At 72.2% G+C, this 115,055-nt stretch carries 101 protein-coding genes (1 of these 101 running past the window's edge); 63 read left to right on the top strand and 38 right to left on the bottom strand.

What is annotated here, in order from left to right; genetic code table 11:
- The 3 genes in view from HCK04_RS08250 to eccCa are tightly spaced (at most 20 nt apart) and all read right to left on the bottom strand, a layout consistent with a single transcriptional unit that may run on beyond the window.
- A protein-coding gene (locus HCK04_RS08250) for a WXG100 family type VII secretion target (RefSeq protein WP_142646517.1) crosses the window boundary here: on the bottom strand, positions 1-649 show its 5' portion. Its footprint begins 470 nt before the window's first position; 649 of the gene's 1,119 nt are visible here — the first part of the coding sequence; its start codon is at positions 647-649; its stop codon lies off the left edge, out of view.
- Complete coding sequence (locus HCK04_RS08245) at positions 646-951, bottom strand: hypothetical protein (protein WP_142646515.1); 306 nt, start codon at positions 949-951, stop codon at positions 646-648. Before HCK04_RS08245 ends, HCK04_RS08250 begins: the two co-directional genes overlap by 4 nt.
- A 20-nt stretch (positions 952-971) precedes the next feature.
- Entirely contained in the window at positions 972-4,952 is a 3,981-nt protein-coding gene (eccCa, locus tag HCK04_RS08240) for a type VII secretion protein EccCa (RefSeq protein WP_142646514.1), read from the bottom strand.
- A 73-nt stretch (positions 4,953-5,025) separates the two neighbouring features.
- On the opposite strand from eccCa, the gene eccD reads away from it, so the two are divergent.
- The gene (gene eccD, locus HCK04_RS08235) at positions 5,026-6,519 is read left to right on the top strand and encodes a type VII secretion integral membrane protein EccD (RefSeq protein ID WP_260617167.1); all 1,494 of its coding nucleotides are present in this window, start codon (positions 5,026-5,028) and stop codon (positions 6,517-6,519) included.
- A gap of 69 nt (positions 6,520-6,588) precedes the next feature.
- Here eccD and HCK04_RS08230 read toward each other — a convergent pair whose 3' ends face one another.
- The 6 genes from HCK04_RS08230 to HCK04_RS08205 all read right to left on the bottom strand — a co-directional run bounded on the left by HCK04_RS08230 (position 6,589) and on the right by HCK04_RS08205 (position 10,435).
- Positions 6,589-7,368: an SGNH/GDSL hydrolase family protein gene (locus HCK04_RS08230; protein WP_142646512.1), complete on the bottom strand. Its 780-nt coding sequence runs from the start codon at positions 7,366-7,368 to the stop codon at positions 6,589-6,591.
- Complete coding sequence (locus HCK04_RS08225) at positions 7,355-7,996, bottom strand: PadR family transcriptional regulator (protein WP_142646510.1); 642 nt, start codon at positions 7,994-7,996, stop codon at positions 7,355-7,357. Before HCK04_RS08225 ends, HCK04_RS08230 begins: the two co-directional genes overlap by 14 nt.
- 281 nt (positions 7,997-8,277) lie before the next feature.
- Positions 8,278-8,655 (bottom strand): YbaB/EbfC family nucleoid-associated protein, encoded by a 378-nt coding sequence (locus HCK04_RS08220; RefSeq protein ID WP_240971198.1) that lies wholly within the window; start codon positions 8,653-8,655, stop codon positions 8,278-8,280.
- 11 nt (positions 8,656-8,666) lie between these two features.
- Positions 8,667-9,056, bottom strand: coding sequence for a YbaB/EbfC family nucleoid-associated protein (locus HCK04_RS08215; protein ID WP_142646506.1), 390 nt, complete (start codon positions 9,054-9,056; stop codon positions 8,667-8,669).
- Positions 9,053-9,934, bottom strand: coding sequence for a hypothetical protein (locus tag HCK04_RS08210; RefSeq protein ID WP_142646504.1), 882 nt, complete (start codon positions 9,932-9,934; stop codon positions 9,053-9,055). The genes HCK04_RS08215 and HCK04_RS08210 overlap by 4 nt, the downstream gene beginning before the upstream one ends.
- A gap of 183 nt (positions 9,935-10,117) precedes the next feature.
- The gene (locus HCK04_RS08205; protein ID WP_142646502.1) at positions 10,118-10,435 is read right to left on the bottom strand and encodes a hypothetical protein; all 318 of its coding nucleotides are present in this window, start codon (positions 10,433-10,435) and stop codon (positions 10,118-10,120) included.
- On the opposite strand from HCK04_RS08205, the gene HCK04_RS08200 reads away from it, so the two are divergent.
- The gene (locus HCK04_RS08200; protein ID WP_142646500.1) at positions 10,434-10,844 is read left to right on the top strand and encodes a hypothetical protein; all 411 of its coding nucleotides are present in this window, start codon (positions 10,434-10,436) and stop codon (positions 10,842-10,844) included. The genes HCK04_RS08205 and HCK04_RS08200 overlap by 2 nt on opposite strands.
- A 212-nt stretch (positions 10,845-11,056) precedes the next feature.
- Positions 11,057-11,497 (top strand): YbaB/EbfC family nucleoid-associated protein, encoded by a 441-nt coding sequence (locus HCK04_RS08195; protein ID WP_142646498.1) that lies wholly within the window; start codon positions 11,057-11,059, stop codon positions 11,495-11,497.
- A 181-nt stretch (positions 11,498-11,678) separates the two neighbouring features.
- Here HCK04_RS08195 and HCK04_RS08190 read toward each other — a convergent pair whose 3' ends face one another.
- From HCK04_RS08190 to HCK04_RS08165, 6 genes are all read right to left on the bottom strand, one after another.
- A complete protein-coding gene (locus HCK04_RS08190) occupies positions 11,679-13,079 on the bottom strand; it encodes a hypothetical protein (RefSeq protein ID WP_142646496.1) in 1,401 nt (466 codons plus the stop codon).
- A gap of 26 nt (positions 13,080-13,105) precedes the next feature.
- Positions 13,106-13,531, bottom strand: coding sequence for a hypothetical protein (locus HCK04_RS08185; protein WP_142646494.1), 426 nt, complete (start codon positions 13,529-13,531; stop codon positions 13,106-13,108).
- A gap of 16 nt (positions 13,532-13,547) precedes the next feature.
- Entirely contained in the window at positions 13,548-15,020 is a 1,473-nt protein-coding gene (locus HCK04_RS08180) for a hypothetical protein (RefSeq protein ID WP_142646492.1), read from the bottom strand.
- Between the two features lie 30 nt (positions 15,021-15,050).
- Positions 15,051-15,407: a hypothetical protein gene (locus HCK04_RS08175; RefSeq protein WP_142646490.1), complete on the bottom strand. Its 357-nt coding sequence runs from the start codon at positions 15,405-15,407 to the stop codon at positions 15,051-15,053.
- 92 nt (positions 15,408-15,499) lie between these two features.
- A complete protein-coding gene (locus HCK04_RS08170; protein ID WP_142646488.1) occupies positions 15,500-15,799 on the bottom strand; it encodes a WXG100 family type VII secretion target in 300 nt (99 codons plus the stop codon).
- Between the two features lie 39 nt (positions 15,800-15,838).
- Positions 15,839-16,189 carry a WXG100 family type VII secretion target gene (locus HCK04_RS08165; protein ID WP_142646486.1) on the bottom strand — a complete coding sequence of 117 codons (351 nt, stop codon included), beginning with the start codon at positions 16,187-16,189 and terminating at the stop codon, positions 15,839-15,841.
- Positions 16,190-16,428: 239 nt separating this feature from the next.
- On the opposite strand from HCK04_RS08165, the gene HCK04_RS08160 reads away from it, so the two are divergent.
- The 3 genes from HCK04_RS08160 to HCK04_RS42100 are packed head-to-tail and all read left to right on the top strand — an operon-like array spanning position 16,429 to position 19,694.
- On the top strand, positions 16,429-17,589 hold the full coding sequence (locus HCK04_RS08160) for a hypothetical protein (protein ID WP_142646484.1): 1,161 nt from the start codon (positions 16,429-16,431) through the stop codon (positions 17,587-17,589).
- A gap of 3 nt (positions 17,590-17,592) precedes the next feature.
- Positions 17,593-18,378, top strand: coding sequence for a hypothetical protein (locus HCK04_RS08155; RefSeq protein WP_142646480.1), 786 nt, complete (start codon positions 17,593-17,595; stop codon positions 18,376-18,378).
- A complete protein-coding gene (locus HCK04_RS42100; protein WP_240971175.1) occupies positions 18,378-19,694 on the top strand; it encodes an SseB family protein in 1,317 nt (438 codons plus the stop codon). The genes HCK04_RS08155 and HCK04_RS42100 overlap by 1 nt, the downstream gene beginning before the upstream one ends.
- A gap of 139 nt (positions 19,695-19,833) precedes the next feature.
- Here the strand turns inward: HCK04_RS42100 and HCK04_RS08140 are convergent, their stop codons facing one another.
- Positions 19,834-20,214 carry a cupin domain-containing protein gene (locus HCK04_RS08140; protein WP_142646478.1) on the bottom strand — a complete coding sequence of 127 codons (381 nt, stop codon included), beginning with the start codon at positions 20,212-20,214 and terminating at the stop codon, positions 19,834-19,836.
- 100 nt (positions 20,215-20,314) lie between these two features.
- On the opposite strand from HCK04_RS08140, the gene HCK04_RS08135 reads away from it, so the two are divergent.
- From HCK04_RS08135 to HCK04_RS08110, 6 genes are all read left to right on the top strand, one after another.
- Positions 20,315-21,169 carry an AraC family transcriptional regulator gene (locus HCK04_RS08135; RefSeq protein ID WP_142646476.1) on the top strand — a complete coding sequence of 285 codons (855 nt, stop codon included), beginning with the start codon at positions 20,315-20,317 and terminating at the stop codon, positions 21,167-21,169.
- Positions 21,170-21,254: 85 nt separating this feature from the next.
- A complete protein-coding gene (locus HCK04_RS08130) occupies positions 21,255-21,671 on the top strand; it encodes a YbaB/EbfC family nucleoid-associated protein (protein ID WP_142646474.1) in 417 nt (138 codons plus the stop codon).
- The gene (locus HCK04_RS08125; RefSeq protein ID WP_142646472.1) at positions 21,668-22,018 is read left to right on the top strand and encodes a hypothetical protein; all 351 of its coding nucleotides are present in this window, start codon (positions 21,668-21,670) and stop codon (positions 22,016-22,018) included. The genes HCK04_RS08130 and HCK04_RS08125 overlap by 4 nt, the downstream gene beginning before the upstream one ends.
- A gap of 2 nt (positions 22,019-22,020) precedes the next feature.
- On the top strand, positions 22,021-32,079 hold the full coding sequence (locus tag HCK04_RS08120; protein ID WP_168065734.1) for a hypothetical protein: 10,059 nt from the start codon (positions 22,021-22,023) through the stop codon (positions 32,077-32,079).
- Positions 32,079-32,591 (top strand): hypothetical protein, encoded by a 513-nt coding sequence (locus HCK04_RS08115; RefSeq protein ID WP_142646470.1) that lies wholly within the window; start codon positions 32,079-32,081, stop codon positions 32,589-32,591. The genes HCK04_RS08120 and HCK04_RS08115 overlap by 1 nt, the downstream gene beginning before the upstream one ends.
- Before the next feature lie 10 nt (positions 32,592-32,601).
- Positions 32,602-33,141: a hypothetical protein gene (locus tag HCK04_RS08110; RefSeq protein WP_205830002.1), complete on the top strand. Its 540-nt coding sequence runs from the start codon at positions 32,602-32,604 to the stop codon at positions 33,139-33,141.
- Between the two features lies 1 nt (position 33,142).
- On the opposite strand, the gene eccB is transcribed toward HCK04_RS08110, so the two are convergent.
- The gene (gene eccB, locus HCK04_RS08105; protein ID WP_142646743.1) at positions 33,143-34,558 is read right to left on the bottom strand and encodes a type VII secretion protein EccB; all 1,416 of its coding nucleotides are present in this window, start codon (positions 34,556-34,558) and stop codon (positions 33,143-33,145) included.
- Positions 34,559-35,033: 475 nt separating this feature from the next.
- On the opposite strand from eccB, the gene HCK04_RS08100 reads away from it, so the two are divergent.
- The gene (locus HCK04_RS08100; protein WP_030508536.1) at positions 35,034-35,306 is read left to right on the top strand and encodes a WXG100 family type VII secretion target; all 273 of its coding nucleotides are present in this window, start codon (positions 35,034-35,036) and stop codon (positions 35,304-35,306) included.
- A gap of 143 nt (positions 35,307-35,449) precedes the next feature.
- On the opposite strand, the gene HCK04_RS08095 is transcribed toward HCK04_RS08100, so the two are convergent.
- Entirely contained in the window at positions 35,450-40,207 is a 4,758-nt protein-coding gene (locus tag HCK04_RS08095) for an FtsK/SpoIIIE domain-containing protein (protein WP_142646469.1), read from the bottom strand.
- Between the two features lie 476 nt (positions 40,208-40,683).
- Between HCK04_RS08095 and HCK04_RS08090 the strand changes: the two genes are divergently transcribed.
- From HCK04_RS08090 to HCK04_RS08030, 12 genes are all read left to right on the top strand, one after another.
- Entirely contained in the window at positions 40,684-41,367 is a 684-nt protein-coding gene (locus HCK04_RS08090; protein WP_142646467.1) for a hypothetical protein, read from the top strand.
- A 1-nt stretch (position 41,368) separates the two neighbouring features.
- Positions 41,369-42,160, top strand: a complete 792-nt coding sequence (locus HCK04_RS08085) for a hypothetical protein (RefSeq protein ID WP_142646465.1) — start codon at positions 41,369-41,371, stop codon at positions 42,158-42,160.
- Positions 42,157-43,476, top strand: coding sequence for an ATPase, T2SS/T4P/T4SS family (locus HCK04_RS08080; protein ID WP_142646462.1), 1,320 nt, complete (start codon positions 42,157-42,159; stop codon positions 43,474-43,476). Before HCK04_RS08085 ends, HCK04_RS08080 begins: the two co-directional genes overlap by 4 nt.
- Positions 43,473-44,399 (top strand): type II secretion system F family protein, encoded by a 927-nt coding sequence (locus tag HCK04_RS08075; protein WP_142646460.1) that lies wholly within the window; start codon positions 43,473-43,475, stop codon positions 44,397-44,399. The genes HCK04_RS08080 and HCK04_RS08075 overlap by 4 nt, the downstream gene beginning before the upstream one ends.
- Positions 44,396-45,457: a type II secretion system protein gene (locus HCK04_RS42095; RefSeq protein WP_260617165.1), complete on the top strand. Its 1,062-nt coding sequence runs from the start codon at positions 44,396-44,398 to the stop codon at positions 45,455-45,457. The genes HCK04_RS08075 and HCK04_RS42095 overlap by 4 nt, the downstream gene beginning before the upstream one ends.
- Positions 45,457-45,678 carry a hypothetical protein gene (locus tag HCK04_RS08060; RefSeq protein WP_142646458.1) on the top strand — a complete coding sequence of 74 codons (222 nt, stop codon included), beginning with the start codon at positions 45,457-45,459 and terminating at the stop codon, positions 45,676-45,678. The genes HCK04_RS42095 and HCK04_RS08060 overlap by 1 nt, the downstream gene beginning before the upstream one ends.
- An 11-nt stretch (positions 45,679-45,689) precedes the next feature.
- On the top strand, positions 45,690-46,232 hold the full coding sequence (locus HCK04_RS08055) for a TadE family protein (protein ID WP_260617164.1): 543 nt from the start codon (positions 45,690-45,692) through the stop codon (positions 46,230-46,232).
- Positions 46,233-46,252: 20 nt separating this feature from the next.
- Complete coding sequence (locus tag HCK04_RS08050) at positions 46,253-46,618, top strand: TadE/TadG family type IV pilus assembly protein (protein WP_167530251.1); 366 nt, start codon at positions 46,253-46,255, stop codon at positions 46,616-46,618.
- Positions 46,619-46,686: 68 nt separating this feature from the next.
- Complete coding sequence (locus HCK04_RS08045) at positions 46,687-47,088, top strand: pilus assembly protein TadG-related protein (RefSeq protein WP_142646456.1); 402 nt, start codon at positions 46,687-46,689, stop codon at positions 47,086-47,088.
- A gap of 137 nt (positions 47,089-47,225) precedes the next feature.
- On the top strand, positions 47,226-50,672 hold the full coding sequence (locus HCK04_RS40955; RefSeq protein ID WP_185948941.1) for a bacterial transcriptional activator domain-containing protein: 3,447 nt from the start codon (positions 47,226-47,228) through the stop codon (positions 50,670-50,672).
- A 139-nt stretch (positions 50,673-50,811) separates the two neighbouring features.
- Positions 50,812-51,516 (top strand): hypothetical protein, encoded by a 705-nt coding sequence (locus tag HCK04_RS08035; RefSeq protein WP_142646454.1) that lies wholly within the window; start codon positions 50,812-50,814, stop codon positions 51,514-51,516.
- Positions 51,513-52,478, top strand: coding sequence for a hypothetical protein (locus HCK04_RS08030; RefSeq protein WP_142646453.1), 966 nt, complete (start codon positions 51,513-51,515; stop codon positions 52,476-52,478). The genes HCK04_RS08035 and HCK04_RS08030 overlap by 4 nt, the downstream gene beginning before the upstream one ends.
- Positions 52,479-52,827: 349 nt before the next feature.
- Here HCK04_RS08030 and HCK04_RS08025 read toward each other — a convergent pair whose 3' ends face one another.
- The 5 genes from HCK04_RS08025 to HCK04_RS08005 all read right to left on the bottom strand — a co-directional run bounded on the left by HCK04_RS08025 (position 52,828) and on the right by HCK04_RS08005 (position 58,097).
- On the bottom strand, positions 52,828-53,322 hold the full coding sequence (locus tag HCK04_RS08025; RefSeq protein WP_142646451.1) for a methylated-DNA--[protein]-cysteine S-methyltransferase: 495 nt from the start codon (positions 53,320-53,322) through the stop codon (positions 52,828-52,830).
- A gap of 106 nt (positions 53,323-53,428) precedes the next feature.
- Entirely contained in the window at positions 53,429-55,024 is a 1,596-nt protein-coding gene (locus tag HCK04_RS08020) for an Ada metal-binding domain-containing protein (RefSeq protein WP_142646449.1), read from the bottom strand.
- A gap of 171 nt (positions 55,025-55,195) precedes the next feature.
- Positions 55,196-56,134 (bottom strand): NYN domain-containing protein, encoded by a 939-nt coding sequence (locus HCK04_RS08015; RefSeq protein ID WP_142616576.1) that lies wholly within the window; start codon positions 56,132-56,134, stop codon positions 55,196-55,198.
- Between the two features lie 143 nt (positions 56,135-56,277).
- The gene (locus tag HCK04_RS08010) at positions 56,278-56,511 is read right to left on the bottom strand and encodes an acyl-CoA carboxylase epsilon subunit (RefSeq protein WP_142646447.1); all 234 of its coding nucleotides are present in this window, start codon (positions 56,509-56,511) and stop codon (positions 56,278-56,280) included.
- Complete coding sequence (locus HCK04_RS08005; protein ID WP_142646445.1) at positions 56,508-58,097, bottom strand: acyl-CoA carboxylase subunit beta; 1,590 nt, start codon at positions 58,095-58,097, stop codon at positions 56,508-56,510. Before HCK04_RS08005 ends, HCK04_RS08010 begins: the two co-directional genes overlap by 4 nt.
- A 210-nt stretch (positions 58,098-58,307) precedes the next feature.
- Between HCK04_RS08005 and HCK04_RS08000 the strand changes: the two genes are divergently transcribed.
- The 3 genes from HCK04_RS08000 to HCK04_RS07990 all read left to right on the top strand — a co-directional run bounded on the left by HCK04_RS08000 (position 58,308) and on the right by HCK04_RS07990 (position 63,402).
- Positions 58,308-59,069 (top strand): ABC transporter ATP-binding protein, encoded by a 762-nt coding sequence (locus HCK04_RS08000; RefSeq protein WP_142646443.1) that lies wholly within the window; start codon positions 58,308-58,310, stop codon positions 59,067-59,069.
- Positions 59,048-60,634, top strand: a complete 1,587-nt coding sequence (locus HCK04_RS07995; protein ID WP_168065732.1) for a hypothetical protein — start codon at positions 59,048-59,050, stop codon at positions 60,632-60,634. Before HCK04_RS08000 ends, HCK04_RS07995 begins: the two co-directional genes overlap by 22 nt.
- A gap of 131 nt (positions 60,635-60,765) precedes the next feature.
- Positions 60,766-63,402, top strand: a complete 2,637-nt coding sequence (locus HCK04_RS07990) for a phosphoenolpyruvate carboxylase (protein WP_142646441.1) — start codon at positions 60,766-60,768, stop codon at positions 63,400-63,402.
- 62 nt (positions 63,403-63,464) lie between these two features.
- Here HCK04_RS07990 and fdhD read toward each other — a convergent pair whose 3' ends face one another.
- Positions 63,465-64,364 carry a formate dehydrogenase accessory sulfurtransferase FdhD gene (gene fdhD / locus HCK04_RS07985; protein WP_205830000.1) on the bottom strand — a complete coding sequence of 300 codons (900 nt, stop codon included), beginning with the start codon at positions 64,362-64,364 and terminating at the stop codon, positions 63,465-63,467.
- Positions 64,365-64,529: 165 nt separating this feature from the next.
- Between fdhD and HCK04_RS07980 the strand changes: the two genes are divergently transcribed.
- From HCK04_RS07980 to HCK04_RS07945, 8 genes are all read left to right on the top strand, one after another.
- A complete protein-coding gene (locus HCK04_RS07980) occupies positions 64,530-65,375 on the top strand; it encodes a biotin--[acetyl-CoA-carboxylase] ligase (RefSeq protein ID WP_142646437.1) in 846 nt (281 codons plus the stop codon).
- A gap of 65 nt (positions 65,376-65,440) precedes the next feature.
- The gene (locus HCK04_RS07975; RefSeq protein WP_142646435.1) at positions 65,441-65,953 is read left to right on the top strand and encodes a PH domain-containing protein; all 513 of its coding nucleotides are present in this window, start codon (positions 65,441-65,443) and stop codon (positions 65,951-65,953) included.
- Positions 65,954-65,991: 38 nt separating this feature from the next.
- Complete coding sequence (locus HCK04_RS07970; protein ID WP_260617163.1) at positions 65,992-66,993, top strand: adenylate/guanylate cyclase domain-containing protein; 1,002 nt, start codon at positions 65,992-65,994, stop codon at positions 66,991-66,993.
- A gap of 10 nt (positions 66,994-67,003) precedes the next feature.
- On the top strand, positions 67,004-68,089 hold the full coding sequence (locus HCK04_RS07965) for an S-(hydroxymethyl)mycothiol dehydrogenase (RefSeq protein WP_142646433.1): 1,086 nt from the start codon (positions 67,004-67,006) through the stop codon (positions 68,087-68,089).
- Positions 68,090-68,225: 136 nt separating this feature from the next.
- Positions 68,226-68,405 (top strand): (2Fe-2S)-binding protein, encoded by a 180-nt coding sequence (locus tag HCK04_RS07960; protein ID WP_142616586.1) that lies wholly within the window; start codon positions 68,226-68,228, stop codon positions 68,403-68,405.
- A 13-nt stretch (positions 68,406-68,418) separates the two neighbouring features.
- Positions 68,419-68,898 carry a bacterioferritin gene (gene bfr, locus HCK04_RS07955; protein WP_142646431.1) on the top strand — a complete coding sequence of 160 codons (480 nt, stop codon included), beginning with the start codon at positions 68,419-68,421 and terminating at the stop codon, positions 68,896-68,898.
- 351 nt (positions 68,899-69,249) lie between these two features.
- Positions 69,250-69,918 carry a response regulator transcription factor gene (locus HCK04_RS07950; RefSeq protein WP_030451323.1) on the top strand — a complete coding sequence of 223 codons (669 nt, stop codon included), beginning with the start codon at positions 69,250-69,252 and terminating at the stop codon, positions 69,916-69,918.
- Between the two features lie 35 nt (positions 69,919-69,953).
- Positions 69,954-71,222 carry an ATP-binding protein gene (locus tag HCK04_RS07945; RefSeq protein ID WP_168065730.1) on the top strand — a complete coding sequence of 423 codons (1,269 nt, stop codon included), beginning with the start codon at positions 69,954-69,956 and terminating at the stop codon, positions 71,220-71,222.
- A 4-nt stretch (positions 71,223-71,226) separates the two neighbouring features.
- Here HCK04_RS07945 and HCK04_RS07940 read toward each other — a convergent pair whose 3' ends face one another.
- On the bottom strand, positions 71,227-71,841 hold the full coding sequence (locus tag HCK04_RS07940; protein ID WP_221889887.1) for a GtrA family protein: 615 nt from the start codon (positions 71,839-71,841) through the stop codon (positions 71,227-71,229).
- Between the two features lie 242 nt (positions 71,842-72,083).
- On the opposite strand from HCK04_RS07940, the gene HCK04_RS07935 reads away from it, so the two are divergent.
- The 3 genes from HCK04_RS07935 to purE are packed head-to-tail and all read left to right on the top strand — an operon-like array spanning position 72,084 to position 74,745.
- A complete protein-coding gene (locus tag HCK04_RS07935; RefSeq protein ID WP_142646429.1) occupies positions 72,084-73,046 on the top strand; it encodes a hypothetical protein in 963 nt (320 codons plus the stop codon).
- Positions 73,047-73,082: 36 nt separating this feature from the next.
- A complete protein-coding gene (locus tag HCK04_RS07930; RefSeq protein ID WP_142646427.1) occupies positions 73,083-74,249 on the top strand; it encodes a 5-(carboxyamino)imidazole ribonucleotide synthase in 1,167 nt (388 codons plus the stop codon).
- Positions 74,242-74,745: a 5-(carboxyamino)imidazole ribonucleotide mutase gene (purE, locus tag HCK04_RS07925; protein ID WP_142646425.1), complete on the top strand. Its 504-nt coding sequence runs from the start codon at positions 74,242-74,244 to the stop codon at positions 74,743-74,745. The genes HCK04_RS07930 and purE overlap by 8 nt, the downstream gene beginning before the upstream one ends.
- Before the next feature lie 22 nt (positions 74,746-74,767).
- Here purE and HCK04_RS07920 read toward each other — a convergent pair whose 3' ends face one another.
- Positions 74,768-76,195: an MDR family MFS transporter gene (locus HCK04_RS07920; protein ID WP_142646423.1), complete on the bottom strand. Its 1,428-nt coding sequence runs from the start codon at positions 76,193-76,195 to the stop codon at positions 74,768-74,770.
- A 96-nt stretch (positions 76,196-76,291) separates the two neighbouring features.
- On the opposite strand from HCK04_RS07920, the gene HCK04_RS07915 reads away from it, so the two are divergent.
- On the top strand, positions 76,292-76,891 hold the full coding sequence (locus HCK04_RS07915; RefSeq protein ID WP_221889886.1) for a TetR/AcrR family transcriptional regulator: 600 nt from the start codon (positions 76,292-76,294) through the stop codon (positions 76,889-76,891).
- A gap of 57 nt (positions 76,892-76,948) precedes the next feature.
- Here HCK04_RS07915 and HCK04_RS07910 read toward each other — a convergent pair whose 3' ends face one another.
- Positions 76,949-78,301, bottom strand: a complete 1,353-nt coding sequence (locus tag HCK04_RS07910) for a UDP-glucose/GDP-mannose dehydrogenase family protein (RefSeq protein ID WP_205829999.1) — start codon at positions 78,299-78,301, stop codon at positions 76,949-76,951.
- A gap of 187 nt (positions 78,302-78,488) precedes the next feature.
- Between HCK04_RS07910 and HCK04_RS07905 the strand changes: the two genes are divergently transcribed.
- Entirely contained in the window at positions 78,489-79,652 is a 1,164-nt protein-coding gene (locus HCK04_RS07905) for an acyl-CoA dehydrogenase family protein (protein ID WP_142646417.1), read from the top strand.
- Positions 79,653-79,708: 56 nt separating this feature from the next.
- Here the strand turns inward: HCK04_RS07905 and HCK04_RS07900 are convergent, their stop codons facing one another.
- On the bottom strand, positions 79,709-80,551 hold the full coding sequence (locus tag HCK04_RS07900) for an SDR family NAD(P)-dependent oxidoreductase (RefSeq protein WP_142646415.1): 843 nt from the start codon (positions 80,549-80,551) through the stop codon (positions 79,709-79,711).
- Positions 80,552-80,627: 76 nt separating this feature from the next.
- On the opposite strand from HCK04_RS07900, the gene HCK04_RS07895 reads away from it, so the two are divergent.
- From HCK04_RS07895 to HCK04_RS07855, 9 genes are all read left to right on the top strand, one after another.
- Positions 80,628-81,035, top strand: coding sequence for a helix-turn-helix domain-containing protein (locus HCK04_RS07895; RefSeq protein WP_142646413.1), 408 nt, complete (start codon positions 80,628-80,630; stop codon positions 81,033-81,035).
- A 207-nt stretch (positions 81,036-81,242) separates the two neighbouring features.
- A complete protein-coding gene (locus HCK04_RS07890; RefSeq protein WP_142646411.1) occupies positions 81,243-81,677 on the top strand; it encodes a nitroreductase family deazaflavin-dependent oxidoreductase in 435 nt (144 codons plus the stop codon).
- 108 nt (positions 81,678-81,785) lie between these two features.
- Positions 81,786-82,871: an FUSC family protein gene (locus HCK04_RS07885; protein ID WP_142646409.1), complete on the top strand. Its 1,086-nt coding sequence runs from the start codon at positions 81,786-81,788 to the stop codon at positions 82,869-82,871.
- A 137-nt stretch (positions 82,872-83,008) separates the two neighbouring features.
- The gene (locus HCK04_RS07880) at positions 83,009-83,566 is read left to right on the top strand and encodes a hypothetical protein (protein WP_142646407.1); all 558 of its coding nucleotides are present in this window, start codon (positions 83,009-83,011) and stop codon (positions 83,564-83,566) included.
- A 99-nt stretch (positions 83,567-83,665) separates the two neighbouring features.
- Positions 83,666-84,211: a MauE/DoxX family redox-associated membrane protein gene (locus HCK04_RS07875; protein WP_205829998.1), complete on the top strand. Its 546-nt coding sequence runs from the start codon at positions 83,666-83,668 to the stop codon at positions 84,209-84,211.
- A 15-nt stretch (positions 84,212-84,226) separates the two neighbouring features.
- Positions 84,227-84,769 carry a redoxin domain-containing protein gene (locus HCK04_RS07870; protein WP_142646403.1) on the top strand — a complete coding sequence of 181 codons (543 nt, stop codon included), beginning with the start codon at positions 84,227-84,229 and terminating at the stop codon, positions 84,767-84,769.
- Positions 84,766-86,631 (top strand): ABC transporter ATP-binding protein, encoded by a 1,866-nt coding sequence (locus tag HCK04_RS07865; RefSeq protein ID WP_260617162.1) that lies wholly within the window; start codon positions 84,766-84,768, stop codon positions 86,629-86,631. Before HCK04_RS07870 ends, HCK04_RS07865 begins: the two co-directional genes overlap by 4 nt.
- Positions 86,632-86,639: 8 nt before the next feature.
- Positions 86,640-87,077 carry a S26 family signal peptidase gene (locus tag HCK04_RS07860; RefSeq protein ID WP_142646401.1) on the top strand — a complete coding sequence of 146 codons (438 nt, stop codon included), beginning with the start codon at positions 86,640-86,642 and terminating at the stop codon, positions 87,075-87,077.
- Positions 87,078-87,179: 102 nt separating this feature from the next.
- Entirely contained in the window at positions 87,180-87,356 is a 177-nt protein-coding gene (locus HCK04_RS07855) for a hypothetical protein (protein WP_168065728.1), read from the top strand.
- Positions 87,357-87,427: 71 nt separating this feature from the next.
- Here HCK04_RS07855 and HCK04_RS07850 read toward each other — a convergent pair whose 3' ends face one another.
- Positions 87,428-89,266, bottom strand: coding sequence for a BTAD domain-containing putative transcriptional regulator (locus HCK04_RS07850; RefSeq protein WP_168065726.1), 1,839 nt, complete (start codon positions 89,264-89,266; stop codon positions 87,428-87,430).
- A 163-nt stretch (positions 89,267-89,429) separates the two neighbouring features.
- On the opposite strand from HCK04_RS07850, the gene HCK04_RS07845 reads away from it, so the two are divergent.
- Positions 89,430-90,083: a TetR/AcrR family transcriptional regulator gene (locus HCK04_RS07845; RefSeq protein WP_142646397.1), complete on the top strand. Its 654-nt coding sequence runs from the start codon at positions 89,430-89,432 to the stop codon at positions 90,081-90,083.
- Between the two features lie 451 nt (positions 90,084-90,534).
- On the opposite strand, the gene HCK04_RS07840 is transcribed toward HCK04_RS07845, so the two are convergent.
- Positions 90,535-92,241 (bottom strand): ATP-binding protein, encoded by a 1,707-nt coding sequence (locus HCK04_RS07840; RefSeq protein ID WP_142646395.1) that lies wholly within the window; start codon positions 92,239-92,241, stop codon positions 90,535-90,537.
- Positions 92,242-92,377: 136 nt separating this feature from the next.
- Positions 92,378-93,892: an LCP family protein gene (locus tag HCK04_RS07835; protein ID WP_142646393.1), complete on the bottom strand. Its 1,515-nt coding sequence runs from the start codon at positions 93,890-93,892 to the stop codon at positions 92,378-92,380.
- Between the two features lie 54 nt (positions 93,893-93,946).
- Here HCK04_RS07835 and HCK04_RS07830 point away from each other — a divergent pair, with 54 nt between their 5' ends.
- Complete coding sequence (locus HCK04_RS07830; RefSeq protein ID WP_142646391.1) at positions 93,947-95,005, top strand: glycosyltransferase family 2 protein; 1,059 nt, start codon at positions 93,947-93,949, stop codon at positions 95,003-95,005.
- A gap of 114 nt (positions 95,006-95,119) precedes the next feature.
- On the opposite strand, the gene HCK04_RS07825 is transcribed toward HCK04_RS07830, so the two are convergent.
- Positions 95,120-96,970, bottom strand: a complete 1,851-nt coding sequence (locus tag HCK04_RS07825; protein ID WP_142646389.1) for a CDP-glycerol glycerophosphotransferase family protein — start codon at positions 96,968-96,970, stop codon at positions 95,120-95,122.
- 34 nt (positions 96,971-97,004) lie between these two features.
- Entirely contained in the window at positions 97,005-98,411 is a 1,407-nt protein-coding gene (locus tag HCK04_RS07820) for a bifunctional cytidylyltransferase/SDR family oxidoreductase (RefSeq protein WP_185948938.1), read from the bottom strand.
- A 168-nt stretch (positions 98,412-98,579) separates the two neighbouring features.
- Here HCK04_RS07820 and HCK04_RS07815 point away from each other — a divergent pair, with 168 nt between their 5' ends.
- From HCK04_RS07815 to HCK04_RS07790, 6 genes are all read left to right on the top strand, one after another.
- Positions 98,580-100,088, top strand: a complete 1,509-nt coding sequence (locus HCK04_RS07815; RefSeq protein WP_260617161.1) for a CDP-alcohol phosphatidyltransferase family protein — start codon at positions 98,580-98,582, stop codon at positions 100,086-100,088.
- Positions 100,085-100,750 carry a DUF5941 domain-containing protein gene (locus HCK04_RS43435; RefSeq protein WP_142646385.1) on the top strand — a complete coding sequence of 222 codons (666 nt, stop codon included), beginning with the start codon at positions 100,085-100,087 and terminating at the stop codon, positions 100,748-100,750. Before HCK04_RS07815 ends, HCK04_RS43435 begins: the two co-directional genes overlap by 4 nt.
- Before the next feature lie 93 nt (positions 100,751-100,843).
- Positions 100,844-101,575, top strand: coding sequence for a phosphocholine cytidylyltransferase family protein (locus HCK04_RS07805; RefSeq protein ID WP_142622796.1), 732 nt, complete (start codon positions 100,844-100,846; stop codon positions 101,573-101,575).
- A 44-nt stretch (positions 101,576-101,619) separates the two neighbouring features.
- On the top strand, positions 101,620-102,660 hold the full coding sequence (locus tag HCK04_RS07800) for an iron-containing alcohol dehydrogenase family protein (protein WP_168065758.1): 1,041 nt from the start codon (positions 101,620-101,622) through the stop codon (positions 102,658-102,660).
- Entirely contained in the window at positions 102,638-103,396 is a 759-nt protein-coding gene (locus HCK04_RS07795; protein WP_142646381.1) for a CDP-alcohol phosphatidyltransferase family protein, read from the top strand. Before HCK04_RS07800 ends, HCK04_RS07795 begins: the two co-directional genes overlap by 23 nt.
- 180 nt (positions 103,397-103,576) lie before the next feature.
- Positions 103,577-104,458, top strand: a complete 882-nt coding sequence (locus tag HCK04_RS07790; RefSeq protein ID WP_142646379.1) for a glycosyltransferase family A protein — start codon at positions 103,577-103,579, stop codon at positions 104,456-104,458.
- 93 nt (positions 104,459-104,551) lie between these two features.
- Here the strand turns inward: HCK04_RS07790 and HCK04_RS07785 are convergent, their stop codons facing one another.
- Positions 104,552-105,430: a GNAT family N-acetyltransferase gene (locus HCK04_RS07785; protein ID WP_142646377.1), complete on the bottom strand. Its 879-nt coding sequence runs from the start codon at positions 105,428-105,430 to the stop codon at positions 104,552-104,554.
- A 176-nt stretch (positions 105,431-105,606) separates the two neighbouring features.
- Here HCK04_RS07785 and HCK04_RS07780 point away from each other — a divergent pair, with 176 nt between their 5' ends.
- Complete coding sequence (locus HCK04_RS07780; protein ID WP_205829996.1) at positions 105,607-106,572, top strand: ion transporter; 966 nt, start codon at positions 105,607-105,609, stop codon at positions 106,570-106,572.
- 10 nt (positions 106,573-106,582) lie between these two features.
- Here the strand turns inward: HCK04_RS07780 and HCK04_RS07775 are convergent, their stop codons facing one another.
- Positions 106,583-107,332: an acetoacetate decarboxylase family protein gene (locus HCK04_RS07775; protein ID WP_142646375.1), complete on the bottom strand. Its 750-nt coding sequence runs from the start codon at positions 107,330-107,332 to the stop codon at positions 106,583-106,585.
- 149 nt (positions 107,333-107,481) lie between these two features.
- Here HCK04_RS07775 and HCK04_RS07770 point away from each other — a divergent pair, with 149 nt between their 5' ends.
- From HCK04_RS07770 to HCK04_RS07755, 4 genes are all read left to right on the top strand, one after another.
- Positions 107,482-107,850: a YciI family protein gene (locus tag HCK04_RS07770; protein WP_142646735.1), complete on the top strand. Its 369-nt coding sequence runs from the start codon at positions 107,482-107,484 to the stop codon at positions 107,848-107,850.
- The gene (locus HCK04_RS07765) at positions 107,834-109,081 is read left to right on the top strand and encodes an RNA polymerase sigma factor (RefSeq protein ID WP_142646373.1); all 1,248 of its coding nucleotides are present in this window, start codon (positions 107,834-107,836) and stop codon (positions 109,079-109,081) included. The genes HCK04_RS07770 and HCK04_RS07765 overlap by 17 nt, the downstream gene beginning before the upstream one ends.
- A 282-nt stretch (positions 109,082-109,363) precedes the next feature.
- Complete coding sequence (locus HCK04_RS07760; RefSeq protein WP_142646371.1) at positions 109,364-109,717, top strand: hypothetical protein; 354 nt, start codon at positions 109,364-109,366, stop codon at positions 109,715-109,717.
- Positions 109,714-110,388, top strand: a complete 675-nt coding sequence (locus tag HCK04_RS07755) for a hypothetical protein (protein WP_142646369.1) — start codon at positions 109,714-109,716, stop codon at positions 110,386-110,388. Before HCK04_RS07760 ends, HCK04_RS07755 begins: the two co-directional genes overlap by 4 nt.
- A gap of 7 nt (positions 110,389-110,395) precedes the next feature.
- On the opposite strand, the gene HCK04_RS07750 is transcribed toward HCK04_RS07755, so the two are convergent.
- The 3 genes from HCK04_RS07750 to HCK04_RS07740 all read right to left on the bottom strand — a co-directional run.
- Complete coding sequence (locus tag HCK04_RS07750; protein ID WP_142646367.1) at positions 110,396-111,532, bottom strand: glycosyltransferase; 1,137 nt, start codon at positions 111,530-111,532, stop codon at positions 110,396-110,398.
- A 67-nt stretch (positions 111,533-111,599) separates the two neighbouring features.
- Positions 111,600-113,936 (bottom strand): acyltransferase family protein, encoded by a 2,337-nt coding sequence (locus HCK04_RS07745; protein ID WP_142646365.1) that lies wholly within the window; start codon positions 113,934-113,936, stop codon positions 111,600-111,602.
- Between the two features lie 317 nt (positions 113,937-114,253).
- The coding region (locus HCK04_RS07740) for a LytR C-terminal domain-containing protein (protein WP_142646363.1) at positions 114,254-115,055 on the bottom strand (802 nt) is incomplete at its 5' end.

Genomic DNA, 115,055 nt, shown 5'->3' with positions numbered 1-115,055 from the left:
TCGGGCGCGGGTCACCGGAGGCGCCCGTGTAGCCGGGGGTGCGCTGCCAGTCGACGGTGTGCCCGTGCCGGGGCACGAACTCCTGCTTGCCCGGGTCGGGGATCTTGGCGAAGGTGAGCGCGCCGTCCCGGTAGTCGCCGCCGAGGCGGTCGCCCAGCGTCTTGGTGGCGTCGCCGACGGCCGTGTTCACCTGCTCCAGATGGGGCCGGGCGTCCTCGACGCCCCGGGAGACGATGGCCCGCAGCCCGCTGTCCAGCTCCTCGTCGGTGGCGTCCTGGTGCCGGCTGCGGTAGGTGGCCGCCTCGGCGACCACGTCACCACAGATGCCGTCGATCTTCGACTTGGCGCTCTCCAGGGCGGTGGCGACCTTCTCCAGCGCGCCCGCGCACGCGACCAGGGCGTCGTGGAGGCCGTCGGCCGCCTTGCCGTACCTGTTCATGTACGTGACGAAGGCGTCGGCGGAGCGGCCCTGCCACGCGGCGTCGACGGTGCGTACGGCGCGGCTCACCCCGCCCGCGTAGTCCTGCGCGTTGCCGGCCGCGCCGCGCCACTTCCCGGCGATGTCGCGGATCGCGCCGGGATCGCCGCTCACCTTCCGCAACATGGAGGCCAGCTCCGCACCCCCCGGCAGGTCGGCGACGCCACTCATGCCCGCATCGAGGTGGACGTGGCCTTGTTGGCCGTACGGACGTTGTCCTGCACGGTCTCCAGCGCCCGCTCGACGCCTTTCAGCTTGGTCCTCGCGTCGGCCGCCTCGGAGGTCAGCGCGGAGTAGGCCGTGTCGACGGCCGCGGCCAGCGCCGCCGCGCCGTCCACGTGCCCGAAGTCGGCCGCGCGGGCGCCGGGCGTCTCGGGCAGGCCGCCGTGCAGGCTCTCGTACTGGCCCCAGGCCTTGCGGACCGCCGTACGGCAGCTTTCGAGCGCCTGGAAGTGGATGTCGAAACCGGTCACGTGCTGCTCCTTTCCGTCCGTCACTCACCGTCCGGAGGAGGCAGGAACGCGGTCTGGGCGAGCCGCGCCCCGAACCTCCTGTCCACGTGGTAGCCCCGGCCGGGTGGCAGCGGATGCGCCCGGACGTTGCCGAACAGGTAGCCCTCGTCCTTGTTGCCGGAGAGGATGACGGCGGGGCTGGCCATGTCCTTCAGCTTCTGGATGACCGGGTCGTACATGGCCCGGCCGGCGCCGCCCATCTGGCGCGACAACACCAGGTGGAGCCCGATGTCCCGCGCCTGCGGCAGCAGGTCCACCAGAGGCAGCAGCGGGTTGGACGAGGTGGCGACCAGGTCGTAGTCGTCCACCACGATGTAGACGTCCGAGCCCTGCCACCAGCTCCGCGTCCGGAGCTGCTCGGGCGTGAGGTCGGCCGGAGGAAGCCGCTTGAGCAGGGCGCCGCGTACGTCGTTGACCAGCTCGGCGGCGGCGGTGCTCGACGCCGCGTAGCCGATGCGGTGGGCGGTCGCGGCCGAGTCGAGCAGCGACCTGCGGTAGTCGACGACGATCATCATCGCCTCGTGCGGCTCCCGCCTGGCCACCAGGCCCTCGGCGATCAGCCGCAGCAGGTTCGACTTGCCGCTCTCGGTGTCGCCCAGGACGACGAAGTGCGGGTCGGCGTCGAAGTCGAGCAGCACGGGCGAGAGTGTCGCCTCGTCGATGCCGATGGGGATCTTCGGGCCGGTCTCCTCGGGGCTCGGCAACGACGCCGCGGGCAGCACCGGAGGCAGCAGCCGGATCGGCTGCGCGGGCGGCCCCTGCCACGCCTCCCTGATCGCGTGCACGAGCCCGCGGACGCCCGCCGCGAGGTCTTCGGAGCTCTGCACGCCGTCGATGCGCGGCAGCGCGGACAGGAAGTGCAGCCCCTCCTTGGTGAGGCCGCGTCCCGGCACGCCCTCGGGGACCGCCAGCGACGCCTTCCTGTTCACCTCGGACTCGTACGCGTCGCCGAGCTTGAGCTCGACCCTCGTGCCGAACAGGTCGCGGATGCTCGACCGGAACTCCGACCACTTGTTGGTGGCCGCCACCACGTGGATGCCGTAGCCGAGGCCACGTGCGGCGATGTCGGTGATGACCGGTTCGAGCGACTCGAACTCCTGCCTGAGCGTCAGCCAGCCGTCCACGACCAGGAACACGTCGCCCCAGCCGTCGCCGTCGCGGCCGGACTCGGCCCGCATCCGCCGGTAGGCCGCGATCGACTCGATGCCGTGCTCGGCGAAGTCCGCCTCGCGCCGCTCCAGGATCGTGGAGATCTCGGCGACCGTACGGCGCACGCGGTCGGCGTCGAGGCGGCTCGCGACGCCGCCCACGTGGGGCAGCCCCTCCAGTGAGGCCAGGGAGCCGCCGCCGAAGTCGAGGCAGTAGAACTGCACCTCGCGCGGCGTGTGCATCAGGGCCATGCTCGTGATCAGCGTGCGCAGCACGGTGCTCTTGCCGCTCTGCGTGCCGCCCGCGACGCCGACGTGGCCCGCGCCGCCCGACAGGTCCAGCCAGTAGGGGTCGCGGCGCTGCTCGAACGGCCGGTCGACGATGCCGACGACCGCGTGGAGCATCCCCCGGCCGCCCCAGGTCGCGGTGGTCAGGCCGTGTTGCGGGGTGACGGACAGCGGCGGCAGCAGGTGGGCCAGCGTCGGCGGCTCGGCCAGCGGGGGCAGCCAGATCCGGTGCGCTGGGGGGCCGTGGCCGGTGAGGCGGCCGACGACGACGTCGAGCAGGCTGTGCCGCGGGCCGGCCTGCTCATCGGCGGGTGCCAGCTCCTTGGGCGTCTCGGTCACCTCGACGGGCGCGAAGGCGGTGCCGTACTCGACCACGTCGCGCATCGGACGGCCCGGCTCGCCGGACGCGGACCGCGTGGGGTCGGCGTGGTGCGGCCCGGACACGTAGGCGGCCTTGAACCGGGTCATGCCCGTCGTGTCGTACTTCAGGTAGCCGTTGCCCGGCGCGGGCGGCAGCTCGTACGCGTCGGCGACACCGAGCACGACCCGGCTCTCCATGGCGGAGAACGTGCGCAGACCGATCCGGTACGACAGGTGGGTGTCGAGGCCGCGCAGCCTGCCCTCCTCAAGGCGCTGGGAGGCCAGGAGGAGGTGCACGCCGAGCGAGCGGCCGAGCCGTCCGATCATCACGAACAGGTCGATGAACTCCGGTTTGGCCGTCAGCAGCTCGCTGAACTCGTCGATCACGACGAACAGGGTCGGCATCGGCTTGAGATCGGCGCCCTGCTCCCTGGCCCGCTCGTAGTCGCGCAGCGAGGCGTAGTTGCCCGCGGCCCGCAGCAGCTCCTGGCGACGCACCATCTCGCCGTGCAGCGCGTCGTGCATGCGGTCGACGAGCGGCAGCTCGTCCTCCAGGTTGGTGATGACCGCCGACACGTGCGAGAGGGACTCCAGGCCGAGGAACGTCGCGCCGCCCTTGAAGTCGACCAGCACGAAGTTGAGGATCTCGGAGGAGTGCGTGATGGCCAGGCCGAGGACGAGCGTGCGCAGCAGCTCGCTCTTGCCGGAGCCGGTCGCCCCGATGACCAGGCCGTGCGGGCCCATGCCGCCCTGCGCCGACTCCTTGATGTCGAGCTCGACGATCCGCCCGTCGGCGCCCAGGCCGATCGGCACCCGCAGCCGGTTGCGCCCGGCGCGGGGCTGCCAGATCACCGCGGGATCGAGCCGTACGGGGTCGCCCACGCCGAGCAGGTCGGTGAGCGAGGTGTTGACGCCGAGCACGTCCTGCGCCTCGCCCTGGGCGCCCGCGGAGGCGCGCAGCGGCGCGAGCTGCCGGGCCAGGCCCTCCGCCTGGGGATAACCGAGCCGGTCGGGGTCGCCGAGCCGGTTGCTCGACCGCCGTCCCGTGTGGTCGATCTTGACCATGTGGAAGCCGTCGGGCTGGACGTCCAGCCGGAGCGTGATCGCCTCGGGCACCGGCCCGGTCACCGCGGACAGGTCGATCACGGTCACGCCCTGGATGGCGTCGGAGCCGAGCTGGCTGTCGTGTGGCACGTGCCCGCCGTCCACGATCACCACGTGGTACGGCAGGGCATCCGCGGAGGCGCCGGGACGGAACCTGGCCCGCTCCCTGAGCTCCTCCCCGACCAGCGCGTCGAGGTGGCCGAGGTTCTCCGCCATGAGCCTGACCTGGCCCGCGGCGTCGTTCTGCTCCGGGTGCAGGGCGTGCGGCAGCCACTTCACCCACTCCCAGTGGGGCATCCACTCCTTGCTCGCGCAGATCATGATCCGCATGTCGTCGGGGGAGTGGAAGACGACGAGCTGCGCGATCATGGCACGCACCAGCTCGCGCATCGCGGTGGGGTCGCCGGTGAGGTGGATGCGCGCGAAGGAGTGCAGGGCGACCGCGACGGGCAGCCCCGAGACCGTGGCGTGCGCCCGGACGAACCGGCGCAGCGCCCCGGCCGACAGGGCGTCGAGGTCCTCCACCGGCTTGGTGTCCGGCGGGACGAGCTGGATGGCCAGCTTCTGCACGCCGGTGCCGAGCCGTACGGTCGCGAAGTCGTCGTCGCGCGGCCTGCGCTCCCACAGGCGCGGCCCCATCGCGAGCCACCACAGCGAGTCGGGCGGCGGCCCGCTCCACTCCAGCGCCTCCCGCTGCTGCACGGCGGCCCTGCGGACCTTCCTGCGGATCTGCGACAGATAGCGGAAGTAGTCGCGGCGCAGCCCGTTGAGCCGGTTCCTGCGCTCACCGGAGTTGCGGCCGAGCTGGCCGACGCTCATGCCGACCATGGAGACGGCGAACAGTCCGCTGGCCACGTACATGAGGGGGTTGCCGTTGCCGCCCGCCGTGAACATCAGCGCCATCGCGGCGCCGCCGGCCAGCATCGGCACGTACGTGAGCATGGACATCAGGCCCTGCGGCTGGACCTCGGGAATCTCCGGCGGGGATTCCAGGAGGATCTCGCCACGGGGCGGCTTGGGGCCCGGGCGGCGCTCGGGACGCGAGACCACGACAATGCTCATCTGACTGACTTTTCTACCAGGTTTGCCGATATTTTCGGGCTGTCAGAGAGATCTCCGGGAGAGGATTCCCGCTGTGTCATCGCCGGTCCCCCTCCACGTCCAGCAAGGTGTGGTCCAGCAGGGCATGGTTCAGCCCGGCCCGGGCCCGCACGGCCCGGCCCAGCAGGGCGCGTTGCCGCAGGCGACCGTGCCGCTGCCGCCCCTGTGCCACGTCACGGTGGTCGCCCCGCGCAAGAAGGCGGACCTCGCGCTGCCGTCGGACATCCCGCTGCCGCACGTCATGCCCGGACTGCTCCGGGCGGTCGGCGAGGTCGGCGGCGAGGCCGCCGCGGCCCCCGGCTGGGTGCTCCAGCGTCTCGGCGGGCCGCCGCTCGACCTCGGCCAGAGTCTGGGGGCGCTGGGCGTCCTCGACGGCGAGGTCCTCTACCTGCGCCCGCGCGACGCGGTCATGCCGCCCGCGGTGTTCGACGACGTGGCCGACGTCGTCGCCACCGGCACCAAGGAGGGCGGCGGCAGGTGGGAGCCGCGGCACACGCGGCTGCTCGGCATGGGCGTGGCCGCCGCGCTGCTCGCGCTCGGCGCCGTCGTCCTCGCCCTCGCGGCGGCCCCGCCGCGGCTCACCGCGGGGGTGGCCGGAGCAGTCGCGGTGCTCCTCGTCGCCGCCGGGGCCGTGGTGTCGAGGGCCGTCGGCCAGCCCACCGCAGGCGCGCTCGTCGGTTACGCGGCGCTGCCGCACGCCTTCCTCGCCGGTCTGTTCACGCCCGGGGCCTCGGGCGCCGTGCTGATCCTCGGGGCGCCGAACCTGCTGGCCGGGCTCGCGTACACCGCGCTGGTGGCGACGGTCGGCGGCGTGCTGATCGCCGACGGCGTGGCCGGCTTCCTCGGCGTCGCGGTGGCGTCCGTCGCCGGGGCCGTGGGCGCCGCGTGCGTGATGGTCTTCGGGGGACCGGGCGCCGGGGCGGCGGCCGTGGTCGCCACGGCCCTGCTGGCGCTGAGCCCCCTCATCCCCACGCTGTCGTTCCGGATGGCCAGAGTGCCGCTGCCGCCGCTGCCCACCAGCGCCGAGGAGCTGCGCAGCGACAACCAGCGGATCGACGGCCCGCTGGTGCTCCAGCGGACCGCGCAGGCTCACCGGTACGCCACCGGCATGGTCATCGCGATCGCGCTCGCCGGCGTGGCGGCCGAGCTGCTGCTCGTACGGCACGGCGGCTGGGTCGCCGACACCACGGCGGCGACGCTGGCGCTGGCGCTGGCCATGCGGGCGCGGGTCTTCGCGGGGGTCGCCCAGCGGCTGTGGATGGTCCTCACGGCGGTGGCCGGGGCCGCCACCCTGGCGTTCGCGGTGGGCACCGGCGCCGACGCCGTCGGCGAGGTGGCCGTGACGATCGGGGTGCTGTGGACGGCCCTGCTCGCGCTCGGTCTCGGCCTCTGGCTGCCCGCGGGCAGGCCCTCGCCGTTCTGGGGGCGGGCGGCCGACATCCTCGACGCGCTGCTCATCGTCGCGCTGGTGCCGCTCACGCTGGGCGTGCTCGACCTGTACTCCTGGGTGCGCGGCCTGTCGGGCTGACCGTCCCTGTCGTGGGCCGCCCCTGTCGTGGGCCGTCTCGGTCGTGGGCCGTCTCGCGGGGCGTGTGGGTCACGCCGTCGGCCGTACGGGCAGCAGGGCGGGGCGCTTGGCGGTCCGGCCGTCGCCGGACGACCTGCCGAGGAGGCGCCGCACCAGCCACGGGCCGAGGAACGTGCCCGCCCAGCGCACCTCGGCGCCCACGGCCCGCCAGCCGGCCGGATCGATCGGGGGATACAGAGGCAGCGTCCAGCCGTCGTCGCTGCCGGGCAGGCCGAGGGCGTGGGCCACGGCCGCGGCGATGCGCTCGTGGCCGAGCGGACTCGCGTGGAGCCGGTCGGCGCTCCAGAGCCGGGGGTCGGTGGAGACGGCGTGGTCCGCCGTTTCGGCGACCACGACCCCGTGCCGCGCCGCCGCCACCCGGATGCGGTCGTTGAGGTCGAACACCCGCGAGCGGAGCGGCCGGGCGATAGGTGCGATCTTCCCGACGTCCGGGAACGTGAGGGTCGCGACGCGGGCGCCCGCCGTCGTGAGAGCGGCGAACATCGCCTCCAGGTGCCCGGCCACCTCGGCGGCGTCGAAGCGGGGCCTGATCAGGTCGTTGACGCCCGCGACGACGGTGACCAGATGGGGGCGCAGGGCCAGGGCCGGCGCGAGCTGCTCCGCCCGCACCTCCCCGGCGAGCCGCCCGCGCACCGCGAGATTGGCATAGGTGACCTCCGGGTCGACGGCCGTGAGCCGCTCGGCGAGCCGGTCGGCCCAGCCCCGCGGGTGGGCGGGATCGCCGTCGCCGAGCCCTTCGGTCTGGCTGTCGCCGAGGGCGACGTAACGCAGGCGCTCATCGGTCGGCACGGGCCACCTCCGGACGGCGAGAAGCCGGTGCGGCCCCTTCGCCTGCCACGGCCGGGGTGTCTTCGCCCGCGACGGCCGCGTTCCTGGCCCGGAGGATCGCGGCGGTTCGCCGGCACCAGTCGCGGTTTCCCTCCTCGAAGGCCAGGCCGCGCAGGCAGGTCAGGTATGGCCCTATGCGCCGGCCCACGCGAAGGAACTCCTCCTCGCCCAGGTCGCCGCGCATCTTCCGCAGGATCCGCCGGAACAGGTCGATCTTGGCCTCAGCCATGGCGGCCCGCTCCTCGACCTGCCGGATCAGCGCTTCGGCGTCGACGTGGTCGGCCGCCTGCACCTTGACGAGCAGATCGTCGCGGATGAACGACGGCTTCGACGTGTCGGCCGCGAACCGCTCCAGCTCGGCGAGCCCGGCGTCGGTGACGTGGAAGAGGCGCTTGGCAGGCCGGGTCTCCTGGACCACCCGCCGCCCCGCGACCAGCCCCTCCTTCTCCAGCCTGGCCAGCTCGGCGTACAGCTGCTGGGGCAGGGCGTGCCAGAAGTTCGCCACGCCGACATCGAACGCCTTGGCCAGCTGATAACCGCTGAGCTCCCCGTCGAGCAATGCCGCGAGGACGGCGTGCCGCAAGGCCATGAACCGCTCCCTTCTCTCCGTTAGTCAAGGATATGACTATTCAACGATCTGACTATCAGGAGATTGACGAGGCCCTGGGGAGGGGGTTCGAGCGGCGGCGACTTCGGCTGGAAGCGGAGTGACACCCGCTCGTCGAAGACGCGGCGGGTGTCCTGGGCCAGGGCTGGTAGGTGCCGTGGGATGGCTCCCGTTCTCCGGAGGCGCGTGGGGTGTCTTGGGTTAGGGCCGGTGGGTGCCGTGAGGTGGCTCCCGTTCTCCGGAGGCGCGTGGGGTGTCTTGGGTTAGGGCCGGTGGGTGCCGTGAGGTGACGCCCGTTCGTCGAAGGCGCGGCGGGCGTCGCCGAGGAGATCGGCCACATGGGGCAGGCCCGCCGCCTCCAGCCCGCCGCGCATCAGCTCCTCCTTGGCCGCCTCCGCCGCCGCCTCGGCCCGCCGTACGGCCTTGAGGACGGCTTCGGCGAGTCCGCGGCCGTCGAGCCTGCGCATGCTGAGCGGGTAGATGTCGAGGGCGAGCAGCGTGCCCACGGCATCGACGGTCGCGGTGATCCTGCCCTCGTCGGCCCTGCCGATGTGCTTCCGCGTGCTCCACTCGGCGGCGAGCTCGTCCATCAGGGCGGCCGCGGCCGTCAGCCGCTCAATGCGCGCCCGGAGCTCACGCATCTCGTTCACCGTCACTCCTCGCGAAGCAGGGCCTGGACGTAGGGCGCGAGCGGGTCGCCGGACGGGGGCGCGTCGCCGAAGTCCGCCGTGAACTCCTCCATGGCCTTGGTCAGCCGCTCGCCGGTCGCGCCGCGCGCGGCGCCGATCGCGCCCTGGATCGCGGCTGACATCGCGACGTGGTCGAGGTCGCGCATCGCCCGCGGGTCGATGCTCAGCCCGAGCAGGTGACCCGCGCCGGTGACCCGGGCCGTCACGGCGCCCGTGGCGTCGGTGCCCTCGATCACCTCCTCGCTCAGGGTGTGGAGCAGGTCGGCGAGCGCGCCGACGCGGCCCTGCACCTCCCGCACCAGGCCGGCGACGTCGCCCTCCCTGCCCTCGTTGAACGCGGCCGTGTTCCTCATCGCAGGTCCCTGTTCGCCGGCTGCCAGTAGTCGTGGATGTTCGCCCGCTCCGCCACGGCGGGGGTGAGCGTGAGGTCACGGCGGCCCCGCGCCGGGTCGCCCTGGTGGTAGAAGGCGGCCCGCACGTCGTTGAGCTTCTGCTCCATCTTGTTGAGGTCGCTCTCGTACGCCATGTAGATGTCGGCGAACTGCTTGACGAGGTTGCCCAGCGCGCTGACGAACGCACCGGCCTGCGAGATCAGCGCGACCCGGCCGACCGGGTGCGCGCTCATCGCCGCCAGCGAACGGAGGACCGGCGCCGAGGTCGCGTAGAGGCCGAACACCGACAGGTCGTACTCAAGGACCTCCTTGAACTGGCTGTGCATCGCACCGCTCATCTCACCGGTGATCCCGTGGAGCTTCTCGTACAGGACCGTGGTGTTGAAGCGCACCCGCCGCCCGAGCAGGTCCGCCGCCTGGCCCTTCCAGTTGGGGCTGACGTCCTGGAAGTAGGAGAACCAGATGTCCGACCTGCCGCTCTCCAGCCGGCCTCCCATCTCCTTCCAGGTCTCCCGCCTGTCGTAGAAGAGGAAGGGGTTGCCGAGGTTCAGCGTGGCGGCCACGTCCAGGGCGAGTGCCGCGACTCCCAGACCGGACATGGCCGAGGCCGCACGCGTCTGCTGCCGCAGCGGGTTCAACCCCTTGACCAGGCTCTTGAAGAAGCCGGGGTCGGTGCGGGTGGCGGCGGAGGCGGCGGCCGTGTCGGCGGAGCCGGCCGGTGCCACGGAGACGGTCCGCTGGACGTTGCCACTCGAATCGGTGATGTAGAGCTCCTTGGGGCCCGAAGTGGGCCGGCCGGGAACGAACAGCGTGCCCGGCTCGCTGGGCGGAGTCGACATGCGGGTCCTAATCGGTTCTTGGAGTGAGCCGTGCGGCAGACTCCTGGTGGCAGCCGCCGGCAGGTGAGCACTTGTGGTTCCTGGACGTTGAGCCCTGCTGAAAGACCGTGCCCCTGCCGGTCGGCCGGGAGAGTCGATCGCTGATGGGATGTCGCGCCCGCTGGGCCGGCGTGAGCACGGCTTTCAGGGGCGCGGCTGCTGGATCGTGGCCTTGCTCGCCTTCTCCGCCGCGACGTAATTGTCGGCCGCCCTGACCAGCGTCTCGCCGTCCGTGTGCAGGGCGTCGCCGAGGATGGCCGCGGCGCCCGACCAGGTGTCGGAGATCGTGTTGAACCGGTGGACGACGGTGAGCCCGACGATGGGGATCCCGGCGAGCGGGGCGAGGTTCCAGCCCTGGAAGCGGGGCGTCGCGTCCCCCAGCCGCCGGACACCGTCGGCGGAGCCGCTCACCGTGCCGGCGAACTTCCTGATGAAGCTCGCGGCCACCTCGTAGCCGGGCATGGCGCCTGAGCCGCCAGAGGGTGCGGCCGGGGCCGCCGGCGACCGCGGGGCCCGCTGTGGGGCCTGCTGCGTCCCCGGCGGTGTCCCCGGCTGCCGTACACGCAGCGAGTCGGGCAGGCAGGGGCCCGGCGGCGGGCAGGGCGGCGTGTGCGGGCACGGGCTGACCATCGACGGCACGGACGGAGCCGGGGAAGCGGGGGACGTCGGTGTCGCCGCCGCCGTGGGCGCGCCGGTCGGCGGTGCTGCCGATGATGCGGTGGACGGTGTGGCGGGCGGCGTGGTGGACGGTGTAGCGGACGGCCCCGGCGAGGGCGGTGCCGTGGACGCCGGTGGGGTCGTCGGCGGTGTGGCCGAGGTGGGCGGAGCCGGGGAAGCGGTGGGCGACGCCGTGGCGGGGACCGGTGGCTGACTTGACGAGGGTGCACCATAGGACACGTGATCTTGCCTATCACCGGGTTTCGGGTCCCTGCCATGCGTCGGGGATACGTTTCCGCAGGTAGAAAGCGGAAATTCGGCGGATGTTCACTGATGCGTAACGGGTGAGCCGATAAAACCCGTACGCCTCGGTTTGAATGCGTTAACTTGCCGATGTTCCGAATATCGCGGGGAAAAGGGGCTCAGATGGCCGACGGCGGGTTCGACGACTTCGACGTGGAGCGTTTCCAGCAGCGAGTGGACGCCAGGATCACGGCCGTCGAACGGCTCCAGACCACCCTGTCCTCGCTGGTCGGCCGGGCCCGCGACGAGGACGGCCTGGTCAGCGTGGAGGTCTCCGCCCGAGGGCTGAGCGAGCTGGAGCTGCATCCCAAGGCCATGCGGCTGAGCTCGGGGGAGCTGGCCGAGCGGATCAAGGAGACGATGCGGGCCGCGTCCGACGACCTGTATCGGCAGATGAACCGGGCCATGGCCGACGCGCTCGGGCCGGAGGGCGACCAGTCGAAGTTCCTGGACGACCCGGAGGCCGTGCTCGCCCAGGTCAGAGAGGCGGAGTCCGCCTTCGACCGGACAGCGAAGGACGTGCTGGGCGAGCTCGACCGCATCAGCCGCAGCCTGGGCCTGTAACCCGCCGCCCGCTCCACAGCGGGCGGGCCCTGGGCCGGGCATGACCACGCGCGCCGCGACCACCGGCGCCATGCTGTCTGTGCGGCCCGGCCCCGCGCCCGCTGCGACCACCGGCACCGTGGCGCTCGTCGTGGTGGCGAGCGCCGCGAAGCCCGATGCGGCTGATGTGGTCGCGGCGGGGTCAGCCGATGCGGTCGGGGCTGGTGGTGCCGGTCACGCGCCAGACGTCCGGCTCGGGGTCGTAGATCTCCCGCTGGCGCTCCTCCCGGCCCTCCGATCCGGCCGCGCCTGCCGGGCCGTAGGGCATGAAGGAGGAACCTCCGCCGGCCTGGCCCGGCCGCAGGGCGCCGAGGACGGACTCGCCCGCCTGCACGCCGCCGACGCCGAAGCCGGTCCCGAAGCCGCCGCGCTGCCCGCCGTACGTGCCGATCACCCCGCCGGGCGGGAGCGTGCCGGTGGGGCCGGTCGTCGTGACGGGAAGGTGCGTGTCCGGATAGCCGGTGAGCCCGTTGGGGATGGTGCCCGCGGGGTTCGTGCCGGTGGGCAGGGGATGGGCGTTGGCCAGGTCGGTCCTGTCGGAGCCGCCGATCACGGGCGGAGCGGTGCCCGACCCGTCGCCGGAACCACCCGGCTGCCCCGCGTTCTGCCCGGAACCGTTCTGCCCGGAACCGTTCTGCCCGGAACCGTTCTGCCCGGAACCGTTCTGCCCTGTGCCGTTTTGTCCTGTGCCGTCCTGGCCAGGGCCGTTCTGCCCGGGGTCCGACGAGCCGGAGTCGCCCGACCCGTCCGTGCCGCCGCCGCCCGAGCCGCTGCCGTCGGAGCCGGGGCCGCCCGTGCCGCCGCCCCCGCCGGAGCCCGAACCGCTCGACCCGGAACCCGAGCCCCCCGAGCCGGACGTGCCATAACCGGACGTGCCGTCACCGGTGGAGCCGCCGTGCCACGTGTCGGTGGTCGTGACGGGCGCCCCCGTCCCGCCCACCTGGATGCGCGGCGACCGGGTGAGGTCGATGCTCGTCGGCTCGATGGCGGGCAGCTCGAAGGCCAGCCCCTCGGCGAAGGCGTTGTTCGCCTGCTGGATGTCCTCGTTGAGCTTGCGGAAGTGTCTGCGCGCGGCCTCGTCCGCGTCGGTGGGCGGGCTGCCCGTGGTGCCGCCCCCGGCGCCCTCGTTGCTGGTGTCCGTGGCGGCGGGGAAGTTGGCCTGCGCGTTCTTCACCACGGTCGCGTACCAGGACATGGCGGCTCCGCTGGACGCCATGGCGTCACCCAGCGCGCCCGCCGTGGCGTACAGCGCGCGGAGCGCCGACTGCACCTGGACCGCGGCCGGGCCGCGCCACACCTGGGCGAGCTCCTTGGCCGTCCTGCTGAGCGCGGCCTGGATGCCGCTCTCGGACGGGCCGTTCCCGCCGATCGTCCCGCCCATGAGGTCGGCGGCGTCGAGGAACGCCTGGCCGGCCCTGCCCATGTCGTCCGGCTTGGCGGCGTCGAGCTTCTGCTTGATCTGTTCCCGGGTCAGATTGCCCTGGTCGAGACCGTAGAGGGTCTCGTAGATCTTGATCAGCTCCCAGCCGGAGTCGGATCCCATCGAGGTCTATCTCCCTGCCCTCTGGCTCACGCGCTGCTGCTCTCGTGGCCCTTTTGGTAGTTGGCGACCGCCTGCTCGACGGCCGTGACCAGCGCCTCGACCCGGTCGATCAGCAGTTGGTACTTGCCGCTGAGCACCTCGTGGGCCTGCTCGGCGTTCAGTCCGAAATATCGGGCCGTGTCCCACGGACCGGCCTCGGCCGGGCCGACGTTGGTCAGGCCCTGGACCTCGCCCGCGGTGCCCGGGCCGCTCCAGGTGGCGCTCATGCTCGCCGGAGCGCGACCGCGCAGTGTCCCGAGCTCCTCCCGCAGCCCCTTGAGGACCTGGAGGACCCGGGTGTGCTCGATGTACGGCCCGCCCGCCGCGCCGTCCGGGCTCCCGTCGAGACCCGGCCAGTCCGCGGGTAGGCGCAGCTTCGGTGGCGGCGAACCGCCGCCGGAGTCAAGGGACACGTCACACCTTTCTCGATCATGCCCTGTCGATGCGGGGGGAGGTGGTCGGCTGGTCGCTCATGAAGAAGTCCTCGTCCTCCAGCAACCAGGTGGTCCGCTCGCGTTCCTCGCGCTCCTCGCCGTTGCCCGTGCCGTGCGGCGCGATCGGGAGCATCGAGCCTCCGGCGGAGGATCGCAGACCCGCCGCGTTCACGCCGGTCACGCCGCCGGTCCCGGCTCCGGCACCTGCGCCGCCGCCCGCTCCGGCTCCGCCGTAGCCGCTGCCGCCGAAGCCCGTGCCGTACCCCGCGCCCGCGCCACCGCCGGAGCCGCCCGATGCGCCGAACGCGTCGAGCCCCGGCGTGTGGCCGGCCAGGCTGGTGCCCGGACCCGCGCCGTACTGTCCGTTGCCGGCGCCGTTGCCGCCCGCGCCGTTGAGACCGCTCCCGTCCAGCCCGCTCCCGTTCAAGCCGCCGTTCAGTCCGGCGCCGTTCAGGCCCGAGCCGTCGAGCCCGTCGAGGCCCGTCCCGTTCGGTCCGCCGTCGAGCCCGTTCCCGAACCGCCCGTCGCCGCCCGCCGCCGATCCGGGCCCGCCCCCGAGCCCGTACGGCGGGTAGCCGGTGTCGAAGCCGAGCCCGTCGCCGGAAGGGTCGTTTCCGAGGTCGCCGAGCGACCCGAGATCGCCCAGGCCGTTCACGTTCGTGCGGACGTTCCCGTTCGGGAGGCTCCCGCCGGGCCCGGTGACGGGGTTGAAAGGGGGAGGCGTCATGTCGAACTTCGGCACGTCGGTGTCGAGTGAGGCGGGGAACATGTCGTTGGCGGCCTTCGTCGCCTGGGTGAGCTTCTTGAGGTGCTCCTCGGCCGCCTTCATGTCCTTCTCTTCCTTCGACTCCCCGAAGATGTTGAGGAAGGGGCCGTCGCCGAAGATCGAGCCGATGGCGCCGCCGATGCCGCCGACGATGAACCCGCCGACGCCGCCGATGACGGCTCCGGGGATGGCTCCGACACCCGCGAAGGGGGAGCCGGCGATGGCGCCGCCCGCGGCGCCGACCGCCCCGGCCTCCAGGGCGGCGTCATACCAGTCGATGTCGCTCTTGGTGGGCTTCGGGACGTTCTCGCCCCGGAACTGGTTGAGCGAGCTGGCGTACACGTCCAGCGCGGGGACCACGCCGCGCGGTGTGGAGGGCGGTCCGGAGCGGCCGTCGGGCAGGGAGGTCTCCACGATCGCGTTCATCACGGCGAGCGTGGAGGTCCTGAGCCGGTGGAGCTGCTCCTTCACCTGCTTGGCGTCGTCGCCCGTGGTCCAGTGCTTGTCGAGGGCGTCCAGGTGCTTGTCGAGGGTGTCGACCACGGTCTTCAGCTTGTCGTGCACACCCTTGAACTCGCCCGAGGCCGCCCTGATCAGCTCGGGGTCGGTCTTCCCGAGCGCGTCGCGCAGGGTGTCGAGCATGACGACGCCCGGGTCGGACGCGTCGATCGCCGCCCTGATCGGCATCTTTCTCTCGGCCAAGACGCCTCCTTAACCGTTCCCCGTGTACGGCTAGACCTGCGCCGTGCCCGCCTGCTGCACGCCCGCCTGCTCGCCGGCGTCGAGATTCCTGATCGCCAGCTCCAGACGCTCGGCGGCGATGCCCAGGGTCGCGGCGATCTCCGCGTAGATGGCGGTGACCGCACTCTCCGCGCTGGTCACGCTCGTGTGGAAGCCCATGGCCGCGGGCCAGAACCCGCCGATGGCGTCACGCTGCGCGATCAGCTTCTTCACCGCGCCGCCCTCGGCGAAGGCGACCGGAGTCACCTCGCGCTTGGACGCCCCGGGCGCCAGCAGTTCGAGCGCCTCCTCGAAGTCCTTGCGGGCGTTCCTGAGGGCCGTACGGCTGACCTCCACGCCTCGGGACATGCGTCACCCTCCCGTTCACGGCCGAAGACGGCGCCGACGAGGGATCGCCGGTGCCGCCGGCCGTACGTCGGACGTTCGCTCTGCCTGCCGTCCTACTTGCCGTCGAACATGGCGGCGTTGATGCGCTCGACGTCCTTCATGTTCATGTTCGTGATGTTGATGTTCTTGGCCAGCAGGGACACGATGTCCGCCAGGCCCTTGGCCTCCTGCTGCCAGATCCGCCGGGTCTGGTCGTAGGCGTCCTTGGCGCTGCCCTGCCAGATCGCGGTCTTGGTGTTGAGCTTGTTCTCCAGGTTCTCCAGCTCCGTGACCAGCCTGTTGAAGGCGTTCTGGAACTCGGTCTCGCCCGTGTCGAGACCGCTGAAGTTGACCTTTGTGATGTCGAAGTCCACCGTCGCGCTCTCCGTCCGTTGCTGGTGGTCGTCTCGGGCTCAGCGGCTGTACGAGGCGGGCGGGGCCTGGTTGATGAGCGCCTCGATCTTGTTGATCTCGGCGGTCACCTGCGTGTTGAACTCGGCGTAGTTCTTGTTGTTCGCCCGGATGCTCTCCGCGAGGGTCTGCAGGCTGCCCAGGATGACGTCCATGCGCTCGTGCCACAGCAGGTGCACCTTGTTGAACGCGTGGTGCGACTCACCCTGCCAGTGCACCTTGAGGTTCTCACCGGCGCTGTCCAGGTAACGCTGGATGCCGCGGATGTTCTCGGCCGCGTCGCCGATCCAGGTGATCGCCTCCTCCAGGTCGTGCCGGCTTACTTGGGCCTGGCTTGCGCCAGAGTGCGACATGGTCACCTCCACTGATCCTGTCGAATTCCCCCGACCAGGAGGGTCGGGTGATGACCCAAAAGTCACAGTAATGGATCAGAAGGGGGCTTGCCGGGACTGTCCCAGATTAAGATTTTGTCACGTCGCTTACGCATTTGTCAGACGGCAGGTTAGGGGTTTCATACGATTTGCGAGCTTTGTGGTGACTCGGCCGTAAGTAGTTGAAAACGCAATCTGTCGGCAACCGGCTGGAGGGTGCTGTGACCGATACGAGCGGCGGCGGGAATCCTTTCGCCGGCCTGGCGAACACGATGAACACGGGCGGCGTGGTGGACCCCCGCCTGGTGGACCCCGAGTTCAAGATGGACTACCCCGAGGTCACGAAGTTCGGCAACGACGTGGCCGGCCGGGGACAGGTCCTGGGGGCCACGAGCGGGCGGATCAAGAACATTCACCTTCCGATGCTGACCTTCGGCGTGATCGGCGGCAGCCTGAACGGCGTGCACAGCCGGGTGCGGGACCAGACGGCCGAGGCCGTGGCGAAGGGCCAGGAGGTCCTGGAGTCCTACCGGCCGGCCATCGACCAGGCGGTCGAGAACGCCAAGGAAGCCGAGAAGCAGAGCTCCGGCGGCCCCGGGGACCCCCATCAGCCCGGCCTGCCGGGCGGCCCGAAGGCCCCCGGGTTCGACCCCAAGAAGCTCGGGCTCGACGGTGGCGGGCTGCCGAAGACCGACCCCGGCGCCGACCTCGGCAAGGACCTCACGCTGCCCAAGGACAAGCTCGGCAACGGCCTCGACGACGACCTGCCGCGCCCGGACGTGCCGGACGGCAGCTCGCTGCCCGATCCAGGCGACATCGGCGACGGCCTGCCCGGCCCCGGTGACCCGGACGGCAACGGCCCCGGCGGCAGCGGCCTCGACCCGAACGGCGGTCTCGGTCAGAACGGCCTCGGCTCCACGGGCCTCGACGGGCTCGGCCAGAACGGTGCGAACGCCCTGGAGACCCCCAAGCTGAACAACCCGGGCGACACCTCCCTCTCCTCGTACAACCCGAACCCGTTGCAGACGCCGACGCCGCCGTCGGTCCCCGACCTCGGCACGACCGGCTACGGGCCGGGCGACTACTCCCTGAACCGGCCGGGGAGCGGCGGCTACGGCTCGGGCGGCTACGGCTCCGGGGGTGCGTCGTACGGCTCCGGAGCGAGCGGCGCGGGCGGCGGGCTGGGCTCCGGCGCCGGGCGGGCCGGCGGCGGGTCCGGGGGGATCCCCGCCATGCCGTACGCCCCGATGGGCATGGGCGCGGGAAGCAACGACGACGGCAAGGAGCGGACGCGGGGCCCGGCGGTGCCGGAAGACGAGAGCACCTGGTTCGGCGACGAGGACGTGGCGCCTCCCGTCCTCGGGATGCAGGAGGACATCTAGGCCATGGTGAGCATCGGCAACGTCGAGATCTGGAACGCGCAGAACAACTTCATCACCGGCGCCGGGCTGGCCGGCACGGCCTCCCTTCTGGAGCCGGCCGCCCGGCCGCTGGCGGCGGTGCTGCTCGCGATGGTCGCCGACCCCGACGCGATGGCGCGGGGCGCGCGCGAGTGGCGCAACGAGGGAGGCGACGACGCCAACGCGTCACCCGACATCGGGCAGCTGCGCACTGATCTCCGCGGGCAGATCACCGCGCTCGAGTCGAACGGGCATCTGAAGGGGCAGATGCTGGCCACGATGAAGCAGAAGTTCGCCGAGCTGGACACGCAGCTCGACTCGCTGGACAGGGGAATGAAAGGCGTCGGCGACAGCCTCGACTCCGCGGCCCAGATCTACACCGCGGCCAGTTACATCTCGCTGTCGCTCGGCGGGGCGGCGATGACGCTGGCGTACGCCGGCGCCGCCGCCAAGGGCAACCCGATGACGCTGGCCGTAGTCGAGCCCATGGTGGTAGCGGTGATCGCCTCCCTGTCGAGGATCGCGGAGCGGGTGTTCGCGATCCTGGGGAGGGTGAGCTTCAAGGTCGCCGCGATCTTCATGGGAGTCTCCTATCTCACCGCCGGCGTCCAGCAGAAGTTCCCCGGCATGCAGGCCATCACCATGGAGGCGCCCGACTTCGCCAAGGCCAAGGTGGCCTTCGACCCGTCCACCGGAGGCCTCGCCGAGCCCCTCCCCGACCCCGACGACATGCCGAAGACGCCGTCCTTCATGCCTCCGTTCAGCCTCTGATGGAGTGGGCGGCCAGCGCGTTCGAGCGGCGGCTCGGGGCGGCGTACGACGCGGGGGACCTGGCGGTCTGCCTGAGCATGCTCAGGGACACCGAGCTGGCGCTGCCCGCGCCCCCGGAGGGAGACGCCGCCTGGCCGACGATCACCGCGCCCGACCGGGTGTGGCTGCCCGCGTACACCTCGGTCGAGGCGATGCGGGCGGCCACCGGGTTGTCGCGGGTCAGGATCACCTCGCTGGTCGAGCTGGCCGCGGGCTGGCCCGACCCGCGGTGGGGCCTGGCCGTCAACCCCGGCCTGCCGGTGCGCTTCCTGCTCGAACCGGGCACCGTGGCCAGGCTCGCGGTCCCCACCCTCGCGCAGGACCGCAGGGCGGAGCCCGAGCCCGCGCTGCCGGTCGTGCAGAAGCCGCTCACGCCCCACGACCTGCGGTCATATCTCGGCGAGGGGGAGTCGCGCGTCTCGGGCTACTGCCACCACGCGCTCGACGTCGCACACCTGGCGACGCCGGCCGTGCTCGCCGACGCCATCGGCCGGGGCGACGACGACGGTCTGCTCAGCCGCGAGGGCTCGCTGTTCCTGCTGCGGTGGCGCACGGTGGGGCTGAACCTCTACCGCACGCCGTACGGCGGGACCGACGAGGCTGGCATGGCGGCGGTCGCCGGGTGGGTCATCGAGGAGCCGCCGTTCGCCGGAATGGGCCTCGCGCCCAACGCGGACTCCCTTGTCCGTGAATACAAGGTGGACGCCGTACGGCTGCCGCACGCCTCTGAGATAGTCGAGCTGACCCTGGCCGGCAGCGAGGTCGTACGCGCGGTCTACGACGGCGACCTCGGCCGCTGGCTGCCGCCCGGCCCGGAACAGCCCCCGGAACAGCCCCCAGAACAGGCCCTCGCACCGGCACCGGCGTCGGCGAGCTCCTATCGGGCGCGCCGGCGCGGAGCCGAGTTCACGGCGAATCCGGACGCGGGACACGACGGGCTGCTGATCCGGCTGCTGAGCGACGGGCCTGCCGACGGGTTCGAGGAGCGGGCCCCGGGCCGCTTCGTCCGGCCGGTGCCCGCCGAGGAGTGCGAGGCGGTCTTCCACGTCACGCGGGTGTGCGAGTGGCGCGGCGCCCCCTGCCTCGTACGCGACGAACGCCCGGGCGAGCTGCTGCTCGAATACACCGGCGGGCGGCTGCCGGTCGCGCGGGCGCTCGGCATGGAGCGGATCGAGCGGGGCGTCCACCGGCGGTGGGTGGCCCACGCCGAGGTCAGCGGCCTACGCGAGCACGCCGAGCCTCTCGACCTGGGCTCGGACAAAGGGAGCGGACGTTGACGAGCGAGACCGATCCGCACATCCACGTCGCGCAGCGGTTCGCCGGCGGACGACCCGGCCGGGCCGGCTTTTGAAGCACGCCGCGGAGACTCCTCGCCGCGCCGTCGCCCCAGCGGTCCCCGCCCTCGCCCGCGATCTCCTACAGGGGTTCGGCGGCCCTGGTCATCGGGCCGCCCGCGTCACCGGTGTTGAGCGTGCCGACCGGCTCCACCAGCATCACGGCCGTCTCCTCCTCGGCCACGGGGCAGTGCTCGACGCCGCGGGGCACCACGTAGAGCTCGCCGGGCCCGAGGACGACGTCCCCCTCGCGATCCTCCTCGCGCAGCCGGATGGTGAGCCTGCCGCTGACGACCACGAACAGCTCGTCGGTCTCCGGGTGGGTGTGCCAGACGGACTCTCCCTTCAGCTTGGCGAGCTTGATCTCGTAGTCGTTGAGCCCGGCGATCGTTTTCTGCGTCCACAACTCGTCGATCCGGGAGAGCTTGTCGGCGATGTTGACGGGGTCGAGGGAAACGGACATCGTGTGTGCCTCTCACTTCGGATGCACCGCCCGGAGCGGGCGATGACGCACGTGATGAGCGTGGCCCGGCCCGCTGTCGTCCGTCTTGTACGTTTCTAGCGTGACGGCTCACCATCGTCCGCCGACGGTCAGTGCCTGGCGGCCGCCGGTGCCCGGCATCGCCGAGGTCTTCCACGCGCACTTCACCGACCATGCCTATCCGGCCCACACTCACGACACGTGGGACCTGATGATCCTCGACGACGGCGCGGTCGACTTCGGACTGGACCGTCGCCGGCACGCCGCCGCCGACCTGTCCGCCGTACTGCTCCTGCCTCCCGGTGTCCGGCATGACGGCAGGACCGTCACCGCCGCGGGCTTCCGCAAGCGCGTGCTCTACCTGGACACCACCGTGCTGCCGGAACGTCTCATCGGCAAGGCGGCGGACGCCCCGATCCTGGCCGACCCACTCCTGCGTGACCGGATCCACCGCCTGCATGCCGCTCTCGGGCATCCGGGAGAGGTGGTCGAGGGCGAATCACGCCTGTTCTTCGTCGCGGAGAGGCTGCGCTTCCACCTTGAGGCGTTCCGGCATCGGGAGCCCGGCCGGGAGGCGCACCGGCTGGCCGTCGAGCTGCGTGAACTGCTGGACGCCCGGGTCCGGGTGGGGCTGTCGCTGCGGGAGGCGGCCGCCGTCCTCCACTCTCATCCGACACACCTGATCCGCTGCTTCACGCGGACGTACGGCCTGCCGCCGCACACCTATCTCACGGGCAAGCGCATAGACCTGGCCCGCAGGCTCCTGCTGAGCGGTCAGCGGCCGGCCGATGTGGCGACGAGCGTGGGATTCCATGACCAGGCGCACCTGAACCGGCACTTCACCCGGCATGTCGGCATCACACCCGCGCGCTATGCGTCCGGTGGGCACGTGTCGCGTAGGGATGCCCGTCAGGCGTCCCGAGGGAATCGACACTAACCGGATGCCAAACGAAGATGTGATAATCCCCGATATTGGACGTTGATCGGCATTGGGGTGAACGCGGGCGATCGGGGTGATGAACATGGCCGGGGGACAGACGCCGGATGCCGCCGGAATGCGGGCGTACGCCGAGGAACTGCGGGCCACGTTCATGCGCCTGCAGGAGGAGGCGCCCGTGCTGCACGAGAAGGCGCGCGCCGTACAGGTGACGGAGAAGTCGCGTGACGGGCTCGTGGCGGCCACGGTCGGGGCGAACGGCGACCTGATCAGGCTCGACCTCGACCCACGCATCTATCGGCGGCAGGACGCGCGCGGCCTGGCCGACGCCATCACGCGGACCATCCACGCCGCCGTGGCCAAGGCCCAGGACCGGGTCGTCGAGATCTTCGCGCCACTCGTTCCCCCTGAGCAGATGAGGGCGCACATCGAGGGTGACCTCGATGCGGTGCTCGAACAGATGTCGAGGCAGATGCCGAAGCGGACACCGGAGAGCCCATGAGCGAGCTGTTCGAGGTGAACTACGTCGACATCCGCCCGCAGCAGCTCGCGAAGGGCCTGTCGCAGTGGCACGCCACGGCGACCGACGTGGAGAGCGGCTACGGCGCCGCACTGCGGGAGATCCAGCGGCTCAACGCCGCCGAGCCGTGGGGACACGACACGGCCGGCGCCGCCTTCCGCTCCGCGTACATGGAGGGCGGCGGGCCCGACACGCTGATGAAGAAGGGCGAGGAACTCGCCGCGAAGGTGGTCGAGCTCGGCCCGACCGTACGGCGCAGTGCCGAGAACGCCCGCGGCATGGACGGAGAACGGGCCAGAGAGGTGCGCGAGATCCTGAAGCGGGTCTGACGATGACGCACTCCTCCACCACCGGCACGGGCTCCGGTGCCAAGCCGGCCACGACGAACGGCGACGTCACCTCGAACGGCGACGGGCTGCCCGCGTTCGCCGACGGCGGCGGCTCGGTCGTCGACGTCACCCCCGCCTGGGGCGAGTCGCTGCCCGCCTGGGCCGACGACCTCATCGCCCTGCTCACGGCGGGCCAGACCTGGCCGGAGGCGAGCGAGAGCCAGTTGTGGCAGCTCGCCCGCGCCCACCGGTCCGCGACCGTGAACGTCGTGCAGTCCGTCGATCCCGTGGGAGCCGCCGCCGTCGCCGTGCTCAGCGGGATGCAGGGCCCGTCGATGCAGGCGTTCCTGAACCGGCTCGGCGAGCACTACTCGGAGGACACCGGCCTGCTCAAGGTGGCGAACAACCACTTCGCCTACGGTGCGCAGGCCGACAACTTCGCCCGGGAGACGCAGTATTCGAAGCTGTCGGTCAACGTGGTGTTCTGGATCGCGCTGATCGCCACGTTCATCGCGCTCGTCGCCGCCTTCTACTCCGCCGGGGCCTCCACCCGGGTCATCGGGCCGATCGCCGCCCGCGCCAGGGCCGAGACACAGAAGATCCTCGAACGGCTCGCCCTCATGGCCGGCCGCCCCGCCGCGGCCCAGGCGATCGCCAAGGGGACCATGCTGGCCTCGGTCCGGACCGGCCTGCTCGGCCGCATCCTCGCCAGCCCCCTGGGCAGAGAGCTCGTCGAGGAGATCGGCGAGGAGGTCGCCGGCGACGCACTCGCCCAGTCCGAGCAGCGGAAGTCGGGCACCCGCAACGGCTGGGACTGGAAGATGACGAGCGCCACCGCCCTGGGCGCGGCGGGCGGCGCGGGCGTCGGCATGCGGGTCGCGCACCCGGTCAGCAAGCTGGTCAACAGGACGCCCCTGCTCAGAAGGCTGAACACCGACGCCCCCGGGTTCGGCAACGCGTTCAAGCGCTTCCCCGGCAGGGCGTTGACGACCGGCCTCACCAACGTGATCGCCTCCCCGGCCGGGAGCATGCTGGCCAACGGGCTCGTGTACGGCCAGTGGGAGCTGCCCGACGGGGAGTCGCTGGTCGGGGCCGCACTGTCCGGCGCCGGCCGTACGAACACGATCAGCCCGTTCAACCCTGACGTGATCCAGGCGGTCGCCAGTCCGCGTACGGCCCTGGCCTCGGCGTACGACACCAGCGTCCACACCGATCTGACCCGGGCCCTGTCCACTCCGTCTCCCAATCCCACGGCCGGGCAGCCTTCGGGTGGCGATCCCGGCTCGGCGAACACGAACACGGCGGGCGGCGGCCAGACCGCGACCGGCGGTGGAACCGCGGGCTCGGGCAGCACGACCACCGCGTCCGTCGCGGGGCACCCCTCCGGCGGCCCGGCCACCCCGTCCGGCTCCGGCCAGGCGGCCGCCACGACACCGAGCGGATCCGCCCAGTCGTCCGGCACCGCGCCGTCCAGCTCCGCGCCGTCCGGCCAGGTGACGGCCGCACCCCCCAGCGGCTCCAACCAGCCCTCCACCACCGGCCAGCCCGCCACCGCAGGGTCCTCCGCACAATCCGGGGCGAGCCCGACGAACCCCGGCACAGCCACCACCGCCAACGCGGGCGCCACCACCTCTGGCACCTCGGGCTCCAGCACCGCCACGAACGTCACCAACGCGAACGCGACCGGCGCCACGAGCGCGACCAGCGCCACGAACGCAGGCAACGCGACGAACGCAGGTCAGGGCGCCTCGCCAAGCGCGTCCGGCCCGCAGACCACCGCCAGTTCTGCCCCGGGTGCGAGTGGCACCACCGGTGCGGCGGGCTCGAACACCCCGGCCTCCGCAGCGACCCCGAGTACGAGTACGTCCGGCCCGGCCAACACGGCAAACACGGCGAACGCGGGCAGCGCGAACCCGGGGCAGGCGTCGGCGGCTGCTTCCGCTGCCTCCCCATCGGCCGGCTCTGTGAGCACGCCCGCCGCGGCCATGCCCGCAGCCCCTGCGGCGACGCAGGCGTCCGCTTCGCCGTCGGCTGCTGCCTCCGGTGGCACCACGTCATCCAGCACTTCGTCCGCCACTTCGTCGGCCACATCGTCCGCTGCGGCGTCACCGGCCGCCCCGGCCTCCCCGGCGGCGTCCTCGGGAACGAACAGCGGCAGCGCTTCGGGAAGCACCTCCGCAGCACAGACGGCCGCACAGACGGCCGCACAGACGGCGGCGCAGGCGGCGGCTCGTACGGCGGTCTCCGACGTGCTGCTCACGATCGCGCCCGACACGCTCTTCCTGCGCGACGGTCGGGGCGCGAGGCTGACCGGCCCCGACGGCAGGCCGATGCAACTGTCGGGCGAGGACATCAAGACCGTTACGGAGCGGCTGGCGGCGCGTGCCGCCGAGGGCGTGGACACGCCTCGGCTCCATGCGGAGGCGGCCGCCCTGCTGGGGGCGAGGATCGCCGAGGAGAGCCTGGGACTCCCTGCCGAGGGGGCACTCGACGCGCTCGCCCGGCTCGCCGACGCGACGCCGGACAACCGGGGCGCCGCTGCCGAGGTGGCCGGTGAGGTGCTGGAGGACAACCCGCGCGGCTGGCGGCCCGACCGGCTGAGCGACGCGGGGGCCAGGCTGGTGGAGGAGGCGACGGTCCCGCCGCACGGACCCGAGCACGCTCTGCGCGTCGGCCGCTCCTCCGACACCGCCTCCGACATCGTCCGCCGCGCCGAGGCTCTCGCCGGGATCACGTCCGCGACCGGCGCGAACGGAACGGCCAACCCGGCGAGCGGAGGCCAAACCGCCGCGCCCGCCTCCAGCACCACGCCCGCCTCCAACACCGCCCCCGGAACCACTGCGCCCGGAACCACCGCGTCCGGAGCCACCGCGCCCGGAACCACGGCGTCCCCGACCGCGGGGACCGCTCCGGCGACGAACTCCGCCCAGGCGGCCAACCCCCAAGGCCCCAGGCGGTCCGGACCGCGTACGACCCGGGGGAACGGCCGGGTGACCGCCCGGCCGATCGCGCGGAGCCTGTTCGTCGCCGACGGCAGGGCGTCGCATCTGGCCGACCTGTCGTCGAGTGAGGCGGAGCAGGGCTTCCTGGCGCTCCAGCCGTCCGACGTGGGCCCGGACGTGACGGCGCTGGGCCTGACCGGCGAGCGGACGGTCGTCGTGGACACGGGCCGGCTCGGCGGGCAGCACTTCCGGTACGAGATCGGCCGGGTTCGCGGCGGTCGTCTCGCCGAGACCAGGGTCAGGTCGGGCACGGCCGAGGACCCCCACGTCGTACGGCTGTCGCCGCGCCTGGCGAACGACATCCTGCCCCGGGTGTGGCTGCACGAGATCAGCGACGTCTTCCAGCGGATGTCCGGCCCACGGCAGGGCATGGTCCGCTCGTTCCTGAGCCGTACGGCCGAGCCGGACCCCACGGCCTGCGTGACCGCGCGCTACCGCGAGCACGCGCTCCTGGACAGGCTGTGGCGGGAAGCCCCGGAATCGGAGCGTCCCGCCATCGCGCACGAGATCGAGCAGATCGGACGGGAGATCGAGAGGCTCGGGCACACCGCCCCCGAGCCCCCCTGGTCGGCGCCCCGGCCACCCACCGCATCCCAGCAGGCCCCCGGCCCCGCGACGCAGACCGCGAACGCACCAAGCACCACCGGACAAGGCGCGACATCGTCCGATCCGGTGGCGGAGCTGCGCGGGCTGGCCCGCTCCCAGCGGGAGACGCTGACGGACGCCGCCGGTGAACTGCTCATGGCGGTCAAGGAGAAGATCCGCAGCACCAGGGCGGCCGCGGCCGATGCGAAGAAGGCCGAGGATGCCGCGGAGAAGGCGTCGCGGGAAGAGGACCTCGGCGCCGGGGAACGCCGCCGCAAGGCGCTGACGGACCGCGACGTCCACCGGGCGAGCGCCGAACGCGCCCGCCACAGCAAGGAGGCGTACGCGCGGGCGTTGCGGCGGGCGGTCGAGGCGCGCACGAAGTACGAGGCGCTGGAGAACGCCCTCGACGCCCTCCCCGCCAACCGTACGGGCCCGCTGCCGGCGGATGTCGCCCGGCTGGCCCGGGAGGCGGAGGAGGCCCACACCGCGTACAAGGAGGCGCACGCGGACGCCCTGCCGCTGCCCGAGGTCCTGTCGGAGGCGACGCCGGCGGGCCGGCTGCCCCATCTCGAACGGCTCACACGGGTCGTCAACGAGATGCTCGAACGTGCCGGGGTCGACCACCGCTACGCGCCCGACGAGCTGTCGCACGTGTTGCGGTCGAACTTCAGGTGGCTGGTGTCGGAGGACGGCGCGCTGCTGCGGGTGGGCCGCGGCACGCGGGGCGAGCTGCGGCTGCGGCTGAAGGTCACGGACCTGGTCGAGGTCTTCGGCCATCCGGTGCGGCACTCGCAGTCGATGCTCGGCCAGTTGCCGCAGGGCGGACGCTCGGCCTCCGTCACCGCGAACCGTTCGCTGCGCCTGGCGCCGAGCTTCGACCTCAACACCTTGAGCAAGCCGTTGCAGTACGTGCACTGGGTCGGGCTGCTGATGAAGTTCGGCGTGCTCAGGGCCGGCGTCACGTTCGGCAGGAGCGAGTCGTTCAACGGCAACGCCTCCGAGTTCGCACTGGCCGGCGCGGTGCAGGACAACGCGGGCGAGGCGCTGGTGCTCGACGGGCTCGCCTCGGCCGAGGTCGAGCTGCGCACCGCGAACGGCACCGAGCGGGCGCAGGTGGACAGCGGCGCCCCCGGTGACGCCCGGAGCCTGCAGGTGTATCTGCCGCACACCCACGCGCAGCGGGGGCCGGCCGAGGTCACCCGGCTCCCCAGGGGCCAGTGGCAGCGGACGCCGCTCCCCGAGCACGCGGTCACCGGGCTGACCGGGCTGCAGGACCTCGCCGACCGCACCGCCGAGCGGATCGGCCGCCCGGAGATCGGCAGGATGACCCGCGACCAGATCGTCACGATCATGACGAAGGAACTGCCCGCCCGGCTCGGCGAGGCGGTCAACGATCCCGAGGGGCTGCACCGTCCGATCACCGTCAACGGCCGGGTGGTCGGCTACGTGCGGATCAAGAGCGAGGTCGTGATGGACACGGCGCGGCCGGTCGGCACGCCGAGCATCAAGCACCGCCTGGAACGGCTGCGCGTGGGGTTCTCGGGCGCGTCGGGTTCGCGCTCGGCGGGCCGGTCGGTCGACGTCAAGGGCACCGCGGGAGCCCAGCTTCCCATCGGCGGCCCGCGTCTGCTCGGCCGTCTCCACCTCGGCGGATTCAAGGCCGCCGCACCGCGGATCACGGCGGGGCTCGGCCGTTCCTGGTCGCGGTCGCGGTCGATGAGCGCGGGCGGCACCGCCATCCGGCCGAGCGTGCAGCGCTGGGCCGGCCACACCCAGGCGTACGCGCTGGAGCTGAAGCACACGGTGACGGTGCAGCTCAACACCGACGAGACGCCGCTTCCCGCCGTGCACGGCGAGAGCACGGGCCTGTTCCGCATGCCCGAGCCGCACGCGTACCGGTACGGCCTGCCGGTCGACCGGGCGGCCGTGGTGAACGCGGAGGAGGGCAGGCTCAGGGACGACCCGAAACCCGGCGTGCCGAAGGGCCGCCTGGCCCGGCTGCCCGGCTGGGCCCGCGGCACCGGGGCCGGGCCGGGGCTCGTGCAGGCGAGCGACCGCCCCGAAAGCGTCGAGAACTTCAACGAGGTGCGGGCGAAGGTCGTGGCGCAACTGCGTGCGCGCGGCCTGCTGCCGGGCGAGGACGGCTGGCTGTCCCGCGACCCGCTGACCCGGGCGAGCCAGATCGCCAACATGATCGAGGTGGCCGAGCAGCTCTCTCCGGCCCGCCTGCAGACCGGCTATGACCAGGCCATGCAGGACGGCATCATCCTCGACCTGGTGAGCCAGGGCATCGGCCGGGCCAGCCGGCATCTCACGGTGCGCATCCGGCTGGAGCAGTCGGGCCGGGAGGATTTCGTCGGCACCAGCGCCGCCGAGGTCGCGGCCGACCTCGACATCTCGTCGGAGACCTCCGGCCGCACGGTCAGCCGGTCGAGCGGCCGGTCCGTGGACGTCGGCCCCGCCCTCGGCCTTGAGCCGGGCGGGGTCGGCTCGACCGGCGCGGACGCGGGCGTCCACTGGAACAAGGGCAGCGCGGCCGGCCTGACCGTCAACGACACGGGCAACCTGGTCACGCTGATAGAGGGCACCGCTCCGGCGGCGATCTTCGAGGTTCCGCACACGCTCACCGTGGACCTGATCGAGGACGGGAAGATCACGCCGCTGGCCCAGAGCGACGACGTGTGGATGCGGGTGCTGCTGCCCTCCGATCTCCTGCCCGAGGACCGGACCGGGGTCTCGCCCCGCCACCCGACGTCCCCGGAGGCGCTGAGCCTGGCCACTCTCCTGCACGTGGACGGGACCGGCGTGCTCGACGCCCTGCGATCGGTGCTGCCGAGGGCGATGCAGCCGGGCTCGGTGTCGTTCCACCACCTCGCCGAGGCGTTCAACACCCGCAGCCTCATCTCCCACCCGGAGTGGCTGCTCGCCGACCCCGCCAACCCCGCCACGACGTACGGCACCGCCTTGGCGGTGCGCCCGCGCCGCCTGCGTACGCACCGGGCGTCGGCATGGGTCACGGCCAGGCCGGGCGAGTCGGAGTTCGTGACCGCGGCCGACCTGGTGATCGGCGACATCAACTTCACGATGGGCGCCTACACCGCACGGACGGAGGCGCGCGGCGGGCGGTCCATGGACGCCTCGACCGGCGTGAGCGGGGCGCTGCCCCGGGCGCTCGGCGGCAGGGCGGGGCTCGGCGGGTCCGCGGCGGGGAGCACGTCGTCATCGATCGCCGACACGGCGATCTGGGGCAGGGAACGGCTGGCCATCGACACCGGCAAGCACTACGTGTTCGCGATGAAGGCGGACATCACGGTCTCCGGCGACGAGGCGGGCAACCGGCGGGCCGACGCCGAGCCGCTGCGGGACAGGACGGTCGTCTACTCCCTCCCCGAGCGCGACGCCCTCGACCTCTACGGCAGGGGCGAGCTCAAGCTGCCCCTCGACCAGGTGGCCGACGCGGTGACGCGGCTGCTCGACGGCAACCTCCAGCTCGACCCGCGTACGGCCGTGCCGCTGGTGCGCAGATATCTGGCCGACCGGGCGCTGGCGCGAAGGGAGGGCAACCCCCGGCCCGACCTGGAGCAGAGGCACCCTCGCGACGTGCTCGCCGATCGGCTCGCCAAGGACTTCCCGATGCGCCTGGCCGCCGAGGGAAACCGGCTCAAGCGGATGCACGACAGGCTGCCGGACCTCGCCAGCCCCGTGGACGTCCCCGACCTCTATCGGGACTCCCTCGGCGAGAGCACCGTGAAGAAGACCGCCCTCAAGGCCCCGGACGGCACGCCGACCCACGTGCTCGACCAGGTGCTCGGCCAGATCGGCAAGGTCGCGCCCGGTGCGCTGAAGCGTGACCCCGTCCTGCTGCGCAGCCTGTTCGGCGACTTCGCCGGCAAACGCTGGTGGGGCAAGATCGACGCGATGAGCGGCGAGGAGGGCTTCGTCAAGACGTACTCGCTCAAGATCGGCCCCCACCTCACCGAGGAGGTCACGGTCAGGATCAGGGCGGTGCTCCACGGCGACGAGGCGAGCTACGGCGGGAACGTCCACAACTTCGGCCAGATCCTCCAGGACTACACGTACACGCAGGAGGACCGCACCGAGTCGTCGGGCAAGACGTTCGGCGGCAGCGCGAACGCCGGGGCGGGCCAGGCCGCAGGCAGCGGCGGCAGGGCGGCCGCCACCGACCGCTCGCACACCGGCACGGCCTCCACCGGCACCCAGCGGACCCGCATCCAGCGCGCGGCGGCGTTCCGCGGCGGGCAGCTCGTCGAGCACCCGGTGACCGTCATGATCGAGGTCGAACGCACGTCGGGCTCCCTGCGCGGCGCCGTGGCCGCGACCACCCGCGTCCCCCGGACCAGCCATGTCACGCTGGACGGCACGATGGCCCGGGTGCTGCCGGACGGCATGGTGGCCAAGAAGGGCACGGTCGCCGAGCGGCCGCCCGCCCCGCCCGACGTGCGGCGGGTCGCGCCGCCCGAGGTCTTCGTGACCGAGCGGCTCAAGGCCGACGGGCTGCTGCGCGCCGTGTTCGACCGGCTCTCCCGGCAGGACCTGATCGGCGGGGCCGCCGCCATGGAGCACTACGCGGCGCTGGCCAAGACGCTCACCGGTCCCGGGCTCACGACCCGGCTTGAGCGGATGACCGGCCCCGACGGGCACCGGCTCCTCCGGCTGCCCATGCCGGGCCGGCCGGGCCAGATGGTTGACGTGCGCATCCACGCCGACCTGTCCGAGCCCGACCCGGTGGCGCTGGGCCTGCAGGACACCGAGCTGGGGCAGGTGGACCGCGAGCAGAACACGGCAGGCACGGCCACCGACCGGGGGCAGATGACGCCGCTCGGCCGCACGTACAGCGGGGGGAGCGCCGTGGGCGCCGGTGCCGACCTCGGTGCCGGGGACCAGACCGCGCAGTCGAGCTCGGGCAGCGGCGGCAACCGCGACGAGACCAGCGTCTTCGAGAAGGGCACCGGGGCCAAGGTGCGGTTCCGGGTCGACTTCGACCTCCGGTTCGAGGTGCGCCAGGTGGCGCGCGACGGAGCGGAGACGGTGGTGCGGACCGTGGCCGTCCCCCGCGGCGCGACCGGCACGGCCCACCTGATCATGTTCCAGCACGCGCTGGAGGAGATGCTGGCGAACCGCGAGGCCGGCGCCGCCCGGCCCCTGTGGGACTTCAACCGGCAGCACGCCACGACACCCGGCGTCTTCTTCTCCCACGACCGCGTGCGCGAGATGGCCACGAGACATCCGTCGTACGACCCGGCGGTGCCCGCCACGCTCACCAAGGCGATGGCCGAGGCGCTCAGAGGGCGCACCGGGACGCGTCCCGTGGGCATCGTCGCCGACACCGGCCAGACGGGTTCGACGGCTCTGGTGGAGGAGGCCAGGCTGCTCGCCCGCGACCTCGGCGCCGACGTCCACCTCCATCTCACGCTGCCCGACGGCACCGTCGAGCGCCACCGCGCCACGCCCGTGGGCGAGCTGTCCGGCAACCCCTTCGCCGAGGCGCTCGGCACGGTGCCGCCCGATCTGGTGGCGCTGGCCGAGCGGCACGGCCTCGACCTGCGCGACCTGTACGGCGGGCGGCCGAGCGGGTTCGCCGACCGGATCGCCGAACGGCTCGACGCCCTCGGCGTCGCCCGGCCCGCGCAGGCCGACCCGGGATGGCCGGTGCCCGAGACGGCCGCGGACGGCACCTGGGGCGGCAACCCCTCCATCACCTCGCCCGGCTCCGTGACGGCCCAGCCCATCCCGAAGACCGCGTTCGTGGCCGACGGCCGGGCCCCGCACCTGCCCGACCTGTCGCACGCCGAGATCCCCGCGGCCGTCGCCGACCTGCGCCCGGCGGACTTCGGCCGGGGCCTGCACGCCCTGGGCGCGACGCCGGACGGCAAGGTCATCACCGCGGAGACCGTCAGGTCCGGCGCGGAAGGCTTCCTCGTGCTGATCGAGGACCCCGGCGGCGGCCGCCCCGCCCGTACGGAACTCGGGTCGGGCGGGCGTCCGAACGTGATCCGGCTGTCGCCGAGGCTGTCCCCCGACGTGGTGGCCCGGGTGCTGCTCCACGAGATCAGCGACACCCTGCAGAAGCGGGCCGCGCTGGAGCAGGGAGTGGTGCGCCGGTTCCTGAACACCGTCGATCCGGGCTACGACGCCTGCGCCACCGCTCGCCGCAACGAGCACGCCTACCTGTCCCGCAAGTGGCTGGCGGCCACCTCCGCCGAGGAACGGGCGCGGTTGCGGCACGAGATCGAGGCGGTCGCCCGCGACCTCGGCGCGCGGGGCCAGGCGGCGCCTCCACCGCCGTGGATCACCGTGCCGCCCCAGGCGCCGGTGCCCGACCTGTGGGAGCGGATGCGCAGGCTCAGCAACATCTCCGGCTGGGAGCCGCCCGACGATGAGGACGACGACAAGGACGAGACCGTCCCCCGGCAGGAGGACGCCGGACGGCCACAGGTGAGGAACGTGTGATGCCCTACTCGATCGCCAGAAGCAGGGACGAGGCGCAGCTCTATCTCGACCTGCACCCCTGCGCCTGCGGTTCCGTTGACACCGACTGGGACAGCGGCCTGGCGAGCGTCGAAGGGGAGCTGGTCACCTCATACGAGGGGCGCTGCGCGGCGTGCGGCGCCGAGCGGGAGCACCTGTTCGGGCTCCCGGCGCGGGAGGTGACGCCCACCGGTTTCCCGACGTTCGGCGGCGCGGAGCCGTCCGAGCTGCTCGACCCCGGCGAGTGGCTGTGGGTGGCCGACCTGACGGCGGGCAACGCCCCGATGGAGGGCGATCGGCGGCAGGCGCTGTCGATCGCGCGGGCCGCGGTCGAAGAGGTGATCAAGTTCGTCCCGCCCGGGCAGGACGAGGTGCCCGAGGACGCGTTCTGGTCGGAGCGGGGACGCGCCGTGCGGGCCGCCGAGCCGGGTCGGTTCCGTCTCGACCGGCTGCTCGTCGTACGCGACACCTACCGGGAGCTCGCCGGAGCATAGGGTTGCCGGCATGGAACAGGTGCCCATCCCCCACGCGCGGACGCTCGCGGAGGCCCGGCTGTATCTCGCGCTGACCGTCGAGGAGGCCACGCCGGAGGAGCCGCCGGTGGAGGGGCCCGAGGCGTGGACGGTCCGGTCCGGCGGCGTCGAGGTGCTCGTGCCGTACGCGAGCGAGGCGGAGGCCGGGGACGAGGGGGAGCGGTTCGGCGTCGGCCTGTCCGAGCTGATCGACCCCGGTCAGTGGCGGCTCGCCGGCGCCGGGTACGCGCGCCGCGCGCTCGCCGACGACCTCGAATACACCGAGGAGCCGGGGGACGAGCGGCTCTTCCAGCGGGTGGTGAGCGGCTGGGAGACGGCCAGGGACGCGCTGAAGGAGGCGCTCAAGTTCATCCCGCCCGGCGAGGACGAGGTGCCCGCCGAGGCGTTCTGGACCGAGGCGGGGCTGGCCGCCCGCGAGGCGGAGCCCGACTGCTTCCTGCGTGACCGGCTGGCCGAGGACATCGCGTTCTACCAGCAGAACCTGGACGACTTCCGCCGCCTCAACGGCTGACCTACTTGCCGAGGGGCACCGGCGCGCGGGCGGCGGCCGGGTCGAGCGCCGGGCCCTCCGGGATGAGGTGCAGCAGTTGCGCGGGCACCGGTGTGGTGTCGGCGGCGTCGTAGCCGAGCTTCGGCAGCAGGTCGGGCGAGGCGATGGCGAACCTGCGGCCCTGGTCGGTCACCAGGAAGTAGTTCGTGATCGACCCGAGCTGTCCCTCGCCCGGCAGCAGCCCCGCGACCGCCGCCGATCCCGGCGGGAGCAGCACCTGGTCGAAGGTGTCCTGGGTGCCCGGAGCGCGGGGCGTGGGGATCGTGATCGAGGCGCCGACGGTCAGGGTCGCCCGGGTCGAGCCGCCGGCGGTGCCGGCGAAGACCGCGCACAGTGGCGTGGTGGAGGCGGGGGAGACGACCGTGGGCATCGTCTCGGGCATCCCGCCGCCCATGACGCTCGGCTGCTTCGACAACGCGGCCCCGGCCGTGGCCGCGTCGATCGGGATCGGCTGCAGCGGGCGCCTGCCGTACGCCGCCTTGGTGGCCGGGTCCGACAGCAGGAGCGTGGCCTGGGCGAGGGAGATCGGCGCGAGGCCGTCGGACAGCAGGACATACCAGCGGGCGGGGGCGCCCCCGATGCCGGGCACCGTGAAGACCTGCCCGACCGCCGCCGTCACCTTGCCGTCGGGCCCCCGGACCTTCCTGCCCAGATTCGGCACCTTCGGCCCGCTGAACGCGGGGCCTTCGGGCAGGGCGTTGAGCCAGCTCGCGGGCACCTTCCTGGGCTGGGCGTTGAGGGCGTTGACCGCGCTGGTGCTCGCTCGCATCCGCCGGTCGGCCCAGACGACCCACTTCTGCCTGCCGTCGTCCACGACCATGGCGCCGCCGCCGAGGGGCCTGCCGCCGACGTCCATCCCGCCCACCAGCGTGACGTACGGCCTGGGCGTCCCCGAGGCGTCCGGGCCGTCCACGACGCACACCGACCACGGCCCGTGGACCAGTTTGTCCTTGGGCGGCAGCGAGTCGGGCGCGCCGGGGATGCCCACGAGCGGCCCGCGCGGCAGCTCGGCCAGCGAGGCGGCGGAGACGTCGCGCACCGTCACGTCGGCGGTGTCGAGCAGCAGCCGGGCGGAGACGTAGTTCGCCGTGGGCAGCAGCACGCGCTCCTGCTGGCTGTAGACGTAGGTCGCGCCGGTGTCCTGCTCGACGAGGAGCTGGCCGGGCTCGGTGAGCCTGGTCGCGCCGCCCGGCTTGATCACACCCCAGATGCCGAAGCCGGCGAGCAGGAGCACCGACAGCAGGATCCCGCAGAACGTCGCGATGTTGTGCCGCCGCATCGGCGACTCCGCGACGTCCGGCTCGCCCTGCAGCAAGGCCTGGCCCAGACGCTGCTGCATCAGCCGGTACGCCTGGTAGAGGTCCTTCCGGGTCTGCACGGTCACCTCTCCCTGTCAAAGGGCATGGATGTCAGCATATTGACCCGCGGCCATCGTCGTGATCTCCGCCGTCGCCCTCGCCCGTCCGGTTCGCCGTCAGGGCCCGCGCGACCTGCCGGATCTCCCGTCGCGGCTTCGATGAGCTTCGTCTCCACCGGTGTGCCGTCGTCGCCGACGGGCCCGGCCCGTTCCGCGCCGTCGTCGCGGCCGGAACCACCCTGATCGCCGCCGGCCTGTGGCCGCTCTCGTACGCCGACGCGGCCACGCCGTACGGGGTCTACGCTGTCGTGCTCGTCGTCGTCCTGCTTTATCCCGCCAGACGACGCATTTCCGGACGTTAGAAAAAGGGGGAATAGAACAACAGGAAAAGCGTATTCTTCCGGCACTCGATATAGCCGCTCGGCATAAGGGGTTCACAAGATTGACAAACGATTTACGGTGGGGGCGGCCCCTTTGTCGATGAAGGAGTGACTGGATGAGTAACAGCTTGCTCGGCGGCGACCCCGCGGAGATGCAGAGCATGGCCGCGCAGTTCAGCCAGCAGGCGGACCAGGTTCGCACCACGATGGCCAACCTCGACCGCGAGGCGGCCAAGGTCGGCACCGCCTGGACCGGCCCCGGCGCGCAGCGCTTCCACGACGCCTGGCAGAGCTACCGGGCGGCGTTCCAGCGCATGGCGGAAGAGCTCAACGAAGCCTCCCGGGTCATCACGACCTACCGCGGCAACATCGAGTCCGCGACTCGCTGACCACCGCAGACCGCAGGCCGCCGGGCCGCCGGGCCGCCGTGGAACCCCCACGGCGGCCCGGCGTTTTCGTGTCCCGGCGTTTTCGTGTCCCGGGGGTCTCGTGTCCCGGCGGGTTGTGTGTCACAGCCCGGCGGTTTCGTGTTTCAGTCCGGCACCGCGGCCTGGATGGGGGTCGCGACGCCCGAGACGACCAGCAGGCCCCGCCCGGGAGGCCCGCCGACCGCGCCGCGCGGCAGCCGTACGGCGAACAGGTCGCCGTCTGCGGGGCTCTGCACGTTGAGCAGCAGGCCGGTCCTGCCCTTGCGGGCCTCGGCCGCGAACCCCCGGTAGGCCGTCGCCAGGTCGCCGGTCGCTCCGGCGATGAGCAGGCCGTGCTCGCCGTCCCGCCCGGTGCGCAGCATCTCGTCCAGGGCCAGGCCGAGCGGGGAGTCGGGGGAGATGAGCTCCGCGTCGTCCACGGCCACCACGTAGCGCTCGTGCCCGGCGACCAGGGCGAGCGGGTCGAGCGCGCCCGGCAGGCCGCCGAAGTCGTCCGCGCCGCCTCCGGTCACGCTCCTGGCGTTGCCGTCCAGCACGGCCAGCACCCCCGGCGTCCCTGCGAGGTCGCGCAGCGGGCTGCGGCGGGGGGTCACGACCAGCACCGGCGTTCCCCGGCCGAGCAGCGAGCGCGCCGCCGTGACCAGCGCGGACGACCGTCCCGAGCGCGGCGGCCCGGCGATCACCGCGGCAGGTCCCTGGCCCTGGAGGTCCACGCCCATCGGGACGAGGGCGTCGCCGCCCGCGCCGAGCAGCGCCCACAGGGCCGACGGCGGCTCGTACGCCGGCTCCAGGTCGAGCGCCTGGCTCGCCGTGATCCGCATCGGCAGCGCGTCCACCCGCAGCGGCGGCTCCGACGGCCAGGCCCACTTCGCCGGGGTGTCCGAGCCGCCGAACCGCGCCGCCGCCGTACGGGCGAGCTCCTGCACGACGGCCACCTGCGCCGGGCCGGAGGGGTCGTCGCACAGCAGCGCGATCTGGCTCTCGACCAGGCCGTGCTCGCCCACGGCCAGGGCCCGGCCCGGGGGCATGGCGCTCGGCAGGTCGCGCACCGGCAACCCGGCGAGCCCATAGTCGGCGGGGTCGGCGAGCCGCAGCACGAGCCGGTCGTCGAAGACGGTGGAGATCTGCCCGAGCAGGCCCGACCGGTCAGAGGTGACGACGGCCCGCAGCCCCACGGCCGGGCCCTCCCGCAGCAGTTGCAGCATGGCGTCGACCAGCCGCCCGTAGTCGTAGTTCTCGAACGCGGCGACGTACCCCTCCCAGCGGTCCACGAGCAGCACCAGCCAGGGCAGCGCGCCCACGCCGGAACGGTCGCGGGCGGCCCGGGACTTGGCGGCGGAGCGCGCCTCGGCCAGCGAGGCATAGCCGGCCTCGGCCAGCAGTTGCTGGCGGCGTCCGACCTCCGCGCGCAGGCGGGTCAGCAGGCGCTCCACCCGGTCGAGCTGGTCCCGGGTGACGACCGCCCCGCAGTGCGGCAGCGCGACCAGCGGCAGCAGCGCGCCCGACCCGCAGTCGACGGCGTGGACGTGCACGTCCTCGGGGGAGGCGCCGGCCGCGATCGAGCCCGCGATCGTCCGCAGCGCGCTCGACCGCCCGCTGCGCGCGCCGCCCGCGATCAGCAGGTGGCCGCCGTGCCGCATGTCCAGCGTGAGCGGGCGGCGGCCCTGCTCCCACGGCAGGTCGGTCATGCCGAACGGCAGCGGCGGCACCTCCTCGGCTCCCGGCCGGTACGGCGCGGCCCCAGCGAGCAGGCCGCCGGAGGAGCCCGCGGGCCCGACGTCGAGGACGACCTGGTCGGGCAGCGGAGGCAGCCACGGGCTCGGCTGCCGGGGCAGCTCGCGCCCGGCGTCGCGCAGCGCGTCGACGAGCAGGGCCAGGTCGGTGCCGCTCGCCGCCTGGGCGGCGGGCGGGGCGGGCAACGGGTGGCCGAGCGCCTGCCAGGGCAGGTCGAGCACCCGCAGATCGTCCCCCGCGTCGGCCGCACCCGCACCACGCGGATGCGGTGTGCGACCGCCGATCCTGGCCGTCTGCACGGCCACGGGCGCTCCCGAGCCGGCCCGCACATAGCAGCGGCCGGGCGTCGTACGGGAGATGTGGGCGGCGTCGGGCACGTCGATGACGTCGGTGGACTCGGCGGCGTCGGTGACCCGCAGCGCGATCCTGAGCGAGGTGTTGGCCTGGATGTCGGCGGTCACCACGCCGCCGGGCCGCTGGGTGGCGAGGATCAGGTGGATGCCGAGCGAGCGGCCCCTGCGCGCGATGTCGACCAGCCCCTCGACGAAGTCGGGCAGCTCCGTGACCAGGGCGGCGAACTCGTCGATGATCAGCACGAGCCGGGGCAGCGGCGGCAGGTCCTTCCTGCTCCCGGCGGCCTCCGGCACCGGCGCGGCGAAGATGCCGCCGCCGCGCGCCCGCCGCACGCCGCCCGCGCCGAGCACCCAGGTGGCGCCCCGTGCCCGCTGGTAGTCCTCGATGTCCTTGGCCCCCGCGTCGAGCAGCAGCCGCTCCCTGCGCCGGATCTCGGCGGCCAGCGACGACAGCGCCCGCTGGGTGAGGTGGCCGTCGAGGTCGCTCACCATGCCGACCGTGTGCGGGAGCCGTACGCACTCCTTGAAGGCCGCGCCGCCCTTGTAGTCGATGAGCACGAACGTCATCTCGTCGGGCCGGTTGGCCACCGCGAGCGAGCAGATCAGCGTCTGGAGCAGCTCCGACTTGCCCGCACCGGTCGTGCCCGCGACCAGGGCGTGCGGCCCGTCCCGGCTCAGGTCGACCTCGAACGGGCCGTCCGGTCCCACGCCGATCAAAGCCCGGGTCGTACGGCCCTGCCGCTCGGCGAGCGCGGCCGGGTCGAGCGAGACCTCCAGCAGGTCGAGCAGACGGACCGCGTCGGGGAGGGCGGCCGAGGGGTCGTCGCGGCTGACGTCGCGCAGCGGGGCCAGCGCGCGGGCCAGGCGTTCGGCCCAGGACGGCGAGACCAGGTCGGCGCGGATGCCGGTGATCGGGTCGAGCCCGCCGCCGTGGAGGCGCACCCCGCCCTCCCGGTCGCAGGACACGACCGTGGCGCACTCCTCGGGCAGCAGCCGCTCGTCGTCGTCGATGGCGATCGTGTAGACCCCCGCGCGCGGGCCCTGCCGCAGCACCTGCGGCATGCCGGGCAGGCCGCGCAGCACCTGCGCGCCGTCGAGCACGACGAGCACGTCGAACGGCCGCTCGTCGTAGGTCGCGAACGCGGGCTCGGCGGGCCGGTTGCCGCCGCCGCGCCCCAGGTCGTCCCAGCCGGCCGGGCCGCCGGACAGGCGGACGCCGCGCGGCAGCCCCGGCCCGGAGCCGTTCTCGGCGTCGAGCCGTTCGGTCACCAGGGCGGCGAGCTCGGCGACCCGGCGGGCGGCGGCCTCGGGGTCGGCGCCGACGAGCGCGGCGCAGTCGGACGACAGTGCGCCGCCGCGGGCGGCGGCGTCGGGCGCGCAGTGCGGCAGCCAGCGCACCCAGCCCCACTGCGCGGCGCCGTCGGCGTTGGCCGACAGCACCACGATGGCCAGGTCGCGCGGGCTGTGCAGGGCGGCGGCCTGGCCGACGAGCCAGCGGGCGCAGCCGAGCGCCACGTCTCTCGGGCCGGTGAGCCCGGCCACGCCGAGACGCCGCATGACCAGGGCGACGGGGACGTCGTGGCAGGTGGGCGGCTCCCGGCGGGGCGCGTCCTGGGGTGTGCCGCTCTCGGGCTCGAACTCCAGGTCGGCGGGCAGGTCGGCCAGGCCCACGCGCAGCCGCAGCGCGTCGCGGTCGTGCACGCGGCGCTCCCACAGCCGGCGGCGCGGGCCGGTCGCGGTGAGCAGCACCTCGGCCGGGTCGGGCGCGCCGCCGCGCCTGGCCTCCTCGTCCTGCCGCACCGCGCGGGCCACCTCCTCCTCGAAGGCGGCCATCCGCTCGCGGTAGGCCTTGACCGCCCGGCGGTGCTTCTTCCTGCCGTGCCTGCGGTCGCTCACCCACTGGCCGATCATGATCAGCGGCGTCATGAACGCGATCAGCAGGTAGTACCACGTGCGGGTGACCACGGCCATGACCACGCCGAGCACGGCGGGCAGCAGCGCGGCCAGCAACTGCAGCCGCATGCCCTCGCCCCGCTTGGGCTCGGCGGGCACCGTGAACCGCCGCTGCCGCTCGGGCCGCTGGAGGCGCGGCGGGCGGTTGTAGGCGAGCCCGCCGTCCGGCAGCGCGTCGAGGTGGGCGTCCGGCGGCACGACCGGCCCCAGGGCGAACACCGAGCCGCCGCAGGCGAGCATGCCCCCGGGCGGCCACGCCACGGCCTCCGTGAGCGGCTCGCCCTCAAGCCGGGCCACCGGGCCGCCCCCGGAGACGGCGGGCTCCACGGTGGCCGTGCCGGGGGCCAGCCGCACCACCAGCGCGACCGGCGGCATCCTCGGGTCGGGCACGGAGATCGCGCAGGCGGGATCGGAGCCGATCGTGTGGGCGCCGAGGCCGATCCGGTGGACGACCCCCGCCCCTGGGCCGCCCACGACGCGCAGCTCCGCCGGCCCGCCGGGCTCCTCGGTCACCGTCGCCGCAGCGGCCTGGCCGTCCAGGGCCACCACGTCGCCATCCCTCAGCAGGCCGAATACGGACGCGTCCGGGCCGACGGGCCGGCCGTCGACCCACAGCTTCACCTCGCCGGACGGCCGGGCGTGCCGGTCGCCCCGGTCCAGGTCGTACGGCGCGCGGGCGTGCGGGAGCCGTACGACGTTGGCCGGGCGGGCGGCCCCGCCGTCGAGCGCGGCGGCGAGGGCGGCGACCGTGGCGCTCTCGTCGCCTTCGACCAGCACGTCGCGGCGGCCGTCCTCGCTGACCACGGTGAGCGTTATCCGCATGCGCGAACTCCCAGAAGGCGGTTGTGCGGCGGCCTCGCGGAAAGCGTTTCATCCCGGGGCGTCCCCGTGAAGATCTCCTGGCGTACGGGCCATGCGGCCCGCGGGGTCACGGTAGCCGTGTCACCCCCGCTCATCGGGGCGTTTCCCCGGAATGGGTAAGGCGCGCGGTCATCACGCCCCTCCGGTCGCTTTGTACGGCGGTACGAAGAGTGTGAATGGTGTGACAGTTGGGAAACAAGTGCAAACGTACTATCACGAAATATCGGGCCGGTAAAGCCGTGTGTCGATATGGCGATAGATCGACTCCCGTTGACAGGCGTATTCCTAACGGATAAGCATGGGTCGCCGCATCAGGCCACTTATGGCGGCGCAAGCTGGCCATAATGGAGTGAATTAGCAACAAACGGCTAGACCATAAACACATTCGTGCGGCCCGAAAACAGAAGGGCGCCCTCATCCCTGGGAGTCCCCCACCCATGAGGATCAGCGAGAAGACGTCGCAGGACGGCCGGGCACCCGCACGGCCGGGCCTGTCCGGGCCCGCCGCACGCCGGCTGCCCGTCCCGCCGAGGGAGCGCAAGCCCGCGCTCGCCGCGCTCGCCGTCCTCCTCATCCTGGGCGGCGCGCTCGCCACCACGCTGCTGGTCATGCGCAGCGGCGACCGCGTCTCGGCCGTGCAGATCACCCAGCAGGTGGGGGCCGGGCAGCTCATCCCGATCTCCGCCATGCAGGAGGTGCAGATCGCCGACACCGGCGTCCAATACGTTCCCTGGCGGTTCAGGAACGAGGTGGCCAAGACGTACGCCCGCGTGACGCTGCTGCCGGGCACGCTGCTCACCGAGCCGATGACCGCCAGGACGACCGACCAGGTCGGGCCGGGCAAGGCCAAGGTGGGCCTGTCGCTCAAGGCCGGCCAGATGCCCGCCGACCTCAAGTGGAGCGACATCGTCCAGGTGATCTACGTGCCGTCGGCGGGCAAGGGGTCGGGCACCGCCCAGCAGAAGGTGCTGGCGACCGCCGCCCGCGTCGAGAGCCTGTCCATCGGACGGTCCGGGGGCGGCCTGGTCACGATCGTCGTCGACACGTCGATCGCGCCTGCCATCGCCCAGTACGCCTCCAGCGGGGAGATCGCCATCGTCACGCTCCCGGGGGTCAAGTGACGTGGCGCTGATCGTGCTCGCCGCCGACAAGGGGGCGCCCGGCGTGACCACCGCGGCGACCGCCCTCGGCGCCGTGTGGCCCCGGGCGGTGCTGCTGGCCGAGTGCGACCCCTCCGGCGGCGATCTCGCCTACCGCCTGCCCGGCGAAGACGGGAGCGTGCTGAACCCCGGGCGCGGCCTGCTCAGCCTCGGCGCGGTCGCGCGGCGCGGGCTCCACGCCGAGCTGATCTACGAGCACACGCAGCGGCTCGTCGGCGGCCTCGACGTGCTGGCCGGCCTGACCAACGGCGAGCAGGCGGCCGGCCTCACCTGGCTGTGGGGCCCGCTCGGCCGGGCGTTCGCCGCCCTGCCGCAGGCCGACGTGCTCGCCGACTGCGGCAGGCTCGGGTTGCACCCCCAGATCGGCGACCTGGTGGCCGAGGCCGACCAGGTGGTGCTGTTCACCAGGGCCAGCCTCGACCACGTCGCCCACCTGCGCGAACGGCTGTCGCTGATCGGGCGGAAGGTCGGGATCGTGGTCATCGCCGACCCCCGGTCATACCGGTCGTCGCTTGAGGAGATCCGGCGCATCGTCTCCGGCTGGGACGTCGCCTTCGTCGGCGGGCTCGCGTACGACCCGAAGGGCGCCGAACTCCTGCGCGGCCAGTGGGGCGGGCGGCTCGACCGCAGCCTCCTCATCCGTACGGCCAGGGAGCTGGCCACGCGCCTGGCCGCGCAGCTCGCCGAGGGCGGCGAGACGGCGGCGCCGCCGGCCGCGGGGCGGGCGAAGCGGCGGCCGGAGGTGCGGTCGTGAACTCCCAGCGGCGGCCGGTCGACCACAGCCTGGTCAAGCGCTTCCGGCAGGAGGTCGGCGACCGGCTGGCGCACCAGCGGCGGCTCGACCAGGCGAGCGGCGTGCCGCCGATGTCGGGGGAGGACGAGCGGCAGTTCGCCCGGGCGCTGATCGCGCAGGTGCTGGAGGAGCACGCGCGCAACGAGATCGGCGTGGGGCGCACCCCGCCCACGGCCGAGGAGGAGGAGGCGCTGGCGGCCGGCATCCACGCCGCGCTGTTCGGCGTCGGCCGCCTCCAGCCGCTGCTCGACGACCCCGACGTCGAGAACATCGACATCAACGGCTGCGACCGGGTCTTCGTCGGCTACGCCGACGGCCAGGAGATCATGCACGACCCCGTCGCGGACTCCGACGAGGAGCTCATCGAGCTGATCCAGATCCTGGCCGCCTACTCGGGCCTGTCGTCGCGGCCGTTCGACACCGCCAACCCGCAGCTCGACCTGCGCCTGCCGGACGGCTCCCGGCTGTCGGCCGTCATGGACGTCACCGTACGGCCCGCGCTGTCGATCCGCCGAGCCCGGCTCGGCAAGGTGTTCCTCAGCGACCTCGTCGGGAACGGCACGCTCACCCCCGAGCTGGGCCGCTTCCTCACCGCCGCCGTGGCCGCGCGGAAGAACATCATGATCGCGGGGTCCACGAACGCCGGGAAGACCACGCTGCTGCGGGCGCTGGCCAACGAGATCCCGCCGCACGAGCGGCTGATCACGGTGGAGCGGGCGCTGGAGCTCGGGCTCGACCAGTTCCCCGAGCTGCATCCCAACGCGGTGGCATTCGAGCACCGCCTGCCCAACGCCGAGGGGCAGGGCGAGATCACGATGGCCGAGCTGGTGCGGCGGTCGCTGCGTATGAACCCCTCGCGGGTGATCGTCGGCGAGGTGCTGGGCGACGAGATCGTCACGATGCTCAACGCGATGACCCAGGGCAACGACGGATCGCTGTCGACGATCCACGCCAACTCCAGCATGGAGGTGTTCAACCGCATCGCGACCTACGCGCTGCAGGCCGAGGAGCGGCTGCCGATCGAGGCCACCCACATGCTCATCGCCGGGGCCATCGACTTCGTCGTCTTCATCGAGAAGCGCAACGACTATCACCGCGGCGGCACCCTGCGGCGCTACGTGTCCAGCGTGCGGGAGGTCACCGGCTGCGACGGGCGCGTGCTGTCCTCTGAGGTGTTCGCCATGGCCGGCGACTACCTGGTGCCGCACGCCCCGATCTCCTGCGCCGACGAGCTGGCCGCCCACGGATACGACCCGGCGCGGGGAGCGTGGCGATGAACGGCCTGCTGCCGGCCGGCGTCCTCGACCCCCTGGTGCTGCTCGCCGGGGCCGCGGCGGGCGGCGGGCTCTTCCTGCTCGCCCTGGCCGTGTACGGCCTGCGCCCCCGCCCCGCCACCCCGGACGGCCGGGCCGAGCGGATGCGCCTGCTGCGCACGCTGTCCACGAGGTCGGCGATCGCGGTGGTGACGGGTGTCGTGGTGCTCGTGGTGACCGGCTGGCCGGTCATCGCGGCGGGCGCCGTGCTGCTGGTCCTCGCCTGGCGCGGCTTCACCGGCGGCGCGGCCGAGGAGCGGGCCGCCATGCGACGCCTGGAGGGCCTGGCGGCGTGGACGGAGTCGCTGCGCGACACGATCGCGGGCGCGGCCGGCCTCGAACAGGCCATCCCCTCCTCGATCAGGGCCGCGGCCCCCATGCTGCAGCCCCACCTGCGGGCCCTGGTCGACCGTCTCCACACCCGGATGCCGCTCGCCGACGCGCTGCGGATGTTCGCCGACGAGCTCGACGACCCCTCGGCCGATCTCGTCGTGGCGGCGCTGATCCTCAACTCGCGGCTGCGCGGGCCGGGCCTGCGCGACGTGCTCTCGGCCCTGGCGGTCTCGGCCCGCGAGGAGCTCGACATGCGCCGGCGCGTGGAGGCCGAGCGCAGGTCCACCCGCAAGAGCGTGCAGATCGTGGTCGGCACCGCGCTCGCCTTCGCCGCCATGCTCGTCGTCTTCAACCGCTCGTACGTCGAGGAGTACGACTCCGTGCTCGGCCAGGCCGTACTGGTCGTGGTGGCGGGCCTGTTCGGCGCGGGGTTCGCCTGGATGCGGCGGCTCGCCCGCTTCGACAAGCCGGCCAGGATCCTCGCCCCCTACCACCGCCCGCGGTCCGCGGTGGCCGCGCAGGCGCAGCCGCCTGCGGCGGAGGTGACCAGGTGATCACGACGGTGCTCTGCGGAGCCGTGCTCGGCCTCGGGCTCTTCCTGCTGGTGCGGGCACTCTTCCCGCCCCGGCCCGGCCTGACCGCCCGGCTCGCCGCGCTCGACCAGGCCCGCGACGGCAAGGGCGTGCCGCGGGCGCCGCTGATCGCACCCGAGGAGGACGTCAGCGAGTTTCGCCGCATGCTCGGCGTGCGGCTGGCCCGGTTCTACGCGGCGCGAGGATGGGAGGCACGCTCGACCAAGGCCGATCTCGCGCTGCTCGGCAAGTCGTTCGAGGGTTTCCTCGCGACCAAGCTGCTGCTCGGGGTCTCGGGCCTGCTGGCGTTCCCGATCCTCGTCGGCTGGCTCGCGCTGATGGGATGGGGCGTCTCGGTGCAGGTGCCGCTCTGGTCTGCCCTCGTCGTCTGCGTGATCTTCTTCCTGCTGCCGGACGCGCAGATCCGGCGGGACGCCGCCGTACGCCGCCGGGACTTCCGGCACGCCGTGGGCGCCTTCCTCGACCTCGTGTCGATGAACCTCGCGGGCGGCAGGGGCGTGCCCGAGGCGCTGATGATGGCGGTCGCCGTGGGCAGCCCCGTCACCACCCCCGGGGCGCTGAACGGCACGCTGAGCGGCACTGCGAGCGGTTCTGTGAGCAGCACCGCGAACGGTTCTTCCGCGAGCGGTGCGGTGAACGGCGCGTCGGGCGCTGCCACGAACGGCGCCGGTCCCGCCCCCGGCTCCAACTGGGCGATGGAACGCATCCGCGAGGCGCTGGCCAACGCCCGGATCGTCGGCATCACCCCCTGGCAGGCCCTCGGCCAGCTCGGCGACGAGATCAACGTGGACGAGCTGCGGGACCTGTCGGCCGCGCTCGGGCTCGTGGCCGACGACGGCGCCAAGGTCCGCGCCTCCCTCACGGCCCGTGCCGCCACCCTCCGCCGCCGCGAACTCGCGGAGGTCGAGGGCAAGGCGGGTGAGCGGTCCCAGTCGATGCTCGTCGCCCAGCTCCTGCTGTGTGCGGGCTTCGTGATCTTTCTCAGTTTTCCCGCAGCCATGAAGATGTTGGGGGCCTGATGCTCTGGTTCCACTATTTGATCGCCGTGCTCCATGTGCGGCTGGACCGCGCCAGGAACGCCCCGTCCAGGGGCGCCTCCGCGGTCGAATGGGTGATCATCACCGCCATCATCGCCGGAGTCGCGCTCGGCCTCGCCACGCTGATCAAGCAACTGGTCGAGCAGAAGCAGTCGGACATCCAGAACAGCTTCAGCGGAGGCGGCGGGGGTAACGGGGAGTGATCGTGCAGGGCGTGACCGGCCCCCGCGCCCCGGCCACCGCACGCCACGAAGGTGGCGAGCAGGCCGAGCGCCGCCACCGGGGCGGACGGCCCGGGCACCGCGAGCCGAGCGGGCCGGTCGCGCGCGGCCGGTGGGCTCGGCGAATGCGGAGCCGCGAGCGGGGCGCGACGGTGATCGAGCTCGCCATGCTCATGCCGATCGTGCTCGCCGTCGTGCTGCTGATCGTTCAGGTCACGCTCTGGTTCCACGGCCGCCAGGTCGCCGACGCCGCCGCGCGGGAGGGCGCGCGGATCGCCCGTGCGGGCGGCTCCGACGGCTGGCAGGAGGCGGCCGAGGGCAAGGCGCGGCAGATCGTGCAGGCGATCGGGCCGCAGTTGCTGAAGAACGCCCAGGCGCAGGCGTGGGAACAGGGCGACCAGCGCGGCGTCGAGGTGACCGGCAGCGCCGTCCAGGTGGTGCCGCTGCTGCCCGAGATGACCTTCACGATCACGTCACGGTTCGGCGGGCCCATTGAGTGCTTCCGTCCCGACGACGGCTCGGAGGGCTGCGAATGACCCGGCCGGAGCGTGGATCGATGACGGCCGAGACGGTGATGCTGGCCCCGCTGTTCCTGCTCTTCCTGCTGTTCCTCGTCGGCGCGGGCCGGATCGTGGAGGCCCAGGGCGAGGTCAACGGGGCCGCGCGGGACGCCGCCCGGGCCGCCTCCGTACAGCGCACCGAGGCGGAGGCCGAGTCGGCCGCGAAGGAGGCCGCCGAGGCCGCGCTCTCCGGAGACTGCTCGCCTCAGGTGGACATGTCCGGCAGCGATTGGACGATGGACGGCACCGTCCGGGTGACCGTGACCTGCGAACTGAACCTCGACTTCCTCGGGTTCGGCGCGGCGAAGCAGATGTCGGGCACCTCGGTCGTGCCGCTCGAACGGTATCGGAGGGTGGAATGACCCCGCCGCGTCCGCGCGCTCTCAGACGGGCACCGTTCCCGGTCGGATGCGGGCGGGAGCGGGGCTCCATGTCGGTGTTCGTGGTCCTCTTCTCGGGGGTGGTGTTCCTGCTGGCCGGTTTGCTGGTGGACGGCGGGGCCGCCATGAACGCCCGCCTCAAGGCCGCCGACATCGCCGAGCAGGCCGCCCGCGCCGCCGCCGACCAGATCGACGTCGAGACCCTGCGGGCCACCGGCGAGGTGCGGCTGCTCGCCGATGAGGGCGCGGTGTGCGGCGAGGCCGAGAAGATCACGGCGGACCAGGGAGCCGACGGCGTACGCATGACCGAGTGCACCGTGGGCGGCGGCCAGGCGGACGTCACGGTGACGGTGTCGGTCCACTGGGACGCCTTCTTCCTGTCCGCGCTGGGCTTCGCCGGCTCCGACATGGAGGCCGAGGCCACGGCCGCTCCCGATGCGGGGGAGGCGTGACCGGGACACGGCCGCCAGGCGGCCGGTGGGAGGAGTTCGACCGGGAGGCCCGGCGAGGGCGGGGGTTCCCGCGCGGCGTTACGGCGGGCACATCCGGCCGGGACGCACGGGCCGATCGCGAGGCCGCCCGAGGAGGCGTGCCCGACCGGGGTCCGCGAGCCGACCGCGAGGCCGCAGGCGGCGGCACGCTCGGCGGGAGCCTGTGGGCCGATCCCGAGGCCGCAGGCGGCGCGCCCGGCCGGGGTCCGCGGCCACGCCCGGATGGCATGCCGTCGGTGCTGGGGCCGCAGCAGGCGCCCGAGCACTGGCACGACGACCGGCGACGGCCCGTACAACTGCGGACCCGGCGCACGGCCGGGGACGTCCTCGCCGGGCTCGGGGCGCTGCTCGCGCTGGTGGGCCTGGTGGGCGGCGTGCCGTACGCGCTGCTCCGGCTGGCCGGTCCGCCGATCACCGGCGACCTGCTGAACGCGGACCTGTTCACGAGCCAGGTCGGCCCCGAGACGATCACCGCGATCCTGATCCTCCTGGTGTGGCTGGCCTGGCTGCAACTGTTCCTGTGCGTCGTCGTCGAGGTCTACGCGGCGTTGCGGCGGGTCGGCATGCCGGCCCGGGTGCCGCTGTCGGGCGGCACCCAGGCGCTCGCGAACCGCCTGGTCTCCGCCGTGCTGCTGCTGTTCACCGCGACCGCCGTGGCGGTGCCCATCGCCCGCGCGGGCGCCCCCGCCGCGATCCGGCCCGACGTCGCGGCGCTGTCGGCGCCGGTGCCGCAGGCCGAGGCGGAGCGACCGGCCCTGCACGCCAGGGAGGTCAAGAAGGTCTACGTGGTCCAGCCGCCGCACGGGCGCCACCACGAGAGCCTGTGGGAGATCGCGGAGAAGTGCCTGGGAGACGGGCGCCGCTATCCGGAGATCTACCGGCTCAACCAGCACAAGGAGCAGCCCGACGGCAGCCGGCTGCACATGGCCGACCTCATCCGTCCCGGCTGGGTGCTCGACATGCCGGACGACGCCAGGAACGTCCACATCGTGCCGGTGGACGACGACCGGCCGGAGATCCTGAAGGAGCACCGCCAGGCGCCCGCCGAGCTCGACGGCGACACCCGCTATGCCAAGGGAGGCGCGACCGGCGGCGACGTCCACGCCGACCCGCGTACGACGGTGGACCGGCGCGCGACAGAAGACCGGCACACGACGCCTCACCCGCGCCCCACCACCGGGTCCCACACCGGGTCCCACACCGGGTCCCACACCGGGTCCCACACCGGGTCCCACACCGGGTCCGACACCGCAGGTGCGACGGAAGGCGAGCGGGACACCACCCGGCCCGACAACGCCGGCGACCAGGGCGACACCGGCCACGTCGGGGGCAGGGCGACGCCCGAGCCGAGCAAGCCGGGCATCGTGCTGCCGCCGCCCGCGATGCCGCAGGACAAGCCGTCCGAGCCCAAGGGCCGCACCGGCGACGCGAAGGACACGCCCGCCACCGCCCGCCCGACGCCCACCCCGCGTCCGATTATCACCACGACCGTCAAACCGGCGGTCGCGCCCGCGGAGGAGGAGCCGCAGGGCGGGCCGGTCCTCGCCGACTACCTGGCGGCCTCGTCCTTGGCGGCGGCCGGGCTGCTGGCGCTGCTCGGCCGCAGGCGGCGGGAGCAACTGTGGCACCGGGCCTTCGGACGCCGCATCACCCGGCCGCGCGGAGACGCCGCCGAGGCCGAGGTCGCCATCCGCCTCGGCGCCGACGCCCCCGGCAGCCGCATGCTCGACATCGGCCTGCGCCTGCTCGGCCGCCTGCTGGCCGACGCCGACCGGCGCCCGCCGACGATTTACGCCGTCCACCTTTCCAACCGGGGCCTCGACCTGTGGATCCACCCGGCCGAACAGGACGCGCCGGAGCCGTGGGAGACCTGCGACGACGGGCAGGTGTGGCGACTTCCGGCCCACGAGGGACGGCGCATCGACGAGCACGTCCTCGCCGGGGTGCCCGCGCCGTACCCCGGGCTGGTCTCGCTCGGCACCGGGCAGGGCGGCCGGGTCCTGGTCGACCTGGAGGCCGCCCACGGCGTGATCGCGATCACCGGGGCGCACACCGTCGCCGCGCTGTCGGCGCTCGCCGTCGAGCTGGCCACCAACCGGTGGTCCGACCGGATGCGCATCACGCTCGTCGGCTTCGGGGAGGAGCTGACCCTGCTCGCGCCCGACCGGATCAGGACGGCGGGCAGCCTGGCCGAGGTGCTGCCGGAGTTCGAGGAGCGGGCCCGCCATGACGGCGACGTGCTGACCGGCCGGGTCCACAGCCGCGTGGACGACCCTGCCTACACCCCGCACTATCTCCTGTCGGCCATCCGCCCCGACGAGGACGAGGCGCGCCGCCTGGCACTGCTCGGCAAGGGCAGGCGTACGGCGAGCGGCTTCGTGATCGCGGGCGAGCTGCCGCACGCCACCTGGACGTGGGAGGTCACCGACGACGGCCGGGCCCGCGTGGACGCCCTGGGTCTGGACATCGAGGCCCACCTGCTGCCGCGCCGGCACTACGACGCCGTGATCGGCCTGTTCCGTACGGCCCGGCAGCAGGAGGGCGAGCCGCTCACCCCGGTCATGGAGCGGCTGAGCGAGGAGCCACCCTCCATCGAGGTGCGCATCCTCGGCCCGATCGAGATCAGCCCGGTGAACCCGCTCGAAGAGGGCAGGGCGGCGCTCGCCCACGAGCTCGTCGTCTATCTGGCCACCCATCCGGACGGCGTGCACCCGGCCGTGCTGACCGGCGTGCTGTGGCCGCGCGGCGTGCAGCTCGCGGTGCGCGACGCCACGATCGCCAGGGTCGCCGAGTGGCTCGGGCGCGACTCCGAGGGACGCCCCCACCTGTTCCTCGACCGGTCCGGGCGCCTGCGGCTCGGGCCGGAGGTCCGTACGGACTGGCGGCTGTTCCAGGACCTCGTACGGCAGGCCGGCGAATGGGCCGACGCCGCCGACCCCACCAATGCCGAATCCGGTGGCGCATCCGGTGGCACAGCCGGGGGCATGGAGGCCGACCTGCTGGAGCGCGCGCTGGCGCTGGTGCGCGGCCCGCTGCTGAACGGCAGGCCGCCCGACCGGTACGCCTGGCTGGCGGCCGACCCCCTGGAGTACGACGTCACGGCCTGGGTGGCGGACGCCGCCCACGCGCTGTGCGAGATCCGCCTGGCCCGCCACGACCCGCACGGCGCGGTGGCGGCGGCCCGGGCCGGGCTGCTGCTCGCCGCCGACGACGAGGGGCTGTGGCGCGATCTGCTCCGGGCGGCGCACGCCACCGGGGAACCGGTCCGGCTGCGGGCGGTCGTCGACGGCCTGCTGCGCCGCGCGACCTCCCATCCGTACGGCGGTGGGATGGCGCCGGAGACGGAGGCGCTCATCGACGAGTTGCTGCCCGACTGGCGCCGCACGGTCTCCCCGGACCTTCGCAACCCCGCCCGCAGGAGTCCTGCCCTCGGTAACCCTGCCCTCGGTAACCCGGCCCTCGGAAAACCGGCCCTCGGAAAACCGGCCCTCGGAAAACCGGGCCCCGGAAGCCCGGCGGATCTCAGAACCTCACGTCTCGCCTGATCGGAGCCCCAATGCCAGGGATTCCCTCCTCCGAATCATGCCGATCCACGCATAGCGCTGGCTCGTCCCCGGCGGCCGTTCCAAGGTTGACAGCGACGGGGACACAGCGGCGGGGGATCGCAGACTGCGGAGGATCCCGGTGACGCGTCCAGCACTCGCCCCGGCGACGGCGGCGCCGCTCGCCTCGGCCCGCACGCTGCCACTGGCGGCTTGCGCGGCGGCCTGCGCGCTGCTGCTCTCGGCGTGCGCCGCTCCGGACGCCGACCGTGGCTTCACCCCGGGCGGCGGCATGGAGCCGGCCGCGGTGGCCGCGTCGGAGACGCCGGCCTCGCAGCCGGGCACCGAGACGATCACGGTGGCGCCGGGACTGACGATCGAGATCGAATGGCCGGACGAGCCCGACCCCAAGCGGTCGGCGGTGATCAAGGCGTTCGCCGACGACTTCACGGCCCAGTGGCGGGCCGTCGGCACCTCCGGCCGGGACCGCTCGTACGCGAAGGGGATCGACCCCAAGTCGTCCGCCTACATGGACGCCCTCACCTGGGTGCAGGGGTTCCTCAAGGACGGGCAGTCGGCCCGGGGTGTGGCCAAGCTCTACGCCCTGCGGGTGCCCGCGGTGATGGGACGCGGGGCGGAGGCCGACGGCTGCGTGGACCTGACCGGCGTGCGGTTGACCGACCAGGAGGGCACCCCGCTGGACCGTCAGCCCGCCTGGCTGAAACGTCCGCGGGCGGTCTTCCTGCAGACCGCCGGTCTGGGGCAGGGCGACGACGGCGCCTGGCTGATCCGGCTCTACCGTCACGCGGCCTATCCGGACGAGCGTGCGAAGGAGTGCGTCAGATGAGGGCCATTGCCGCGGCGCCCCTGCTGGCGGGGGCCCTGATCGCCATGTGTGCGCAGCCCGCCGCCGCGGGCCCGGACGACGGGCCGCATGGCGAGGCGTTCCAGAAGGGCAACACGGCCGGCGTCAGGCTGACCAACTCCAGGATCGGGTTGTCCGGCAACGGGCTCGGCGGCAAGAGCGACGGCTATCGCATGCCCCAGCCCTGCTGGTATGAGCCGAACGCGTCGGCCGACGACATGCGCACCCTCCAGGCGCAGCAGAAGAAGCAGGCGGTGGACGCGGGGCTCGACTACGACGTGGACATGGACGAGTTCGGCGACAAGATCGGCGAGAAGGGGCAGTGGTGGGGCATCGCCTACAACGCCGGAGACCCGGCGGGCCAGGCGTGCGCCGCCCAGCGTGAGACGTACGTCTGGGTGCCCGAGGGCACCGTCCCCGCCGGGGGCATCACGCTGGAGCAGCTCATGCAGATCGCCCGGGCCGCGCTGACCGTGCCGGAGCCGAAGATCAAGCTGAGCCCGGACGCCAAGAGCTACGTCAACCTGGGCACCTGGGTGTGGCTGGAGGGAGCCGAGGCCGAGCCCCGGTCCGTCACCGCCACGCTGCCGGGGGTCATGTCCGCCACCGTCACGGCGACGCCGGCTCGCCTCGAAATCGACCCCGGCACCAAGGACGACAAGCGCGCCGAGGTGTTCACCGCAGGATGCGGCGCGACCGGCAGGCCGTACGAGAAGGGCGCCGACGAGGACGGGACGAAGGAACCCGAGTGCGGCGTGATTTACCGGCATTCCTCCGTCGACCTGCCGAACAAGGTCTACACGCTCACCGTGACGAGCGTCTGGAACGTGCAGGGCAACGGCAACCAGGGCGGCCAGGCTGTCCCGTTCGCGTACGACCCGATCGAGGTCTCGGCGACCAGGGACGTGCCCGTCGGCGAGGTCCAAAGCATCGTCAAGGAGTGACCCCGCCCGGCCCGGTCCGGCCCGTCTCCCGGTCCGGCCCGCCCCGGCCTGGCCCCCCGAATCGGCTCGCTTCCCGGTCCGGCTCGCCCCCCGGATCGGTCCGGCTCGCCCCCCGGATCGGCCCGGCTCGCCCCCCGGATCGGCCCGGCTCGCCCCCTCGGATCGGCCCGGTCGGCGAACAGCCGCACCGCCCTCGCCGACGGGGCGAGGCGGAAGCCGGCGTCGCCGCTCTCGCCCGTCGCGCGCGCCCAAGGTTGGGTCGGATCAGCCCAGGTCGGATCAGGCCAGGTCGGATCAGGCCAGGTCGGATCAGGCCAGGTCAGATAAGCACAGGTCAGATAAGCACAGCTCAGGCGCGGGACTCGTGGGCGACGAGCCACTCCTTGACCGGGGTGCCGTAGTAGTAACTGCCATAACCGCCGGTCGAGGGCAGCACGCGGTGGCACGGCACGAACGGCGCGATCAGGTTCTGCGCGCAGGCCGACCCCGCGGCCCTCGCGGCCGTCCTGGGCAGCCCCGCCTTCTCCGCGAGCTGCGCGTACGACACGGTGGTCCCGGCGGGCACGGCACGCAGCGCCTCGTAAAGGCGCTGCCTCGTGGGGGTGCCGGGCTGCTCGACGGGGATGCGGTCGAGCGCGTCGATCCGCCCGGCGAGGTATTCCCGTACGGCCTCGGCCGCGTCGCCGAGATCGCCCTCCCGCAGCGGCAGCGCCCGCAGGGACGGCGAGAGCCGGGCGAACATCTCCTGGGGTTCGGCGGTGAAACCGGCCGCGACGAGCACGCCGTCGCGGGCGAGCAGAGCGAGTGGGCCCACCGGCGTGGGCACGGTCTGAGTGAGGATCATCGGAAACCTCCGAGGTGACACCCGCCTTCGGGCGGGGGAGGAGCTTGTGCGAAACCGGGGCAGGGCCAGGCGTCCGGCCGCGTTTCAGGCGGCGGAGGCATGGCCTTCAGGCGGTGGAGGCATGGCTCCACAGGTGGAGCGCGGCGTACGCGCGCCAAGGCCGCCATCGCTCGGCCTCGTCCGCGGCGATGCCGAGCCGTTCCATCGTCTTGCGCAGCACCAGGTCGCCCTCGGGCCACGCGTCCGGGTCGCGCAGCGCGCGCAGTGCGATGTACGAGGCCGTCCACGGGCCGATGCCGGGGATCTCCAGCAGCCTGGCGACGGTGTCGGCCGGGTCGTCCGCGCCGTCGAGGTCGATCGCGCCGGAGGCCACCGCCTCGGCGAGCGCCCTGATCGTGGCGACCCTGCGGGTGGTGAGCCCAAGGCCGTCCAGGTCGGCGGCGGCGAGCCGGTCGGCCGTGGGGAAGAGCAATGGCACCTGGCCCGCCGCGAGCGGCTCCGTTTCGTGCGCGCCCACGGCGGCGGCTTCCACGCCGCGCACTTTCACCGTGGCGGCCTCGAGTTCCCGTGCCCCTGACCCGGCCGCGACGGCGAGCACGTCGGTCCCGTCCGCGGCGGCGTCCCCCGTCGCCGGGACGGCGGGCAGCCCGGCCCGGGCGGCGATGCGGCCCAGCAGGGTGCGGGCACCGGCCACCGAGATCTGCTGCCCGACGACCGCCCGCACCGCCGCCTCGAACCCGTCGTACGCTCCCGGAACGCGCAGCCCGGGACGGGCCGCCACCAGCGGCCCGAGCGACGTCCCGCCGAGGATCTCCCGCACCGCGCCGGGGTCGGCGTCGAGGTCGAGCAGGCGGCGGCAGCGGGCCACCAGCCGGGAGAGCCGGTGCGTCTCGGTGGTCCGCACGGTGAGCCGTACATGACCTGCGGCGGGCCGCAGCGTGATCGAGCCGCCCGGCACGGCCCGCGTGTAGGCCGTGACGTCGTCGCCCGACCGGCAGACCGCCTCCACCGAGGGAATCGCGCGGGCGGCCAGGAACCGCAGCACCGACTGCGCGTCGTAGGGCTCCCGGTGGCCGAGCCGAAGGGTCAGCCCGGTCGTGAGGGCGACCGGGCTCCCCTTCTCGTGCATCGGCCCGTTGGTCTTGCGCAGCTCACCCGGCGCGAAGCCGTACGACTCCTTCATGGCCGCGTTGAACTGGCGGACGCTGCCGAACCCGGCGGCGAACGCGACGTCGGCCATCGGCAGGGTGGTCTCGGTGAGCAGTTGCTTGGCGAGCAGCAGCCGCCGGGTGCGGGCGACGGCGAGCGGCCCGGTGCCGAGTTCGGCGGCGAACAGGCGGTGCAGGTGCCGTTCGGTCACGTGCAGGCGGCGGGCCAGCCCGGCGACGCCGGTCTCGTCGGCCACCCCGTCGTCGATCAGCCGCAGCGCGCGTCCGACGAGGTCGGCGCGGACGTCCCAGCCGGGGTCGCCGGGGCTGAGCTCCGGACGGCAGCGGCGGCAGGGCCGGAAACCGGCGGCCTCGGCCGCGGCGGCGTGGCGATAGAAGCGGACGTTTCCCCGGGCGGGGGTGCGGGCGGGGCAGATCGGGCGGCAGTAGATGCCGGTGGTGGTGACAGCCGTGTAGAAACGCCCGTCGAAGCGGGAGTCCCGCGCGGAGACGGCGAGGTAGCACGCGTCGAAGTCGAGCTGTCGTGTGGTCACGTAGAAGACGTTATGCGCTGGCCACCGATGCGGGCTGGCGGAAATCGGACGTGACCGTGCTAACAATGCGGCCGCGCGGAGGGGGCACTCGCGCGAGACCGGGCACGGGAGATCATCCTGTGCCGGGAGTGCTCCCGCGCGAGCTCGGACGCCAGGCCGGTACGCCCGGCGTCACTTGCTGGAGATGCCGACCCCGAGGTCGAACTCACGGTAGACCCGGGCCCAGAAACCGTCGCGCAGCCATACGCGCGCCTCCGGATAGGGCCGCAGGGAGTGGCCGAGTTCCTTCTCGGCCTCGATGAGCAGCTCGGTGTCGATCACCGTGGGCAGCAGCGGTCCCGGCAGCAGATCACGGATGTTGTCCCGCCCGCGGGTCAGTATCCATTTCTGCGCCACATGTTCGCCGACCTCCTCCACACGGGGCCGGCCCGGGCCCAGCTTGGCGACCTGGCCGACGGGCGTCTTCGGCGGCATCGGCTTGACCGTACGGCCCGCGAAGACCTGGGCGGGAGACGGCGTGGGCGGCACGGGCACCGGCACCGGCGCGCGGGTGAAGAACGGACGCAGGAAATCGGCGCTCAATATCTCGACAGTGTCCGACTCCCACACGAGCCGCTCGGCCTGGTTCGTCCCGAACGGCGGCTCGACCCCCCACAAGTGGATGCGCACGCCGTACGCCTGCGCGGCCTCCACGGCGGGCACCATGTCCTCGTCCCCGGCGATCAGCACGGTGTCGCTCACGGCATGGTGGCGGGCGAGCGCCTCGAGATCGCTGCGGATCTGGGCGTCCACCCCTTTCTGCTGGCCACGGGCGTTCAGGTTGCCCAATCTGACCTTGACCCAGGGAAGCTGGGCGATCACACGCTGGTCCACCGTGGGCACACGATCACGGGCGGCGTCGTACCAGTAGACACGCAGCAGCTCACCCGGGATGCGTTCGAGCGCATGCTTCTGGAGCGCCTGGATCAGCTCGTCCGCGGCGACGCGGTACTCCTTACGCTCCTTGGCGCCTAAGAGAACTTCACCGGCGGCCGCGTAAAGGTAACCGACGTCCACGAGAACGGCATACTTTGCGGCAATGCCGTGTGCGCTGAAGTCCGGGATGGCCATGGTGTCCTCCTGGACTCGTCACTAGTTGATCGGCTGACTATATTCCCCCGCTTTCTAGATAGTCCCAACTCTTGAGCCAGTTGACACCCTGTTCCGGCGATGTAATCGGTCCGTAGTCGTCGCCGATCGCGCCGGACGACGTCTCACCCGCCGGGGAAGAAGGCCCGGCGCCAGGCTCCCGGCCCGCGCGGGAGTCCCACCCGCAGGTGATGTGCCGGATTCCTCCAGTTTCGCAGGCTCGTTCGCGGTGCCGCCGACCGGGCGGCGTCCGCCGCCCGCGCCGCCGACTGTGCCGCCAGCGCGGCGACGAGCGCCGCGATCTCCTCGGGGGTGGCGTCCCCCTTGACGATGCTGAGGTAGGGCTCGCGGCTGCTCACAGCGGAATGTTCCCGTGCTTCTTCGGGGGCAGCGAGGCCCGCTTGTTGCGGAGGGCGCGCAGCGCGCGGACGACCTGGGCCCGGGTGTCCGAAGGCCGGATGACCGCGTCCACATAGCCGCGCTCGGCCGCGAGATACGGATTCGCCAGCGTGTCCTCATATTCGCTGATGAAACGGGCCCGCGCGGCGTCCGGGTCGTCGGCCGCGGCCAGCTCGCGCCGATAAAGGATGTTGACCGCGCCCTGGGCTCCCATGACGGCGATCTGGGCGGTGGGCCAGGCCAGGTTGATGTCCGCGCCGAGGTGCTTGGACCCCATGACGTCGTACGCCCCGCCGTACGCCTTGCGGGTGATGACGGTGACCAGCGGGACGGTCGCCTCGGCGTAGGCGTAGAGGAGCTTGGCGCCGCGCCGGATGATGCCGTTCCACTCCTGATCGGTGCCGGGGAGGAAGCCCGGCACGTCGACGAAGGTCAGCACCGGGATGTTGAAGGCGTCGCAGGTGCGCACGAACCGGGCGGCCTTCTCGGAGGCGGCGATGTCGAGCGTGCCGGCGAAGCTCATCGGCTGGTTGGCGACGACGCCCACCGACCGCCCCTCGACCCGGCCGAAGCCGACGATGATGTTCGGCGCGAAGCCCGCGTGGATCTCCAGGAACTCGCCGTCGTCGAGGACGTGCTCGATGACCGTGTGCATGTCGTACGGCTGGTTGGCCGAGTCGGGGACCAGCGTGTCGAGCTCGCGGTCCTCGTCGGTCGTCTCCAGGTCCGCCTCGACGTCGAAGGCGGGCGGGTCGTCCATGTTGTTGGACGGCAGATAGGACAGCAGCGCTTTGGCGAAGTCGAGGCAGTCCTGCTCGTCGGACGCCTCGTAGTGGGCGACGCCGGAGCGGGAGTTGTGCGTGTGCGCGCCGCCCAGCTCCTCGAACGTCACCTCCTCGCCGGTGACGGTCTTGATGACGTCGGGCCCGGTGATGAACATGTGCGACTTCTCCTGCACCATCAGGACGAAGTCGGTCAGTGCGGGGGAATACACGGCGCCGCCCGCGCACGGGCCCATGATCAGCGAGATCTGCGGGACCACGCCGGAGGCGTGCACGTTGCGCTTGAAGATCTCGGCGTACAGGCCGAGGGAGACCACGCCCTCCTGGATGCGCGCCCCGCCCGAGTCGTTGATGCCGATCACCGGGCAGCCGGTCTTGAGCGCGTGGTCCATGACCTTGACGATCTTCTCGCCGAAGACCTCGCCGAGCGACCCGCCGAACACGGTGAAGTCCTGCGCGAACACCGCGACCGGCCGGCCGTCCACCGTGCCGTAGCCGGTCACGACCCCGTCGCCGTACGGGCGCTCGCGGTCGAGGCCGAACGCGGTGGCCCGGTGCCTGGCCAGCTCGTCGAACTCCACGAAGGAGCCCTCGTCGAGGAAGGCCGCCAGCCGCTCGCGGGCCGTCATCTTGCCCTTGGCGTGCTGTTTCTCCACCGCCCGCTGGGAGCCCGCGTGGGCCGCCTCGCTCCGGCGCCGTTCCAGATCGGCGATCTTGCCGGCGGTGGTGTGGATGTCGATCTCGGGGACGCGTTCGGCGCTCATCGCCCGCTCACCGTTCCTCGTGTGCTCAGCGGCCCTCGGGTCCCGAACGCCGCTCCGGGTCGCGTCGAATCCATGCCCGACAGGTTAACCAGAGCGGCATCGCGCGGTCGCTCCGGGTCGCGCGCAATGGGATCTACGGATGCCCCGCAGGAACGCGCCCCGTGCGCCGTTCGTTCGTCTTTACGACGGCTTTATACGACTGGGGGCTCCATGACGGATGCCGTAAGGACGCAGGGATTGTTCAAGCGCTTCGGGCAGCAGGTGGCGGTCGGCGGTGTCGATCTGGTCGTCCCGAGGGGCAGCTTCGCCGGGCTGGTCGGCCCCAACGGCGCGGGCAAGACGACCACGCTGAGCATGGTCACGGGGCTGCTGCGCCCCGATGGCGGGCGGATCGAGATCGACGGCCACGACGTGTGGGCCGACCCGGTCGGCGTCAAGGCGCGCATCGGCGTGCTGCCCGAGGGCCTGCGGCTGTTCGAACGGCTGTCCGGCCGCGAACTGCTGATGTACTGCGGCCAGTTGCGCGGCATCCCCATCGACGAGGTCGGAAAGCGCGCCGACGAGCTGCTCAGGGTCATGGACCTGGTCGAGGCACAGGACAAGCTGGTGGTCGACTACTCCACCGGCATGCGCAAGAAGATCGGCCTCGCGGCGGCGCTGCTGCACAACCCGGGCGTGCTGTTCCTCGACGAGCCGTTCGAGGGCGTCGATCCCGTCTCCGCCAACACGCTGACCGAGGTGCTGCGCAGATATGTCGCCTCGGGCTCCACCGTCGTCTTCTCCAGCCACGTGATGGATCTGGTCGAGCGGCTGTGCGACTGGGTGTCGGTGATGAACCGCGGGTTCGTCGTCGCGCAGGGCCCGCTCGACGACGTACGGCAGGGCCGCACGCTCAACGAGGCCTTCCTCGATCTCGTCGGCGTGCGCGGCAACGGGGAGGAGGGCCTGTCGTGGCTGGGCTCGCCGGCATGACCTGGCTGTTCGTCCGGCTCAAGCTCAGCCTGGTGCGCGGGGGCCTGCGCGGCGACGCCGGCAGGCAGGCCGGCTTCGCCTTCTCCATGGTCGTCGCGCTTGTCGCGGCCGTCGCCGGTTTCGCCCTGGTGTCCCTCATCCGGTCCGCGCCGTCCGACATCGCCCTCGACCTCGTGGCGACGGCGTTCGCGATCTTCGCCATCGGGTGGGTCATCGTGCCGCTGACGGCGTTCGGCCTGGACGAGACGCTCGACCCGGCCCGGCTGGCCCTGTTTCCGCTGACCACCCGGCAGCTCGCGACCGGCATGCTGGCAGCGTCGGCGACCGGGCCGTGGCCGATCGCCTCGCTGATCGCGCTGTCCGGCGGCGTGGTCGCGCTCGCCCACGGTCCTGGCGGGGTGCTGCTCGGGGTGCCCGCGGTGATCCTCGTGTTCGCCTTCTGCCTCACCACGTCGCGCCTGGTGACCACCGGGCTGTCCGGCCTGCTGCGCACCCGCAGGGGACGCGATCTGCTGGCGGTCGCCGCCATCTTCGTGGTGCTGCTCGTCCAGGTGCCGAACCTGCTGGTCAACCGCGGCCTGTCCGGCGACCCCACGCGGATGCTGGCGTCGGTGGGCGACGCCCTGCGCTGGACGCCGCCGGGGCTGGCCGCGCACGCGATCGCCGACGGGGGCCTCATCGGCGTCGCCGAGCTGATCGTCGTCGCGATGTCGGTCGTCGTGCTGGGATGGCTGTGGGTCGCCGCGCTGCGGCACGCGCTGGTGCGGCCCGACGCCTCCAGCCAGGGCGGCGGCTCCGTCCGGAGGTCGGGCCGGATCTCGATCGGCCGGTTCCTGCCCGGCGGCATGCTCGGCGCGGTCGTCCTGAAGGAACTGAAGTACGCCGCGCGGGAGCCCCGGGGCCGGGTGAACTGGATCATGGCGCTGTGCGTCACCGTGATCGTCACGCTCTCCCTGCGCGGTGGGGACGGCGAGGCCGGCCTTGGTTCGGTGATCGGGCCCGCCTGCCTGGCGGCCGTCATGATCGGGTTGCAGGCGGGCAACTCCTTCGGCATCGACGGCAGGTCGCTGTGGATGAACGCCGTGGCGTTCTCCACCCCGCGCGACCTGCGTACCGACCTGGCCGGGCGGCACCTGGCCATGGCGGTCATCGGGGTGCCGCTGCTGCTCGCGGTGTCATTGTTCGCCGGCGTGGTGGGAGGAGGCGACGCCGCCTGGGCTCTCGCCGCCGTTCCTGTCGCCTGGGGCGTGCTCGGCGTCACCATGGGCGTCGGCGCGATCACCAGTGTGACCGCGCCCTACACCTACCCCGACCGCCTGAACGCCTTCAGCGGCGCCGCTCCCGGGCAGGGCGGGCAGGCGTTCGCGGCCTCCTTCGCCACGATGGTCGTCACCGGCGTGCTCACGCTGCCGGTCGTGCTGCCGGTCCTGTTGGGCCTGACCTGGTGGGCCGTGTTCGCCGTGCCGTACGGCGTGGCGGCCGCGTGGGCGGGACGCCGGATCGCCGCCGGTGTCGGCTTCGCCCGCCTCCCCGAGCTCCTCGCCGCCGTCTCCCGCCCCACCTGACCGTGCTCTCTTGCCGCGTCTCCGCGCGGAGGCGTTGTCCTGCTTCCGCGCGGGGGTGCGTTTTGAGTGGTCTAGTCCAATTGGTGAGACCGCCCTCGGGCTGCCGAGCGCGATTCGCTAGCCTTCGAAGCATGGCCGCCATCGCTCCTGCCGAACGTCACAACGCCGTAGCGGAGATGCCGGACGAACTCCGCGCTGACGTGCGCCTATTGGGTGGATTACTGGGACAGGTGATCGCCGAACACGGCGGTCCCGAGCTTCTCGCCGACGTGGAACGGCTCAGGAAGGCCGTGATCGCGGCCCGCCGCCGGGAGACGACGGCGGACGAGGTCGCGGCACTGGTGGCCGAATGGCCGGTAGACCGCGCCGTGCAGATCGCCCGCGCCTTCACCTGCTACTTCCATCTCGCCAACCTCGCCGAGGAGCACTACCGCATCCGCATCCTGCGGCAGCGCGACAGGGACGACGTGCCGCTGCGCGAGTCCCTCGCGGAGGCCGTGCAGCGGCTGCGCGGGGACGACCGGCTCCAGGACCTGATCGACGGGCTGGAGTTCCGGCCCGTGCTGACCGCCCACCCCACGGAGGCGCGGCGGCGGGCGATCGTCACCGCCATCCAGCGGATCAGCGCCCAGCTCGACGCCTACAACGCCCCCGGACGCGGCGCCGCCGAGCGGGAGGAGGCCCACCGGCGGCTGCTCGAGGAGATCGACATCCTGTGGAGGACCGCCCAGCTCCGCCACACCAGGCTCGACCCGCTCGACGAGGTTCGTACGGCGATGGCGGCGTTCGACGAGACGCTGTTCCGCACGGTGCCGCAGATCTACCGCTCGCTCGACGCGGCGCTCGGCCCCGGCACGGGGACGCGGGAGCCGCTGGCCAAGGCGTACATCCGCTATGGAAGCTGGATCGGCGGCGACCGCGACGGCAACCCCAACGTCACCGCCAAGGTGACCAGGGAGGCCATCCAGATCCAGGCCGAGCACGTGCTGATCGCGCTGGAGAACGCCACCACCCGGATCGGCAGGTCGCTCACCCTCGCCAGCGCCTACACGCCGCCGTCCGCCGAGCTGCGGTCCGCGCTCGCGCAGGCCGAGGACGATCACCCCGACCTGGTGTCGGAGATGGCCACCCGGTCGCCGCGCGAGCCGCACCGCCAGTGGCTGATGTTCGTGGCGGCCAGGATCGCCGCGACCCGCCGCCGCGACCTCGACCTCGCCTACCGCGCGCCCGCCGAGCTGCTGGCCGACCTGCGGCTCGCGCAGGACTCCCTGCGCGGGGCCGGCGCGGTACGGCAGGCGTACGGCGAGCTGCAGCACCTGATCTGGCAGGTCGAGACGTTCGGCTTCCACCTGGCCGAGCTGGAGGTGCGCCAGCACTCGGCGGTGCACGCGGCGGCGCTCAAGGAGATCGCCTCCGGCACGCTGTCGGAGCGCACCGAGGAGGTCCTGGCCACGATCCGGGTGATCGGGTGGATCCAGGAGCGCTTCGGCGTGGCCGCCTGCTCCCGCTATGTCGTGTCGTTCACCCGCTCCGCCGACGACATCGCGGCCGTCTACGAGCTGGCCAGGCACGCCCTGGGCGACCGCGCCCCGGTGCTCGACGTGGTCCCGCTGTTCGAGTCGGGTGAGGACCTCGACAACTCCACCGTCGTGCTGGAGGGCATGGTCAAGCTGGAGCCCGTACGCCGGCGGCTCGCCGACAACGGGCGGCGCATGGAGGTCATGCTCGGCTACTCCGACTCGGCCAAGGAGCTCGGCCCGGCGGCGGCCACGCTGCGCCTTTACGACGCGCAGGCGGCGCTGACCGCCTGGGCCGCGGCCAACGACGTCAGGCTCACGCTCTTCCACGGCCGGGGCGGCGCGCTCGGCCGGGGCGGCGGCCCGGCCAACCGGGCGGTGCTCGCCCAGGCCCCGGGATCGGTCGCCGGCCGGTTCAAGGTCACCGAGCAGGGCGAGGTCATCTTCGCGCGCTACGGCCACTCGGCGATCGCCAAGCGGCACATCGAGCAGGTCACCAACGCCGTGCTGCTCGCGTCCACCTCGGCGGTGGAGTCGAGCACGGCCGCGGCGGCGGCGAAGTTCCGCCGGATGGCCGAGACCGTGGCCGGCGCCTCCGAGCGCGCCTATCGGGCGCTGACCGAGGCACCGGGCTTCCCCGAATGGTTCGCGCTGGTCAGCCCGCTTGAGGAGATCGGCTCGCTGCGGCTCGGCTCCCGTCCCGCGCGGCGCGGCCTCGGCGCGCCCCGCTCGCTCGACGACCTGCGGGCCATCCCGTGGGTGTTCGCCTGGGCCCAGACGCGGGTCAACCTCCCCGGCTGGTACGGCCTGGGCAGCGGCCTGGCCGCCGTGGTCACCGACGGCGGGATGGCCGAACTGCGCTCGGCCTACAAGGAGTGGCCGCTGTTCGCCTCGATGCTCGACAACGCGGAGATGTCGCTGGCCAAGACCGACCGCTCGATCGCGTCCCGCTATCTGGCCCTGGGCGGCCGCAGCGACTTCGCCGAGCAGGTCCTGGAGGAGTACGACCTGACGAGGCGGCTGGTGCTCGAAGTGACCGGCCACGCCCGCCTGCTGGAGAACCGGCGCGTGCTGTCGCGGGCCGTGCAGCTCCGCGACCCCTACGTGGACGCGCTCAGCCACCTCCAGCTCCGGGCGCTGTCGGCGCTGCGGGCGCCGGGCGACCTTTCGGAGGAGGAGCGCGAGCGCCTGTCCACGCTGCTGCTGCTCAGCGTGAACGGCGTCGCGGCCGGCCTGCAGAACACGGGCTGACGACGGCCCGCCTGAGCCGGTGGTCGCGCGCGGCGACGCCCGCGACCACCGGCACAGGCGGCTCAGGCGGTCTCGGCCTGCTCGGCCTCGATCCGCCCGACCTCGATCCGATCCGGGCAGGCGTAGATGTTGAAGCGCTCCTCGCGCAGGAAGCCCACGAGCGTGACGCCGAACTCGCGCGCCAGATCGACGGCGAGCGAGGAGGGCGCGGACACGGCGCACACGATCTGGATCCCGGCGCTCGCGGCCTTCTGCATGATCTCGTAGCCGACCCGGCCGCTGACCAGCAGCACGTGCCGGTCGAGCGGGGTCCGGCCGCCGAGCATCGCCCAGCCGACCAGCTTGTCGACGGCGTTGTGCCGTCCCACGTCCTCCCGCACGGCCAGCGGCGTGCCGTCGGGCGTGAACAGCCCGGCGGCGTGCAGCCCGCCCGTCCTGCCGAACACCCCCTGGGCCTCCCGCAGCCGGTCGGGCAGGCCGTACAGGGTCGTGGCGGACACGGCGACCGGCGTGCGCGCGGCAGGCACGGCGCAGCGGTCGCGCAGGGCGTCGAGGCTCGCCGTGCCGCAGACGCCGCACGCGCTCGACGTCAGGAAGTTGCGCGCCGCCGCGCCGAGGTCGGGGAGCCGGGTGGCGGTGAGCCGCACCGTCACGGTGTTGTAGCGCGCCTCGGGGTCCAGGTCCTCGTCGGTGCAGTAGCCGATGGCGGCGATGTCGCCGGGGCCTGCGATGCCCTCGCCGTGCAGGAACCCCGCCGCGAGCTCGAAGTCCGCGCCCGGCGTCCGCATCGTGATCGCCACCGTACGGCTCTCGCCTCCGGCAAGCAGCCGGATCTCCAGCGGTTCCTCCGTGGCCAGGTCGTCACGCCGGTCGCGTACGGCCGATCCGGACACCCTCCGGACGCGTGACCGGGTGACGGGCCCCAGACGGGCAGTGGGCCGCGCCGCGCCGTCCGATTCCATCTGTCTTCCTCCTTGGCGGCATGGCTGCTGATCCATCCCGTACGCAGCCTGCCACGCCGCCGGCCGGCCGTCGCCCGCCGGGTGGGCCCGGGATGCCCGGCAAGCGTGGTTCCAGCGGACGGACGGCGCGGCGGGGGCGGGTCCGCGGGCCGATAGCCTGGGGGCGTGCCCGACTCGCCGTACGCCGATCTCGACCGGCCTCCGCTGTCCGAGACCGCGCTGACCAGGGCGCTGGTGCGCCCGGGCTCGCTGTGGTCGTCCATCCGCGTGGTCGAGCGGACCGGCTCCACCAACGCCGACCTGGCCAGGACCGTGCGCGACGACCCGGCCGAGGGCGCCGTGCTCGTCGCGGAAGTGCAGTCCGCCGGGCGGGGCAGGCTGGGCCGCACGTGGAGCGCGCCGCCGCGCTCCGGGCTGACGTTCTCGATGCTGCTGCGGCCGGAGGTGCCGCTCGCCCGGCAGGGCTGGCTGGCGCTGCTGGTCGGCCTCGCCGCCGCCTCGGCCGTACGGCGGATCGCGGAGATCGACGTGCGGCTCAAGTGGCCCAACGACCTCATGGTGGGAGAGCGCAAGCTCGCCGGGATCCTGGCCGAGCGGGTGGACCGCATGGTGGTCATCGGCATGGGGCTCAACGTCTCGCTGCGGCCGGAGGAGCTGCCCGTGGAGCGGGCCACGTCCCTCGCCGTCGAGAACGCCGTCTGCACCGACCGCGACCCGCTGCTGCGCGCGATCCTGCGGGAGATCGAGTCGCACTACCGGGAGTGGACGGTCGCCGGCGGCGACCCGGACACCTCGGGCCTGCGTGCCGCCTACCTCGCCTGGTCGTCCACCGTGGGCCAGGAGGTCAGGGTCGAGCTGCCCGGCGACCGGGTGCTGACCGGCCTGGCGACCGGCGTCGACGCGTCCGGTCACCTGGTCGTGCGCGCCCAGGACGGAGAGCACACGCTCAGCGCGGGCGACGTCGTCCACGTGCGCCGGTCGCCGGAGACCGGGCCGCCCGTCTCCGAATGATCGGAGCCGCCGGGCGATCGGGCGAACACATGCAATCGACCGGCGATCGTGTCACGATTTGCGCCATGGGTCTCCCCGATCAATATCTGGCCGACGGCGAGCGGGTCGTTCTGTCGTTCCATCCGCACTGGAAGCGGCTGATCCTTCCGTTCCTCGCCCTCATCGTCGTGCTGGCCGCCGCCGTCGCGGCCTTCATCTTCATCCCCGGCGACTACGAATACGCGGGATACGCCCGCGGCGCGGTGGCCGTCGTCGCCTTCGTCGCGCTGGTCCTGTGGACGATCATCCCCTACCTGCGCTGGGTCACGACGTCGTACACGCTGACCTCGCACCGCTTCGCGATCAGCATCGGAGTGCTGAACAAGTCGGAGGACGACATCCCGCTGGCCAAGGTGAGCAGCGTGAGCTCCGACCAGCGGCTCATCGAGCGGATCCTCGGATGCGGCACGCTCCGGGTCGAGTCGGCCTCGGAGAAGGGCGACATCGACTACCGCGACATCCCCCAGATCCAGCGGGTGCGGCACGAGCTGTTCCGGCTGGTGGAGGACGCCGCGGACGGGAACATCGACGGGGAATGAACGCGGCGCGGCCTGCGCGCCGCGCGGGGGAGGGGGACGTGGACACTAGCGGGCGGCCAGGCGCCGACGACATGCGGCGGCTGTTCCTGGGGCAGGCACCGGCCTACACCCGGAGGCAGGTCGCCGAGGCGGCCGGCATCCCGCAGGACCTGGCGGCGCGGATCTGGCGGGCCCTCGGCTTCGCCACGTTCTCCGACGACGCCGTGGCGTTCACCGAGGCCGACCTGGAGTCCCTGCGCCGCATCCGCGACCTGATCGACACGGAGACGCTCGACGAGCGCACCGTCATCCGCATGGCCAGGGCCCTCGGCCGTACGACCGCGCGGCTCGCCCAGTGGCAGGCCGAGATCATGCTGGACGCGCTGATCCAGCCCGGCGCGAAGGCGGGGGAGGACGCGCTGCGGCAGGTGGTGGACACGGTCAGCCGCCTGCTGCCGGACTTCGAGCAGACGCTGGTGCACGTCTGGCGCTCCCAGCTCGCCGCGACCGCGAGCCGGCTGGTCTCCCTCGCCGAGCCCGGCGAGGACGTCTCGCCGACCCGGCCGAGGCTCGGGGTCGGGTTCGCCGACCTCGTCGCCTTCACCCGCGTGTCGCGGGAGCTGGACGAGCTGGCGCTGGCCGACCTGGTCGAGGGGTTCGAGTCGCGGGCCTCCGACGTGATCGCGGCGCACGACGGCCGGCTGGTCAAGACGCTCGGCGACGAGGTGCTCTTCACCGCCGCCGACCCGAGGACCGCCGCCCTCATCGCCCTCGATTTGATCGACGAGCTCAAACGCGACGCCGAGGGGCCCGACGTGCGGGTCGGGCTGGCGTACGGCCCGGTGCTCCCGGCGATGGGCGACGTCTTCGGCACGACGGTCAACCTGGCGGCCCGGCTGACGGCCATCGCCAGGCCCGGCACGATCCTGGCCGACAGCGAGCTGGCCGCAGGCCTCACCGGTGCTCCCGGCGTCGACCTGGTCAAACTCCGCCGCCGTCCCGCCCGCGGGCTCGGCGTGGTGGAGCCGTATGTTCTGAGGAGATCCACCCGAGAAAGTTGAGGTGCAGCACATGCCGTACGAAGTCCAGGGCGTGGTGGCGCGCGGCAAGGGTGAGGCGGTGACGCTGGAGACGGTCGTCGTGCCCGACCCGGGGCCCGGCGAGGCGGTCGTGAACGTGCAGGCCTGCGGGGTCTGCCACACCGACCTCCACTATCGCGAGGGCGGCATCAACGACGACTTCCCGTTCCTCCTGGGCCACGAGGCCGCGGGCGTCGTCGAGGCGGTCGGCCCTGGCGTGACCGACGTAGAGCCCGGCGACTACGTGATCCTCAACTGGCGGGCGGTGTGCGGGCAGTGCCGCGCGTGCCTGCGGGGCAGGCCGTGGTACTGCTTCGCCACCCACAACGCGGCGCAGAAGATGACGCTGGCCGACGGCACCGTGCTCAGCCCGGCGCTCGGCATCGGGGCCTTCCTGGAGAAGACCCTGGTGGCGGCCGGGCAGTGCACGAAGGTCAACCCGGCGGCCAAGCCGGCCGTCGCCGGGCTGCTCGGCTGCGGCGTGATGGCCGGTCTCGGGGCCGCGATCAACACCGGCGGCGTGACCCGGGGCGACTCGGTCGCGGTGATCGGCTGCGGCGGCGTGGGCAACGCGGCCATCGCGGGCGCCCAGCTCGCCGGCGCGACCACGATCATCGCGGTGGACGTGGACGACCGCAAGCTCGACTGGGCTCGCGGCTTCGGCGCCACGCACACGGTCAACTCCCGGGAGACCGACCCGGTGGAGGCGATCCGCGAGCTGACCGGCGGGTTCGGCGCCGACGTCGTGATCGAGGCGGTGGGCCGTCCCGAGACGTACAAGCAGGCGTTCTACGCCCGCGACCTGGCCGGGACCGTCGTGCTGGTCGGCGTGCCGACGCCGGAGATGCAGATCGAACTGCCGCTGCTCGACGTCTTCGGCCGCGGCGGCGCGCTCAAGTCCTCCTGGTATGGCGACTGCCTGCCCAGCCGTGACTTCCCCATGCTGATCGACCTCTACCTGCAGGGACGGCTCGACCTCGAGGGGTTCGTCACCGAGACCATCGGCCTCGACCAGGTCGAGGAGGCGTTCGGCAAGATGCACCGCGGGGAGGTGCTGCGCTCCGTCGTGGTGCTCTGACGCGCGCGTGAAGGGCGGCGCTTCCGCTTTGCGGAGTGCCGCCCTTTCTGTGCCATGGAACACATAGGCAAGCCTTACCAAAGTAGGTTATCTTAGGTATGCCTAACCTTCCTCAAGATCCCTGAGAGGCCGCTTCATGTACGTCTGCATCTGCCGCGCCGTCACCGAGAGCGAGGTGCACGACTGCATCGCCGACGGGGCGAGGACGGCTCGCCAGGTGCGGGACGCGACCGGTGCAGGGGGGGACTGCGCGTCCTGCGTCCGGAAGATCTGTGCGATCCTGAAACGGTCAGAGGACCTGGTCACCAGCGCATAGATCGAGGAAGCTTATGCAGGGCGACAAAGAGATCATCGCGCTGCTCAACGAGCAGCTCACCTCCGAGCTGACCGCCATCAACCAGTACTTCCTGCACGCGAAGCTACAGGAGAACTGGGGATATACGAAGCTCGCCGCGACCACGCGGGCGGAGTCCATCGACGAGATGCGGCACGCGGAGGAACTCACCGACCGGATCCTGTTCCTGGAGGGTCTGCCGAACTACCAGAAGCTGAACACCCTGCATATCGGCCAGACCGTCAGGGAGCAGCTTCAGGCCGACCTGGAGCTGGAGCTGGGCGTGGTCAAGCGCCTGCGGCCCGGCATCGCGCTCATGCGGGAGCGGGGGGACATCACCTCGGCCACGCTCTTCGAGCGCATCCTGGCCGACGAGGAGCACCACATCGACTATCTGGAAACCGAGCTGGGCCTCCTGGAGAGCCTGGGCGAACAGCTGTACCTTCAGCGGTACGCGGAACCGCCGTCCGCCTGAGCCGTGCGCTCCCGAGCCGGGCTCCCGAGCCGGGCTCCCGAGCCGGGCTCCCGAGCCGGGCTCCCGAGCCGGGCTCCCGTGGCCCGGCGCACCCCCGGCCGTCGCTCGCACGGACGGGAAATCAGATGCACAACGCCCGTCGTCATCGCTTCGACGGGCGTTTTTCACGCCATTATGCGGTTTCCAGCGACGAAGTTCGAAATGGTCGAGAATAGGATAGAAGATCGCGTCGCTTCCGTGCTGACTATCCCGGATTTATCAGTGTTTGCCCAGGTCAATTGATGGGTCAACGACAAGTCAAAAGGCGCGCTGTAGCCGGGAAACGATCGCACAAGGTCCTACGATCGCACCATGACCTGCGTACTTCTCGCCGAGGATGACACCTCGATTTCCGAGCCGCTGGCGCGAGCCCTGCGCCGGGAGGGCTATCAGGTGGAGGTGAGCCCCGATGGCCCGCAGGCCCTGGAGAGGGCCTTGTCGGGGGGCGTCGACCTGATTGTTCTCGACCTCGGCCTTCCAGAGATGGACGGGCTGGAGGTCGCGCGCCGCATTCGCGCGGAGGGACACGGGACTCCGGTCCTGATCCTCACCGCCCGTGTCGACGAAGTCGACACCGTCGTCGGTCTCGACGCCGGGGCCGATGACTACGTCACCAAGCCGTTCCGCCTGGCAGAACTGCTCGCCCGGGTGCGAGCCCTGCTCCGGCGCGGAACATCGGAGACCCCGGTGGTGCAAGGCGTCCGCATCGACGCCGACTCACGCCGGGCCTGGATGGGAGACAAGGAACTGCACCTGACCACCAAGGAGTTCGACCTGCTCCGCGTGCTCGTACGGGACGCCGGCAAGGTCGTCACCCGCGAGCAGATCATGCGCGAGGTGTGGGACACGAACTGGTGGGGGTCGACGAAGACACTGGACATGCACATCTCGTGGCTGCGCCGCAAGCTCGGAGACGACGCGGCCAAGCCGCGCTACATCACGACAGTCCGAGGGGTCGGCTTCCGTTTCGAGCGCGAGTAGCCGCCGTGGGGCGGTTGCGGGGGAGGGGCTAGCACGTGCGCCGGCGCCTGCTTTCCTCCATGCTGCTCGTCGCGGTCATCGCGGTACTGCTGTTAGGCGTGCCCCTGGGTGTCGTCGTCGTGCGCTTGATCAGCGACGAGGTCGCCCAGGAGCTCAGAACGGACGCGAGCCGGCTGCTGCTCGGAGTGGAGTACTCCCTCAGCCAGGGCCTGGAGATCAGTCCGGACCAGCTCGCGCGGAACTACCCGGACCGGTACCTCCAGGTGTACGTCCGCGGGAAACCGCCGATCGTCGTGGGCTCGCCTCCACCGGCGGGCCGCGATCTGACCGAGGAGGCGCGCTCCGAGAACGGATACGTACGCGTCAGCCGTGACGCGGCCCAGGTCCAACAGGACACCCATGCGCGGCTGGTGCTCATCATCGCGCTGGCCGTCGTGGCCCTCGGGGCCGCGATCGGACTGGCGACCGTCACCTCGCGTCGCCTGAACCTGCCGCTTCAGGATCTCACCAGGATCGCGGAGCGGCTGGGCTCGGGCGACGCGAGGCCGAGCAGGCACCGCTACGGCATCCCCGAGCTGGATCTCGTGGCCGAGGTGCTGGACCGCAGCGCGCTGCGGATCTCCGACCTGCTCGCGCGGGAGCGCGAGTTCGCGACCGACGCCTCCCACCAACTCCGTACGCCGCTGACCGGGCTGAGCATGCGCCTGGAGGAGATCGTCGCGGCGGCCGATCAGCCCGACGTGGTGCGCGAGGAGGGCGAGGCCGCGGTCGTGCAGGTCGAGCGGCTGACCGCCGTGATCGACGAGCTGCTGGCCGCCGCCCGCCGCCAGCGCCACGCCCAGGCTGCGCCGATCGACGTGGACGACGTGGTGGGCCAGCAGATCACCGAATGGGAGCCGGCGTTCCGCCGGGCCCACCGCTCGCTGGTGCTCGCGGGCGACCGCGGCCTCAGCGCGCTCGGCACGACCGGCGGGCTCAGCCAGGTGCTGTCCACCCTGCTGGAGAACTCCCTCAAGCACGGCGACGGCGTGCTGACGATCAACACATCGAGTACGGGCAGGTCTGTGGTGATCGAGGTGGCCGACGAGGGCCCGGGCATTCCGGACGCCCTCGGCCACCGGGTGTTCGAGCGGAGCGTCAGTGGGGGAGGCGGCACGGGCCTGGGGCTCACCCTCGCCCGCGCCCTGGTGGCGGCCGACGGCGGGCGGCTTGAGCTGGTCAAACGCCGCCCGGCGACGTTCGCCATCTTCTTACGCCACACCCGCGACAGCGGGCGTCATCGCGTGGTGAGCGGCCCCGCCTGACGGATCAACTGGTGGCGAGGGGGTCGGGCTGCGCCTTCACGTCCGGGTGGGGGCGCGCGTCCGAGTGGGACCGTACGTCGGGGTGGGACCGTACGTCGGGGTGGGACCGTACGTCGGGGTGGGGCAGCGCGCCCACCTTCTCGACGGCCCCCTCGGCGGGCTCCTCGGACTTCTCCGGGGCCAGCTCCGGAACGGCCAGGAACACCCACTTCTTGTAGGACCAGAAGCGGAACAGCGTGCCCAGCCCCACGCCGACGAACTGGGCGATGTTGTAGCTCACCGCGTCGTGCAGGCCCAGCGAGTAGCTCACGAAACCGATCGTGAGCAGCGGGGGCAGCAGCCCGATGCCGTTCAGCAGGAAGAACAGGACGTACTCACGCGCCAGGCCGCTCTGCTCCCGGTGACGGTAGGTCCAGAAGCGGTTGCCCGCGTACGCGAACGTGGCGGCGACGATCGTGGCCACGACCTTGGAGGACAGCGGGCCCATGCCGATGCCGAACCGCAGCAGGTTGGTGCCGCCGAAGTCGATGACGAACGCGATCGCGCCCACCAGGCCAAACTTGATCAACTCATGGATGAGCGCGGCGAACCGCTCGTAGGCGCGTCGTAGCAACTGCACGTCCCGCACGGTCCTTCCTGATCGGCGGCCACGGTCGGCGGCGAGGTCTTCTCAGGCTACCGTTCACAAGCACAAATCGGGGTCTTGCCGCAACCTTCGCCCGCTTCGTCCCAGGTCATCAAAGAACATTTCAAGAAAAATCCCGCTATCTGGGATGAGTGGCCGGTCTTCGCACTACGCTCTCGCCCGACCAGGATCACTTCGTTCGGGGACGTACGCGTTCTGGAGAGGTGGCCTCACTCGTGTTCCGCAGACTCACGGCCCTCGGTCTCGGCCTCGTCCTGCTCGCGGGGTGTGGGACCGAGGGCCTCCGCGAGACCCCCGCCGATCCGGGCGAGACGCCCCTGGCGACGGTCGAGATCACCATGGCCGACGCGCAGGAGGCCTTCGACGGCCTCGGCGACCTGGCGGACGCCTGGAAGGACCGCGACTGCGCCCAGATCCAGCAGCTCACGACCGGTGCGGAGGGCGCCATCGCGAGCGGGGTCTGCGCGGCCGCTCGGGACGGCTACGCCGCGCCCGCCTTCCAGGCCTACCACGATCCGGAGTTCCTGCTGCCCCGCCGCGAGGACGGCGAGAACGGCGCCTGGTTCGCCGTGCTGGCCCGCAAGCCCCAGCCGGCCTACTTCGTCTTCGTATGGGAGGACGGCCGATGGCGGCTCGGCGCGGGGCCGATCCTGCTCGTCGGCAAGGCGCCCGTGATGGACGGCGCGGTGCTCGACGCGGAGGCCGTTCCGGACGCGGCCGTCGCGGCGCGGCTCGCGCCCACCCGGCACGTCGCGTTCCTGACCGATCCCTCCGGGGTGGACGGCGCCGGGGTCAGCGGGGTGCGCCTCGCCTCCGGCGACCCCATGCGCCGCCTCCTCGTGGAGCTGGTCCGCGCCCCCGGCAGGGCCCGCCCCGATCGCCTGACCACCGACGTGCGCATCGAGGGACCGGCCCGCGCGCTCGCGCTGCCCGCCGGCGGGGCGCTGGTGTTCCACGCGCTGCGCGTCGTCTTCACCCAGAAGCCGGGCTCGGGCCGTTCCTCCCTCGCGCACCCCCGCTATCGGGCCGCCGACGTACGCGCCTTCACGGGCGGCGCGGCCACGACCGTCACCGGCGGCGAGATCGTGGTGCTGGCGACCAAGGTGGCGAAGGACACCACGATGACGACGATCGGCATGCGCCGGGTCCTCGCCGACATCCGCAAGGGATCCGGCTGACGGGGTTTCGCCGGGCAATAGGTAGGCTGACGTGTCGTGAACAGCCCGAACGTTCCCCCTACCGCACCCGTGACCCCGCCCGTGGTGGGCATGGTCGGCGCGGGTCAGCTGGCGAGGATGACGCAGCAGGCCGCGATCGCGCTCGGCATCGACCTGCGCGTGCTCGCGAACGACCGTGACGAGAGCGCCGCCAAGGTGATCGTGGACACCCGGCTCGGTGACTACCGCGACCTTGACGATCTCCGGGAGTTCGCGAAGGGGTGCGACGCCGTCACCTTCGACCACGAGCATGTGCCGACCGAGCACATCCGGGCCCTGGCCGCCGACGGCCTCGCCGTACACCCCGGGGCGGACGCCCTGGTCCACGCGCAGGACAAGGCGGTCATGCGGGAGCGGCTCACCGCCATCGGCGCGCCCTGCCCCGCCTGGGCCCGCGTCGACGACCTGGCCGGTGTGGAGGCGTTCGCCGAGGAGCACGGCTGGCCCGTGGTGCTGAAGGCCGTACGCGGCGGCTATGACGGCCGGGGCGTGTGGATGTGCGAGTCGCCCGACGAGGCGCGCGAGGTGCTCGCCACCGGCGTGGCCCTGATGGCCGAGGCGTTCGTCCCGTTCGAGCGTGAGGTCGCCGTGCTGGTCGCCCGGTCCTCGCACGGCCAGGGTGTCAGCTATCCCGTGGTCGAGACCGTGCAGCAGGACGGCATCTGCGTCGAGGTCATCGCGCCCGCGCCGAACCTGGGCGAGGAGGAGGCGGCGCACGCCCAGCGGATCGCGCTCACGATCGCCCGCGACCTCGGCGTGACCGGGCTCCTCGCGGTCGAGATGTTCGTCACGAAGTCGGGGCTCGTGGTCAACGAGCTGGCCATGCGCCCGCACAACAGCGGCCACTGGACGATCGAGGGCGCCCGCACCTCGCAGTTCGAGCAGCACCTGCGGGCCGTGCTCAACCTGCCGCTCGGGTCGCCGTCGATGACCGCGCCGGTCGTCGTCATGGCCAACCTGCTCGGCGGGCCCGACCCCGACGTCTACTCGCGCTATGAGCACGTGATGGCCAACGACCCGGGCATCAAGATCCATTTCTATGGCAAGGACGTCCGGCCCGGCCGCAAGATCGGGCACGTCACCGCCCTCGGCACCGACCTCGACGAGGTGCGGGCCCGCGCCCACCACGCCGTCACCTGCCTGAAGGGACCTGTGGATGCCTGACGTCGGAATCGTCATGGGCAGCGACTCGGACTGGCCGGTGATGCACCAGGCCGCCGAGGCCGTCGCCGAGTTCGGCGTGTCCTTCGAGGCCGACGTGGTGTCGGCGCACCGCATGCCCGCGGAGATGATCGAGTATGGTTCCCGCGCCGCCGGGCGCGGGCTGAAGGTGATCATCGCGGGCGCGGGCGGCGCGGCTCACCTGCCGGGCATGCTGGCCTCGGTCACCCCGCTGCCCGTGATCGGCGTTCCGGTGCCGCTCAAATATCTGGACGGCATGGACTCGCTGCTGTCGATCGTCCAGATGCCGGCCGGGGTGCCGGTGGCGACCGTCGCCGTCGGCGGTGCCCGCAACGCGGGGCTGCTCGCCGTACGGATCCTCGCGGCGTCCGACGAGGACCTGCGGCGGCGGATGGAGGAGTTCCAGGCCGCCCTGCGGGACCAGGCGCACGCCAAGGGGGAGCGGCTGCGTGCCGAGGCGGCCCAGCTCGGCCGGTAGCCCCGGCATCGGTGAGCCCGGCTCATCCGGCTGCCGTGGGGCGGCGGGTGAGCCGGGAAGGCAGCCACGCGGACACGACCAGTGCGAGCACGGTGAAGGCGAGCGACCACCAGAACGTGTGCTCGAAGGCCGCCGCGGCGTCCGAAGGGCCGCCGGGATGACGGGCGAGTGCGCTGTCGAGGACCACGGCCAGCACGGCGGTGCCGAACGAGCCGCCGACCTGCTGCGCGGTCCTCGTGATCACGCTCGCGTGCGGCACCTCGTCGCGGGTGAGTCCCTCGTACGCGCTGCTGATGACGGGGATCGTCACGGCGCCGAGGCCGACGCCGCGTACGACGAGCGCGGAGACGAGCCACCACGTCGCGGTGTCCGGCCCGGCCCAGGCGAACGGCAGCGTCCCGAGCGCGGTGATCACCAGGCCGACGGCGGTGACCGGGCGCGCGCCCACGCGGTCGGTGAGCGTGCCGGCCAGGCCCCTGCTCAGCATCACGCCGATGCCCTGCGGGGCGAGCAGGAGACCGGCCGTGAACGCGTCCCTGCCGCCCACCTGCTGATAGAAGAGCGGGATCAGCAGCATCGCGCCGTAGAGGACGAAGCCCGACAGGAACATCAGCGCGTTCGCCGCACTGAACGAGGGGCTGCGCAGCAGTCGCAGGTCGACGAGCGGCGTGTCCGTCCCGAGCGCGCGTACGGCGAAGGCGGCGATGAGCGCGGCGCCCGCGATGAGCGGCAGCAGCACGTCGGCGTGGCCGAAGCCGCCGCCGACCCCGACCCGGGAGAGGCCGAAGATGATCCCGGCGATGCCGGGGCACAGCAGGACCAGGCCGATCCAGTCGAGCGGCGCTTCGCGGTCGCGTTCGCCCGCGGGCATGAAGCGCCAGGCCAGCGCGAGCCCGGCCAGGCAGAACGGCACATTGATCCAGAAGATCCAGCGCCAGGAGAGGTGCTGGACGATCAGGCCGCCGAGGACCGGGCCGAGCACCGGGCCCAGCAGGGCGGGCAGCCCGATGATCGCCGTGGCGCGGCCGAGCGACCGTCCGCCCGTGGCCTGGACCAGGATCGTCTGCATGACGGTCAGCATGAGACCGCCGCCCGCGCCCTGCACCACGCGGAAGGCGATCAGCGTCGCCGCGTCCGGGGCGAGGCTCGCGCCGACGGATCCGGCCAGGAAGATCGTCAATGCGGCCAGCCAGACGTTCTTGCCGCCGAAACGGCCGGTCAGCCAGTTCGTCGTCGGCACCACCATGCCGAGGGCGAGCAGGTAGCCGGTGGTGATCCACTGGATGGTCGAGACCGGCACGTGCAGTTGCCGTCCCAGGGTGTCCAGTGCGATGTTGACGATCGTCGTGTCGAAGACGACGGCGAGGGTGCCGGTCAGCATGACGAGCGAGAGCCGTACGAATGCCGGGTCGAGGCGTTCCCGGGTGGCGGGCGGACTTGCGGTGCTCATGGCGACCTCCGGAGCAAGATTAGATGCACTTGTGTATCTAATCCTCTGGATGTCGTGCCGTCAATAAGATGCGCTTGTGTATCTTGAGGAGAGATCGTGTCGGAGAAGACCGCAACCAGGCGGCGTGGAGCCGAGCTGGAGGAGGCGTTGCTCGACGCCGCATGGGACGAGCTGGTCAGCGGCGGCTATGGCGGCTTCACGTTCGAGGGGGTGGCCGCACGTGCCCAGACCAGCCGGCCGGTGGTCTACCGCCGGTGGGCGAGCCGGGCCGATCTGGCGGTGGCCGCGATCATGCACTACGGCCGGAAGAACCGGCTCACGGTGCCCGACACCGGCTCTCTCCGCGACGACGTCGTGGCCCTGCTGCGGTGGATGTCGGAGCGGCGCGGCGAGCTGGCGGTGGTGATGAGCATGCAGATGAGCGAGTTCTTCGCGGAGACCGGCTCCACGATGGCCGACCTGCGAGAGCGGCTTCTGGCCGAACGCGGGGGGCCCGATCTGATGGACGAGATCCTCGACCGCGCCGCCGCGCGCGGGGAGATCGACCGTCGGCGCCTCACTCCGCGGCTGGCGGCGCTGCCGATCGACCTCGTCCGTCACGAGCTCCTGATGACCGGGCGGCCGGTCTCCGAGGACGTCATCGCCGAGATCGTCGACGACGTCTTCCTGCCCCTCCTCCGCCTGAGGGCGCAGTGAGGGCGGGTTCGCCGGGCTCGGTGCGGTGAGGCCCGGCTCGCCGGGCCGGCGCGAGGATCAGGGGCGGCCGAGGGCGCGGTAGTCCCAGCCGGCCTCGCGCCAGGTGTCCGCGTCGAGCGCGTTGCGGCCGTCGACGATCGTGCGGGCGGCGACGACCGCGCCCAGCTCCTCGGGATCGAGGGTCACGAACTCCTGCCACTCGGTGAGCAGCAGCACGACCTCGGCCTCATGGGCGGCCTCCATGGCCGACTCGGCGTACCCCAGGTGGGGGTGGGCCGCCCGCGCGTTCGACAGGGCGACCGGGTCGTAGACCGTGACCTGCCCGCCCTGCTCGGCGATCTTCAGGGCCACGTCCAGGGCCGGAGAGTCGCGGATGTCGTCGGAGTTGGGTTTGAACGCCGCGCCCAGCACCGCCACCCTGCGGCCGTCGAACGCCCCGCCAAGGATGTCGCGGGTGAGGTCGACCGTACGGGCCCGGCGGCGCAGGTTGATCTGGTCGACCTCGCGGAGGAACGCGAGCGCCTGGGAGGCGCCGAGCTCGTCGGCCCTGGCCGTGAACGCCCTGATGTCCTTCGGCAGGCAGCCGCCGCCGAAGCCGAGGCCGGGGTTGAGGTAGCGGCCGCCGATCCGCTCGTCGTACGACAGCGCCTGCGACAGCTGGGTGACGTCGCCGCCGGCGGCCTCGCAGAGCTCGGCCATGGCGTTGATGAACGAGATCTTCGTGGCCAGGAACGCGTTCGCGGCCGTCTTCACCAGCTCGGCCGTCGGGAAGTCGGTCACCACGATCGGGATCTCGCCCAGCGGCGCGTAGACGTCCCGCAGCACCTTCTCGGCCCGCTCGGAGGTCACACCGAGCACGATCCGGTCGGGGCGGAGCGTGTCCTGGACGGCGAAGCCCTCACGCAGGAACTCGGGGTTCCAGGCCAGCTCGACCTGCATCCCCGCGGGCGAGAGCCGTACGAGCTTGTCGGCGAGGCGCTCGGCGGTGCCGACCGGCACCGTGGACTTGCCCACGACCAGGCACTCGCGGTCGAGGTGCGGGGCCAGCGACTCGACGACCGCGTCCAGGAACGAGACGTCGGCGGCCTGCTCGCCCTTCTTCTGGGGCGTGCCCACGCAGATGAAGTGGACGTCGCCGAACTTCGCCACCTCCTCGTATGAGGTGGTGAAGCGCAGCCTGCCCGAGTCGAGATTGCGGCGGAGGAGCTCCTCCAGACCGGGCTCGTGAATCGGCAGCTCGCCGCGCTGCAGCCGTTCGATCTTGCTCTGGTCCACATCCAGACCGAGCACTTCGAAGCCCAGTTCGGCCATGCACGCCGCGTGCGTTGCACCCAGGTATCCGGTCCCCAGCACAGTGAGGCGGTACGGCACGGCATGCTCCCCTCTTACCGACTCTTTGTGATCTGGCATGGTACCGGGCCAGTCAACTGCCCTGTGAACCACCTGGGCAAACCGGCGCCTTGGCCCCACGGTACGGCCCCCGGTCCGCCCCGGTCGATGCCAGGCAACCGGTTCCTCACCCCTGTCAAGAAGATCAGTCAGGGAGGCTGTCGTACTGACTGGTAACTTTCTAGTCGGACGTCCTAGTATCGGCCTTATGAGCTTCCCTCTCTACGCCCCCGCTGAGGAGCACGAGATGCTCCGCGAGACGGTCCGGGCCATCGCCGACGAGAAGATCGCCCCGCGTGCCGCGGCGGCCGACGAGAACGAGGAGTTCCCTTGGGAGGTCTACAAGGACCTCGTCGCGGCCGACCTGCACGCCGTGCACATCCCCGAGGCGTACGGCGGGGCGGGCGCCGACGCGCTCGCCACCGTGATCGTGATCGAGGAGGTCGCCCGCGCGTGCGCCTCGTCCTCGCTGATCCCGGCCGTCAACAAGCTGGGCACCGTGCCGCTGCTGCTGTCGGCGTCCGAGGAGCTCAAGCAGCGCTACCTCACGCCGGTCGCCCGTGGTGAGGCCATGTTCTCCTACGCCCTGTCGGAGCCGGAGGCCGGCTCCGACGCCGCCTCCATGAAGACCAGGGCCGAGCGCGACGGCGACCACTACGTGCTCAACGGCACCAAGATGTGGATCACCAACGCGGGCGTGTCGGAGTTCTACACGGTCATGGCCGTGACCGACCCCTCGGCCGGCGCCCGCGGCATCTCGGCGTTCGTGGTGGAGAAGGACGACGAGGGCGTCTCGTTCGGGCCCAAGGAGAAGAAGCTCGGCATCAAGGGCTCGCCCACCCGCCAGGTCATCCTGGAGAACGTCCGCATCCCGGCCTCGCGCATGATCGGCGAGCCGGGCACCGGCTTCAAGACCGCCCTGGCCACGCTCGACCACACCCGCGTCACCATCGCCGCCCAGGCGCTCGGCATCGCCCAGGGCGCGCTCGACTACGCCCTCGGGTACGTCAAGGAGCGCAAGCAGTTCGGCAAGCCGATCGCCGACTTCCAGGGCCTGCAGTTCATGCTCGCCGACATGGCGATGAAGCTGGAGGCCGCCCGCCAGCTCACCTACGCCGCCGCCGCGAAGTCGGAGCTGGCCATGAGCGGCACCCCGGTCAAGGACCTCACCTTCTTCTCCAGCGCCGCCAAGTGCGCCGCCTCCGACGCCGCCATGGAGATCACCGTCGACGCCGTCCAGCTCCTCGGCGGGTACGGCTACACGCGCGACTTCCCGGTCGAGCGGATGATGCGCGACGCCAAGATCACCCAGATCTACGAGGGCACCAACCAGATCCAGCGCATGGTCATGGCCCGCCAGCTCCTCAAGTAGTCGTTGGCGTGCGAAACCCCGTCTGCCGTACCGGGCAGGCGGGGTTCGCCGTCGGGTCAGGCGTCCGCCCGGAGGCGGCCGAGCAGGTCCTCGGTGTAGGCGAGCAGGCGCTCGGCGTCGCCGGGATCGAGCGTTTTCAGCGAGTGGTCGACCGGCTTGCCGCGGTCGACCGCGGTGAGCGCGCCGGCCGGCGGGTGGTCGATCCACTCGACGATCGGACGGATCGACTCGGCCACCGGGCGCGCGAGGAACGCCGCGAGCACCCTGATGGCTCCGCGGACCAGTGGGTTCCGGTGGCCGCTCACCCCGCTGCGGGTGAAACCGGGGTGGTAGAGGACGTAGCGCGCCCGGTTCTCGGGCCGGGCGGCGAACGCGACGCCGAGCAGGTCGTTGGCGCGTCCCGCCTGGAGCTGCGCGAGCACCTGGCCGTACCGGCGTGTCAACTGGGGGTCCTCCCACACGATCCGGCCCGCGGTGACGCCGACCCCGGCGACGTTGACGACCACCGGGTCGGGGGCGGCGTTCAGCAGCGGCCGCAGGCGGGTCCCGAGCAGGTATCGGCTCAGGTAGTACAGGGCGAAGGTGTACTCCAGCCCGTCGGCCGTCTCCGTGCGCTTGGAGCTGATCCGGTTGGCGAACAGCGCCAGCGCGTCGACCGAGTCGTGGTGCTCGGCCACGTCGGTGACAATCCGCTCGACCTCCGCGATCGAGGAAAGATCCGCCCGTACGAACCGCAGGTTCGGGCTCGCCGCGTCGGACAGCAGCGCACGGCCCTTGGCCTCGCTGCTGCCGATCACCGTGACGTGATCGCCCCTCGCGAGCCGTTCCAGGGCGGTCGCCCGCCCCATGCCGTCGGTTCCCCCGCTGATGATGACGGTCTTGTGTCGTCGGCCCGGCACGGAATCCTCCATAGGCTGGTGGTCGGCTGGTCCAATCGTCGGGCTGCGACGTCAGAGGCGGAAAGAAGGCAGTTTGATGTCCGGTACGCACACTGGTGTTCCCTCCGTACTCGCCCACGAGCTTCCCCGTCCCGTGCCGATCGACGAGCTCGAAGCCTGCCCGGTGGGGGAGCTGTTCCGGCGGCTGGGCGACAAATGGAGCATGCTGCTGCTGATCCTGCTCGGCGGCCGGCCCCATCGCTACAACGAGCTGCACCGCGCGATCGAGGGCATCAGCCAGCGCATGCTCACCCGTACGCTGCGCGCCCTGGAGACCGACGGCCTGGTGCGCCGCGAGGTGCACCCGACCGTGCCTCCCGGCGTCGAGTACAGCCTGACCCCGCTCGGCCGCACCCTGCTGGAGCCCGTGTCCGCGCTGGCCGACTGGGCGGTGCGGCACGAGGCCGACATCAGGGAGGCCCGCTTCCGGCACACCGGCGCCTAGTCTCCGACGGGCAGCCCACCCTGCCTCCCCAGCAGCCCTGAGCAGCGCAAACCCCGTCTCCCGTGGTTGGAGGCGGGGTTTTCCACGTCTTCGGCGAGATCGGCGTACAAGCTAGAGAGCACCGCTCTTGACTGTGAGCGTATCTCCGGGCATGCTTGCCCTAAAGCGAGAGCAGTGCTCTCGGAGTGAGTCGCCGAGGAGTCGACCATGTCCCGCTACATCGAACCGACCCGCATGGATCACCTCTTCAACCGGACGGTCGCAGGGCTGACCCGGCTCGGGATCAGCCTCTGGGGATCCCGGATCCTGTACGTCCGCGGCCGGTCCAGCGGGGAATGGCGCACCACGCCGGTGAACGTGCTGACCCTGAACGGCACTCGCTATCTGGTCGCACCCCGGGGTATCACTCAGTGGGTCCGCAACCTGCGTGCCGCCGGGAACGGTGAGCTGCGCGTGGGCCGCCGCGTCGAAGCGTTCACCGCCATCGAGCTCTCCGATGAGGAGAAGCCGGCCGTTCTCCGGGCGTACCTGAAGCGCTGGGGCTGGGAGGTCGGAAGGTTCTTCGAGGGACTCAACGCGAACGCGTCCGAGGAACAGGTGCGGGAGATCGCTCCGGGCTTCCCCGTCTTCCGGATCAACTAGAGAGGCCTTGGCGACGCCGCCGCCGGCCTTGTACGGCGAACGGCTCGAACCAGAGGATTTCGGGGCAAATGTGATCCCACTGTCATAAAGATTCGCGATTGTGGAGGGGTGCGCGCGTGGCTCGTTGATCAGTGGAGGAAACGGCTGGGCACGTTCGGTGTGATCGGGCCTTCCATCGCGCAGTGTGCCGTGGGCGCCGCGCTGGCCTGGCTCGTCGCCGTACATCTGCTCGGCCACCCCAACCCCCTCTTCGCGCCCGTCGCCGTGATGATCTGCGTGGGCATCGGGTCCGGCCGGCGGCTGCGCAGGCTGGCCGAGCTGGTGATCGGCGTCAGCCTGGGGGTGGGCGTCGGCGACCTGCTCGTGTCGTGGATCGGCTCGGGCCCTTGGCAGCTCGCGTTCGTGATCGCGCTGGCCATGACCGTCGCGTGGCTGCTGAACAGCAGCGAGTTGTTCGTGTCGCAGGCCGGGTCGTCGGCGGTGCTGGTCGCCATGCTGGTGCCGGGCGCGGACGGCGGCGGGCTGGACCGGATGGTGGACGCGCTCACCGGCGGCGTCGTCGGCATCGCCGCGGTCGCCCTGCTGCCCGCCAGCCCGCTCACCATCGCGGGCAGGCACCTGTCGGGTGTGCTCGACGCGTTCTCCACCATGCTCGAACAGGCGGCGGAGGCGATCGAGAAGGGCGACGCGGACCTGGCCGCCGAGGCCCTGGAATGCGGACGCAGGACCCAGACCGCGGTCGAGGAGTTCACTGCGGCGCTGGACAACAGCAAGGAGATCATCAGGATCTCGCCGCTGCGCCGGCATCACCGGGCCAGGCTGGCCAGGTATCAGACCGCCGCCCTGCCGGTGGACCTGGCGCTGCGCAACGCGCGGGTGCTGGTGCGCCGCACGCTGGCGGCGATGGGGGAGCCCATGCCGCCGCCGGTCGCGCTGGCCGAGCTGCTGCGCGAGGTCTCGGAGGCGGCGCTGCTGCTCCAACTGGAGCTGGGGGCCGGGCGCGAGCCGACGCTGGCCAGGCAGGCGTTGCTCGCCGTCGCCGCGCGGGAGCGGCCCAAGCACCTGGGCTTCTCGGCGAACGTCATCATCGCGCAGTTGCGCTCCATCGCCGTCGATCTGCTCCAGGCGACCGGCATGGAGCACGACGAGGCCTCGGCCACGCTCACCCCGCTCGACGAGAGCATGCGCGGCTGAGAGCGGACGCCCCGCTCACCGTCGCCGATCAACGCGGCGGGCAGGAGTCGCGGCAGCCGCCGAAGCGCTCGGTGTCCGGCCGGGTGAAGCGGGTCTCCTGCGTCCCCCGCACCGCCTCGGTCATCGTCTTCTTCCAGATGGGCCATCTGGATGGTCTCGCACAGGCCCACTTTCCCCTGCAGTTGCATGAAGAAGGTGTTCACGGCGTCCCGGGTGCCCGACCGCAGGGTGACGAACCGGGCTCCGCCCTTCTCGCGGTTGCGGACGCTGTGGGTTGGATCGCCGACGGGCCTGCCCGCGCAGTTCTTGAACGCCGGGTAGCTCGGGGCACGGTACGCGTCCCCGACGAAGAAACCGTCGTCGTATCGCCAGCCGGCGGCGAGCGCGGCGGCCAGGGCGTACGGCATCGCCGTCGTGCCCTGCTGGAGTCCCCGCCCGCCGTCGGGATCACGGCTGGAGACCATCGCCCTTACGGTCCCTTCGCCCGGGACGATCAGGACCTGTGTGGCGATCTGCGCGTCGTCGCGGTGGACGTACGCGTCGACGGCCTGTTGCGCCGTCCGCTGGAGCCGCTGGTCGATGGTCGTCGCGAAGTCGCGTTTCCGGGACGTTTTCACGCTGCTTCGATTCCTCGCCGGCGTGAAACGTCGTCCATTGTGCAGTCCCCGCGTCACATCGGCCAAATGGCCGCATAACGAATACACCGCGGCGTGTAGCCGTCGTATATCCGGTGTCTCGCGGCTGTTCCTAGCGTGGTGGGCGACCCACCCGCCCGACCGGGGATGAGGACGCCCGTGGCCTATCTCTTCGCCTTCTGCCGGCTGCTCACGGGGATCGTCTTCCTCATGTCGGCCGTGAGCAAGCTGCGCGGGCGGACGGCGTACGAGGAGTTCACGGCGGCCATCCGCGCCCTCGTGCCCCTCGTGCGGCTGCCGGCCCGGCCCGTCGCGGCGCTCGTCGTCACCGCCGAGGCCGCCGTCGCGCCGCTGCTTGCCTGGCCGCCCACCGTGCTCGCCGGCTTCTGTCTCGCGCTCGGGCTGCTCGTGGCCTTCACCGTGGCCATCGTCGTCGCCCTGCGGCGCGGCAGGCGGGTCCCCTGCCGCTGCTTCGGCGCCTCCGCCGTTCCCGTGGGCCCCGGTCATCTCGCCCGCAACGCCGTGCTCCTCGCCGCCGCGACGGCGGGAGCCGTACAGGCAGGTGCGGTACAGGCCGGCGCCGGGACCGTCCTCGCGGGTCTCGGGCCGGCCGGGTTCGTCGCGGTCGCCCTGGCGGCCGGGGCCGCGGCCGTCCTGCTGTCCGCGATCGGCGAGATCGCCGGTCTGTTCACCAGTTCACCCTGACGAAGGTGGTTCCTCATGCCGTTCCTGACAGCGCTCGTTCTGGGCGTCGGCGTCCTGTGCCTGATCGACCTGGTGCTGACGGTCGGGGTGATCCGGCGGCTTCGGGCGCACGAGGAGATGCTGTCGGCGCGACCGCCGGGTGCCCCGTTCCTCGTACTGCCTCCTGGGGCGACGATCGGCGGTTTCTCCGCGGTGAGCACCGACGGCGTGCACGTCTCGGATGAGACGCTGACCGGGACGGTCCTCGTCGGCGTCTTCTCGCCCGACTGCCCGGCCTGCCACGAACGCCTGCCGCAGTTCGCCGAGCACGCGCGGTCGTTCCCCGGAGGACGCGGCAACGTGCTGGCCGTGCTCGTCGGTGCGGAGGAGGAGATGGCCGAGGAACGGCGGGCGCTGGAGCCGGTCGCCCTGGTGCTGATCGAGGAGTTCGGCACCGGCCTGACGAAGGCGTTGCAGGTGCGCGGCTTCCCGTCCCTCGCCCTGGTCGACGAGCACGGGAGGGTGGTCGCCAGCGGCACCACCCTGGAGGACCTCGACACGATCCCCGCACACGCGTGACGGCCCGAGCGCGGGCGGTGGTGACCGCCCTCGGCATGGCCTGGCGGGCGGGCAGGGGGCTGACCATCGCCTTCGCCGTCCTCAGCACGCTCATGGCCGTCCTGCCGGTGACGATCGCCTGGTGCACCAAGCTGGTCCTCGACGAGATCGCCGCCGGCCGGCCCGGGGTCGGCGTGACCGCGGGCCTGGGCGCGGTGCTCGCCGGGTGCGGGGTGCTGACGGCGCTCGGGCCGCAGATCGTCCAGTACGTCAGGGACGAGAGCGGACGCAGGATCGGCCTCGCTGCCCAGGACCGCCTTTTCCGGGCCACCGAGCGGTTCGTGGGCCTCGCCAGGTTCGAGGACCCGGCGTTCCACGACCGGATCCGCATGGCCCAGCAGCACGGCGGGGCGACCCCGGGCATGGTGGTCTCCGCCGCCCTGGGCACCGCAAGGACGGCGATGACCGGCGCCGGGTTCCTCGTCTCCCTCGTGACGATCAGCCCGTGGATGGCCGCCCTCGTGCTCGGTGCCGCGGTGCCGTCCCTGGCCGCCGAGCTCTGGCTGTCGCGGCGGCGGGCCGCGATGCTGTGGGGCATCGGCCCGGTCGAGCGCCGCGAGCTCTTCTTCGGCGAGCTTCTCGTCAACGTCCGGGCGGCCAAGGAGCTGAGGCTCTTCGGCACCGGGGCGCACCTGCGCGGGCTCATGAACGCCTACCGGCGGGCCGCGAACGCCGAGCGGAGCCGCACCGACCGGCGCGAGCTGGGCGTGCAGGCCGTCACCGGGACGACGGCCGCGCTCGCGGCCGGGGGCGGCCTGCTGTGGGTTCTCGTGTCCGCGGCGAACGGCACGGGCGCGATCGGCGACGTGGCGCTGTTCGTGGCCGCCGTCGCCGGAGTCCAGGCCGCGGTGAGCGGTCTCGTCGTCGAGCTCGTCACCGTGCACCAGCAGGTGCTGCTGTTCGGCCACTACCTCGCCGTCCTGCACGCCGAGCCGGACCTGCCGGTCCCGGCCAGGCCCCGGCGGACGGGTCCGCTGCGCCGGGGGATCGAGCTGAAGGACGTGTGGTTCCGCTACTCGCCCGGCCACCCCTGGGCCCTGCGCGGCCTGACCCTGACCATCCCGTACGGCACCGCGGTGGCGCTCGTAGGCCGGAACGGCGCGGGCAAGAGCACGGTGGTCAAGCTCCTGTGCCGCATGTACGACCCGGAGCGCGGCTCGATCCTCTGGGACGGGATCGATCTCAGGGAGGTGGACCCGGCGGAGCTGCGGGCGCGGATCGGGGCGGTGTTCCAGGACTACATGGAATATGACATGACCGCGGCCGAGAACATCGGCCTGGGCGACCTCGCCGCGCTGGACGACCGGGGGAGGATCGAGGCGGCGGCGCGGCGGGCGGGGGTGCACGGCGTCGTGAGCCGCCTGCCCCGGGGGTACGACACGATGCTGTCCCGCGTCTTCGGCGGCCTCGTGGACCCCGCGGAGGACGGTCCCACGGATGTGGGGGTCCATCTGTCGGGCGGGCAGTGGCAGCGGGTCGCCCTGGCCCGCGCCTACCTGCGGGGCGAGAGGGACCTGCTGATCCTGGACGAGCCCAGCTCGGGCCTCGACGCCGAGGCGGAGCACGAGATCCATCAAGGCCTGCGCGAGCACCGCCGCGGCCGTACGAGCCTGCTGATCAGCCACCGGCTCGGCGCGGTGCGCGACGCCGACCACATCGTGGTCCTGGACGGCGGGCAGGTCGCCGAGCAGGGCACGCACACCGAGCTGCTCGCGCGCGGCGGGATCTACGCTCGCCTGTTCGCCCTGCAGGCCGAGGGATACCGGCAGCGGGAGGACCACACCGCCGCCGCCCCGCACGACCGGCTCTCGGGGGCACGATGACACGCACGATGACACCCGTCCTGCTCGTCCTGCTCGCGTCGGCGCTCGGCGGCGCCGCCGCGATGGCGGCCAGACGGTCGCTGCGCGTCGTCGAGGTGCACGGGGAGAGCATGGAGCCAAGCCTGCGGTCCGGCGACCGGGTCCTCGTACGCACGCTGCGCACGGGGCGGCGCGTCCGGCGCGGTGACATCGTGGTCATCTCCCGCGTGGGCCCGGGGGAGGGGGTCACGCTCGACGGCGGCACCAACCTGGTGATCAAGCGGGCCGCCGCCGTGGCCGGGGATCCGGTCCCACCGGGATTCGAGGCGCTGGGGGAGACACGAGTGCCGCCGGGGCGGCTGCTCGTGCTCGGGGACGATCCGTCGCGCAGCACCGACTCCCGGCAGTGGGGGCTCCTCCCGGAAAGCCGGATCACCGGTGTCGTGATCCGGCGGTTGAACGCGTGAACCCGGCGATACAGGAATTCGTGTATCGCAGTGGTACGTCCGCGATCGAGGCCGCTCCTAATGTCGGGCTCCGAAAAGGAGTCCCTCACAAGGAGGAACTGAATGACACGGACGATTCAGCGACTGGCGGACCGGATGGTCGCCCGGCTGGTCCCGGCCACCCGCGCGGAGGCGGTCAACTGCTGGTACGAGAGCACAGGCTGCGTCCAGCGCTACTGCTGCACCGGGTCGGGGATCCCCGGCGGCAGTTACTGCACATACTGGCAGTACATCTGCTAGACGGACACGGCGGAGCGTCCTTCGCGCGAATTCTCCTCGCGCGAAGGGCGCCACGCTTTCGAATGGCCACCCTAGACGGCCGAATTCCCGTTCGCGGGTTTTTCTGCTGTTCTGGCGATTTCCATGGCGTACAGGCGGGTGAGGTCGTTCATCCGGTAGTGGTCCGGGGCGATCGGCTTCATCAGGCGGAGATCGGCCAGCCTGCCGAGTGCCGCCCACGCCGTACGCCGGTCACGGCCGAGGAGCCCCGCCGCCGTCGCCGACCCGCAGTCGGCCATGCCACGCTCGCCGAGGCGGTGGAACAGGGCGAGCGCGCTGCCGTTCGCCGTCCCCCCGCACTGCCGCAGGGCCTGGTAGTCGAGGTCGAGGGCGCTGCGTACGGAAAGGTCGCCGCAGGTCAGCAGGTCGAGCCGGTGCTCCTCGCAGGCCAGCATGTCGGCGAACGCCGCCAGCGTCCACTCCCGCCGGACCGCCAGCCGCTTGCCCGCGATCCGCAGTGCGAGCGGCAGGTTGTCGCAGAGCCGGGCCACCCTCCTCACCTGCTCGGGATCGACCCGGTCCCGGCCGCAGAGCCGCACCAGCAGCTCGTACGCCGCGTCGTCGGTCAGGGGAGCGAGCGGCAGATGGTCGACGTCGTCGAGCGCCCCGAGCACCGTCCTGCTGGTGATGACGAACCGGCAGCCGGGACAGGCGCCGATCAGCGGGCGCACCTGCCCCTCGTCGGTCACGTTGTCGAGAAGGACGAGCACCCGCCTGCCGGCCGTGGCGTTCCCGAGCTGGAGCACCGCGTCGTCGAGGTCGGCGGCGATCTCGTCGTCCGCCAGTCCCAGCAGTCCCAGCAGCCGGGCCGGCGTCTCGTACGCGCCGGGCCGGGGAAGGGTCCGCAGGTCGACGTGGAACACGCCGCCGGGGAAGGCCGGCGCCGCCATCCGTACGGCGTGCAGAGCGAGGGCCGACTTGCCCACCCCCGCAGGGCCGTGCACGGCGACCGGCCGGACGGGCCGCGGGGGTGCGGCGGTGATCGCGGCCACGATCTCGTTCAGCTCCGCATCGCGGCCCACGAGACTCACGAGACTTCCGGGGCCCGCGACCGGTGTCGGCCCTGCCTCCGACACGGGGGCCGGACGGGACGGATCGAGGGCGGGGTCCCGCCGGAGGATTCGCCGGTGCAGCTCGGCCAGCTCGGGACCGGGCTCGACGCCCAGCTCCTCCGCCAGGAACGCGCGGGCCTGGCCGTACGCGGCGAGCGCGGCGGCGGAGTCGCCGGTGCGATACAGCGCGAGCATGAGGCTGCCCCACAGCCGCTCCCTGGTGGGATGAGCGGCCACCGTCTCCCGAAGCTCCGGCACGGCGTCGGCGTGCTCGCCCAGCATGAGGCGGGCCTCCGCCTGCGCCTCCAGGGCCAGGCAGCGCTGCTCGGCGAGCGCGTCCAGGCGCGGGCCGAGCGCCGCCGACCTGGGCACGTCCTCGGCCGGCGCGCCGCGCCACCGCGTGAGGGCCGCCGACAGGTGCCGCAACGCCGTCTCCGGCCGCCCGGCCGACAGCGCCTGCCTGCCCTGCCGCAGGGCGTCGGCGAACTCGCTGACGTCGAGCTCGCCGGGGTGCACGGTGAGGACGTAGCCGGGCGGCCGGGCCGTCAGCCGGTCGCCGTCGCCGAGCGTCCCCCGCAGCCGGTTGACGTAGGTGCGGACGTTGGCGACGGCCGAGCGGGGCGGCTCCTCGTCCCACACCGCCATGACCAGCCGGTCGATCGACACGACCCGATTGGGTTCGAGCAGCAGCGCGGTCAGCAGGGCGCGCTGTTTGGGCGAGCCGAGCGGGACCGGCCTGCCGTTCCTCCTGACCTCGACCGGGCCCAGCAAGCCGAACCGAAGGTTCGATCCGCCCTCCGGATCGGATGATCGGTGCACGACGGGACCTCCGTAGGCGTCTCGCGAGGAGCGTCTGAAGAGAACCCCACGAAGATCCCTGCCCGCCGCGAACCCGCACAAGCCCGGCAAGTGTCCGGAACAGTTCCGAACCGGGCCCGCCATACGGTGATTAGGGGGGATCCACGGGGGAACCGACTACCGCATGACGGGTACGGGCAACGGGGACCTGTCCGACCGCGTTCTCCAGGTGGCGACCCGCCTGTTCGCCGGGCTGGGTTACGACGGCACGGACCTCAGGCAGATCGCCGACGCCGCGGGCACTGACGTCGCCTACATCAAACGGCAGTTCGGCGACAAGCGAGAGATCTATCTCGAGGTCATGGACTTCATGAACAGCGCCCACAACGCCGTCCTGGAGAAAGGGATCAAGGACATCGTCGGCGCCCCGCCCGACCAGAAGATCGTCGCCCTGCACCGGCTTCTCGACCGATATATCGACTTCTGCTGCAACCAGCCGGAATATCCGGCGCTCTACACCCACAGGTGGCTCGCCGACGCCACCGACATCCCCGAGCTGGAGCCGATGTACGCCGCTCCGGCGGCGCAGTTCGTGATCGACACCATCTCCCCGATGGTGACCGCCCCGGACGTGGACGTGGACTACACGATCAACGCGGTGATCTGGTGCGTGCACAGCTTCGTGCAGAGCGGCGTGTACGACAGGTCGGGCCAGCGATACGACCACAAGCACCCCGGCGCGCTGTGGCGCTTCCGCACCTTTCTGCACCAGATGGTCCACCGCACGCTCCGCCTGCCGGGGGACCCCCCACCCGTGCCGCGTCCCGCGCGCAGGTGAACCGCTTCCTGCCCGCGGGTTCCCCGGCTACGGCGGCTCGCTCGGCTTCGCCGACCCGGCGACCGGCCTGGCCTTCGGCTACGTCATGAACCACATCCAGGAAGGCGTACCGGACCGGAGAGCCGGCCACCCTCCTCGACGCGGTCCGCAGCGCGCTCGCGAGCGGGGAGATTCACAGAAGTACAGTTCTGTGAACTACACCTCTATGCCGGCCTGCGCCCGCGACCTCCTCGCGGCCCGCCGAGCTGCTGGCCTCGGCCGCCGGGGACCCCGGTATCCGCCTGATCGGCCTCGACGACATCTACGCCCCGAGCGCGTCCGGCTGAGGCCCCTCCGGTCCCGGCCGCCATCGCCAGGGAGGCCGCCGACCGGCACCTGGCCCTGTGGTGCGAGCGCGACGGCGACGAGTCCGTGGACGTACGCCTGACCGCCAGATCACGCCACCGGTCACTCAGCGCGGAAAGGCAGGCCCTGGCCCATACCTGACTCCAGTCCCGCCGCGCGCGTCTCCGATCTTCTCGAGAATCCGGCGTGCACGCAGGTCGTTGAGCATGTCGCGCGCCGCGTACACCTGAATGTCGAAGAGGCGCTGCAGGGTGCGGTTCGTCACGAAGCCGTACTCGCGAACGTGATCGATGATCTTCTGGTCCATCCCGTCCACACCCCGGCGCCGGTAGGTGATTGCCCGGGACATCGCGGCGACCGTCTCGGCCCGCAGGCGATACGTGGGAAACAGTTTTCTGGCGGTGCGTCTGCTCGGCTCCAGCAGACCGTGCTCCTCCGCCATCGACATGAGCACTTCCTGGGCCTCCTCGGGAGGACGCTGGATCACGGCGGCGAGCCGGAGCGCGTCGATCGCGCTGTCGCGGCGGAGATGCGACAGCGTGAGCAGGACGTTGACATCGCGCGCCGCCTTCGCGGGCAACTCGCCGACGAAGCGGACGAAGGCATCGTTGCCGATGCCGCCGGAGAGCGTCGCGCGCACGAGGGTGCCGCTGTCTTCGATTGACGGAGGTTCCTTGCCCACACGAAGCATCTCCCGATAGGCCCGGTCGATGCCCTGCCCCGTGCGCTCAGCCAACTGCAGAGTGGAGATGGCTTCGGTCAAAAGCCGGTTACGCGGCGTCGAAGGGTGCGTGAGGATGTTGTCCGGGGTGACCCCGGCGACAAGCCCTCCAGGACTCGTGATGACCAGCCGTTCGGGGGAGTGCTCTATGTCCACCGTCCCACTGGTCTCGTAGGAACGATGGATGAAGGCGTTGACGATCAGTTCTCGTACGGCGTCCTGCGGATAGTCGGTGAGCTGGAGCTGCACACCGCCGGAAATCGTGAGCGGGTGGATCTCCCGGCGCGTGGCGACCGCGTCCGACATCACTTCGAGCGCCGCCAGCAGGGGCCGGGTCCCTCTGCTCCTGCCCGTCGCCTCGCTGCCCAAGGTGGGGCGGAATTGATAGGAGTATCCGTAGCTGGGGACCACGGTGCGCAGCACCCGCTCGTCGGCGAGCAGGAGGACCCCGGCGTTGGTGACACCGCCGTCCGGAGTGATGAGTCGCAGCGCTTCGAGCATCGCTCGGTCGGACAGCGCTGCGAGGTGATCGCGGCCCGCTGCCACCAGCAGGTCACGAAGCCGGGCGATTTCCACCGCGCTCAGGTCCTCGAGCCCCGCACCGGACGCTTCGGCGGACCAGTCGATCTGACCCCGCGCGATCATGACCTCGCGCTGCTGCGAGGGGGGAAACGCAAGGCACTCCTTGCCGAGGCGACGAGTGGCGAGACCCGCGGCGTTGCTGTGCGGCATGACTCCGCGGGGAACGGACAGGGCGACCAGCCGGACGCCGTCCACGATCCTTTCCACGACGAATGGCGTGATCGGCGGAGACGTCCGGTCGAAGACCCCTTTGCGGAGGCCGTCCAAGGTGTAGGAGGTGGGCACGCCGCGCAAGGCGTCCGCTCTCACCGTCGCCTTGTCGTCCACCCCCAAGACGACGGTGCCGCCTTGGGCGTTGATGAAGCAGACCAGGGTATCGGCGAGCAGAGCGAAGGTCGCCTCGGGAGAGTCGGCGACAAGTTTGAAGTCCAGGGTTTCCGACTCCAGGGCGTCCGCCGGCACGCCTTTGCCGACGGCGTCGAGGACGGCACTGAGTGCCTCCGGTTCCATGTCACTGAAACTAACTGAGAGAGCGTCAAGAATTGACGCTCTCTCAGTTGGACATCAGTTGGCCCTCCAGTGGGTGGGACGGCGTTTGAGGGGGTGTGGCGGTGCCGCCGGTCCGACGCGAATGCTGGCCGGGCGGTTACTTCTTGCAGATGTTCTGCGTGGCGGTGCGGGCGGAGGGGGTCGCCTGCGGCGTGGGCGACGCGGACGCGGCGGCGCCTTCCGGCGCGGTGACCTTCACCTTCTTCACGTCATGGTTCTTCTGGCCGACCACCACCTCGATGCCGGCCACGTCGGGCTGCTCGCGCAGCTCGGCGCCCGGGATGGCGGCGGCCACCGTACGAGCCGAGTCCTCGCGGCCGGGCGGATAGCGGATGACCGTGGTGGCGAAGTCGCGGCGGGTCGTGTCGCCGGGAGGCGACGGCACCATGAACCCGGCATCGACGAGGCGGGCCTTCGTGGTCGCGCCGAGACCGGTGATGAGCGTGCCGTTGAGCACCTTGACCGAGATGCGGCCCGGCGGGATCGTGAGCGCCGTCGGAGAGGGCGTAGGGGAGGCCACAGCACCGGCCGACGCGGCGGGGCTGCCCGAGGGAGATGCCGAGGCCTTCGCCGAGGGCTTGACGAGGGGCTGGTCGGCGGCGATCCGCTGGAACAGGTCGCGGGCCGCCGTCTTGTCCCACAGCACCGCGGACTCGCCCGTGGGCGTGTGGTAGTTCACGTCGGCCAGCGGCACGGTCGCGAACGACACGTCGTCGGTCGAGACGGTCTTGAACTGGTTCACCATGCCGAGCAGGTTCTTCTGCAGGGCCGCGTCCACGGTGAGCGTCTTGAACGTCGAGTCGAGGAACCCGGTGAGCTTGACGGGATTGGCGAGCGTGCCGCCGCTGAGCGCCTTGCCGAGCAGCGCGGAGATGACCTGCTGCTGCCGGTCGATGCGGTCGAGGTCGGAGCGCGCCGTGGCCCTCGTGCGGGCGTACGCGAGCGCGTTGACGCCGTCCAGCGTGTACGTCCCCGGCTGGAGGTGCAGTCTGGTCTTCGGGTCGTCGATGGGCACCGGCGTGCAGACGGTGACGCCGCCCAGCGACTCCACGACATCGATGAACCCGAGCACGTTGACCTCGATGTAGTGGTTGATGCTCAGGCCCGTCGCCTGCTCCACCGTCTTCACGGCCAGCTTGGCTCCGCCGAACTGGTACGCAGAGTTGATCTTGTGCTCGCCCTTGCCGGGGATCGTCGTCCAGGTGTCCCTCGGCAGGCTGACGACGGTCACCCTGCGGTGGTCCTCCGACAGATGGATCACCATCATCGTGTCGGTGCGCTGGCCGACGTCGCGGCCGAGGTGGAGCTGGTTCTGCTGGCGCCTGGTCAGGTTGTCGCGCTTGTCCACGCCCACCAGCAGGATGTTCATCGCGCCCGTGGATTCGGCCTCGCTCGTCCCGGCGTCCACCGAGCGGATGCGGTTGAGCGCGTAGTTCGGCGCGAACCACGCCACGCCCGAGCCGATCAGCACGACTCCCGACAGCGAGCCCGATATGACCAGGGATCGGAGGCTCGTCCTCCGCCGGCGGGCGCGTTGCGCCGTCAGCCTAACCCCGCCGTACCCGTCGCCCCCTACGCGGACGCCGGAGTCCTCCTCATGGTCGCCGGGCATTCCCGTCCTCCGGTTGCCGTCTCCACCCCTCCGTACAGTAGCGTGAGCGCCGCCATGAAGCCCTTTCCCGACTCGCGACAGTCGAGCCAGAATCCCGCGCGGCCCTGGCCGCCGGTGTCGGTGATCATGCCGGTGCTCAACGAGGAACGGCACCTGCGCGACGCCGTACGGCAGGTCCTCGAACAGGACTACGAGGGCCCCCTTGAGGTCGTCATCAGCGTGGGCCCCTCCCATGACCGCACACAGGAGGTCGCCGACGCCATCGCGGCCGAGGACCGCCGTGTCGTCGTCGTGCCGAACCCCACCGGCCGCACTCCCAACGCGCTGAACGCCGCCATCGCGGCGTCCCGCAACCCCATCGTCGCGCGGGTGGACGGACACGCGATCCTGCCCCGCGACTACCTTCGTACGGCAGTGGAGACGCTGGAGCAGACCGGCGCCGACAACGTCGGCGGCATCATGGCCGCCGAGGGGATCACGCCGTTCGAGCAGGCGGTGGCCTGCGCCATGACCTCGAAGATCGGCGTGGGCAACGCGCGGTTCCACACGGGCGGGGAGGCCGGTCCGGCCGACACCGTCTACCTCGGCGTCTTCCGCCGCAGCGCCCTCGACCGGGTGGGCGGCTACGACGAGCACTTCCTGCGCGCGCAGGACTGGGAGATGAACCACCGCATCCGGGAGACCGGCGGGCTCGTGTGGTTCCAGCCGAGGATGCGCGTCACCTACCGTCCCCGGCCCAACGTGCGCGCCCTGGCCAAGCAGTACTTCCACTACGGCCGTTGGCGGCGGGTCGTCTCCCGCACCCACCAGGGCACGATCAACCTGCGCTACCTCGCCCCGCCGGCCGCCGTGGCGGCGATGGCGCTGGGCCTGGTGGTCTCACCCTTCTTCCTGCCCGGCCTGATCATTCCCGGGGGTTATCTCCTCGCGATCCTGGCGGGCTCGGTGCTCACCGGCCGCGGGCTGCCCGGCGCCGCGCTCGTCCGCCTGCCGCTGGTGTACGCCACCATGCACGTCTCGTGGGGGACGGGCTTCCTGACCAGCCCCCCGAAGCTCAGCAAGCCCCGCCCCAAGCCGGAGCGGGCGAGCCTAGAGGACCTCTTCGAAGACTGAGGTGTCGAGCGTGAAGCCGATCGGGTGGGGGACGAAGATCTCCCGCCCGAAGGGCACCGTCGAGGTCACCTGGTATCGCCCTTCCTTGGCATCCATAAGCTCTCCTCGGCGCGTTCACTCGTGTACGACAGGATCGAGGGCGCTCAGTCCGAGGGAGAGGGCGCGGGCCTCGGCCCGGGCGGCGGCACGCCGTACGGCCTCCTCGAAGCGGGCCAGCGGGTCGCGCTGGTCGGCGCCGAGCAGGTAGGCGCGCAGCGCCCGCCGGGCGGCGGCCATGTCGTCCTCTCCGGCCACGTCGAGGCGGCGCAGGATGTCCGGGAGCTCCGCCAGGTCGGGCCCGAGCAGGTAGGCCGCCCCGGCCGCCGGGTAGCGCTCGCGGAACCGGTCCTCCGGCAGGCCCGCCACGTTGGCCACGACGTACGGCTTGCCGCTGGCGACGAAGTCCGACACCACGCTGGAGATGTCCGAGATCAGCACGTCGGCCTCGTTGAAGCATTCGTACAGCGACGGCTCGCGGCCGGTCACGACGAGGTGCGGCATGCCGGTGCTCTCGGACAGCAGCCTGATGATCTTCCGGTGGGCCGTGCGGGCGGCCTGCGAGCGGTGACCGGTCAACGGGTGGGGCTTGTAGATCACCCGCACCGGCTCGTCGAGCAGAGCGCGCACGATCGCGGGGCCCATGGCGACGAGCGAGCTGTGGAACAGGTCGTCGCTCCACCCCTCCCACGTGGGCGCGTACAGGATGGTCCGGTGCGGCGCCGCCCCCTCGGCGTACGGGCTGGTGCGCCGCACCCCGGCGAGCTGGGGGCGGCCGACCTCCTCGATGGCCTCGTCGCGCACGCCCACCTGTGCGCGCAGGTAGCGGTCGCGCCCGGCCGGCCCGGCCACCCAGACCTCGTCGTACACCTTGGTGTACGGGTTGAAGGACGCCTCCTTGTCGCTGTCGCCGTGGCCGATGAACACGCTCCGCACGCCCGGCACCCGGAGCATGTGGATGTTGTTGCCGACGTTGGCGGGGAACAGCGCGACCCGCACGCCGTCGAGCGCGCGGAAGTTCATGAGGTCGACGGAGGAGGGGACGCACACCACCGGCAGCGTCGTCGATCCGATGGCCGTGACCTGGGCCCGCTCACGCAGCACCACGAGCGTCCTCGGGGTGATGCGCTCCAGCGTCCCGAGCCACATCGTGGCCTGGTAGGCCGCCGTGACCGGTCCGGAGAAGTACATGACGACCTCGGGCCGGTAGGCGGCGACCCACTTGTCCACGACCGCGAGCAGGCGGCGCCGGTCGCCCAGGTGCCTGGCCCGCCGCGCGTGCACGAGCAGCAGGGCCACCGCGACGACCTCCAGCGCCAGGGCCGCGGCGGCGCCCGCCGCGCCCGTCCAGCCCAGGCCCGCCGCCGCCCCGGCCGCGGCCGGCACGACCGCGAGCGCGTCGAGGTAGAGCAGCTTGGCGCCCCGGCAGGTGAGCAGCGCGCGCGGCGGCGCGGGCGGGATCCGCAGCGCGGGCAGGTCGATGTTGCGGGTCACCACCGGCATCTGGTTGTGCCGCCGGTCGACGTGCTCGGCGAGCCACGTCTGCACCGCACGCAGGCCGTGGAACAGGAACAGCCCGGCCGCGAACGCCGCGAACCACCACGGCCGTCCCGGGGCCAGCCGCGCCAGCATCACCACGACGGCCGTCTCACGCGACAGGAAGCGGACCGTGGCCCCGAGATGGGCCCGGCTCAGCATCGCCGCCGCCCGGCCGGGCAGCGCGATCTCCGCGGCGTACGACAGCGGCACGAGCAGTGCGAACGTCGCCGGCAGCGGCCACACGGCGGCCGTGAGCAGGGCCGGGTAGGACGCGAGCGTGAGCGCGGTGAACGCGCCCCTGCGCCCACCGGCCAGGCCTCTCAGCGCCGGTCGCCGGGCCAGCCTGACCAGTGCGTGCGGGGCCCTGCGCCCCCTGTTGTTTCCCCCCATGGGCGGGCGCCCGTCCCTCCGTTGATGGTTGTGTTCATCGGTTGAGCCGTACGTCCACGACCTGTCCCGTGAGGCGGGACAGCAGCACGTCGATGCTGGTGCGGGCGACGGCGGCGGGGGAGAGAAGCGTTCCGGCGGGTTCGTCGCCGAACGCGCGCAGCCGCATGGGGGTGGCGGTGCGCTCGGGGTTGACGCAGTTGACGCGGACACCCTGGCAGGCCCACTCGTCGGCGAGCGCCTGGGTGAGGTTGACGACGGCGGCCTTCGTCGAGGAGTAGAGGCTGTAGTCGGCCCGGCCGCGGGTGTAGGACGAGGACGTGTAGAGCAGCAGGTGACCGCGGGTCTCCATCAGGTATTTCACGGAGGCGCGGGCGATGTTGACCGGTCCGAGGTAGTTGATCCCGATGGTCTCCTCGATCGTGTGCTGCCCGGACTCGCCGAGCTTGCCCATGTGCAGCACGCCCGCCGTGTTGACGACGTAGTCGATCCGGCCGGTCTCGGCGTACACGCGGGCGAGCGCGTCCTCCACGGCGGCGACGTCCTCGACGCGCACGCCGTTCTGGCTGCGGGAGAACGAGTGGACGCTCGCGCCGTAGCCCTTGGCCAGCGCGACGATGTCCGCGCCGATGCCGTAGCTGCCGCCGAAGACCACGAGCGTGCGGCCTTCGAGCCCGGCCCGGTACGCGTCCTCGTCCAGCGCGGGTGCGGTGTTCTCGGCGAGCTGGAAGAGCTTGTCGGCGATGAAGACGTCGACCGGATGGGTGACCTTCATGTTGTGCTCGCTGCCGGGCACGATGTAGATCGGCACGTCGGGCAGGTAGCGCAGCACGACGCCGCAGTCGTCCGTCGTGGGCAGCGAGGGGAACTCGGGGTCGGCCAGGGCCCGCTCGTACGCCGCCCGGATCACCGACAGGCGGAAGCACTGCGGGGTCTGCCCCCGGCGCAGCCGGGAGCGGTCGGGGATGTCGCGGATGATGTCGCCGCGCGGGCCTGGGGCGGCCACCACGATCGTGTCGGAAGAGGGGATCGCCACCTCGACCGCCTCGTAGCGTTCGAGGGCCGCCACGCACTCGCTGATGATGCGGGGCTCGATCAGCGGCCGTACGGCGTCGTGCAGCAGCACGTCGCACTCCTGCTCGCCCAGCGCGCACAGCGCCCGCCAGGTCGTCTCGGTGCGGCTCGCACCGCCTTCGAGCACCCGGCCGACCTTGGTGTAACCGTTCCTCCTGACGATCTCCTCGGCCTCGGCGACGAAGCCGGGAGCCATCAGGACGACGACCTCGTCGATCTCCGGGTGGCCGTCGAACACGTCGAGGGTGTGCTCCAGGATCGTCTTCCCGGCGATCTTCAGAAGCTGTTTCGGGGTGTTGAGGCCCACGCGCTGACCGACGCCGCCGGCCAGCACCACCCCCACCCTGCGCAGACGCGATTCGGCGATCATGTTGTCCTCCCCGGAGGAGACCATACCCGTGCCGGAAGCCGGAGAAGGTGATTGCCACCTTGTGATCACTCGGTTACTTTGCGAGGTGAGCACGTGCGGTCAACGTGAAACGGGTTTCATATGGGGGCGGATCCGAGCAAGCCCGGTACGTCACGGGACACAGAAACGGTGGCGGTCGTCCTCGCGACCTCGCCGGCCGCCGGGCTGCCCTGGTCGGACGGCGCCCGATCCGAGGGCAGCCTCCTGGAGCGGCTCATCGCCCAGCTCCTCACGCTGCCGGTCCGCGAGGTGCTGGTCGTGGTCCGGAGCCAGGACGCCCAGGCCGGAGAGTGGGAGAAGAGCGCCGAGGGCGGCCCACGCCACCAGATCTGCGTCAGCGACGGGCTCGCCGAGGACCTGCGGATCGTGGCCAAGACGGCCCGCGCCTCGACCTCCCCGGTCGCCGTGCTGGCCGCCGACCTGGTCGCGCACACCGAGGCGCTGTCGCTGCTGCTCGAACATCCCGCGCGCCCGACCGGCGCGCTCGTCGCCAGTGGCGACCCGGCCCCGCTGCGTCCGCCCGTACGGACCGAGTGGGGCCGCGTCGTGTCGGCGGGCACGTCCTTCCACGAGGTCGAGTGGGCCAACGGCACCTTCCGCGGCGTCCTCCAGGTCGGCGAGGCCCACCTGGCCGGGCTGGCCGACATCGCCGAGGACCTGGCCGACCTGGCCCAGCGCCGCCACCTCGGGCGGGTCGGCGACGGCGAGGTCCCGGAGCTGCTGCTCACGGGCCTGGTGCGGGCGGGCGTGCAGGTGCACGCCGTCACGCTGAACACCCTGCACTGCGGGCGGGTCGGCACACGCCCGGCCGCCGAGCGCGCGGTGCGCGAGCTTGCCGACGTCGACGAGGCGCAGGCCCGGCTCGACGCCGCGGTGAAGAGCGGCGACGGCTTCTTCACCACCTTCTGCGTCAGCTCGTGGTCGCGTCACCTCATCCGCCCGGCCGCCCGTCTCGGCCTGACTCCGAACACGGTCACCGGCATCTCGGTCGCCTTCGCCGCCATCGCCGCGATCTGGTTCTCCGACGGCGGCAGGGCGGGGCTCGTCGTCGGCGCCGTCGCGCTCTACCTGTCGTTCGTGCTCGACTGCCTGGACGGGCAGCTCGCCCGATACACGCGCCGCTTCTCCCCGCTCGGGAGCTGGCTCGACGCGATCAGCGACCGGTTCAAGGAATACCTGGTGTACGTCGGCCTCGCGGCCGGATACGTGTCGGCGTCCCGGGAGCCGTGGGAGATCTGGGCCCTGGCGGTGGGCACGATGATCCTCCAGACGGTCCGCCACATGGTCGACTTCTCCTACGCGGGCGCGGTGGCCGACCGGGCCAGGGCGGCCGGGCTGCGGGCGGCGGCCCCGCGTTCGATGGCGGTGCCCTGGGACGAGGCGCCCGCCGCGGCCGCCGCGAAGGGCACCGGATCGGTGCTGGCGCTGTCGCGGCGGCTCGACGCGCTGAGCGGCGCGCGGGGCGTGGCCTACTGGGCGAAGAAGATGATCGTCCTGCCGATTGGGGAGCGCATGGCGCTGATCTCGGTGACCGCCGCGCTGTTCGACGCGCGGGTGACGTTCCTCGCGCTGCTTGGCTGGGGCGCGGTGGCCCTCGCCTACACGGCCGCCGGGCGGATGGCGAGGTCGTTCGCATGAGCCGTCGGCCCCGGGAGGCGGGCGGGAAGACGCGGGGCGCGATCTCCGTGCACATGACGCCGGTGCCGCGCAGCGTCGTGGTGGCCAACCGTGACGACGGCCCGCTGTCGAAGGCGATGGGGCTGCTCGTGGCCGGGCAGCTCCCGCCGCTGCCGCCCGCGATCGCGGGGGCCTTCGTGACCGCCGTGCTGCTCGTGCTCGGCATCGCCGGGGCCGACGACTTCGCGGTCTTCGCCCCGGCGGTGGCGCTGCTGCTGGCCGGGGCGGGCAGCGCCCACCGGCACGACGGTCGGCTCGACTGGCTGGCGCCCCCGATCCTGCGGCTGACCGAGTATGGCTTCATCGCCTCGGCCGGATTCGCCCGCTCCGTGCCGCCGGTGATCATCGTCGCGCTGCTCGGCGCGCTGGCATTCCATCACTACGACACGGTCTATCGGCTGCGCCAGCACGTGTATCCGCCGCCGTGGCTGGCGACGGCGGGGCTCGGCTGGGACGGCCGGATGCTGGTCGTCGCCCTGGGCGGCCTGCTCGGCCTGGTGCCCGTCGTGTTCGTCCTGCTGGCGCTCTACCTGTGGTGCCTGTTCGCCTGGGAAAGCGTGACCTGCTGGCTCGCCGCACCCCGCACTCCCGACGAGGCGGTGGAACCGGCGGCCCAGGATTAACGTCAGACCAACGGTGGATTACCCAATCGGGGTGCCGAGCCAACTAACCTTTGGGGTTACTGTCTGACGCTCGACCTCAAGGAGTGCGGGAAATTGCTCGGAATGGTGCTGGCCGCCGGGGCCGGACGTCGCCTGCGGCCGTACACCGACACGCTGCCGAAGGCGCTGGTGCCGGTCGACGGTGAGACCACGATCCTCGACATCGCTCTGCGCAACCTGGCGGCCGTGGACCTCCGCGAGGTCGTGGTGATCGTCGGCTACCAGGCCCAGGCCGTACGGGAACGGCAGGCCGACCTGGAGCGGCGCCACGGGGTGAAGCTCACGCTTGTCCACAATGACAAGGCCGAGGAGTGGAACAACGCCTATTCGCTGTGGTGCGCCCGCGACTACTTCTCCCAGGGCGCGCTGCTGGTCAACGGCGACACCGTCCACCCGGTGTCGGTGGAGCGGACCCTGCTGGCCGCAGAGAACACCTCCGACATCCTGCTCGCCGTCGACGATGTGAAGTCGCTGGCGGACGAGGAGATGAAGGTGACCCTGGAGGACGGCCGGCTGAAGCGGATCACCAAGCTCATGGACCCGGCCGACGCGTACGGCGAGTACATCGGCGCCACGCTCATCCGGCCGGGCGCGGCCGAGCGGCTCGCCGACGCGCTGAAGGCCACGTTCGAGCGCGACCCGCAGCTCTATTACGAGGACGGCTACCAGGAGATGGTCGAGCGCGGCGAGAAGATCGCCGTCGCCCCGATCGGCAAGGTCGAGTGGGTCGAGGTGGACAACCACGACGACCTCGCGAAAGCCCGTGAGATCGCGTGCCGTTACTGATTTCCGCGGTCTTGTGAGGAGTTCGCATGCCGATTCTGGCAAGGATGCTTCCCGCTCCCCTCTCGATGGAGGTGCGGCGGGGCGCGATCGCGCAGCTCGGGACCCTGCTGGCCGACAGCCGGGTGGCCACGTCCGGGCAGGTGGCGGTCGCGGTCGGCCCGAACCAGGGGGACCGGATCACCGAGGTCATCGCGCCCTCGCTCGGTGACGCCAAGGTCTTCCGGGTCGCCGACGGCACGGTCGACGCCGCCATCGCACTCGGCGCGGACCTGCGCAAGGGAGCGTTCGAGGCCGTCGTCGGGATCGGCGGTGGCAAGACGATCGACGCCACGAAGTACGCCGCCTCGCTGGCCGGGATCCCGATGGTCGCGGTGGCGACCAACCTCTCGCACGACGGCATCTGCTCGCCGGTGGCCTCCCTCGTCCACGACGGGGGCAAGCCGTCGTTCGGCGTGCCGATGCCGCTGGCGATCATGGTGGACCTCGACTTCGTCCACGACGCGCCGCAGTCCCTCGTACGAGCCGGTGTCGGCGACGTGGTGAGCAACCTGTCGGCGATCGAGGACTGGCAGCTCGGCCGGACCGAGCGCGGCGAGCCCGTCGACGGGGTGGCGATCTCCATGGCCCGTACGGCGGCCGAGGCGGTGCTGGGCCGGGCGGACTCCATCGAGTCGGACGCGTTCCTGACCGTGCTGGCCGAGGCGCTGATCATGTCGGGCATGTCGATGGTCATCGCCGGGTCAAGCCGTCCGGCGAGCGGCGGAGATCATGAGATCATGCATGCCGTGGACCAGCTTTTCCCTGGGACCGCCAACCACGGCGAGCTGGCCGGGATCGGCGCGGCCTTCTGCTTCTTCCTCCGGGAGGACTCCCACCGGCTCGGCCAGGTCGTCGGCTGCCTGCGGCAGCACAACCTGCCCGTCGCCCCCGGCGACGTCGGCCTGACGCACGAACAGTTCACCGAGGCAGTGATGCTCGCCCCGAGCACGCGGCCCGGCCGCTACACCATCCTTGAGCACCTCCGGCTGTCGGAGCACGAGGTCCGGGGGAGAGTTGAGGACTATGTCCGCGCCGTCGGTCGCTGAGCTTCGCGCGGTCGCCCAGCCGCAGACCACCATGGACCGCCGCAGCGGCGAGCACTGGGCCGGCCTGCTGTACATGCGGCGCCTGTCCATCTACGCCACCTGGCTGCTGGCCAAGACCCCCATCTCGCCCAACCAGGTCACCGGCCTGATGATCCTGTGCGGGGTGGCGTCGGGCGCCGTGCTCGCCATCCCGGGCTTCTGGGCGGCACTGGGCGCGGCCCTGCTCATCCAGGTCTACCTGCTGCTCGACTGCTCGGACGGGGAGCTGGCCCGCTGGACCGGCCGCACCTCGATCACCGGGGTCTACCTCGACCGGGTCGGGCACTACTTCGCCGAGGCGGCCCTGCTGATCGGGCTGGGCTTCCGGGCGTCGGAGACCCTGCCCGACTGGTACACGGTGATGGGCGTGGCGGCGGCGCTCGGCGCGATCCTGATCAAGTCGGAGACCGACCTGGTCGACGTCGCCCGCGCCCGGTCGGGCCTGGTGGCGACCACCGAGGCGGCGGCGCAGCAGTTCACCTCGCCCCGGCTCGCGCTGGCCCGCAGGGCCGCGGCGGCGCTGCGGTTCCACCGGGTGATCCAGGCCGTCGAACTGTCGCTGATCGTCGTGGTCGCGGCGGTGCTCGACAACTGGTTCTCCGCCACCCGCATCCTCGTGGTCGCCTGCGTGATCATCGCGGTGGTCCAGCTCGTGCTGCACCTGGTCAGCATCCTCGCCTCCCGGCGGCTCTCATGAGCGCGTCGAGTCCCGCGTGGCGTGCTGTCAGGCCGTACATTCACGGTTGGGTAGGGGTTTGGTGTCAGTTCCGATACCCTTGTCCGAAGGTAAACCAGGCAGATTCCGGATTGCCCGGCCATACAGACTCGGTGATCATGAAGTCGTGTGTAGTGCGCCCCATGTCGAGGCAGTGACGCGGTGAAAATCTCCTGTGTCATCCTCACCATGGGCAACAGGATCGCCGAGCTCGACCGGGCGGTGGAGTCCGCGCTCACCCAGACCGACGGCGACATCGAGGTGGTCATCGTCGGCAACGGCGCGGACGTCCCGCAGCTGACCGCCCGGCCGCTGCCCGGCACCGCCGCGACGATCAAGACCGTACGGCTGGAGCGCAACGCGGGCATCCCCGAGGGGCGCAACCGCGGCGTGCAGGAGTGCTCGGGTGACATCGTCCTGTTCCTGGACGACGACGGCTGGTATGCCAACTCCAAGGTCGCCGCGCACGTCCGCGAGCGGTTCACGCACGAGCCCGACCTCGCCGTGATCAGCTTCCGGGTGATGGACCCCGAGGGCGGCTCCGTGCAGCGTCGGCACGTGCCCCGCCTGCGGGCCGGCGACCCCGAGCGGTCGTCGCCGGTGACGACCTTCCTCGGCGGTGCCTGCGCGATCCGCAAGTCGGCGTTCCTCCAGGTCGGCGGGTTGCCGGAGAAGTTCTTCTACGCCCACGAGGAGACCGACCTCGCCTGGCGCCTGCTGGGCGAGGGCTACCGCATCGAATACGACGCCGAGCCGGTCATGTACCACCCGCTGGTGCTGCCGTCGCGGCACACGGACTTCTACCGGCTGAACGCCCGCAACCGAGTCTGGCTGGCCCGGCGCAACCTGCCGTGGCCGCTGGCGATGTTCTACCTGCTCAACTGGGTCGTGCTCACACTCCTACGCGAGCGCTCGATGCCCGCGATCAAGGCGTGGTTCCGCGGCTTCTTCGAGGGGCTGCGCGAGCCGGCGGGCGAGCGCCGTCCCATGGCCTGGCGCACCGCCTGGCGCATGCTGCGGCTCGGCCGCCCGCCCATCGTCTAGATCCGGACGAGCGGCCGGGTCCTCAACGTCCCGGCTCCCGGCCTCTCGCGCGCGGCCTCTCGCGCCCGGCCTCTCGCGCGCGGCCTCTTGCGCTCAGCCGAGCGCCGACATGAACGAGGCGACGAGACGGGACCGGTCGCCGGGGAGCGGCCGGCCGCCGTGGACCATGAAGGACGTCGTGGAGGACCGCGCCAGGCCGTGCCCGTCGAACCACGAGACCAGCTCTTCGTGACGGCGGTGGAGGTCGAGCCTGATCCGGACGTCCGCGCCCCGGGCCAGGCCGGTGACCAGGGTCCGGACGGTCGCGTCGTCCTCCGCGACGACCGGCCCGACGAACAATCGGTCGCCGCTCCGCCAGGCCGCCCCGTAGCCGGTGATCTCACCGTCCCGCTCGGCGACCCTGACCTGCTCGGCGAAGGCGAACAGGCGGGCCAGCAGGCGCGATCGGTCGGCCCCGAAGACCTCGACGTCCAGAGCGCACAGCGCGGCCAGGTCCCGCCCGGGCTCGGCGAGCCGGGTCGCGTTCCGGCCGGGGTCCGCCTCGCCGTACGGGCCGTCGCCGGCGTGGAAGCGGCCGACCCGGGCCTCGACCACGCCGACCGTCTCGAAGCCCAGCTTCTCGTACAGTGGCCTGCCATACTCCGTCGCGCACAGGAACACGGTCGCGTCGCCGGCCTCCGCCAGGACGTGCTCCAGGAGACGGCGTCCCAGCCCTCGCCCGCCATAGCGGGAGGCCACCAGCATCATGCCGACCGCGGCGGCCGTCGTGCCATACCGGGTGAGGACGGCCGTTCCCGCCAGCCCGCGGCCGTCCGGGGCGTCGATGCCGAAGCCCTCGCCGTTCTCCAGCAGGAGCCGCCACTTGCGCTCCTCCCTCGGCCAGGAGCGGTCCTGCGCCAGGTCGAGGCAGTGCGGCACGTCCGCGAGACCAAGACGGCGGACGGGCGGAACGGACGGGTCTGCGGGCTTCATGGCCACCTTTCCCTCGACTGCTCTCCGACGGTAGCGCCCCCGGCCTCTATGCCCGGAGCACGGCACCGCACAAAGTCGATCAAAGCAGGGTGCATGGCGCTACCGACCCTCCCTGGGAACGGAGGTCAGGGGCAAACTGTAGGATTTCGGGCGGTCACGCTGTCTGATCTTGGAGTGTGGGATTGCCCTTCCAGCGCGAGCGGCTCCGTGTCTTCATCGACTCTCCGGTCTTCCAACGTGCGGTCATCGCCGTCATCGCGCTGAACGGGCTCTCGCTCGGGCTGGAGACCTCGCACGAGCTGGCCGACCGATACGCCACGGCCTTCCTCGTGATCGACCGGGCCATCCTCGCCGTTTTCGTCGTCGAGATCATCCTGCGGATCGCCGTACACGGAAAGGCGTTCTTCCGCGACCCGTGGAACTGGTTCGACCTGGTCATCGTCGGGATGGCCCTCGTGCCGGCCTCGGAGTCGGTGTCGATCCTGCGGCTCTTCCGGTTCCTGCGGGTCCTGCGGCTGATCTCCGTCGTGCCGGGCATGCGGCGGGTCGTCTCGGCGCTGTTCGCGGCGCTGCCGGGGCTGGCCTCCGCCGTGGTCCTCCTGCTGCTGTCGCTCTACACGGCGTCCGTGATCGGTGAGCAGCTCTTCCACGAAGTGGCCCCGCGCTACTTCGGCGACCTCGGGCGGTCGCTGTTCACGATGTTCACGGTGCTCACGGTCGAGGGCTGGCCGGAGGTGGCCGAGGACGTGATGACGAAGGAGCCGCTCGCGTGGATCTTCTTCGCCACGTTCATCGTGATCACGGCGTTCTTCGTGCTCAACCTGCTCATCGGTGTGATCGTCTCCGCGATGGAGGCGGAGGTGAACGCCCAGCGCTGGAAGGATGACCAGGAGCTGGAGCTGCAGCAGCACATCGCGGTCATGAACGAGATCAGGGCGTTGAACGAGAAGGTCGACCGGCTGGCGGCCCAGCTGCCGGCGCTCGCGGACGCCGCCGCCCGGGACCGGCGCTCCTGCGATCATCAGCCGTCACACGGCGAGGCGCCCCAAGCAGAGGGGGGACGGACCGAGGGGGCACAGACCAAGGGGGCACAGACCAAGGGGGCACAGGCCGAGGCGGACGGCCGGCGTCAGGGCGAGTGACCTGGGGGCGTCACGCCGGTCCGGGCTCCTGGAAGGTCATCGACACGTGCTCGGCGGTGGCCGTCATCAGGGCCCGCCGGGGCAGGCCGAGCTCGCTCAGCTCCTTGGCGATGGGGTGGTTGCCCAGGCGGATGAGCGCGCCGCCCGGCCGCCAGCGCACCCCCCGGGCCCGGGCCGTCCAGGGGATGCGGCGGGTGACCCCGTCCAGGTGGGCGTAGGCGTCCGGCACGGGCAGTGCCTCGCCGAGCAGGGGCACGGGCGTCGCCGCGATGCCGGGCCTGAGCAGCAGGTCGACGACCATCCGGCCGTCCCTGCGCAGCAGGCACCGCTTGTACGGCGAGCGGAGTCGCAGGTCCACGTCGGCCAGCTCCTTGGGGAAGCCCCAGATGACCCGTCCGGCCTCCAGCGTGAACGCCTGGTCGACCGGCAGCCAGTGGACGAAGGCGCCCGATCCCGCCCCGCGCAGGTCTTTCAGCCCGGCCAGGAGCCCGGGCCTCGGCGGCGGGCCCGAGCCGTCCGGCCGTACGAGGAAGGTGACCCCGAACTCGTTGTAGGAGCCGAGATCGGAGTCGTGGTAGCGGACGAACACCAGCGAGCACAGGGCCTTGCCCGGCAGGACCTCGGTGACGTCCATCCTGGAGTACGCGAGGACCGCGCGGGCCGCGTCGGCCCGCACGAGGTAGGCGGCGACGCAGACCGACGCGTCGCGGACCTCCACCGGCGTCTCGACCCTGCGACCCTGGACGAGATGGCTTGCCATGCTCCCAGTACAGCAAGCCGGGCGGCCGGGCGACAGCCGTACGGCGGCAAGGTTGTGCCAGTCCTGGTGTCGATTCGGGGGGTGGCCGGTCGTGTAGAAGGTGAACGGGCCCGCATCAGGCGGGCCTCACCGAGGAGGTGGACGAGGCCATGAGGCACTATCTGCTCAGCATCCAGCAGCCCGACGGCGACGCGCCCCCGCCGGAGGTCCTGGAGCCGATCATGCGGGATCTGGCGGTCCTCAATGAGGATCTGCGCGCCGCGGGGGCATGGGTCTTCTCCGGCGGGCTGCACGATCCGGGCACGGCGACGGTGGTGCGGGTGCGCGATGGTGAGGAGCTCGTCACCGACGGCCCGTACGCCGAGGGCAAGGAGCACGTCGGCGGGCTGACGATCATCAAGGCGCCCGACCTCGACGCGGCGCTCGAATGGGGGCGCAGGCTCGCCCGTGCGACCACGCTCCCGGTCGAGGTGCGCCCGTTCGCGGGCATCGTGGAGGGCGATGACGACCGGCGATAGGGACCTCGACATCGAGCGGGTGTTCCGCGAGGAGTACGGCCGGGCCGTCGCGGTCCTGGTCCGCCACTTCGGCGACATCGACGTCGCGGAGGAGGCGGTGCAGGACGCGTTCGCCGAGGCGGTGCGGCGCTGGCCGCGCGACGGGCCGCCGCCCAGCCCGGCCGGCTGGATCATCACGACCGCCCGCAACCGGGTGATCGACCGCCACCGGCGGGAGTCCCGGCGTGCGGACAAGCAGGCGTGGGCGGCCCTGCTGCACGCCCCGGGCGACGCGGGCGGCGAACCGGCCGACGAGGAGGGTCCCGTGCACGACGACCGGCTCCGTCTGATCTTCACCTGCTGCCATCCCGCGCTCGCCCCGGCCGCCCGGGTCGCGCTGACGCTGCGCCTGCTCGGCGGCCTCACCACGGCCGAGATCGCGCGGGCGTTCCTGGTCCCCGAGCCGACCATGGCCCAGCGGCTGGTGCGGGCGAAGGCCAAGATCCGCGACGCGGGGATCCCGTACCGCGTCCCGCGCGAGGCCGACCTGCCCGACCGCCTCCGGGCAGTGCTCGCCGTCGTCTATCTGATCTTCAACGAAGGGCACACGGCGAGCGCGGGCGACCGGCTGGCCCGCGAGGACCTGTGCGCGGAGGCCATCAGGCTCGGCCGCCTGCTGGCCGCGCTGATGCCCGACGAGCCGGAGGTCATGGGGCTGCTCGCGCTCATGCTGCTCGTCCACGCCCGCCGCGACGCCCGCACCACCCCGGCCGGCGACCTGGTGCCGCTGCCGGAGCAGGATCGCGGCCGGTGGGACCACGCGCTCGTCTCCGAGGGCCAGGGCATCGTGCGGGCGTGCCTGCGGCGCGGCAGGCCGGGACACTACCAGATCCAGGCGGCGATCAACGCCGTCCACGCCGACGCGCCGGTCGCCGCCGCCACGGACTGGCGGCAGATCCTGAGCCTGTACGACCACCTGCTCGCCCTCGCCCCCAACCCGGTCGTCGCCCTCAACCGCGCCGTCGCGGTGGCCGAGGTGGACGGGCCGCAGGCCGCGCTCGCCCTCGTGGACGATCTCGACCTGGACGGCTACCACCTGTTCCACGCCGTCAGGGCCGACCTGCTGCGGCGGCTCGGCCGGGCCGGGGAGGCCGCGCGGGCGTACGAGGCGGCGATCACACGCACGCGGAACGCCTCCGAGCGGGCGTTCCTCGACCGGCGCCTGCGGCAGGTGCGGGAACTGCCGAGGTAGAGCAGGACGGCGAGCACGCGGCGGTGGTCGTCCTCCATGCCGGGCAGCCGATCGCAAGCGCCGTGCCGTTCAGCGCCGCCGTTGCGTCGCCTGCGGCAGCGGCAGCACCCGGGGCGTACGTGAGCAGGCGGGGGAGTGCCGCGAGAGCACACCGCAGGCCGCGAGGCGGCCGGAGTGAATGCGTGCCAGCACGGAGATCCGGCCAGGGATAGCCCGGATCCGCCGGCGGGGCCGGTGCGCTCACACTGCGGACATCGGTATCCGATCCGCATCTCAGGAGGCATGGTGAAACGCTCGGTTCTCCTCGTCACAGGCCTGGTCCTGGCCGGCCTGTTCGGTCTCGTCGACGTGGTCTCGCTGCCGCTGGGCGACGGCGAGCACCCGCCGTTCGCGGTGGCGCTCCTCGACGGCGTGCTCGGCCTGATCACCGTGGTCGGCGTCGTGCTGGCCTGGCGCGGCAGCCGCGCCGCGGTAGTGGCCGTGGTCGTCACCAGGCTGCTGTCGGGGCTCACCGCGGTGCCGGCGTTCTTCGTCGACGACGTCCCCACACCGGCGATCGCGACGGCCGCGGTCGGCGTCGTGCTGACCCTCGTCTGCGTCGCGTTCCTCGCCCCGGCTCTGCGGTCCCGCACATGACGCCGCCGCGCACTCGTCATCTGCCGCTCGCCCTGGCGTTGTTCACCGCGCCGTTGGGCTTCGTCGTCGCCAACGCCGCCTACGCCTGGGCCACCCGCGCGGGAGGAGACGACAGCACCGGGGCGAACGCACTGGCCCTGGCGTCGGCCCATCCCGGCCTCTACCGCCTCGGCTCGCTCGCCGCCATGGTGGGAAGCCTGCTCATGGTGCCGGCCATGCTCGGCGCGAGGCGCCTCATCGGCGACCGGAGCCGCAGGCTCGGGTTCCTCGGCACGGTTCTCGTGGCAGCGGGATACATCTGCTACTTCGCGATCGCCTTCAACGGGATCGGCAACGTCGTCATGGCCGAGCGTGGGGATCACGCCGCCGATTACGCGGCGGTCATCGACGGCGTCGAGAGCGAGCCGACGGTCGTCTGGGTGTTTCCGCTCTTCGCGCTCGGCAACCTCGTCGGCACGCTGCTGCTCGGGCTGGCCCTGCTCCGCGCCCGCGTAGTGCCGATCTGGGCCGCCGCGGGGGTCGTCGCGTGGCCGCCGCTGCACGTGATCGGCCTCGTTACCGGCTCCGAGTGGTTCGAGGTCGCGGGCGCGGTCACCCAGGCGGCCGGCCTCGCCGCCGCCGGGCTGCGCCTGCTGTCCGCGCCACCCGGCTCCGGCCGGCCCGCGGCATGAGGGGCGGTCAGGCCGGGACCGTACGGCTCGGGCTCAGGGCCGGGACCGTGTCCGGGGCCTGGGCCCACCGCTCCAGCAGGGCGACGAACTCGCCGGCCACGGCGGGCCAGTGGTAGTGGTTCAGCGCCTCGGCGTGGCCCCGGGCGCCCATCTCGGCACGCCGTTCGGCGTCCTCGCGCAGGCGGAGCACGCTCCGCACGACCGCGTCGGCCACCTCGCCGACCTCGCCGAACGGGACGATCGTCCCGCAGCCGGCCCGCTCCACCAGGGACGCCGCCATCGGCAGCGGGGTCGTCACGACGGGGACGCCGCGGGCCATGTATTCGATGATCTTCGTGGGCATCGAGTGGCGATGGTTCGGCACGTCGTGCAGCAGGGACAGCCCGGCCAGGGCGCCCTCGGCCATCCGCAGCGCGTGGTTGTTGGGGACGTATCCGAACCAGTCGAGCAGCCCCGCGCGCTGCGCGTCGCGCAGCATCGGACGCACCTCGGCGTCGGCCGGCCCGATCAGGTCGAGGCGGATGCCGTACGGCCGGAGCCGCCGGGCGACCTCCACCATCTCGGCCGCGCCGCGCGCGAGGGAGATGTGGCCCACGTGGACGATCCGGTTGTCCCCCGGCGGCGCGGGCGGCGCCGGCGGCACGTACGTGTGGTCGGGCACGACGGGATGCGCGCCGGGGAAGCGCGCACGGTAGGACTCCTCGGCGAGCATGAGATGGACCCGCCGCTCCGCCCGGCTCTCGATCGCGCGGATCAGCGGCGGCAGCACGCTCCGCACCGGCCCCGGCAGATACGTCTTGGCGCCGAGCGCCGCGATCGTGTCCTCGTGGACGTCCCAGACCGTGGGAGGCCGGCGGCGCGGCAGCGCGAGCAGCAGCTCGATGTCGTGCACGAGCAGCAGGTCGGCGTCTCGGGCCGCCGTGCGCAGGGCGGAGGCGGCGGCCCGCAGCGCCTTGCCGCGGCGCAGGCCCACGGCCCGCGGCACGTCGACGGCCCGGATGCCCTGCCGCGGCGTCACGTTGCAGTGGCTGAACGGCGCGACGAAGGTGACCTCGTGACCGGAGTCGAGCAGCGCCCGGATCTGCCGGTGGGTGATCCGGGCGTCCTCGGGATGATGGACTGTCGTGCCGACGCATACCCTCATGGAGGAAGGCTGACCGCACCGTCCGAAATGACCGGATGTGCCGGGTGAATGCTCCTCGAAATGCGGCTTAACTTCCGGTGCTCGCCGGCTGCGCCGGCCGCGCGCTCGGCCTCCGGTACAACCAGGTCAGCCGGGGTTCGAGCAGCCACTTGAACGCCGTACGGGTGATCGGCAGGCACAGCACGATGGCCAGCGCGAAGCAGGAGCACGCGATGGCCGCCACGCCGAGCGGGCCGTGCAGCCAGGAGAAGCTGAGCCAGCCCATCTCCTTGGCGATCATCACCGGCACGCCGTGCAGCAGGTAGCAGTAGAGCGTGCGGGTGCCGAGGTCGGTGAACCACGTCTGGCGCTTGGGGACCAGCGACATCACGGCCGCCGACATGGCCAGCGCGGCCACCAGCAGGGCCGTCCGCAGCATCATGCCCTTCCACCAGACCAGGTGGAGGGTCTTGTAGCTGTTCTTGTAGTAGATCGGGCCGAGCTTGATCGAGTAGTTCTTCACCAGGAAGATCGCCACGGCCGCGGCGCCCAGCAGCACGAGCGCCGACAGCACCATCACCCAGCGCTTCTTGAGGAAGTCGAAGACCTCCGGCTTGAGCACGAGACCGAGGACGAAGAACGGCATGAGGCCGAAGAAGCGGTCCATGCTGAAGTCGCCGGAGAGCTGGGAGAACCCGGCGAACAGGTATACGACGATCGAGATGATGAACGGGTACTTCATCCGCTTCCACACGGGTGTGGACAGCCGCCAGAACAGCAGCGCGAGCAGATACCAGTTCAACCAGGCGGGGTCGGTGATCGTGATGCTGAACTTGTGCCCGAAGGCGGTGCGCAGCACGGCGTACCCCAGCTCGACGATCACGTACGGTACGAGGAACGTGTCGACGAGCTTGTTGGTCTTCGCGTTGGAGTTCCAGAAGTTCCTGGACAGGTAACCGCTGACGATGACGAACAACGGCATGTGGAAGACGTAGATGAACAGGTACGCCGCCCGCGAGGAGTCGGCCGCCAGCGTCGGGACCAGCGAGTGGCCGATCGGCACCAGGGCGATGCCGACGAACTTCACGTTGTCGAGGTAGGGGTCGCGCGGCTTCTTGGCCCGGGGCGCGTGCTCCCGCGCGGGCTCGCCCTCCGCGCCGTCACGCCGCTTCGCGCCGTGGGCGGACGGGTCGTCCGGCCGGGCGGGCGCGGCCTCGGCCCAGGCGGGCAGCGGGGCGCGCAGCGGCTTGCCGAGCGGGCCGGTCTGGCGGGGGTCGTTCGCGCCGCCTGAGCCGTCCTGGGAGCGCCGCCAGGGGTCCCACTGGGAGGGGTCGGCGCCCTGACCCAGCCACGCGGGGGCCGGCGCGTACGGCGCGGCGCCGAAGGGGTCGTCCGGGGTCACGGCCGGGCCCGCGCCGGACGGGCCGGTGCCGGCCGGGCCGGTGCTGGACGGGGGAGTGTCGAGGAAGGGGTTCGCCGTCCGGCCGGCGGCCGCCGGCGGTGGCTCGGGGAAGCCGGGAGGTTCGGGGAAAGCGGGAGGTTCGGGGAAACCGCCGAAGCGCGTTCCCGCCGTGTCGGCCCCGGCGCCGAAGACCGGGGTGGGGAAGGCCGGGGGCTCGCCGAAGGGGGGCGTGGGGGCGTCTGGGCCACCCTGTGCTCCGGGGCCTGCCTGTGGTCCGGACGAGCGCCGGGCGGCGCCGGGGAACGCGTCCGCGAGGTTGCGGGGGCCGTTCTCCGGGAACGCCTGGGGCCACGCCGTGGGACTGTCGGCGGCGCCCATGGGCGAGGCGGCGTGCTCCGCGCCCTGACGAGCCGTGTCCGCGCGATCCGGGCCCCGGCCCGCGGAGAAGTAGTCGAAGCCCTCCGGCTGCGGGGCGGACGCGGGTGGCATGCCCATGCGGGAGGCGCCCGGCCGGCGTGGCTTCCGTACGGGCAGGGGCGGCTTGTCGTCCGGTGCGGACGTGCCCGGTGTGGAGGTGCCCGGTGTCGAAGCGCTTGGTGTGGAGGCGGTGGGAGTCGGGGCGGCGAGGGGAGCGGCACCGGTGCTCCGCGGCTTGCGCACCGGCAGCGGCGGCTTGTCGTACGGCGAGGCCCCGGCGGGTGCGGAACCGGCCGGCGCGGGGCCTTCGGGGTTCCCCGTCTCGGCGGCGCCTGTCGCGCTGCCCGCCGCGCTGCCAGTGCTGCCCGGGCCCCTCTCACCGGCGCTCTCGTCGCCGGGCGCTCGAAAGCCGCTCTCGTGACGCCCGTGCTGCTCCGCTTCCGGACCACCCGTGGTCTTCGGCTCCCGCCGCGGCAGGCCGCCGCCGTCCGGAGCGGGCCAGTCTCCGGTGATGCGGCTTATCACTCCGGTGGGAGCCTCTTCGGCGTCGGGGTCGTTGCCTTGTGGAGATCCGGGAACCGGGGCGTGATGGCGGGAGTCACTCACGGGAGAAACGCTCAGCTATCTGTTGGGAGGCTCGGGGGAACGGCCACGCATGGCGTAGCGTCGCCGCGTCCTTTCGGACACTAGCGAAGGCGCCCCGGCGCATAAGCCCGAACGGGCGAACAGGGCGCGTCCGCCAGGTGTTCACCCTAACGTTCTTGAACGCGTATGTCGCCTCTGGGGCCGAACGAAGCTCTTGTGGCTTCTGTGAATCCCGGTGTCAGAACGCCGGAAACCGGCAGACCGCCGGAAACGGAAACGGGCCGGGGCTCCGCGTCCTCGTGGACGACGCAGGAGCCCCGGCCCGGCCGTGGCGCGGTTCAGGTCGCGCAGGGGTTGGTGTCGGCGGTGATGGCGTTGTCGCCCAGGTCGATGGGCGAGCGGACGCCCTTCCAGTCGGCGCCGACGACGAGCTGGATGATCGGCCCGCGCACCTTGCCCTTGGGCGCGTCCGGCGGGGGCGAGGACGGCGTGAACGGCGTGACCGGGCCGCTCGCCACCTTGCCGGTCTCCGGGCTGACGGGGTTGAGCAGCTTGCCGACCAGCATCTTCGAGTAGTTCCAGCCCTGACCGGTGTAGCGGACCATGGTCTTCGGCTGGTCGGTGCCGTCGGGCTTCCTGGCGTCGCCGACGCCGACGACGTTGAAGCCGAGCGCGGAGAGCTCCTCGGCGACCTCCTTGGCCCGCCCGGCTGTGTTGGTGCCGTTGAACACCTGCACCTTGACCTGCTGCGGCTTGGTGACCACCGGGCCGGACGGCGAGGCGGCCGCGGTCGGGGTGGCGCTCGCGGTCGGGGTGACCTCGGTGTCGTTCGCGATGGCCTTGAAGAGGTTGCCCGCGGCCGGCTGCTTCCACTGGACGCGGTTCTTGTCGGCGACGTACGGCTCCCACGGCACGGTGGTGGCCTTGAAGCCCTTCGCCGAGAGCTTCTGCGCGCTCTGCGCGATCTTGATGAGCTCCTCGGTGTTGAGCGCGTCGTCCATCGTGACGGACTTCGCCGCGGCGGCGATGAAGTTCTGCAGCTTGCCGACGTCGGTGAGCAGGGCGCTGCTGGTCGCCTTCTTCACGACCTGGGAGATGAAGACCTGCTGGCGCTTGATGCGGGAGATGTCGCTGCCGTCG

Origin of the sequence: Microbispora sp. CL1-1 (genome assembly GCF_012034195.1) — a bacterium.
Lineage (GTDB): Bacteria > Actinomycetota > Actinomycetes > Streptosporangiales > Streptosporangiaceae > Microbispora.
This window is presented reverse-complemented; position numbering and strand designations above follow the sequence as displayed.

Bases quoted from the DNA above. Each gene is read 5' to 3' on its own strand.
- HCK04_RS07750 (WP_142646367.1), bottom strand. From the start codon at position 111,532: ATGAGGGTATGCGTCGGCACGACAGTCCATCATCCCGAGGACGCCCGG.
- HCK04_RS07820 (WP_185948938.1), bottom strand. From the start codon at position 98,411: ATGATCGCCGAATCGCGTCTGCGCAGGGTGGGGGTGGTGCTGGCCGGC.
- HCK04_RS08215 (WP_142646506.1), bottom strand. From the start codon at position 9,056: ATGAGGAACACGGCCGCGTTCAACGAGGGCAGGGAGGGCGACGTCGCC.
- purE (WP_142646425.1), top strand. From the start codon at position 74,242: ATGCCTGACGTCGGAATCGTCATGGGCAGCGACTCGGACTGGCCGGTG.
- HCK04_RS08125 (WP_142646472.1), top strand. From the start codon at position 21,668: ATGAGCGAGCTGTTCGAGGTGAACTACGTCGACATCCGCCCGCAGCAG.
- HCK04_RS07860 (WP_142646401.1), top strand. From the start codon at position 86,640: ATGACACCCGTCCTGCTCGTCCTGCTCGCGTCGGCGCTCGGCGGCGCC.
- HCK04_RS07960 (WP_142616586.1), top strand. From the start codon at position 68,226: ATGTACGTCTGCATCTGCCGCGCCGTCACCGAGAGCGAGGTGCACGAC.
- HCK04_RS08110 (WP_205830002.1), top strand. From the start codon at position 32,602: ATGGAACAGGTGCCCATCCCCCACGCGCGGACGCTCGCGGAGGCCCGG.
- HCK04_RS07910 (WP_205829999.1), bottom strand. From the start codon at position 78,301: ATGCCAGATCACAAAGAGTCGGTAAGAGGGGAGCATGCCGTGCCGTAC.
- HCK04_RS07920 (WP_142646423.1), bottom strand. From the start codon at position 76,195: ATGAGCACCGCAAGTCCGCCCGCCACCCGGGAACGCCTCGACCCGGCA.
- fdhD (WP_205830000.1), bottom strand. From the start codon at position 64,364: ATGGAATCGGACGGCGCGGCGCGGCCCACTGCCCGTCTGGGGCCCGTC.
- bfr (WP_142646431.1), top strand. From the start codon at position 68,419: ATGCAGGGCGACAAAGAGATCATCGCGCTGCTCAACGAGCAGCTCACC.
- HCK04_RS07760 (WP_142646371.1), top strand. From the start codon at position 109,364: ATGGTGAAACGCTCGGTTCTCCTCGTCACAGGCCTGGTCCTGGCCGGC.
- HCK04_RS07800 (WP_168065758.1), top strand. From the start codon at position 101,620: ATGCTTCCCGCTCCCCTCTCGATGGAGGTGCGGCGGGGCGCGATCGCG.
- HCK04_RS08045 (WP_142646456.1), top strand. From the start codon at position 46,687: ATGTCGGTGTTCGTGGTCCTCTTCTCGGGGGTGGTGTTCCTGCTGGCC.
- HCK04_RS07775 (WP_142646375.1), bottom strand. From the start codon at position 107,332: ATGGCAAGCCATCTCGTCCAGGGTCGCAGGGTCGAGACGCCGGTGGAG.
- HCK04_RS07825 (WP_142646389.1), bottom strand. From the start codon at position 96,970: ATGGGGGGAAACAACAGGGGGCGCAGGGCCCCGCACGCACTGGTCAGG.
- HCK04_RS07950 (WP_030451323.1), top strand. From the start codon at position 69,250: ATGACCTGCGTACTTCTCGCCGAGGATGACACCTCGATTTCCGAGCCG.
- HCK04_RS08175 (WP_142646490.1), bottom strand. From the start codon at position 15,407: ATGTCCCGAGGCGTGGAGGTCAGCCGTACGGCCCTCAGGAACGCCCGC.
- HCK04_RS07765 (WP_142646373.1), top strand. From the start codon at position 107,834: ATGACGACCGGCGATAGGGACCTCGACATCGAGCGGGTGTTCCGCGAG.
- HCK04_RS08195 (WP_142646498.1), top strand. From the start codon at position 11,057: ATGGCCGACGGCGGGTTCGACGACTTCGACGTGGAGCGTTTCCAGCAG.
- HCK04_RS07890 (WP_142646411.1), top strand. From the start codon at position 81,243: ATGTCCCGCTACATCGAACCGACCCGCATGGATCACCTCTTCAACCGG.
- HCK04_RS08200 (WP_142646500.1), top strand. From the start codon at position 10,434: ATGGCGCCTGAGCCGCCAGAGGGTGCGGCCGGGGCCGCCGGCGACCGC.
- HCK04_RS08120 (WP_168065734.1), top strand. From the start codon at position 22,021: ATGACGCACTCCTCCACCACCGGCACGGGCTCCGGTGCCAAGCCGGCC.
- HCK04_RS08220 (WP_240971198.1), bottom strand. From the start codon at position 8,655: ATGCGTGAGCTCCGGGCGCGCATTGAGCGGCTGACGGCCGCGGCCGCC.
- HCK04_RS08050 (WP_167530251.1), top strand. From the start codon at position 46,253: ATGACGGCCGAGACGGTGATGCTGGCCCCGCTGTTCCTGCTCTTCCTG.
- HCK04_RS08005 (WP_142646445.1), bottom strand. From the start codon at position 58,097: ATGAGCGCCGAACGCGTCCCCGAGATCGACATCCACACCACCGCCGGC.
- HCK04_RS08030 (WP_142646453.1), top strand. From the start codon at position 51,513: ATGAGGGCCATTGCCGCGGCGCCCCTGCTGGCGGGGGCCCTGATCGCC.
- HCK04_RS08000 (WP_142646443.1), top strand. From the start codon at position 58,308: ATGACGGATGCCGTAAGGACGCAGGGATTGTTCAAGCGCTTCGGGCAG.
- eccCa (WP_142646514.1), bottom strand. From the start codon at position 4,952: ATGAGCATTGTCGTGGTCTCGCGTCCCGAGCGCCGCCCGGGCCCCAAG.
- HCK04_RS08095 (WP_142646469.1), bottom strand. From the start codon at position 40,207: ATGCGGATAACGCTCACCGTGGTCAGCGAGGACGGCCGCCGCGACGTG.
- HCK04_RS08225 (WP_142646510.1), bottom strand. From the start codon at position 7,996: ATGGCCTTGCGGCACGCCGTCCTCGCGGCATTGCTCGACGGGGAGCTC.
- HCK04_RS08060 (WP_142646458.1), top strand. From the start codon at position 45,457: ATGCTCTGGTTCCACTATTTGATCGCCGTGCTCCATGTGCGGCTGGAC.
- HCK04_RS42100 (WP_240971175.1), top strand. From the start codon at position 18,378: ATGGAGTGGGCGGCCAGCGCGTTCGAGCGGCGGCTCGGGGCGGCGTAC.
- HCK04_RS07770 (WP_142646735.1), top strand. From the start codon at position 107,482: ATGAGGCACTATCTGCTCAGCATCCAGCAGCCCGACGGCGACGCGCCC.
- HCK04_RS43435 (WP_142646385.1), top strand. From the start codon at position 100,085: ATGAGCCGTCGGCCCCGGGAGGCGGGCGGGAAGACGCGGGGCGCGATC.
- HCK04_RS08130 (WP_142646474.1), top strand. From the start codon at position 21,255: ATGGCCGGGGGACAGACGCCGGATGCCGCCGGAATGCGGGCGTACGCC.
- HCK04_RS07880 (WP_142646407.1), top strand. From the start codon at position 83,009: ATGGGCCATCTGGATGGTCTCGCACAGGCCCACTTTCCCCTGCAGTTG.
- HCK04_RS07975 (WP_142646435.1), top strand. From the start codon at position 65,441: ATGGGTCTCCCCGATCAATATCTGGCCGACGGCGAGCGGGTCGTTCTG.
- HCK04_RS08190 (WP_142646496.1), bottom strand. From the start codon at position 13,079: ATGGGATCCGACTCCGGCTGGGAGCTGATCAAGATCTACGAGACCCTC.
- HCK04_RS07965 (WP_142646433.1), top strand. From the start codon at position 67,004: ATGCCGTACGAAGTCCAGGGCGTGGTGGCGCGCGGCAAGGGTGAGGCG.
- HCK04_RS08155 (WP_142646480.1), top strand. From the start codon at position 17,593: ATGGTGAGCATCGGCAACGTCGAGATCTGGAACGCGCAGAACAACTTC.
- HCK04_RS08115 (WP_142646470.1), top strand. From the start codon at position 32,079: ATGCCCTACTCGATCGCCAGAAGCAGGGACGAGGCGCAGCTCTATCTC.
- HCK04_RS08090 (WP_142646467.1), top strand. From the start codon at position 40,684: ATGAGGATCAGCGAGAAGACGTCGCAGGACGGCCGGGCACCCGCACGG.
- HCK04_RS07855 (WP_168065728.1), top strand. From the start codon at position 87,180: ATGACACGGACGATTCAGCGACTGGCGGACCGGATGGTCGCCCGGCTG.
- HCK04_RS08210 (WP_142646504.1), bottom strand. From the start codon at position 9,934: ATGTCGACTCCGCCCAGCGAGCCGGGCACGCTGTTCGTTCCCGGCCGG.
- HCK04_RS07830 (WP_142646391.1), top strand. From the start codon at position 93,947: ATGAAGCCCTTTCCCGACTCGCGACAGTCGAGCCAGAATCCCGCGCGG.
- HCK04_RS07835 (WP_142646393.1), bottom strand. From the start codon at position 93,892: ATGCCCGGCGACCATGAGGAGGACTCCGGCGTCCGCGTAGGGGGCGAC.
- HCK04_RS07840 (WP_142646395.1), bottom strand. From the start codon at position 92,241: ATGGAACCGGAGGCACTCAGTGCCGTCCTCGACGCCGTCGGCAAAGGC.
- HCK04_RS08025 (WP_142646451.1), bottom strand. From the start codon at position 53,322: ATGATCCTCACTCAGACCGTGCCCACGCCGGTGGGCCCACTCGCTCTG.
- HCK04_RS07845 (WP_142646397.1), top strand. From the start codon at position 89,430: ATGACGGGTACGGGCAACGGGGACCTGTCCGACCGCGTTCTCCAGGTG.
- HCK04_RS07895 (WP_142646413.1), top strand. From the start codon at position 80,628: ATGTCCGGTACGCACACTGGTGTTCCCTCCGTACTCGCCCACGAGCTT.
- HCK04_RS07870 (WP_142646403.1), top strand. From the start codon at position 84,227: ATGCCGTTCCTGACAGCGCTCGTTCTGGGCGTCGGCGTCCTGTGCCTG.
- HCK04_RS08100 (WP_030508536.1), top strand. From the start codon at position 35,034: ATGAGTAACAGCTTGCTCGGCGGCGACCCCGCGGAGATGCAGAGCATG.
- HCK04_RS08165 (WP_142646486.1), bottom strand. From the start codon at position 16,189: ATGTCGCACTCTGGCGCAAGCCAGGCCCAAGTAAGCCGGCACGACCTG.
- HCK04_RS08075 (WP_142646460.1), top strand. From the start codon at position 43,473: ATGAACGGCCTGCTGCCGGCCGGCGTCCTCGACCCCCTGGTGCTGCTC.
- HCK04_RS07795 (WP_142646381.1), top strand. From the start codon at position 102,638: ATGTCCGCGCCGTCGGTCGCTGAGCTTCGCGCGGTCGCCCAGCCGCAG.
- HCK04_RS08015 (WP_142616576.1), bottom strand. From the start codon at position 56,134: ATGGCCATCCCGGACTTCAGCGCACACGGCATTGCCGCAAAGTATGCC.
- HCK04_RS07785 (WP_142646377.1), bottom strand. From the start codon at position 105,430: ATGAAGCCCGCAGACCCGTCCGTTCCGCCCGTCCGCCGTCTTGGTCTC.
- HCK04_RS08140 (WP_142646478.1), bottom strand. From the start codon at position 20,214: ATGTCCGTTTCCCTCGACCCCGTCAACATCGCCGACAAGCTCTCCCGG.
- HCK04_RS08205 (WP_142646502.1), bottom strand. From the start codon at position 10,435: ATGCCCGGCTACGAGGTGGCCGCGAGCTTCATCAGGAAGTTCGCCGGC.
- HCK04_RS07755 (WP_142646369.1), top strand. From the start codon at position 109,714: ATGACGCCGCCGCGCACTCGTCATCTGCCGCTCGCCCTGGCGTTGTTC.
- HCK04_RS07905 (WP_142646417.1), top strand. From the start codon at position 78,489: ATGAGCTTCCCTCTCTACGCCCCCGCTGAGGAGCACGAGATGCTCCGC.
- HCK04_RS07990 (WP_142646441.1), top strand. From the start codon at position 60,766: ATGGCCGCCATCGCTCCTGCCGAACGTCACAACGCCGTAGCGGAGATG.